We start from the raw sequence: 113370 nt of genomic DNA on the forward strand, positions 1-113370 counted from the left end.
GCAGCAGGTCGCCGCGGGACTTCTTGTCCCGGCGCATGCCGTCCAGCAGTGCGCTCCAACGGTCCCGGCGGTAGGTAACCGGAAGACCGAGGGAGGTCAGGATTTGCTTGTGCCGGTCAGCGGTGGCGTCATCCAGCCGGCCCACCATGCGGCCAAGTTCCGCAGCGAAGACCATGCCCACGGAAACAGCCGCGCCGTGGCGCCACTGGTAACGCTCGGCCAGTTCAATGGAGTGGCCCAGGGTGTGGCCGTAGTTCAGGAACTCCCGGCGTCCGGCTTCCCGCAGGTCTGCGGACACAACCTCCGCCTTGACCCGGACCGCGCGTTCCACCAGTTCACGGACGACGTCGGAGCCGCCGTCGGCCACAGCCTCTTGGTTCGCCTCGATCAGGTCCAGAATCGCCGGATCGGCGATGAAGCCGCACTTGACGACCTCCGCCATGCCGCTGAGCAGTTCGTTCTTCGGCAGCGAACCGAGGGCATCAAGATCGGCCAGGACACCGGCGGGCGGGTGGAAGGCACCCACCAGGTTCTTGCCCTCGGCGGTGTTGATCCCGGTCTTGCCGCCCACTGCCGCATCCACCATGCCCAGCAGGCTGGTGGGGATGTGCACCACCTTGATGCCGCGCAGCCAGGTGGCCGCCACGAATCCGGCGACGTCGGTGACCGCTCCGCCGCCTACGGCCACGATGGCGTCCGAGCGCGTGAAATCGTTCTGCCCCAGCACCTGCCAGCAGAAGGAAGCCACCTGGATGTGCTTGCCCTCTTCGGCGTCGGGAATTTCCGCGGTGAGGGCCGTGAGTCCGGCTTCGGCGAGTTCGTCGCGGACAGTGTCGCCGGTGGTGCGCAGCGCGCGGGGATGGATCACCAGCACGCGCCGGACCCGCTCCCCCAGCGTCGCCGGAAGACGGCCGAGCAGGCCGTTGCCGATGACGACGTCGTAATTCTCTGCGGGCTTCTCACCGGTCACTTCGATGACGGTGGCTTCAGCGGGCATTCAGTTCTCTCCTTCGTCCAGGGCGGCGGTGATGCGGTCCACCACCTCGGCGATTGCCAGTCCCCTGGTATCTATGACTATGTCTGCCAGCGATTCGTATATTGGCCTGCGGGACTCTGCCAGTGCGCTCCAGCGCTGCGCCGGGTCGCCGGCCAGCAGCGGGCGGTGGGCTGCGCGGGATATGCGCGGCAGCACCGTGGCCAGGTCCGTATCCAGAAATACAACCGTAGCGTGCCTGAGCAGCTGCTGGGTTCCGGTGTCCAGCACCGCCCCGCCGCCGAGGGAGATCACCGAGCGCACGGGTGAGTCCAGCGCGCCGGAGACGGCCCGTGCCTCGGCTTCGCGGAAGTACCGTTCGCTGTGCCGGGCAAAGATCTCCGGAATGGGACCATGTTCCTCGACCACGAGCTGGTCCGTGTCCACGTAGGGCAGATTGTGGTGGGCCGCGAGCTGCCGGCCGACGACGGACTTCCCGGCCGCCATCAGGCCGATCAGGACCAGATGCTGCTCAGACACCTGAGCCGCTACCGGTCGACGACAGCGAGTCCGGGATGCTCTCAAGGTACGTGCGCAGGTTCCGTGCCGTCTCCGCCACCGAATCCCCGCCAAACTTTTCGGTCATCGCCTCGGCGAGGACCAGCGCCACCATGGCTTCAGCGACGACGCCGGCGGCAGGCACGGCACACACGTCGGAGCGCTGGTGGTGGGCACGTGCAGGCTCACCGGTGGAAACGTCCACGGTCTTCAGTGCGCGCGGCACGGTGGCTATGGGCTTCATGGCAGCGCGGACGCGCAGCACTTCACCAATGCTCATGCCGCCTTCAATGCCTCCGGCGCGGTTGCCGGAGCGGATGACCCGGCCGGACTCATCCTGGAGGATCTCGTCGTGGGCGGCGGACCCGCGGCGGGAAGCGGTGAGGAAACCGTCACCGACCTCCACGCCCTTGATGGCCTGGATCCCCATCAGGGCTCCGGCCAGGCGGGCGTCGAGGCGGCGGTCCCAGTGAACGTAGCTGCCCAGTCCCGGCGGGAGGCCGTACGCAAGCACTTCGACGACGCCGCCCAGGGTTTCGCCTTCCTTATGGGCAGCGTCTACCTCGGCGACCATGGCTTCAGTGACTGCCGGGTCAAAGCAGCGCATCGGATTCTCGTCCAGCGCCGGAACGTCGGAAGGCAGCGGCAGGGCTGAGCCCTCGGGCGATGCGACGCCGGCAATGCCCACGGTGTGGCTGACCAGCTCAACGCCGAGCTGCTCAAGGAACGCCGAGGCCACTGCGCCCAGCGCCACCCGGGCAGCGGTCTCCCGCGCGCTGGCGCGTTCGAGCACGGGACGGGCTTCACTGAAGCCGTATTTCTGCATCCCGGTGAAATCTGCGTGGCCCGGACGCGGCCGGGTCAGCGGGGCGTTGCGTGCCTGGCCGTCGAGGATCTCGGCCGGGACGGGATCCGAGGCCATGATCTGTTCCCACTTGGGCCACTCGGTGTTGCCCACCTCGATGGCCACGGGGCCGCCCTGCGTTAGTCCGTGGCGGACACCGCCCAGGATGCGCACCTCGTCCTGTTCGAACTTCATGCGGGCACCGCGGCCATAGCCGAGGCGCCGGCGCGCCAACGCGTCCTGGATGGACGGGGTGCTAACTTCGACGCCCGCGGGGACGCCCTCAATAATTCCGACGAGGGCAGGCCCATGGGACTCACCGGCGGTCAACCAACGCAACATGGATTCAATACTGCCACGTTCGGCAGGGGCCTTCAGCGCCGGGGCAGCCCCACTGCGTCACACATCACGTTTATGACGGACGCCTCGTCGCGGAACATGCTGCCGGTGAACAGGCGCACCTGTTCCACCGCCTGGTACAGGAGCATTTCGAGTCCCGGTACGATCGTTCCGCCGGCCGATTCCCAGGCCGCTGCCAGGCGGCTCGGCCAGGGATCGTAGGCGGCGTCCAGGAGCACCGCACCTGCACGGGCCGCGCCCAGGGCACGGAGCTGCTCCGCCAGCGCGTCAGCGCCGCGGGGCGGCAGGGTGCAGAGAACGACGTCGGCGACGGCACAGGCTGCGGCGGCGTCGTCCCAGGGCCACAGGTCTACCTTCACGCCCAGCCGGGCGCCAACCTGCTGCACATCTGCCTGCCCCCCAGCCCCGGCCGAGCCGCGGAAGCTTCGGGCATGGACGTCCACGGTGGTGCAGCCCATGCGGGCAAGGGCCGCTACGGCCGCGCAGGCCGTTCCCCCGGCCCCAAGGATGACGCCGCGCGGCGCTTCGGCGGCGCCGGCATGCCGCAGCGCATTCACCAGGCCGGTCACGTCCGTGTTCCACCCCGTGAGCACGGTGCCTTCGGGCCCGTGCCCGAAGGTGACGGTATTGAGCACACCGAGGGCTTCGGCGAGGGGGTCCAGCCGGTCAATGGCTGCAGCCATCACGGCCTTGAGGGGCATGGTGACGGACAGGCCGATCCACTCCGGCTGGGTCCGGAGGGCAGCGGCGAAGTCCGCCGCTGCTTCCTCCGTTACATCAATTGCGTCGTAACTGCAGTCGAAGCCCAGGAAGTCATAGGCAGCGCGGTGAAGCTGGGGCGAACGGGAGTGTCCGATCGGGTGTCCCAGTACCGCCGCCCGTTTGCGGACGGACAATTAGTCGCACCTTCCGGCTTCCTGCGTGCCGCACCACTGCTGGTACTCGGCAACGTAGCGTCCGTGTTCGGCCAGGGTGGAGGAAAACTTGGTCTCTCCCGTGTCCAGGTTGACGGTGACCCAGTAAAAGTACGGAACATCCGCCGGGTTTGCTGCGGCGTCGATAGCCTCCACGCTCGGTGAACCGATCGGCCCCACCGGCAGACCGGGGTTGGCGTAGGTGTTCCAGCGGTTGGAAGTGTCCGCCTTCTCTTCCGGGGTGAGGTTGTAGCTCTTTCTCCCGAGGCCGTACGTCACGGTCGCATCCGACTGGATGAGGCCGTTGGTCTCGGTGTTGTCAGCGCGCAGCCGGTTCTCGATCGCACCGGCAACCGTGGCGTAGTCGGCTTCGCCCGCTTCGGCCTGGATGATGCTTGCCTTGGTGAGGACGCGGTACTGCTCGGCCGGGTCGGTGACGCCGGCTTCTTCCAGTGCATTCAAGGCATTCTGGACCATCTCGGTGATGATCTCCTCGGCCGTCATGTCCACCGGGAAGCGGTACTCACCGGGGAACAGGTAGCCTTCCAGGCTCACGGCCTGTTCCGGCAGGCCGAACGTCTGGGGATCCTGGGCCAGGGCCGTGAACTCCTCCAGCGGAATGCCGGTGGAGGCCACGAGCTCGTCAAATGTTTCGCTTTGCCGTTGGTCGCGGGGAATCGCAGCGTAGTGGACTGCTGTTCCGCCGTCACCCAGCAGTGCACCGAGGGCACCTGATGCGCTCATCCGCAGGCGCATTTCGAAGGTTCCCGGCTGGATCTCCCGGCCCTGGGATTCCTGCTGGAAAACCTCAACGAATTTGTTGGGATTGGCAACGATGTCCTGGCTGGCCAGGTTGTTGCCGATCACCAGCGGCCCGTCGCCCGGCTCCACCACGAAGGAGACCGTTCCCTCTCCCGGCCCGGGATAATCCTGAACCTCGTTCATGCCCAGCAGGTCCCGCAGGAATACGGTGAGGCCAAAGACGGCACCGGCAAAGACGGCCAGCACCGTAACCATGACAATGGTGCGGCGGCGCCGGCGGCGCTGCTTTTCCTTGGAAGGCCGGCGGCTGCGCCTGCTGGGAGCCGGCTCTTCGTCGCCGAAGAAGTGCTGGACGGCGGGTGCAGTTTCCTGATACTGCGCACCGGTATAGGCGCCTGAGTGGGCACCGGCGTGCAGGACGTCCTCGTAGCGCTCATCTTCATGCCGGGCGTCATCAAAGTGCTGGTCCGGATACCGGTTGTCCTGGTACTCCTCACCGGCATAGCCGTCAGCGGCCGGTTCATGGTCCGGGCGCTCTCCCGTTCCGTAGGGGTCGGGGTACCTGTGGCTCACGACGACTTGTCGCTTTCGGGGCGGCGTTCCACGAAAATAGTTGGCTCCTCGTTCGGGGCCGCAGCAGCGGAATGCGTGCTCCGGCGTAGTGTGACCTGCACCCCCACATCGCGTCCCAGGGAACGCTGCATGTCAATGGCCTGCTGCAATATACCCACAGCTGCCACTTGGTCTACCACTCTACGGTGATTTCGGGTCTCCAAGCCAGCTTCACGCAGGGAGCGGTGGGCACTGACTGTGCTCAGCCGCTCGTCGATCAGCCGGACCGGTACCTCGAGTCCTGCTTTGTCCAAAGCCTGCACCAGGGACTGCGCGTAGTCCCTGGCCATCGCCGTGGACGCGGTTTCAGTGCCCTTCATGCTCTGCGGCAAGCCAACGAAGAACTCGACTGCCTCCCGCTCGCCGGCTTCGCGGACCAGGACCTGGATGTCGCTGTTCTTTTTGGCATCGCGTTTCAGCGTCCGCACCGGGGTGGCCAGCAGGCCGTCGGGGTCGCATGAAGCGACCCCGACGCGTGCGAGTCCAACGTCGACGCCGATTTTGGTTCCGCGCGGATAGCCGGACACTGTGCCGCTAGCCCCGGTTCGCCACCGCTGCGCGGATGGCATCCAGCGCCTCGGAAATCTTGGCAGCATCGGCGCCGCCGCCCTGTGCGACGTCGTCCTTGCCGCCGCCGCCGCCTCCGAGGACACCGGCAGCGGTCTTGACCAGCGCGCCGGCCTTGACCTTGGCCTCACGGGCGGCCTCGTTCGTAGCGACAATGACCACCGGACGCCCGTTGGCAGCACCGGCAACTGCGACGACCGCCGCTTCGCTGCCCAGCCGGGACCGCAGGTCCAGTGCGAGGGTCCGGAGGTCATCCGCGCCGGAAACCGTCCCGGCGTCGTGGGCCAGCAGGCGGACGCCGTCCACGTCCACGGCGGAGCCGAGCAGTGCTGCCGCGGACGCTGCGAGCTGTTCGCGGCGCAGGCGCTCGAGTTCCTTCTCGACCTGCTTCAGCTTGGCCAGGGTCGCTGCAACGCGCTCCGGAACCTGCACGGAAGGAACCTTGAGCAGCTCGGAGAGTTCGTTCACCAGGGCACGCTCAGCGGCCAGGTGGCGGAAGGCGTCCATGCCAACGAAGGCTTCCACGCGGCGGTTGCCTGAACCGACGGACTGTTCACCCAGCAGGGTCAGGCTGCCGATCCGGGACGTCGAGTCCACGTGCGTGCCGCCGCAGAGTTCGCGGGACCATTCGCCGTCGATCTCCACTACGCGCACCTGGTCCCCGTATGCTTCCCCGAACAGTGCGGTGGCGCCGAGTGCCTTGGCGTCTGCAAGGGACATGATCTTGGTTTCGACCTTGTGGTTGCTGCGGATGGCTAGGTTGGAGACCTCTTCGATCTCGGACTTGGCAGCAGCTGAGAGACCCTCGCCCCAGGAGAAGTCGAACCGCAGGTAGCCCGCCTTGTTGAAGGAGCCGCGCTGGAGTGCTTCCGGGCCGAGGATCTGGTGCAATGCGGCGTGCACAATGTGCGTGCCGGAGTGTGCCTGTTCGGCTGCGTGGCGCTGCTCGGCGTCGACCGCAGCCTGTGCAAGGGCACCGGCGGAGATTTCGCCTTCACGGACCACGGCCTTATGGACGGTGAGTCCCTTGACCGGGCGCTGCACGTCGGAGACCTCAACCACGAAGCCGTCGCCGGTGATGAGTCCGACGTCGGCCGCCTGGCCGCCGGCTTCCGCGTAGAACGGGGTCTCGTCCAGGACCAGTTCAATCTCGGTGCCCTGGCCCGCGTAGGACACGGACTGGCCGTTGGACACGATGCCGCGCACCGACGATTCGGTCAGCAGCTCGTCGTAACCGGTGAACACGGTGTTGCCGGCCTTGAGCAGTTCGTTGAACACGGACAAGTCCGAATGTCCGTGCTTCTTGCCGCGGGCGTCAGCCTGGGCGCGCTTGCGCTGTTCCTGCATCAGGGACCGGAAACCGGCCTCGTCCACCTTCAGGCCCGCTTCCTCGGCCATCTCCAGGGTGAGGTCGATCGGGAAACCGTAGGTGTCATGCAGGGCAAAGGCGTCAGCACCGGAGAGCGGCTGACCGGCGGCCTTGGACTCCTGCACGGCAACTTCAAGCCGCTCGGTACCGGAGGCGATGGTGCGCAGGAAGGCCTTTTCCTCGGCGTAGGCGATCCGCGAGATGCGGGCGAAGTCTGTCTCGACCTCCGGGTAGGTGCCCTTCATGGCGTCCCGGGAGACGGGCAGCAGTTCGGGCAGCACCGCGGTCTCGACGCCGAGCAGGCGCATGGCACGCACGGCACGGCGGATCAGGCGGCGCAGCACATAGCCGCGGCCTTCATTGGAGGGGGTGACGCCGTCGGAGATCAGCATGAGGGCCGAACGGATGTGGTCTGCCACGACGCGCATCTTCACGTCGTCGGCGTGGTGCGGATCCGAGGGATCCTCAGCTGAGGTGTAGGACTTGCCCGAGAGTTCGGCGGCCTTGTCCAGCACGGGACGGACCTGGTCCGTCTCATACATGTTCTCCACGCCCTGCAGGATCATGGCGAGGCGCTCGAGGCCGAGTCCGGTGTCGATGTTCTTCTGCGGCAGCTCGCCGGCGACGTCGAAGTCGGTCTTGGAACGCACCTCGGAGAGCTGGTACTGCATGAAGACCAGGTTCCAGATCTCGATGTAGCGGGTCTCGTCCACGGCCGGGCCGCCTTCGAGTCCGTACGCCGGGCCGCGGTCGTAGTAGATCTCGGAGCAGGGACCGCCGGGGCCGGCCTGGCCGGTGTTCCAGTAGTTGTCTGCCTTGCCGGTGCCGATGATGCGCTCGTTGGGCACGCCGACCTTGTCCCGCCAGATGGAGCGGGCCTCGTCGTCGCGCTCGTCGCCGTCTTCGTAGACGGTGACCCAGAGGCGCTCGGGATCAAGGCCGTAACCGCCGTCTTCCACCGGGCTGGTGAGCAGCTCCCAGGCGAAGGTGATGGCGTCTTCCTTGAAGTAGTCGCCGAAGGAGAAGTTGCCTGCCATCTGGAAGAAAGTTCCGTGGCGGGCCGTCTTGCCGACCTCCTCGATGTCAGCGGTGCGGATGCACTTCTGGACGCTGGTGGCGCGGCTGTACGGCGGGGTCTCGCGGGCAGTGAGGTACGGGATGAAGGGCACCATGCCGGCAACGGTGAACAGCAGCGAGGGGTCGTTGCTGACGAGCGACGCGGAGGGAACGACCGTGTGGCCCTTCCGGCTGAAGAAATCCAGCCAGCGGCGTGCGATCTCGTGGGACTTCATGGTGTTTCTTACCCTTCTGGTAATTCAATTCCGCACGGTGGGCGGCGGGGTGGGGAACGTCAGCGGCGGGCTGAGGACATGGTCTGGGCAACCGTGTCGGTGGTATCCAGACCCAGCGCAGAGCGCAGCTCGCCCTCGCGCTGGGTCATGGCGTCACGGAAAGCGTCGGTGAAATCGTGCAGTGCGTCGGCTGCGGTGCCGACGGCACGGTTGAGCCCGGCCGGGCCAAGGTTCTCCTTGGCGTCAGAGATGCGCCGGACCGCAATCACGCCGATGGTGATGCCGATCGACATCCAAAAGACACGCTTAATCATGTGCTGCTCCTGAGGTGTACTGCATGGCGGATGGTCCTAACGGCTGCGGCGGCCGCGCCCTGCGGGCCGGCGGGAGGTCAGTGCCGTGCGTACACCGTAGGTAAAGGCCGAGACCTTGATCAGCGGTGAGCCGACGGTCGCGGCCACCAGGGACGTGAGTGCGGAGACGTTGGCGGAGGCATCAGAGACGTTCGAGGAGATTCCGTCAACCTTCTGCAGCTGCAGGTTGGTGGTTGACACTGTGGTGGTGACCTCGTCGATCAGCGGGGTGGTCTCATCACTGAGGGTCTTGATTGATCCGCGCAGTTCATCGAAGACCTTCCCAAGCTTGAGGATGGGGACGGCCAGCAGCGCAACCAGCACGGCAAAAACCCCGGCTGCGATCAGACCGGCAATATCTCCACCTGACATGGTTCTCCTTGGGTTGATTTCGAAGAGTTTCCGCTATGTACCTTACCCACTGACGGGACCGGACACTTACTCGGCCGCGGCGCGTTCCCCCCACCGGCCGCGGCGCGGGCACCCCCGCAAACGAAACAGCCCGCGGCGCAAAGGCCGCGGGCTGTTCCAGTTTCGCGCTAGTATCCCGCAGGCGGGAAGCTCGAATTAGCGTGCGTAGTATTCCACCACGAGCTGCTCTTCGCAGGTCACGGGGATTTCCGAGCGCTTCGGGCGGCGAACCAGGCGAGCCTGCAGCTTGTCCAGGGAGACATCCAGGTAACCCGGAACAGCGGGCAGGACGTCGCGGTGGGCGCCGGCAGCGGCAACCTGGAACGGCGTCATGGTCTCGCTGCGCTGGTGCACATGGATGAGCTGGCCTTCGGACACGCGGAACGACGGGCGGTCCACGCGGGCGCCGTCAACCATGATGTGGCGGTGCACAACCAGCTGGCGGGCCTGGGCGATCGTCCGGGCGAAGCCGGCACGCAGCACGAGGGCGTCAAGACGCATCTCGAGAAGCTCGATCAGGTTTTCACCGGTCAGACCGGCGGTGCGGCGGGCTTCTTCGAAGACACGGGTCATCTGTGCTTCGCGGATGCCGTACTGTGCGCGCAGGCGCTGCTTTTCGCGCAGGCGGACTGCGTAGTCGCTGTCCTGCTTGCGGCGTGCGCGGCCGTGCTCACCCGGGGGGTAAGGCCGGCGCTCGAAGTACTTTGCTGCCTTGGGGGTCAAAGCAATGCCGAGGGCGCGCGAAGCGCGAGCCTGACGGCGTGCACGTGTTGAATTAGCCACGTTCACCTTTCACTGTTTTGGCGGTTTTGCCGTACGCGCCGGGAGAACCCGCCGTGCACGGCTAATGCGTAGTCACTGGCCTCCATGAGGGAGAGCTCCGGCCAACCGCTGCCTTCTGCTGCAACGCAGTTGCCGGACACAGTTCCACCGTGTCCGGACGGAAATCCGGCGCGATGGTGGGGTGGTCCGGCAGTGCGCTTGCCAGTCAACCATCAATACTAGCACGCACCGGCGCCCGCCGAACGGGCCGGACGGCACCGCTTCGGCGCTCTTTGCGCCCGCTGTCCGCGCCTACTGTCCGTGCCTACTGTCCGCGGATGATTCCGCGGAGCCGTTCCAGCCGTGCCGAGATGTCCCGTTCCGCTCCGTTGGCGGTGGGTTTGTAGTAGTCCTTGCCCACCAGGTCATCCGGGGCGTACTGCTGCTTGGCGATGCCGTGCGGGGCGTCATGGGAGTAGATGTAGCCCTTGCCGTGGCCCAGCTGTTTTGCGCCCGGATAGTGCGCGTCGCGCAGATGTGCCGGCACACCCGTTCCGTAGCCCGCCCGTACGTCTGCCGTGGCGGCACCGATCGCCTTGTAGGACGCGTTCGATTTCGGTGCGGTGGCAATGTGCACCACGGCCTCCGCCAGGATCAGCCTTCCCTCCGGCATGCCGATCATCTGCACCGCCTGGGCCGCGGCGACCGCGGTCTGCAGCGCCGTCGGGTCTGCCATGCCCACGTCTTCCGCGGCGGAGATCATCAGCCGGCGGGAAATGAACCGCGGATCCTCCCCCGCCTCGAGCATCTTGGCGAGGTAGTGCAGGGCGGCATCGACGTCGGAGCCGCGCAGGGACTTGATGAACGCGCTGGTGACGTCATAGTGCTGGTCTCCGGCCCGGTCATAGCGCAGGGCTGCCACGTCCAGGGCCTGTTCAGCGTGTGCCAGTTCAACGGTGGGCACCGTGACATCCGGGTCCCGTTCGGAGTACGCGACGCCGGCAGCGGCCTCCAGCGCTGTGAGGCCGCGGCGGGCGTCTCCGGCGGCCAGGCGCACCAGGTGCTCGAGCGCGTCGTCGCTGAGCTCCACCCGTCCGGCCAGGCCCCGCTCATCTTCCACGGCGCGCTGCAGCAGGCCGGAGATATCCGCTTCGGTCAGCGGCTTGAGGGTCAACAGCAGGGACCGGGAGAGCAGCGGGGACACCACGGAGAAGGACGGGTTCTCCGTGGTGGCTGCGATCAGGACTACCCAGCGGTTCTCCACGCCCGGCAGCAGGGCGTCCTGCTGGGCCTTGTTGAAGCGGTGGATCTCGTCCAGGAACAGCACGGTGGTGATGCCGTGCAGGTCCCTGGCTGTCAGGGCCTCGTCCATGACCTTGCGGACGTCCTTGACTCCGGAGGTGATTGCCGAGAGTTCAACGAATTTCCGGCCCCGGCCGCGTGCCACCACGTGCGCGAGGGTGGTCTTGCCCGTTCCGGGAGGTCCCCAGAGCATGACCGAAGAGGGACCTGCCGGGCCGCCCTGCGGAGCTTCTGCCAGGGTACGGAGCGGAGATCCCGGTGCCAGGAGGTGCTGCTGGCCTACAACTTCGTCGAGGCTGCGCGGGCGCATGCGTACCGCAAGGGGGCTGCGCGGCCGCTGCCGCGAATCTGCCTCCGCGGCGTCGTCGTCGTTGTCCTGCAGGTCTTGGTCCTCGCCGCTGTTGAACAAGTCATTCACGCTTCAAGGCTACCCGTGCCCTCTCCCCCCGCGTTTCGGCCCGTCCCCGCAATCGATATGACAGAAACTGCACGTATGGGGCTCCATACGTGCAGTTTCTGTCATCTGGATGGGGGGTTTAGAGGGAAACGGACCCGTCGATGCAGGTGACGGACTCCCCGCCGATCCAGATCCGCCCCTCACGGGTGAATACACGCACCAGCCCGGAGCGGTGGACGGCGGTGCCCTGGGTGACGGTGTAACGCTCCTCTGCGATTCCGTCGCCGATCAGCCACTGGGCCAGTCCGGAGTTAAGGCTCCCGGTCACCGGATCCTCGGAGACGCCGAGGCCGGGCGCGAACGCGCGGACCTCGAAGTCCGTCTCGGCTGATTCCGGCTGCGGGCCGATCACGCCCACCCGGAGGTCGCCGATCAACGCGTAGTCCGGATGCAGTGAGAGGACCGTCTCAGCGTCCGGCAGCAGCAGGCCCAGCCAGCCGGGTCCGTTGTCCACCCACTGATGGCCACGGACCTGTTCAGGTGAGAGGCCCAGTGCTGCGCTGACCCGGGTCAGAATCTCCTCCTCCACCGGCCCGGTGCGGATCAGCCGAGGCGCCGCGAACGCGGCAAGCCCGGCATTGACGCGCAGGGGCACCAGCCCAATTCCGCACTCCTGCACCACGAGGCCGGACTTCATCGGGGTGTTGCCGGCCTCCGTCCACGCGTGGCAGGTTCCCAGTGTGGGGTGCCCGGCGAACGGAATTTCGCCGCCGGGCGTGAAGATCCGCACCCGGTAGTCGGCTTCGTCCTGTGTAGCGGGCAGGACGAAGGTGGTTTCTGAGAGGTTCGTCCAGCGGGCGAACTGCAGCATCGCGTCGTCGTCGAGGTCTTCTCCGTCCAGGACCACGGCCAGCGGGTTGCCTTGGTACGGCTTTTTGCCGAAGACGTCTACCTGTTTGAACCAGCGTTGTCTCATGCGGACACTGTAGTGGCTGGCCGCGGGTGTTCGGGAAGACACGCATTACGAAGTGTTGCCCGGCATGGCCGTAATGTGACGGACGTTTGCCCCCGGCGAGCTCGGCTCCTAGATTGGTAGCCAGAATCAAGAGTTCCAGCCACAGGCCCTGGCCGGCTGGACGGCAACCCTCTCGCCGTAGCGGGGTGCTCCAGGTGACGATTCGGCCGTTCCGGTGGATCTCCCGGTCCGGCAAGTACAGCGTTGGTCTTCCGCGGTTCTCCACCGCAGGCTGCGCGTCAGGGAAGAGGAATCTCCATGGCACTTGAAACCGATCTCCAGCCCAACGCACTGCGCCGGGCCTTTGCGCGCTTCCCATCCGGAATCGCAGCGCTCTGCGCCGAGATCGACGGCGCGCCGCAGGGAATCGTGGCCTCTTCCTTCACGGTCGGCGTTTCCATGGATCCGCCCCTGGTCATGTTCGCGGTGCAGAACACCTCACGAACCTGGCCGGTGCTTCGTACTGCCGGCAGGATCGGTGTGTCCATCCTGGGCACGGGGCACGACGGCGTCTGCCGCCAGATCGCTTCCCGCGACGGCGACCGCTTTGCCGGGCTGAGCCTTCACGAAGCCGACACGGGTGCTCTGTTCCTGGACGAGGCAGCCCTTTGGCTTGAAACGTCCGTCGAAAACGAAGTCCCGGCCGGGGACCACGCCGTCATCCTTCTTCGTGTGCACGGCTACTCGACCCACGACGGCGCACATGAGCCGCTGGTCTTCCACGGCTCGGCATTCCGGAATCTCGCGGTTCCGGCCTTCGCCTGACCCGCCCGCGCAAAACGCTCCGCTTTGGAAAATCGCTCCGCCGCGCCGCGGAGCGAACTGCACAAACCGGAGCGACTTGGAACAGACAGGGCGCAATGAATCCTGCAGGGCAACTCACTAAGCTCAAATAGTGACCCCTGAAACACCTGTAACCACCCGTCCATTTGCCCAGATTGACGTGTTCAGCCCCGAGCCCCTCGGCGGTAATCCGCTCGCCGTCGTGCTTGACGCGTCCGGGCTCAGCGCCGCCCGGATGCAGCAGTTCGCGAACTGGACCAACCTGGCCGAGACCACATTCCTTCTTCCACCAACTGATCCGCAGGCCGACTACCGGGTCCGGATTTTCACCCCCACTGAGGAACTGCCGTTCGCCGGACACCCCACCCTTGGTTCTGCCCACGCCTGGCTGGAAGCCGGAGGAAAGCCCCGCCAGGAGGGCACACTGATCCAGGAATCCGCCGCCGGCCTGGTACGGATCAAAACGGGAGACGGGGGCCGGCTGGCCTTCGCAGCGCCGGCGCTGACACGGTTCGGTCCTGTTGCCGAGCGCGAACTGGACCGTGTTGCGGCAGGGCTGGGTCTTCCCCGCGAGGCACTGCGGGATGCGGCCTGGCTGGTCAACGGTCCTGAGTGGATCGGCGTGCTGCTGGACTCCGCTGAACAGGTGCTGGCCATCCGGCCCAACTACCCTGCCATGGCCGGTTTGGCGGTAGGTGTCATCGGCCCGAATCCCGACGGCGCCGCCACGGAGTTTGAAGTACGCACGTTCGTCTCCGATGAGCTTCCCTGCGAGGACCCGGTGACGGGCAGTTTCAACGCCGGGGCGGCCCAGTGGCTGATCGGCAGCGGCCGGGCGCCGTCGTCCTACACCGCAGCGCAGGGGACGGTCCTGGGACGAACCGGCCGCGTCCAAGTGGAAGCCGACGGCGTGGACATTTGGGTGGGCGGCGAATGCACCACCCGCATCGCCGGGACCGTCAGGATCTGACGCGGCGGTTCGCCGCGGTGTGGGAAGGCGCTCCGTTTTGGGAAAGCGCTCCGCGGCGCCGCGGAGCGAACTGCACAAACCGGAGCGGAACCGGTAAGCCGTCCGCACCCGCAACGCCGGACAGCAAAAGACCCGGCCACCACATGGTGAACTGCTCCCCGAAAGTTGGACTGAGAAATCAGTTCACTCTCGGGGAGCAGTTCTATGCACAGCAGCAGTTCATTGTCGGAAGAGCAGCGTGAGGCAGCGGTAGCCTTATTTGAGCTGGGTTGGGGGTACAAGTCGGTAGCCATGAAGCTTGGCGTGAGCAAGAAGGCTGCAAACGGGTTATACGACCGCTGGAGAGTGCGCGGAGGGACAACACTATTGGCCAAGCCAACCAAGCGTAAGTTTTCGTTTGAGTTCAAGCTCATGGTTGTTCAGCGCTTTCTTGCAGGAGAAACGAAGGTCGCCTTGGCTCAGGAGTTCCAGCTGTCCTCACCCAATCTCATCAAGGCGTGGGTCAGTAAGTACCGCAGCGAAGGCGAAGAGGGCTTGCGTCCTAAACCGAAGGGCCGTCCGAAAGCGCTGACCGAAGCTCCTGCGCGGCCGGTGTCGGAGCTTGAACGGTTGCGTAGGGAGAACGAGCGGCTGCGGGCAGAAGTAGCCTTCCTGGGAAAAGTTCAGGCCTTGAGGGGAAAGGAACGGCGCTAAAAGTCCGCGCTGTCATCGCCCTCAAGGCCGAGCACCGTCTGGACTTGCTCCTTGACGTGGCCGGCTTGGCTCGGTCAACGTTTTTCTACCACCAAGCCCGCTTACAGAACCCGGACCCACAAGCTGAGCTCAAAGCCGCAGTCCGGGAAATCTTCGAGAAGAACCATGCCCGGTACGGTCACCGCCGCATCCACACGGTACTGGTCAAGCAGGGTTGGACCGTGGCGAAAAAGACCGTCTTGAAGCTGATGCGCTCTCTTCGGCTGGTCTGTAAAGTCCGGCGCAGGAAACGCTACGCCTCTTACCGCGGCGAGCAAGGTGTAGTGGCGCCGAACCTGTTGAACCGGGAATTCGAAGCTGCTGCACCAAACCAGAAATGGGTTACGGACGTGACTGAGTTCAGTGTCGGTGACCGCAAGCTCTATCTTTCACCGGTGATGGATCTCTACGACCGGCAGGTAGTGTCTTTTTCGGTCGGGGACTCCCCGAACCTGGAGCTCACGAATTCGTGCCTGCGCGATGCCCTGGCCAGCCTAAGGTCTGGTGAAGCGCCGATGGTTCATTCGGATCAGGGCTTCCAGTATCAGCACCGGTCCTGGCGTGCTCTGCTCAATGATGCCGGCGCAGTCCAGTCAATGTCGCGCAAAGGTAACTGCTACGACAACGCGGTGATGGAGAACTTCTTCGGTCATCTGAAGGAAGAGCTGTTCCACCGGGTCCGGTTCCTGAACACCGATGCCCTGGCAGCGCAGCTCCGCGAGTACATCGGCTGGTACAACAATGAACGCATCTCGACAAAGCTCGAGGGCCTGAGCCCGGTGCAATACCGTGCTCAGGCCCTCGCGGCCTAGGATCTTATTTGGCCAGTCCAACTTTCGGGGAGCAGTTCATGGCGGCCGGGTCTTTCCGGCTAAATAAGCTTAGGAGGCCGGGGCGTCCGCCGGCTTGTCCTGCTTCTTCTCGGACTTGAAGTCAACGCCGGCTTCCTTGCGCTGCTGGGCGCTGATCGGAGCCGGGGCGGAGGTGAGCGGATCGTAGCCGCCGCCGGACTTCGGGAAGGCGATGACGTCGCGGATCGAGTCGGCGCCGGCCAGCAGGGCCACCACGCGGTCCCAGCCGAAGGCGATGCCGCCGTGCGGCGGAGCGCCGTACTTGAAGCCTTCGAGCAGGAAGCCGAACTGCTCCTGCGCGGTCTCCTCGGAGATGCCCATGACCTTGAAGACGCGTTCCTGGACGTCGCGGCGGTGGATACGGATTGAACCGCCGCCGATCTCGTTGCCGTTGCACACAATGTCGTACGCGTAGGCCAGCGCTGATCCGGGATCGGTGTCGAAAGTGTCCAGGAATTCGGGCTTCGGGGAGGTGAACGCGTGGTGCACCGCGGTCCACTCGCCTTCACCTGCGGCGACGTCGCCGGCTGCCACTGCTGCGGCGGCGGGCTCGAACATCGGGGCGTCAACAATCCAGACGAACGCCCAGTCCTTCGGGTCGATCAGGCTGGTGCGGTGGCCGATTTCAACGCGTGCCGCGCCGAGCAGGGCGCGGGCCTCATTGGTCTGGCCGGCAGCGAAGAAGATGCAGTCGCCGGGCTTGGCGCCCACCTTTTCGGCCAGGTTTTCGCGCTCGAAGTCGGTGAGGTTCTTGGCCACCGGACCGGTGAGGGTGCCGTCGTCCTGGACCAGCACGTAGGCCAGGCCCTTGGCGCCGCGCTGCTTGGCCCATTCCTGCCAGGCATCGAGGGTGCGGCGGGCCTGCGAGGCGCCGCCGGGCATAACCACGGCACCGACGTAGGGCGCCTGGAAGACACGGAAAGTGGTGTCCTTGAAGAACTCGGTCAGCTCGGTCAGCTCCAGGCCGAAGCGCAGGTCCGGCTTGTCCGAACCGTAGCGGGCCATGGCGTCCGCGTAGGTCATCCGGGCGATAGGGGTCTGGATCTCGACGCCGATCAGCTTCCAGAGCGACTTCACGATCTGCTCACCGAGGGCAATGATGTCGTCCTCTTCGACGAAGCTCGCTTCGATGTCCAGCTGCGTGAATTCCGGCTGGCGGTCGGCACGGAAGTCTTCGTCGCGGTAGCAACGGGCAATCTGGTAGTACTTCTCGAAGCCGCCCACCTGCAGCAGCTGCTTGAACAGCTGCGGGGACTGCGGCAGCGCGTACCAGGAGCCGGGGGCCAGACGTGCCGGCACCACGAAGTCGCGGGCACCTTCGGGGGTGGAGCGCGTCAGGGTGGGGGTTTCGATTTCAACGAAGCCCTCGTCGTGGAGCAGTTCGCGGGCCACGCGGTTGGCTTCCGAGCGCAGGCGCATGGCAGCGGCGGGGGCCGGGCGGCGCAGGTCCAGGTAGCGGTGCTTCAGGCGGGCTTCCTCGCCCACTTCCACGTGCTCGTCGATCTGGAACGGCAGCGGATCGGAGGTGTTGAGGATGACGACGTCGTCCGCGATGACCTCCACCTCGCCGGTGGCCAGGGCGGGGTTCTCGTTGCCCTCGGGACGGCGCTCAACCTTGCCGGTGATCTGCAGGACGTACTCATTGCGCAGACCGTGGAAGACGTCCTCTTCACGGACAACAACCTGGGCAACGCCGGAGGCATCACGCAGGTCAAGGAAGGCCACGCCTCCGTGGTCCCGGCGGCGGGCAACCCAGCCGGCCAGGGTGACAGTCTGTCCAATATGCTCGGCCCTCAGGGAACCAAGGGCATGTGTGCGCAGCACAGCAGTCCTTTCAACTTCGATTGGTTGCGGAAACCACCTGTTTCCGCCCATTGTGAGTAGAGATCTTCTTTGAGTTTACCGGTGTTCCCCGCGCTTCCCGGCCACGGGCTGACCGATTGGAGGCCCGTTTGTCCGGCAATGCCGCCACTGCACGCCCGCTGGGCGGGTTCGATGCGACCACTGCCGGCATCGGTTCGATCATCGGCGCGGGCGTGTTCATTGTCTTCCCGGCCGCGGTGAGCGCGGACGGCGGGTCGCTCGCACTGCCCCTGGTGATCGCCGCCGTCGTCGCCTACGCCTGCGGCGTCGCGATTTACCAGATCAGTTCCGCCCTGGACGAAGGGCAGGCCAATTACGACGACGGCGGCACCCGGGCTGCGCGGGTGATCCTGGGGCCCACTGCGGCGTTCGTGACCGGCTGGATCTTCCTGTGTTCCCGGCTGGCGGCCGCGGCGGTGGCAGCGCTGATGCTGGGCACCTATCTGGCGCCGGACTATGCGGTGGCGGTGGCCGTCGCGGCCGTAGCGGCAACTGCAGTCCTCAACCTGTTGGGGGCAACCCGCAGCGACTGGGTGTCCCGGTTCATCGTCGCCTTCGTGATTGCAGTGCTCGCCTTTGTCGCGGTGGTGGCATTCAACTCGGAACTTCCGGGAGGCAACCCAAAGCTGGCAACCCTGCCCCAACCTGGGTTCGCCGGCATCCTTGAGTCCTCGGCGCTGCTCTACTTCGCATTCATCGGCTACGGGTACCTGGCCTCGCTCGGACCGCATGTCCGCTCCCCCGCACGCAACATTCCGCTGGCGCTGCCGGCCGCGATCGCCGTCGTACTGGTTTTGTATCTGGTGCTCGGCCAGTCGCTGCTCCGTTTCTTCGGGCCGGCGTCGCTCGCAGCGGAGCCTGCTCCCCTGCTGGTCCCGGCGGCTGAGCTCAGCGGCGGGGTGGGCACCGGCGCGGTGCTGATCGCTGCGGCGGCGGCCGGGCTGGGCGCTCTGTCTGCGCTGAACGCGGGCTGCGCGCGGATCGGTGCGGCCATGGCCGCGGAGGGTGAGCTGCCCTCGGTGTTCGGGCGCAAACGCGCCCTGCTGCGCAGCCGTCCCGCGACGCCGTGGGTCGGGATTGTGTCCGGCGCCGCCGTCGTTCTTGCCCTGGTGCTGGCGTTCCCACTGACCACGCTGCTGGGCGTAGCAGCATTCAACGGCCTGCTGTACGCCGGCGGTACCGCTGTGATCGCGTTTACGCTCCGGAAACGGCGCTGGCATACCCCGCGCGTGCTCAATGTGTTCGGCATCGCCGGAGCCCTGCTGCTGGCTCTGTCCCTGCCGCTGCTGGATATTTCGCTGGGGCTGATGGCCATTGTTGCCGGCGCCGTGGTGCGGCTGACGTTCCGCCGCGGCCGGGGTGACGCCGCCGGATCCGTCCGGCAGCGGAAACCGGGCCCCTAGGCGATCCCCTCCGCCAGCAGCCAGGCCTCGATCTCCGCGAACAGCTCCGCCTTGCGCCGGGCAGAAGCGAACGACGCCGTCACGGAATTCTCGGCGAGCCTCGCCAGCTGCGCGGGGTTGAGGTCGAAGGTTTCGCGGAGGACGGCGAAGTTGTCATCGACGTAGCCCTCGAAGTACGCCGGGTCATCGGAATTCACCGACACGTTCAGGCCCTGTTCCAGCAGCAGTGGCAGCGGATGGCTCTCCAGCGAATCAACCGCCTGCAGCCGGACGTTGGACAGCGGGCAGATGGTCAGCGGAACCTGGTCGCGTTCAAGCCGCGCTACCAGTTCCGGATCATCCATGCAGCGGATGCCGTGGTCGATCCGGTCCACCAGCAGCAGGTCCAGGGCCTGCACGATGTAGTGGGACGGCCCCTCCTCCCCCGCGTGGGCCACCAGCTTCAGTCCGGCGGCGTGCGCCTGCTCGTAGAGCGGCACAAAGTTCTCCGGCGGGTTGCCCAACTCCGCGGAGTCCAGGCCAATGCCGATGATGGGCGCGTTCATGGCCAGCAGGTCAGCAAGCACTGCGGAGGCCTCCTCCTGCGGCCGGTCGCGCAGGAATGCCGCAATCAATGCCGTGGAGATCCCAAATTCCGTCTCGGAAGTCTCCAGCACGGAGGCCACACCGTGAATGCAGCTTTCCAGCGCGACGCCGCGGGCCAGGTGCGCCTGCGGGTCCACCATCATTTCCACATGCCGCACTCCGGCCGACGCGGCACGGGCCAGGTAGGCGCGGGTCATGTCCGCGAAGTCCGCCTCGGTTCGGAGGACGTCCTTGTTGGCGTAGTAGAGGTCCAGGAAGGACTGCAGGTCGGTGAACTCGTAGCGGGCACGGAGCTCGTCCAGGTCCGCGTAGGGCAGCTCGATGCCGTTGCGGGCAGCCAGGTCAAAGATCAGCTCCGGCTCCAGGGTTCCCTCAATGTGCAGATGGAGTTCGGCGCAGGGCAGCTTGCTCAAGACGGTCCTCTCAAAGTTTCAATGAACGGCAGCGGCGTGCCGATTCCTTCTTCCAGCCTAGGATGCCCGCGCGGGCCAGACTATTCCGGACCGGCCCGGCTGACACGGGGCTACTGGTCGGTGGAACCCGTGAGCCAGCGGATGATCTGTCCTGCGGGAAGCTTCGGTGCGTTCCGCCAGCCGGTTCCGGCCCACAGATGGAGGGTGTCCGCGTCACCCGCTTTGCCGGCGGCCTGGCGCAGTTCCCGCGTGAGGTGGTGCACGGCGGGATAGGCGCTCGGCGCGTACGGGCCGTGACGGTCCGCAAATCCGTTGCGCAGTGCGCGCGCCGGCCTTCCGGTGAACGCGCGTGTCAGCACGGTCTCGGAGAACGAGCCGCCGGTCAGTGCGGCCCGGTGGGTTGGCGAGGTGCCGGCTTCATCTGCAAGCAGGAGCAGGGTTCCCACGACTGCGGCTTCGGCACCGGCCTCCAGGAGGGTCTGGACGGCTCCCGGCCCGTCGACGCCCCCGGCCGCAATGATGGGGAGGCTGACGGCTGCCCGCACGGCTTTGACCAGGTCTGCTGTGGATACCGGATCGATCCGGTGGTTCGGATCGAAGGTGGCGCTGTGTCCGCCGGCCTGCGGCCCCTGGACCACCAGCCCGTCGACGCCGGCGACCCTCGCCTGGAGTGCTTCCGCGGGTGTGGTCACCGAAGCGAGGACGGTGGTTCCGGCCCCCTGCAGCGCGGCGATGTCCGACGGCGCCGGCAGGCCGAAGGTCAGCGAAACGACGTCGACGGGATCCCGGGCCAGCAGCGCGAGCTTCTGTGACCAGGAGTCGTCGTCCGCCACCGGGCGCTCGCTGAGGGTCAGCCCGTAGCGGTCAGCTTCGGGCTGCAGGTGCCGGGCATACGTGCGGAAGGCAGCCTCGTCGGCGGGATCGGCAGCGGGAACAAAAAGGTTCACGCCGAAGGGAAGTCCACCGGCCCGGAGCTCACCGATCTCTGCGGCGAGGGCTTCGGGTGTTTTGTAGCCCCCGGCCAGGAACGGGAACCCGCCGGCTTCGGCAACCGCGGCGGCCAGTGCCGTCGTCGTTGGACCGCCGGCCATGGGCGCAGCGGCGATCGGCAGGCGGGAGGGAAGGATTGGGCCAGTCATCGGTGTACCTTACTGGGCACCTGGTGCCTAACGCGAAGCTGTGGCGGATCAGGAGGCCTGGTCCGGAGTGAACAGGTCCTCGATCCGGCAGTCGAAGACGGCGGCCAGCCGGAAGGCCAGCGGCAGCGACGGGTCGTACCGGCCCTTTTCGATGGAGATGATGGTCTGCCGGGAAACTCCCAGTTCGTCGGCGAGGTGCTGCTGGGACCAGCCGCGCTCCGATCGGCGGAAGGTCAGTGAGTTCTCCATTAGACGGCGGTCTTCTTCTGCCAGAGGTAGCGCGCGCCGAAGTCCAGCATGGCGAAGGCGACCACGCCGCCCAGGACGAGACCGGCAGTGGCTTCGGTTCCGAGGAAGGTGAGGGCGGCGCACCCGAGGCCACCCACCAGGAGGATATCCGTGAACGCCCCACTGGCCGCTTTGTCATACCAGACAGACTCGACGGAGTCTTCGGGCTTGTCGAGAGCGCCGGCGACGGTCGAGCGGTCCACGAGCACCACCCAGGCCAGCACAGCAGCGATGGGCAGGGTGAAGACTGCCATGATGCCGAACGCCAGCAGCGGCCGGTCTCCGTTCCGCAGCACCATGAACAGCCAGCCCAGGGCGGCGGACACGAGCACGCCAACGGTCAGGGAAGCGGCCATCAAATGGGAAGTACTGCCACCGAACCGCCCACGGCCCCATTTGCTCCGGGTGTTTTCAATGCTCATCCAGTTGCCTTTCATTTCCGTGGTCTTGTAAAGGAAACTGTACTGTCAAGCGAGCTATACGTAAAGCGTGTTTGACTACCGCGTCATATTTCGCTCCCCTGGAAAGGGCGGTACAGTGCGGATGCACGGAGACTCTGGGGGTCCAGCAAGAAGCTCGCCGAAACGACGGCGGTATCCAGATCGGCGTGGCCGCCGGAGGCAATTGGGCGGTACCTGACCTAACCGACGTCGCCGGCGGAGCTTCGCCGTCGGCAACCCGGGTCGAGCTGGAACGGGTCGCAGAGGATCTGGGCGGTTTTGCCCCGTCCCCAGAAAGGGAATTGTCGGTCAGCGGGACTCCACGACGTCCGGGGTCTGCTGGGCGGCACGGCACAACTGTTCCTGGCGCTGTTCGGGACTGAGCCCATCCCACGCCCGGGCTTGGGCCTCGACGTCGGCTGCCGGGAGTCCCATGGCTATCAGCTGTTCGGGTGAAACCATCACACTGTTATCCGGACCGATCAGGTAGCCCCGGTCCAGGTCAGCACCCGGTCCATCAGCGTAGTCGGCGGAGCATGTGACAAACGGTTCGTACACCGCCGTCGCGGGATCGTCCGCAACCGGCACCGACGCCGGCAAGGCAGCAGCCAGCTCCTGGCCCGACTCGACCGCGGATCCGTCCGGACCGGATGCAGGCAGTGTGCCGATCCCGAGAACAAAGCCACCCACGATGGACAGCCCTACGATCATGCCTGCTGACGGTTTTCTTCTCACGGCGGTCCCCCTGACCTCCCGCACCCCAGCGGTGCGCCGGCCCCAGCCTAGCCCAGGAAAGCGATTATCCGTTGTTTGTCATGGCGACGAGCGTATCTGCTGCCTGGAAGCCGTCTTCGCAGCCAAACAGAGGGCATTTACAGGCGCCCGCACTTATTTCATAGTGATGGATGGATTGGATTGGAATTCTTCCCGCAGATGCACCGGACCCCCGGCTCGAAGATGCCGAAAACCTCAAACTGATGCCTATCCCCGTGTTCGGATTCGAACCCCAGCCGTCACTGGAGGACACCGGCTCCGTCAGCCTGAACTACGCCCAGGATGATCGTGGGTACACCGAAATGACGGCGGGCATCACCTATACACTCTGGCGCAATCCGGATGACCGTTCGGACCCGGTCAACCTCGCGGACCTCGACGCCGAGACCCTCAGGCAGATCGAGGAAGTTCCGCCGTGGCCACGGCCACCTTGGCTGACCGACCAAGTGGAGCGAATGCGCTATCCGCAGCTGGGGAGGCTGTGCGAACCACGTGGCACCGCGATGGGCCCCCGTCGCTGCAGAGTCTTCTGGCTGACCACGTCAACCACATCCTGATAAACCAGTACCGGCAGAAGCTCTGGCCGGGCACCACACCCTTGGAACACGTTCCGCCCGTCCTGACCGCACGGATGGTCAACCCGCGGGCTAGAACCGTCGTCAATGGCGCCGACGTACCCGGTGCAGAGGTCGACACCGACCCCTTCGTATACGGCACCGGTGCCCGCCTCCCGGGCGGCGGCGTCGTAACCGCTGTCCTGCCACGCGCCGAACTCAACCGGCTCCAGATCCGGTTTGGGATCCGGAACCGAATCCGCAGGCTCTAGTATCTGGTCTCGGTGCTCTCGGTGCGCGGCGCCGAGATGGCCCGGCGCCCAGGCGCTGCTCGACGCCGGCCGGGGGCGTAAAGAAACGGCGTAAAGAAAAGCGTCCAGCCGTCAGCTACTACCGACCCGACGCCGCCGGTTGCCTCACGAAGAGCAGGCACACCTCATGACGGCTCAGCCTCATCCCGCTGAGGGTGACTATCCGGGCGCAGGTGTGCGTTGAAGAACCGAATGATGCGCCGGCGGGCATCCGCGGTGGCCTCCTCGTCGTAGCGGGTGCCTGACACGCGGGAGAGGAAGCGCAGGAACAGAGTCTGGTCCTCGGGTGCGTGGTCATTCATGAACCCATGACCCACTCCCGGGTAGATCCGGACGTCGTGGGGCACGTCGAACTCCGTCAGCAGGTCGTCCAGCCGCTGGCCGGCCCGCGCGCCCAACGGGGACCTGTCGGCACCTCCGAAGCTCCCCACAACCGGGCACGCCTCCGCAAGCCAGGTCCTCGCATCCGAGGGGCAGCCCCCGTAGTTGACAGCCGACGCGCTGAAACCGTGCCCCTCAGCCAAGGCGATAGCGTACCCGCCTCCCATACAGAACCCGACCACGCCGATCACATCCGTGCAGTCGTGCTGGTCCCGGAGCCACTGCCGTGCTGCTTCGATGTCATCGAAGGACCGACCCCGGCGCGGGCCAAGGTCTTTCATGATCGTGCGCAGGCAGCGCAGCCTGCTGCCCCAGTAGAAGAGGTCGGGTGCGATCGCCAGAAACCCTTCCCGCGCCAGCCATTGGGCGTGGTGGCGCAGGTCCTGGCTCATTCCGGTGAAGTCGTGAATCACGACGACGCCCGGCCACGGCGGGTCCGACGTCGGAACCGCCGCGTAAGCGGCCATTGACCCGCGGCCGGTTTCAATCTTCAGAAGGGATGCTGTGTCCATGACTCATTCTGGAAGATGCCCCCGGTCTGCGGCCAGGACTAGGCCGGGCCGAGGCATTGATTCAGGGCATTCTGCGGCGCAGCTCTAAGCCCCGCACCGCGGCGGGCGCGCCGCGGTGATACGCAAGACCGTCACTTCAGGCCTGGGCATGCGGCGCCACGGCGGTGACCAGCTCCTGGAGCTCCGGTACGCGGGCGGCGTTATCCAGCGCTTCGCGCAATACGGAGTCATGGGTTGGCTGCGCCTCGCTCAGCAGCTTTTCGCCCGCAGCCGTGAGTTCGGTGTAAATGCCGCGGCGATCATCCATGCACAGGATGCGGGTGAGCAGGCCGCGGTCTTCGAGCCGTGTGACCAGGCGGGTGATGGCGCTGCTGGAAAGTGCGGCGGCACGGGCAAGCTGGGCCATGCGCATGTGCCAGCCGTCCTGCCGGCTCAGGGCGTCCAGCACCGTGAACTCGACAACTGACAGACCATGCTGGGCCTGCAGCGCACGCTCGAGTTCGCCCTCAATGAGGTTGTGCAGCGCCGCGAGTGTCCGCCATCCCTGCGCACGGATCTGCACCGCGTCGTCCTTTATTCCCATGGGAGGAACTCCTCTGTTCTGGATACACCAAGACTATCACCTTGCGCCGATATAGCGCGTATGCAACACTTGCTTCCGCAGTTAGTTGCACGCGCAACAAATGTTTCGGCGGTTACGGCCGCATACCTACCACCCCCGCACAGAAGGTCCTCATGCCAGTTGCTCTTTATGCCCTCGCCCTTGGCGGCTTCGGCATCGGTCTGACCGAGTTCGTCATCATGGGCTTGCTGCCCGAGGTTGCATCCGATTTCGGAGTGACCGAAACCGTTGCCGGATACCTTATTTCCGGCTACGCCATTGCCGTCGCCATCGGCGCCATCATCTTCACCGCGCTGCTTGGGAGGTACGACCGCAAGAAGTCCCTGCTGTTCCTGATGGTGCTGTTCATCATCGGCAACCTGCTCTCAGCCACCGGCCCAAGCTACGAGCTGGTCATGCTCGGGCGCATCGTAGCTGCCCTGTGCCACGGCGCGTTCTTTGGCATCGGCTCCGTGGTCGCCGCCGACCTGGTGCCGGCTACCAAGCGCGCCGGTGCCATCGCCTTCATGTTCGCGGGACTTACCGTGGCCAACGTGCTTGGCGTGCCGCTGGGAACGATGCTTGGCCAGGCCGCCGGATGGCGCGCCACCTTCTGGGCCATCACCGCGATCGGCATCGTCGCACTGGCAGGCATCATGCTCCTGGTTCCAGGCAATCTCAAGCGCTCCCCCAACGCCGGAATCCTTGGTGAATTCATGATCTTCCGCAGTCCGCAGGTGTGGCTTTCGATGCTCGTGACCATCTTGGGCTACGGCGGCATGTTCGGAGCCTTCACCTACATTGCGTTCACGCTCACCGGTGTCTCCGGCTTCGCCGCTGGCATGGTGCCGTGGCTGTTGATCCTCTTCGGCGTTGGGCTGTTCGCAGGCAACATCCTTGGTGGTCGTGCCGCGGACAGGAACCTGGCCAAGACGCTCATCACCCTGCTGACGGTTCTCGCAGTGGTCCTGGCAGGTTTCGCCCTCTCGGCACAGAACCAGATCGCCACTATCATCGCCCTGGTGCTCATGGGTGCAGTCGGGTTCGCCACGGTGCCGGGAATGCAAATGCGCATCATGAACCATGCGGCACACGCACCAACCCTCGCCTCCGGAGCCAACATCGCTGCCTTCAACATCGGAAATGCGCTCGGCGCGTGGGTCGGCGGCCTGACCATCGCCGCGGGACTCGGCTACACCTCGCCATTGTGGGCCGGCGCCGTAATCACAGCCGCCGGACTCCTGGTGCTGCTCCTTGCCGTCCGGCTCCGCGGAGGCGAATTCGCACGACACCACGACGAGCCGTCATCTTCCCCGGTTCCGGTCCCGTAACCGGCGCATATTCCGAAACGGCCCTGCGGCCCAGGCACCGAGCCAAGCCAAGCCAAGCCCGTGCGTAACGCGAAACAGCGAAAAAGCACTTGCCGGATAGGAAAGTAACTCTGTAGGCTTTCCGTCATGGAAAACAACTTGGAGGGACACCTCTCATCCCGTGACGCGGCCGCTGCGCTCCGTGATCTTGCCTCAGACCGGCAGGCACTAGCCGACGGCGCGCATGTCCCCAAGGCGCTGCTGTCCGCAATAGGCGGCGTGGCAGCCTGGTGGGTCGCCGCGGCGGCGACGACCCACCCCGGAGAGGACTACGACCCCCCGGCTTCCGGCTGGTTGGGCCTGGCCGCCCTGCTAGTGATCGTCCACCTGATTCACCGCGAAACCGGAATCCGGTTCCGCAAAATGGGAACACGCGCAGTAGCGGCCACAATCGCGATGCTCGTGGTCTGCTTATTCCTCTTTTCGATCTCGCTGGCTCTCGTTTCGTTCGGCGCCCGCTGGGCTGTGGCCTTGACCAGCCTGTCCGCCTTCGGCCTGGTGACTTGGCTCGCCGGGGTAGCTTACCGGGCTGCACTGGATCAGCTGCGCCCATGACAGCGGCCCGGTTCGACTCCCTCATCCACGCGCCGGTCCGGCTGCGGATCTGCGGACTTTTGCGGCCCGTGGAACAAATGGACTTCTCGGTATTGCGCGATGCGCTCAACGTCTCAGATGCCTCGCTCTCAAAGCATCTGAAGACCCTGACCGAGGCCACATACGTCAGCATTGCCAAGTCCGCATCCGCTGCGCGCAGCGATGCCCGCCGCCTAACCTGGGTGGCACTCACACCGGCCGGACGGAAGGCTTTCGACGCTCACTTGCGTGCTTTGGAGGAAATTGCTGGCACGGCCCGCAGCTGACAGACCGAGCAGCGCTTCTGTGACGGACCAAGACTAGGGAATGGTCTGCCCGTCCTGCACCAACAGCGAGTGAGCACGCCACCTTTAGGTGTACTACCAGCGTCGAGTCGAGGCAAGGGGATCCCCCGTGACAAGGTGCTCATGACCGAGCGCCCTGTGACAGCGGGTTCTCAGCTCGAGCGGGCAACAAGTTCGGCGACGCCAGGGCCGGCCAGTTCGGCACAATAGGCGCTGCGGCCTGTCATCGCCATGATGAGCGCAACGGTGCTGCCACGCACTGCGTCGCCGTCCCCGAGGCTGATGCCTGCGTCCTCTGCCACGAGTCGCAAGCCACGAACCCTTTTCTTGGCGATGACAACCTGATCGGTACCCGCGTAGTAGCGCAGCAACGCGACGAGGACCGCGTCCGGGTAGTTGCGGACCAGACCAAGCGGCCGACGGATGTCCTCTCCGTGAACGACCATCTCACCGAGCAGCGCCAGGCGGGGAATCGGTGGGGATGTGCGGCTGCCGATGGTCGACCTGAATCTGCTTAGCGTCTCTGTGGAGGAGGTGCCCAGCTGCTCGCGCAGACGGTCGCCCACCTGCTTGTCGAAGTCGAACCGGGAACGCACGACGCCCGCGAACCAACGTGGCCCCGACACCGCCCCGCTGACAGTCAGGTGCGCAAGCACCTCGCGTACTGTCAAGCCGGCACAGAGCGATGGAGTTGACCACTGCAGCTGGTCTAGCTGAGCAAGATCGTCCGCGAGAGCCCCTCTCTCGACGTCGATGCTCTGCCAGACCACGTTTCCGCTCCACCCCGTCATCCTCCCACCCTGATATCCGGTAAGTTCCCCTCAGCGCATCGTGTCCGCAAAAGACTTGCCTCAAATATGACCGATTTGGACCCCACGGTATATAGGCATCACGGACAAACACAGAGAAGGGCTTCGCTTCTGTTTCCCTACGGGTCGGCATGCCCGGACGCACACCAGTCTGGGGACGATTCCGGTAGGAAGGGCTCTCTTCACTGTTCCTGCACGAGGTCCGGGTTGCTGCCGTTGCGAACTGCCATTCGTGCTGCGGTTTCGGTGAAAGGAACGTCCAAGAATACGGAAGCATCCCAGTAGGCGACCAGTTCATCGCGATGCAGGAACATGACTTCGACGAAAACGAGTGCATCTGATGGAGCGGGTACGGTACCCCCTTGCACGGTTCGGTCCGTCACTGAATTGCAGGACGGCGGTGAGTACCAGCCGGCCTCTATTGGGCCAAACGGTCTGAGTAGCTGATCTTGCAGGGCGGCGTAGTTGTAGGTGTCTTTCCAGAACCCCTCTGGTGAGGCACGTCCCTTGGCATGCCTTACGGACGAAGGGTTTAGAAAGTAGTCGGCGTGAATGACGATCACAGGACGATTTCGGATCTCGGACACCAGGTTCGCGGTGAAGGATGTCTTGCCGCTGCCGTCTACGCCGTCGATCGCGACGAGCCGACGCCCTGGCCCAATGACGTCGAGAATGTTGCTTGCCAGCGATTGCATGAACTTCTTCATTTCGCCATCTTCACAGAAGTGCTCCTATGCGGGCACGCGTAAGCCGGCCCTTCAGCGGGGAGCCCGCAGAGACATATCCAACATCTTCGCGCGCAGGAACAGGAGCCACACTGAGGGTCGCCGGCGGCATGTAGCCCCGTCGCACAGCATCTTTCGGGCTAACGAGGTGGTGAAATCGAAGAAGGAATATCCGCGGTTGTAGGGAGACGGATGCCCAAGAGATATATTCATTTCTGCTGTGAACCAGACAGCCTCGGCCCATTACTCCGCAGAGGAATCGCGGCCTGGTCGCCACCTCAGGAACGTGAGCTCAGCGAATGGGACTCAGCACGGTGGCCTAATACCTCGGTCGCGACGATTGGATCCTTCAGCGGGCGAGCGAAACTGTGCTCAAAGGCCGAGGATGGTTACTGGCGACCCGGTGAGAATCCTGGGTCGACGGGCAGTTCCAGCAGCACACTAAATCAGTTTGCACAGACCTTCCGTGGAGATGGGAAGACGAAATGCGTGGTACCGCTTAGTATCTGAACAAATTCGGCCCGACCGTAAACCTGTTACGTGCCCAGCGGAGCCGTACAGGAATGTCCTTAGAAGCTGGTAGACGGAAATGAACCCGCCACGCAGAAAGTTGCCGTATATCCTGTTGGCCACTGCCGCCCTCGTCCTCCTTGCTGCCGGCATCTTTATTGGTTGGAACCCAGTGGGTAAGCGTGGTCATGATGGCTGTACCCGTAGTCATCGTGGCGGCGTTCGCCATGCTTTCTGGGCGCAGCCGGATTGCTGATGAGGGAGCATTCCGCATTGAATCTCGTTGGGCCTTTGACTGAGGGACAGATGCACGTTGACGTTCCGGTGGAGTCCCTTCCATCGGTCATACAACAGGCGCTCAAGGGAGATGAGACGGTTCCGGATCCGCAACATCTCGGCCATCGACAGCCAAGCGGAGTCGGTGACGAAGAGGGAAGGCTGAGTGGGGTCGTGTCCCGCTCAGACCTCACCGGGACACCGGTAGTATCCCGAAAGATAGTGGAGTCACTCCCCTGTCCGAAACAGCACATAGTGGAAAGGACGATCTAGTCATTCCCGTCTGTGGGCCTGCCACTGATGCGCTGGTACTCACTCGCGGATGCGACGGATGGAAGGAGGAGTAGGAGCAGCAGGTACCCGATTACCGTTGCCGCAAGAAATAGAAGCATCGGGATGCCTTCGCCGAGCGGAGCGAGTATCCCCGCGATCAAGAAAAGGACAGCACCCGCGATACCGCGAACCCAGACCGCGTTGAACCCACCGCGCGCGGCGATTCCGAGGCACACCCCGCCGAGATATTTCCCTTCCACGATTCGTGCCCAGAATGGGCCCCGAGGCGGGGCGGCTACCTTTTTCTCCAGTAAGTCGGCCACGACCGCACCGGATTGGTCGAGAATCGCTGTCATCTGAGCAGCGTCAACGACGTCAGTTGGTTCACGGTAGAGCGAAGCAAGCTGATCACCGAGAGAAGCTTCCAAATCCCGGAGAGTTTCGTCCGCATCAGGTTCTATTGCAAGCGCAGTACGCGCATCCGTTAGGTAGTCCAAGAGATCGGCGTGTGCCTCCTCGGTCAAGGTGAAAACGCGGCTATGTCCCGTAAGTCGCATGTGTCGTGTGCTCATGGACCCTTCCCTATCCTTTGAATTGTTTGAGTCAGCGTCTCCCAGTAGGCCTTGAACTCGGAGAGCTGCTGTTCCCCTTCGGAGGTAAGGGAAAAGTACTTCCGTGGCGGCCCCGAGGAAGACTCCCGCCACTCATGCATGACTGCGCCCTCACGCCCCAGCTTCGAGAGCAGGGGGTACAGGGTTCCTTCCTGAACGGGAAAACCGGCCTCCCTTAATGCAGTGAGGATCTCCGCCGGGTATAGCTGCCGTTCCTCGAGGGCAGCAAGCACGAGGGGTTCGAGCATGCCTCTGCGCAGGGCAGTCATTCTCGAATTGTCAACCATGCAGGTACTCTAACACATACAAGTAGCTGCTTCCGGATAGGAACCTCATTCAGAGAGAGTCCGGCAAACCGGTCCTTCACCGCGACGTCGGCCGGTGTCGGTGACATGATGAAGCGGTGACGTTCCTTTCCTGCAGTGACCAGACGCCCGCGGATTGGATCGTGACTAGCGACGTCAGTTGGACGCTGGGCCCTCCAGGGTTCGGCACCTACGCACGACTGCGTTTCATCCCAGATCCGGCCTTTGAAGGCCAGACTGAAAACGAAGTTGCCGGCATGTATAACGTCCCGTCAGATACTGACCAACTCCGGCTCGCGGTCAAGACGTTACTCCAGCACACGAGTCCGAGCGTCGATGGGTATGTGCTTCTGTGGGACGGATGGGGTGAGGATGCTTTTCCGGAAGCCGTGCTGCATACGCCCCGCGTGGTGCTCCCGAACCGTGAGTACTACCTGTGCAGAGTCTCGCTGGCAGGTTTTGTCTCAGGGATCGTCGAAAATGCCTGGCAGGCGGAAACGAATCACTCCACGCCCCTCCCGTCCTTTATATGGCCCTCGGACCAGTCCTGGTGCATCACCAAAGATGTCGATCCCCATTGGGCCGGCATCGGCGGTGATCAGGATCTAATCGAGCAACTACTGGCCGAACATAGTCTCGACGTTGTGCCCCTTGAGACGAACGAGATTCTGCCTTTTTACTCGTAACGGAAAGAACCGATCCGCCGGTGAGCGGGTAGTCCCTGAGGGCTAAGCGGAGCGGGCACAGAGTGTCCCGCTCAGGGATCCCTTACCGGACGCTCCGCAGGGGCAGAGCTGGCGTTATTAGTCCCAGCCTGCAGCTCGCCGAACAGTCGCCGCCAGCTCGCTTGCTGGAATGTCGGAGGAATCCAACACGAGGTCGTCCATGTCTGCGGCTTTCAGAATTTATGACAGTTCCTCGACTCGATCCCGATGCCAGAGCAATCCTTCAGGATCGTTGCGGTGGCGGAAGAGCAGACGTGAATCCAGTACGTCTGAACGAGCAACGAGGCGGCACACAAACATTCCCTCAGAACCAAGTGCGTCAACGTAGCGAGCTATTTCAGCTTCTGCTTCAATGACCCCCGCGATGATGAACCGCTTTGCGCCTGCAGCCCGATAATTGTCGGTAAGGCTTTGAAGATTGAGCAGCTCGAGTTCGTGGTTGAACCGGTGAATTTGGCGCGGGGCTTAACCTTCGAATTGCGTCCAGATCGATGACTACATGACATCCCCGTTCGGCCGCACCTATCGCTTCCGCGAGAGTTGATTTCCCGACGCCGACGGTTCCATTCACGAAGATCGAGTCCATGCCCTGATCTTCTCAAGAACGCAGCAGTTGTACCTGATAGGCGCCCGCAAGCCGGTCTCTCAGCGCGACACGCTGCGGAGCACGCCGAGAGATGTGGCGCCCAGAGCGGTCCGGACTTGACCCCGCCGCAACGTCATAGTTCTGACTGGTTGTATGACGTTCATACCACTCTCGTACCTCACCTCCTACTTCTTGTCTCTTCTGGGCAATTCGATCGCCGGCATCGCTCTCCCTCTTGTCGTCCTACAGGTCACCGGGAGCGTACTCGGCATGGGTGTGGTGGCGGCAGCTACCGCAGTCCCTGCTGTCCTTGCTGGCCTCGTCATGGGGGTAGTGATCGACCGGATAAATCGGCGGACGTCATCCGTCGTCACTGACCTCGTCTCTGGCCTGTCGATCGCGGCTTTGCCTCTTATCGACGTGGTATTTGGGCTGAGCATCGGCTGGTTCGTGTTGTTCGGCATCCTGGGTTCGCTCGGGGATGTGCCCGGCATGACCGCGCGGGACGCCCTCCTTCCCGCCATCGTGCGACATGGTTCGCTCAGCGCCGAGCGCTTGTTGGGGATCCGCGAGACGCTCGGCGCAGTCGCGATGCTTGTGGGCCCCGCTGCCGCCGGCACTCTCATGGCGCTGTTCGGCGGAGCAGCGGTGCTCTGGATCACCGGCGCGACATCCCTACTTGCCGCGCTCGTAACCCTGCTCATTCCGCATCGAGTCGGCGCCATCACTGCCAGAGGCACTCGATCGAGCAATGCCTGGAGCGAGATGCGCAACGGGTGGCGAGTGCTGTTCCGCACGCCCTTCCTGGTGGCGACGACCCTGCTCAGCGTCGCCTCGGTCGCCGTGCTGGTGGCCCTGCAGGGGTTAATCCTGCCTGTGTACTTCTCGCTACTGGACCAGCCAGGTCTCCTCGGCTTCGTCCTGACCGCTTTGTCGGCTGGGCTGCTGGTTGGCGGCGCGGTATACGCCGCTGCCGGCTCTCGCGGTCGGCGCCGGTTCTGGTTCGTGTCCGGACTCGTGGGCACCATGCTCGGGGTCGGCATCCTCGCCACGCTCTCGACGATCTGGATCGTCTTCAGCGGTGCATTCGTCATCGGTCTGTCGAGCGGACTGTTCAGCAGCCTGATTGGCGTACTCATGATCGAGCGCATTCCCGAGCAGATGCGAGGACGAGTCATGGGAACCCAGAACTCGATCATGACTGCAGCACCACCCCTCGCCCTCGTCGCGGCGGCGGTGCTGACCGAATATACGACGCTCAACGTCGCCGCCATCGCGATTGCCGGCATCTGGCTGGTCGCCCTGGTCGGCGGACTGTTCGCACGGTCGTTGCGTAATCTGGAGCCACGAGCAGAACTAACAGAACGCGAGGATTTGGTGGTGGCACGCGATGCGCAGTAGCGAACTCGCCCAGCTCTCCGGGCTCACCGTCCGCGCTTTGCGGCACTACCACCAGGTCGGGGTCCTCGACGAGCCCCGACGCTCGAGCAACGACTATCGAGAATATGACGTCCATGACCTGGTGCGCGTCCTGCGCATCAAGCGTCTCGCCGCCTTGGGCATCCCGCTCGAGCGGATGCCGGCCCTGCTCGACGACAAAGAGAAAGATGCCGGGAAGCTTCTCGACGAGCTCGAGGCCGAATTGACCCAGCAGATTGATCGGCTCATCGCTCAGCGCAACCTCGTCGTAAGCGTCCGCGCGCACCGAGCAACGCCTGACCTGCCACCCGAACTCGCTCCGTTCGTCAAATTATTCGCTAACGCCCAGTTGCCGACGGATGTCTCGAGAGCCGATCGTGATCAGGCCGTGCTCCTCGCCCATCTCGCGGGAGACGACGGGATGCCCCACATCGTGCGGATCTACGAGCGGCTCAGCGCGCCCGACCTCATTCCCGTGGTGTCATCGCTCGTCGAACGCTTCGCGCATCTCGACCCGGGGACGTCGGAAGAAGACGCGGATGACCTCATCGACACCTTCGTGGGTACCATGCAGCCCATTCTCGCCAGCGTCGCAGAATGGGAGCGTCCGAACACCTTGCATCGGACTGCCCACCTGCTAGACGAACAGACCGCCGGCCTGTTCAACGCGCGGCAGCGTGCGGTGCTAGGGGCTATAGAGCAGAGACTCGATTCGGGAGATGCGCCGTAGCGAGGCGCACCGGCCGCAGCCAAAGCGGATTCGCGTCCCCGCTGAATCCGCGCCGGCAAGCCGGTCCTCCACCGCGACATTGATGAGCGAGAGCTCATACATGTGCGCCAATAACCCGAGGAAGATTGAATCCGTGTTCCCCCGGGCTCATTGCTGTGCCGTTTACGGATCCCTGAATGCTCACCGCGTTGATCGGTCTGGATCCCGAAGATCATTTCCCCGCTCTCGCCATAGTCTTCACGCTGGCCCTGAACAATCGAGGCAGGACAAATCACGAGGGTGACACCTGTGACGACCTGAACTGTATGGCCAACCCACAACCATGGGCGGGCGTTGTCACTTTGTGCACTCACTAAGCCAGCCACTGAGGACAGGACCAGCGCACAGGCACCGGTCTGGTACGCCTTCTTGCGTTTCAGTCTTCCAGCCGTCATGACACCCTTAATGTGTGAAAGCCCGATTCGGGGACCGCAGCTCGGAATAGGCCCCACAAGGCTTACCGTCCCACCGTCGCGACGGATCAGCCGACCATCAACCGCGGCACCATCATGCATGGACCGATCCACCACCGTCGGTATCCTGCTCGGAGTGCCTAGCAGTACCGCATACGGGATCGATGCGTGACATCCCCGCGGGCTGTGCCTACTGTCAGTGGATGAGAAGGATGCTTCGCAGTGTGCCCGCTACTGTCGCGCTCCTAGCTGTGGTCGGGTGTGTGGGTCACTTCCCCGCCGATCCTGATCAGACCCTGACGGATGTGACCGGTGGGACGCTGCGGGTTGGCGCGTCCGTGAACCCTCCATATGTCGAGGATCAGGGACGGCACCTGTCCGGTAGCGAAGTCGAACTCGTCGAGCATTACGCGCAAACCCTCGACGCGAACATCGAATGGACGCAGGGCGGTGAGGAAGACCTAATGGGCCGGCTGGAGCACGGCGAACTCGATCTAGTGATCGGCGGTCTGACCGACAAGACCCCCTGGACGAAGAAAGCCGGGCTGACCCGCCCCTACACCGAATCGACTGACGCATTTGGCTCCCGGCACAAGCACGTCCTCGCTGTTCCGCTAGGCGAAAATGCGTTTCTTCTCGACCTCGATACGTACCTGCAGGAGCGCAGGCAGGCACGCCAGTGACGTCGACGGCCCCCGCTCGGCAGGAGCAGATGCCCGCAGACGTCGCCCGGATATTGCGCCGGGCGATCCGGCTCGAGTGGGCCACGATGGGAGTCCTGGCCCTTAGCGTCACCATCATCTTCCTGGTACTCGGCAACTCACAGGCCATGAAAACAGCTTGGATCGAGGATATGCTCTCCTTCATCCCGCCGATCACGTTTCTCGTCGGCATCCGGGTTGCCGGGAAACCCGCGACACGAGAACGCCCCTTCGGGCATCATCGGGCCATTGGTATCTCCCATCTCGTGGCGGCAACCGCCCTGGCAGGGATGGGCTGCTACCTCATCATCGACTCGGGCCTCAAACTCGTCACAGCCGAACATCCCACTATCGGCGGGATCACCCTTTTCGGGCACACTCTCTGGCTGGGCTGGCTCATGATCGCAGCGATGATCCTCACCTCCATCCCGCCGGTGATCCTGGGCCGCATGAAACTTAAACTCGCCGCACCCCTGCATAACAAGGTCCTGTTCGCCGACGCCGACATGAACAAAGCAGACTGGATGACTGGTGCCGCCGTCATCATCGGCGTGACCGGCATAGGACTCGGCCTGTGGTGGGCCGACGCGGCGGCCGCGCTCGTCGTCGCGCTCTCCATCCTCCGGGACGGCCTCGTGAACGTGCGCTCCGCCGTCCGAGGACTGCTCGACGCACGGGCCACCACCTACAACGACACCGAACCGCATCCCCTCCTGAAGGCCACCCAGGACTACCTGGATTCCCTTGACTGGATCAAAGACGCCGGCGTCAGGATGCGCGATGAAGGACAGGTCTTCCACGTCGAAGCCTTCATCGTCCCCAGGGCGCCGAACCGGATTCGCCTCCACAACCTTGCACAAGCCCGCACCGGCATCAAAAACCTGGACTGGAAGATCAGAGACGTCACCATCGTTCCCGTCCACCAGATCCCAGACGTCACCCGCGCCTGAGCACGGGAACGCCCTGCACGTCCGCAGACCGTATGGCCCATTCCATCGGTGCAACCCAGCGCAGTGGCAGAAGGACCCACATCGCTGCGGCCAAACCCGATCTCGGCCCCCGTAGGCCTTTCCTTCAACCTGACGTACGCCAGGCATGCGAGTACTTGAGGCGTACCATTAGGCGATCCCTCTGTGGGACCTGCGGGGGCCGAAATGATTCTTGGGGTAGGTTTCATTGTTCAGGGCGCGTGCCCGTGCATGGAGGGGGACCATTGCAGACATCGAACGAAGGCCCTGCAAAGGGACGATCTGAAGCATCCAGCGGATCCAGTCTTCATTCGGCGGAGCGACCGGGCGCAACCCACCGGTGGCATCGGCCCGACCAGTAGCCGCCGGCGTGTGGATATGCGCCGCCGGCTCACTGATTTGGTTGCTGATTGCCGGGGAACTGGATGCTGCACTGGGCGCTGCACCCTGGCTGGCTCTGCTGTCGTGGTTTGTTTACGCATCACAGTGGCGGCCATGCCTGCGCGTCAACGGCACAGGGTTCGAGGTGATCAATGGTTTGCGCGACCACCAGATACCCTTTGGCGCTGTGAACGACGTCGAGGTCCGGTACGCCACAGCGATATGGGCAGGGGACAAAAAGTACGTGAGCTGGGTTGCCCCAACACCGCCGTCCGCATTCGGGTCCGAATTTCACCATGGAGCAAACCTGGGGAGCAGTTTCACCGCACTCCCGGTCAACGAACGCATCAGCAACAATCCGGAGACGAAGGGCGGACGTGACGCCATCGCCGCCGCGTGGCAGCGAGCCCGATCCGCTGGGTTCACCCCCACACACGGGGCCGTCGCCTCCAGATGGAACACGCACGTTGTCGTCGTCGGGTTGCTCGCAGCTGGCGCAGTAGTTGCCGCAGCTTTGATGTGAATGCAGGTCCGGACACCACTAGAGGTTTCGTCAGGCGATCCCTGGTGCGGATCCAGCGCTGTTACTGTGCCTCAGTCTGGCTCATTCATAGAAAGGCCATCCATGGCGACCGCAGTAAGCCTTATCCGTTCAGCCTCTCTCAGTGATGCGGCGCAGTACGCTTACGCAGCGACAACGCCCAACAACTCTCGTCTGATCTTCCTGGCCGGCGCTTGTCCCTTGAACGTCGATGGCACTACCGCGGGCATCGGCGACTATTCGGCACAGGCTGCGAAGGCTGTGGAGAATCTGGATATAGCCCTCGATGCTGCCGGGGCCGGACTCCAGGACGTCGTTTTCACCCGTGTTCTTGTGGCAACGATGGATAGGACTGATCTAGTGGAGGCGTGGAACGTGGTCCGATCAGCTTTTGGCGACCACGACGTTCCGAGCACTCTTGTTGGCGTCACAATACTCGGCTCCTACCGCCTTGTACGCTTCCCAGGCCAGGACGGGCAGCAGCACCCCGCCGATCCCCCACACAAACGCGGAGGGGCGCCGCCGCCGTCGGACGTCCGTTTTCATGCCTTCGCAGCCACGTGGTCTCGCAGGGCGGGGATCACCGTCTCCCCGTAGACGCGCAGGGTTTCCTCCTTGTTGTCATGCTGGAGGTATCCCGCGAACTGCGTGACGCCCAGAGCCTTGAGCTTCTCCAGCTTCTCCATGTGCTCTTCGGCGGTGCCCAGGATGCAGAACCGGTCCACGATCTCGTCCGGCACAAAGTCGGTGTGGGTGTTCCCGGCCCGTCCGTGCTCGTTGTAGTCGTAGCCCTGACGTCCGGCAATGTAGTCGGTCAGAGCCTGCGGAACGGAAGAATCCGAACCGTACTTGGACACGATGTCCGCCACATGGTTGCCCACCATGCCGCCGAACCAGCGGCACTGGCTGCGCATGTGCTCCCAGTCCGTGCCGATGTACATGGGCGCTGCCACGCAGAAGGAGATGCTGTCCGGGTCCCGGCCGGCGTCGGCCGCTGCCTGCCGGACGGTGCGGATCATCCATTCGGCAATGTCCACGTCCGCCAGCTGGAGGATGAACCCGTCGCCCACCTCTCCGGTGAGTTTCAGCGCCAGCGGGCCGTACGCCGCCACCCAGATTTCGAGCTCGGACCCCTTGCTCCAGGGAAACTGGAGCGTAGCGCCGTTGTATTCAACGGGCCGGGAATTGGCCAGCTCGCGGATCACGTGGATCGACTCCCGCAGCGTCTTGAGCGTGGTGGGAGCCCCGTTGGTGACCCGCACCGCCGAATCCCCGCGCCCGATCCCGCAGACCGTCCGGTTGCCGTACATTTGGTTCAGCGTGGCGTACGTGGATGCGGTCACCGTCCAGTCCCGGGTGGCGGGGTTGGTGACCATCGGACCGACTTTGATGGACCGCGTCTCGGCCAGGATCTGGCTGTAGATCACGTAGGGCTCCTGCCAGAGCAGGTGCGAGTCGAAGGTCCACACGTAGTCGAACCCATGCTCCTCGGCTTTCTTGGCCAGTGCCACCGTCCGCTGGGCGGGAGGATTGCACTGCAGTACTGCACCGAATTCCATGTTTCCCCCTAGACCAGGTACTGGCTCGTTGCGCGGCGGACGTACTGCCCGTGGCCCTTGCTGCCCAGGTACTCGTTGTTGTTGACGACCACCCGGCCCCGGGACATCACGGTGTCCACATGGCCTTCGATCTCATAGCCCTCCCACGCGGAGTAGTCCATGTTCATGTGGTGGGTCTTTTCCACCCCGATGGAGGTGTGGCCGTTCGGATCATAGATCACGACGTCGGCATCGGCTCCGGGGGCGATCACACCCTTGGTGCCGTACATGCCGAACATGCGTGCCGGCGTCGTGCTGGTGATCTCCACCCAGCGTTCAAGGCTGATCTTCCCGTCCACGACTCCCTGGTACATCAGGTCCATCCGGTGCTCCACCGAACCAATGCCGTTGGGTATCTTGGAGAAGTCCCCGACGCCCATGTCCTTTTGGCCTTTCATGCAGAACGGACAGTGGTCCGTGGCCACCATCTGGATGTCATTGGTGCGCAGCGACTGCCACATGTGGTCCTGGTGGTGCTCATGCTTGGACCGCAGCGGAGTGGAACAGACCCATTTGGCACCCTCGAAGCCGTCGGCTCCCAGCTGGTCCTCGAGTGAGAGATAAAGGTACTGCGGGCAGGTTTCCCCGAAGACATTCTGGCCGTTGTCCCGGGCGGCGGCCAGCTGCTCCACCGCCTGTTTGGCGGACACATGGACCACGTAGAGCGGCGCCCCGGTGAGGTTGGCGAGCATGATCGCCCGGTGGGTGGCTTCCTCTTCCATCTGCCAGGCGCGGGCAACGCCATGGTAGTAGGGGTCGGTTTTGCCCTGGGCCAGCAGTTCGGCCACCATGGCGTCGATCGCCGGACCGTTTTCAGCATGCATCATGGTCATCAGCCCGGTTTCGGCCCCGACGCGCATTGCCTTGTAGATTTGCGCGTCGTCGCTGTAGAAGACACCGGGGTAGGCCATGAACAGCTTGTAGCTGGACACGCCTTCTTCCGGCAGGGTTTCCATCGCCTTCAGCGAGTCATCATTGACGTCGCCGATGATCTGGTGGAAGCCGTAGTCGACGGCGCACTGGCCGGCCGCCTTTTCATGCCAGGCGGCGAGGCCGTCCATCACGCGTTCGCCGTACCGCTGGATCGCGAAGTCCACGATCGTCGTGGTTCCGCCCCAGGCCGCTGCCCGCGTGCCGGTCTCGAAGGTGTCGGAGGCCTCGGTGCCGCCGAAGGGCATTTGCATGTGGGTGTGCGCGTCGATCCCGCCGGGGATCACGTACTTTCCGGTGGCGTTCAGGACGGTGTCCACCGAGCCGGCGAGGTCGTGTCCCAGCAGTGTGGAGCCCGGTGCCAGGACCGCGGCGATTTTCTCTCCGTCCACCAGGACATCCGCAGCGCTGCGGCCGGTGGCGGTGACGACGGTGCCACCGGAGATCAGTGTTGTTGCCATAGGGCGTTTCCTTGCCTTCCTCTTGGGATTGTCCGGTGGACCTACGGTGCGGTGATGGGGTTGTAGGCGTCCGGACGCCGGTCCCGGTAGAACTGCCAGTTGTTCCGTGCGGTGCGGACAAGATCCATATCCAGGTCACGGATCATCAGCTCTTCACCGTCCCGGGCACCGACCTCACCCACGTAGTTGCCCTGCGGATCGGCGATGTAGGAGGTGCCGTAGAAATCCACTGCTTCCTCACCGAATTCATTGGTTTCCTCCCCTACCCGGTTGGGGACCACCACGAAGTAGCCGTTGGCAGCCGCGGCGGTGGGCTGCTCAAGTTCCCAGAGCCGGTTGGAGAGCCCGGGCTTGGAGGCATTCGGATTGAACACCAGCTGGGCACCGTTCAGGCCCAGGACCCGCCAGCCTTCTGGAAAATGCCTGTCGTAACAGATGGTGACGCCGACTTTTCCCACTGCCGTGTCGAAGACGGGCCAGCCGAGGTTTCCCGGACGGAAATAGAACTTCTCCCAGAACTTCTCCACATGCGGAATGTGGTTCTTGCGGTATTTGCCCAGGTATGTTCCGTCGGAGTCGATAACCGCCGCCGTGTTGTAGTAGACGCCCGGCTGCTCTTCCTCGTAGACGGGAAGGATAATCACCATGTTGTGCTCTGCGGCCAGTTTGGAAAACCGCTCAGTCAGCGGTCCCGGAACAGCCTGGGCGTACTCGTAGTACTTGCTGTCCTGGACAATTCCGAAATACGGCCCGTGGAAGAGTTCCTGGAAACAGATAACCTGCGCGCCTTCCGCTGCGGCGCGGCGGACAAAGTCCTCATGCTTGGCAACCATGGACTCCTCGTCCCCGGTCCAGGTGGTCTGCGTCAGTGCGGTTCGAACGATCGTCAAAACATCCTCCACAATCCGGCGGCCGGGCCGCCCGTTTCGCAAAAAGGCCGCATGGGCTTTTCACCATCTTTTGGGCTGAACATTTCTCCTGCGTTTCGGAGGCATTAAAGCTGCGGTGCAGCTCCGTTCTCCGTGCCCGCCATCCTTGGCTACGAGGACGAGTTCTGCAAGAGTGTAGAAATCGCCGCCGGTGCGCTTTCTGCCCGGCAGGCGGCAACCGTTTACCGGCCCGATTGGCCGGGGATCAGCAGGCCTTGATTTGGGCCCAGCCGCACCTTTTCCGCGGGCACGGCAGTCCGCGGAACCACCGCCCGGATCACTTCTCCCTGCGAGGTTTTATGGCTCCCCCGTTCCCTGTTTCATCCGGCTTCCTGCGCCCGGCCGCGGTTGCCGTCCTCGCCGTCCTGGCCCTGACCGGCTGCGCCGGCGCGTCCCCGGATCCGGCCCGGGCCCAAAGTCCCGAGGCCACGGCGTCCAACACAACGGATCCCGGATTCCCGCTGGAACTGGACAACTGCGGCACCGAAGTCTCCCTCGATGCTCCCCCGGAGCGCGTGGTGACCATCAAATCCACCTCCACCGAGCTGCTCCTGGCCCTGGGCCTGGGCGAAAAAATTGTTGGTACTGCCTACTCTGACGGTCCGGTGCCCGATGCCTGGACCGGCTCACCGGTTCCGCCGGTCCTGGCCGAAAAGGTGCCCTCCCGGGAGGCGGTCCTGGGGCTCGCGCCGGACCTGGTCTTTGCCGGCTGGGAATCGAACTTCTCCGCCGACGGGGCGGGAGAACGTGCCCGGCTCGCGGACCTGGGCGTAGCGACCTATGTATCACCGGCTGCCTGTCTGGAAGACGGGTACCGGCCCAGCCCACTGACGTTCGACGACGTTTTTGCCTCCATCGAAGAAGCCGGGGAACTGTTCGGAGCACCCGATGCTGCAGCGGAACTGGTTGAAGCACAGCGGGCCGAGCTGGAGACGCTCTCCCCGTCCGGCATGGGGTACACCGCCCTCTGGTACAGCTCCGGATCCGACACCCCTTATGTGGGGGCCGGCAGCGGAGCACCCGCCCTGCTGATGGAATCCGCGGGACTGGAGAACATAGCAGCCGGGATCGACGCGGGCTGGAGTCCCTACTCCTGGGAGGCCGTTGCCGAGGCGGACCCGGACGTCATTGTGCTGGTCGACTCCGCCTGGGGAAGCGTGGAGAAGAAGAAGGCAGTGCTTGAGTCCCACCCTGTGATTTCGCAGCTTCGGGCCGTCCGGGAAGGCCGCTACCTGGTGGTTCCGTTCGCTGCCTCCGAAGCAGGAGTGCGCAACGTTGAAACCGTTCGCTCCCTGACCGAGCAGCTGGCCGCCCTTGACTGACACCCTCGCCCGCCCCGGGGCACCCGCCCTCGAACGTCCCGCCCGGACGCCCCGCTCCCGTGCCTGGCTGGCGGGTGCCGCCCTGGGACTGGCGCTGCTGGCCGCCGGGCTCTGGGCGCTCACAGTGGGGCCTGCCGGCCTGGGAGTGAAGGAGGCGTGGCTCGCGCTGGCAAGTCCGGGCAGCGGATCCCTGACACCGCTGCAGGAGGCTATCGTGCGGGACCTCAGGCTGCCCCGCGTGCTGACAGCCGCGGCGGTCGGTGCCGGCCTGGCCCTGAGCGGCGCGGTGATCCAGGCGCTGACCCGCAATCCGCTGGCCGACCCCTACCTGCTGGGTTTGAGCTCCGGAGCCAGCCTGGGAGCGGTGACAGTGCTGCTGCTGGGTGCAGCCGTCGTGCTTCCCGTCGCGGCGTTCGCCGGAGCCATGCTGGCGATGGCCGCCACGCTGGTACTGGCCGGTGCCCTTGGCTCCATCACGCCGACCCGAACCGTGCTGGCGGGGCTGGCGGTATCCTCGCTGGCCGCAGCCGCGGCGTCGTTCGTGGTGTTTTGGACCGCGCAGGGCGATTCATATCGTGAAGTCCTCGGCTGGCTGATGGGATCCCTGGCCGGAGCCACCTGGTCCAGCACCGCGATCGCCCTGCCTGCACTCGCCGCCGTCGGCCTTCCGCTGATGTTCTGCGGCCGCGTCCTGGACGCATTCTCCTTCGGTGACACCGCCGCGTCCGCGCTGGGCGTGCCCGTTCCCGCAGTGCGGTGGACGCTGCTGGGAGGCACCGCCCTGCTGACTGGCGCCATGGTCTCCGTGAGCGGGTCCATCGGGTTCGTGGGGCTGGTGCTGCCACATGCGGTACGGATGCTGGCCGGTGCCTCCAACCGTTCCCTGCTCCCGCTTTCCGCCCTGGCCGGCGCCCTGTTCCTCGTCCTGGCGGACACCGCGGCGCGGACCGTGTTTGATCCCCGGGAGATTCCGGTGGGAATCGTGACGGCGCTGATCGGGGCACCGTTCTTTATCCTGCTGCTGCTCCGCCGCAGGAGCGCCGCATGAGCGCCGAGACGGCCGTGACCGCCGGCGTATCAGCGGAGCGGGTGCGGATAGTGCGCAGCGGCCGGGTGCTGGTGGACGGTGTGGACTGCACCCTTAAGCCCGGTACCTTTACCGGACTGCTGGGCCCCAACGGCGCAGGGAAATCCACGCTGCTCCATCTGCTGGCCGGAGTCCTGGGCCCTGACGACGGAACGGTAAGGCTGCGGGACCGGCCGCTTTCCAGGACCCGGGCGCGGGAGCGGGCACGGAGTATCGCACTCGTGGAGCAGTCCCTGCCGGCTGAGACGTCCCAGCGGGTCCGCGAGGTGGCGGCCCTTGGCCGGACGCCGCACCGCAGCCTGCTGGCCGGGGACAGCCTTCGTGATCTGCAGGTAGTGGAACGTTCGCTGGCGGCAGCCGGGGTGCTCGGTCTCGCGGAGCGGTCCTACTCGACGCTCTCCGGGGGTGAACAGCAGCGGGTGCAGCTGGCACGGGCGCTGGCCCAGGAACCGGCGGTACTGCTGCTGGATGAGCCCACGAACCATCTGGATGCCTCGGCCCAGCTCGAAACCCTGGAGCTGCTGGAGAAGCTCGCCGCGGAGGGGACGGCCGTGGCGGCAGCGCTGCATGACATCAACCATGCGGCGGCAGCCTGTTCGCACCTGATCGTCCTCAGCTGCGGAAAGGTGGTTGCCTCCGGACCGGTGGACTCCGTGCTGACGCCGGAGCTGATCCGCAGTGTCTATGGGGTTCGGGCCGTGGTGCTGCGGCATCCGCTGACCGGACGCCCGCTGATTGCCCTGGGCAGATAGGGCGCCGATGAACCGGCCATCCTGACCCAGGCCAGGCTCAGGCTCAGCGGGAGCCCGTGCTCCGCGCCCGGCGGCGTGCTTCGGCAGCGGCGGCGGCATATCCGGCGGCGTACCCGTCCTCGTAGCCGGCCGCATGCCCATCGTCATACCCGGCGTTGTAACCCGTCTTGGTCCCGGAGCGGCGCCCATCCTCGAAGGCCTCCGCGCTGCCGCGCCGGAACATGTCTTCCCCGGCGGGACGGAGCAGGGCCTTCGCCCCCGGGTCCTTGTCCATGCCGCCCACCGTGACCAGCGTGTCGAGGCCGCGGACCAGGGCCACCGGCAGTCCGGCGGTTTTTCCCTTGACCAGGTCTGCAGCGGCAGCGATCTCATCGGCAACCGCGGACACAGTGGCGGACATCGGCCGGCCGGAGGCATCCGGGGTGCCGCGCAGGTCCAGCAGGACGGTCAGCCCTGCCGCGCCAATCGCGGCATCCGTCTGTCCCTGCCGCCACGGGCGTCCCAGCGTGTCCGTAATAACGACGCCGATGTCCACGCCTAAGTCCTGCTTGAGCCGGCGGCAGATCGCTCGTGCCGAGGCATCCGGGTCCTCCGGGAGCAGGAGCACTGTCCCATCCTCGGTGTTGGAGGCGTCAACACCGGCTGCGGCTGCGACGATGCCCAGCCGGTTCTCTACGATCCGGGTGGTTCCACCGGCGTGCTCGCGGCTGGCCACCACGCGCACCGTCTCCTGCTCAACGGCAGCGTCACGGTCGGAGGCGGGCATGGTGCGGCCTTCCGCCTTGGAGACCACCTTGGAGGTCACCGCCAGGATGTCTCCGCTGCGCAGGTACTTTCCGCAGGCCCGTCCAATGAGGCCGGCCAGGTCATCGCCGGAACGGACTTCCCCGATTCCCTCGACGGGCGTGATGACCATCCGGGTGGCCGGCACGGTGGTTCGGTCCGAAAATTCGGTCAAGACGTGGTCCAGTGTCATCGGTGCAGCTCCGGCAGCACCGACGTGCCAAAAACGTCGATCCATTGGCGCTGGTTACGCCCCACGTTGTGGAGGTACACGCGGTCGAATCCGAGGTCGAGGAATCTCTGGATATAGGCGCGGTGCACGTCCGGGTCCTCGGAGATCAGGAGCCTGCCCTCAAAGTCCTCGGGCCGGACCAGCCGTGCCATCTGCTCCAGCTCGAAGGGCGAGCGGATGTCCGCCTTGGGGAACTTCATGCCGCCGTTGGGCCATTCAGTCATGGCGTTGGCCAGGGCTTCCTCATAGGTCGGAGCCCAGCTCATGTGCAGCTGCAGGACCTTGGGCATGGTGTCCGGGTCCTTGCCGGCCTCGCGGGCACCGGCGTCGAACTTCGCGAACAGGCCCTCGATCTTCTCCAGCGGAGCACCCACGGTGATGAGGCCGTCGGCATGCCGTCCGGCCCGCTTGGCGGTTACCGGCCCCGCCGTGGCTACGAGGATTTCCGGTGCGGCCTCAGGCATGGTCCAGAGCCGGGTGGATTCCATCTTGTAGAACGTGCCGCTGTGGCGGACATCCTTGCCTGCCAGGGACGCGGCGAAGAGCTTGGAGATGATCTCGATCGCCTCGAACATCCGGTTGATCCGCTCCGGTGCCTCCGGCCAGTACTGGGCCGTGACGTGCTCATTCAGCGCCTCGCCGGACCCCAGGCCCAGCCAGTGCCGGCCCGGGTACATGGCTGCCAGGGTTGCGGAGGCCTGCGCAACCATGGCGGGATGCCAGCGGAAGGTCGGGGCGGTCACGCCCGGACCGATGTCCCCTTTGGTTCGCTCCCCCAGTGCCGAGAGCACGTTCCAGACGAAGGCCGACTGGCCCTGCGCCGGAACCCACGGCTGGAAATGGTCTGCCGCCATGACCCCGGAGAAGCCACGCTCCTCCGCGTACGCGGACAGCGCGACCGCTTCACTGGGATGGAACTGCTCGAGCACGGCCGCATAGCCGATCCGCAACGGGGTTTTCATGCAGCCACTATAGGCCAGCCGCATGCCCCGATCGGAGAACGGCGTGTTTCAGCCGTGCAACATTCAGCCGCGCGCGCTGACCTGCGGAAGAAGGTCCTCAGCCGGAGGCGTCCACACCGCCGGATCGGCCTGCACCTGGTCTCCGGACCGGATGTCCTTCACCTCATGCGTTCCGTCTGCGGAGGTGAACCAGACAAAGGGGATGCCGCGGCGGTCGGCGTACTTGATCTGCTTGCCGAACTTCTCCGCCTTCGCAGCAACCTCGACGGCGATGCCGCGTCCGCGCAGCGCGGCGGCGACATCCTGTGCCGCGGACCATGACTCGTCGTCGGCGAGGGTCACCAGGACGGCGGTAGGAACCGAGCGGCTGGCTTCGGCGAATTCCTGGCTGAGGATGCGCATCACCAGGCGGGTGACGCCAATGGAGAGCCCGACGCCGGGGAAGGACCGGCTGCCCTTGGTCGCCAGCGAGTCGTAGCGGCCGCCGGAGCAGATGGAGCCAAGCTGTTCGTGGCCCACCAGCACCGTTTCGTAGACCGTGCCGGTGTAATAGTCCAGGCCGCGGGCAATCGAGAGGTCCGCGATGACCTTGCCCGGCGCCCGGCGGGCTGCCTCGGCGATGACCTGCCGGAGTTCCTCCAGCCCGGTGTCCAGGAGCTCGCTGGTGACGCCGAGGGCGCGGACCTGCTCCACGAAGGACTCGTCCTCGGTGCGGATGGAGGCAAGCTTGAGGGCCAGGGAAGCCTGCTCAGGCGTGGCGCCCAGCTCTTCCTGGAGCAGCTCGGCCACCCGGTCAGCGCCAACCTTTTCAAGCTTGTCGATGCTGCGCAGCACCCCGGCCGTGTCCTCGAGGCCAATTCCGCGGTAAAAGCCTTCGGCCAGCTTGCGGTTGTTCACCCGGATCCGGAAGTCCGGGATGGGCAGCGCACCGAGGGCTTCGGCGATGACCAGCGCCAGCTCGACGTCGTAACGGAACGGCAGCTCGCCGTCGCCCACCACGTCAATGTCCGCCTGCGTGAACTCGCGGGCGCGGCCTTCCTGCGGGCGTTCGCCGCGCCAGACCTTCTGGATCTGGTAGCGGCGGAAGGGGAACGCCAGGTGACCGGCGTTTTCAACCACGTAGCGCGCGAACGGGACGGTGAGGTCGAAGTGCAGGGCCAGCTGGTTGGGATCCTGCTTTGCCGGGGCTTCGCCATCCTCGGCCTGCAGCCGGCTCAGCGCGTAGACTTCCTTGTCGATTTCTCCCTTGCGGAGCAGCTGGCCGACGGTTTCCACGGCGCGGGTTTCAATGTTCGCGAAGCCGTGCAGTTCAAAGGTGCGGCGGAGCACGTCCAGCACATGGAGTTCAACGAGGCGCTCCTGCGGTAGCCATTCAGGGAAACCGGACAGTGAGGCCTTGCGTGCCATGCGGCAGACTCCTTTGGGATCAGGCGGACCGCTGCACGGCGCAGTGCAGCGCGCGGCGGGCCAAATACTGGGAAGGCACATAAGTTACGTGCCTAAACTGGATGCGGCACCCATTTTAGCTGTTTCCGGGCCCCTGACCTCCATCGGAGGCGATCCCGGGACCCTATCCGCTTTCCCAACCCCGAGGAGGACGGCAGTGAAAGCCGGCAGTAAAAGCACCCGGACTTCCCGCCGGCGGCTGGCCCGCAAGGAGGCTAAGGAGGCCTTCGCCCGGGAGCAGCGGAAACGCCGGCTGAGGGACAACGCGTTCGCCGGGGCTGCCGGGGCACTGGCGCTCGCCCTTGCAGTGGCCCTGCAGGTCTTTTGGTTCTCGTCGAACCCCACGGCCGATGACCTGGCTGCACTTCGGCAGGGCGCCCAGGCCGGGCAGGGCGCCTCTGCCATCCCTGATACATCCCTGGCCGCCGGCAAGACGTTTACCGGGACGATGGTCCTCAACGGTGCCGGGGTTGAAGTGGAACTGGACGGCAGCGCAGCCCCGCAGGCAGCTGCGGTCTTCAAGTCCCTGGCCGATTCGTCCTTCTTCGGCGGAAAGGACTGCCACCGGCTGACCACCCAGGACACCATGGGCGTTCTCCAATGCGGTTCCCGGGACGGAACCGGAGCCGGAGATCCGGACTACCAGTGGGGTCCGGTTGAGAACAGCCCGGAAGACGGCGCCTACCCCGCAGGCACCATTGCCGTAGCCCGCGGCGCCACCCCCGACTCCCACGGCACGCAGTTCTTCATTGCCTATAAGGACTCCGTAATAACGCAGGAGACCGGCGGCTACACGATAATGGGTAAGGTAACGTCAGGGCTTGAAGTTCTGGAGGCAATAGCCGCCGACGGCGTGGCTGACGGCGGCCGGGACGGAAGGCCTTCAACCCCGGTGACGATAGATTCGTTTACCCTGAAGTAATGGCTCTGCGGGATTCGCTCAGCGGCCATCCATCGAGTGAAAGACTTTTAGCGGTGACAGACAGTCAGAAATCCGACGAAACCACCGGGAACGTTCCGGAAACGCAGCGGCCCTCAGCTCCCAGCCCGGCAGCTTTTGCTGCCCGGCACCCGGTCCCCGCACCTGCCGCAGCCCGTCCCGGCGCAGCCGCCCCGGCGCCCGTAGTGGCCGCCCCCGCTGCCCACACCACTCCGCTGGAGGAAGCCGCGAAATTCGCCCGCGTCGAGGAGGACGGCCATGTCTTCCTGATCGTAGACGGCGAAGAGTTCCCCGTTGGCCAGTACCCCGATGCCACCCGCGAGGAAGCGCTGGGCTACTTCGTGCGCAAGTACGACGATGCCGTCAGCCAGGTCATCCTGCTGGAACAGCGCCTGGCAGCCAAGGCACCGGCCTCGGACATGCACAAGACCCTGAAGCACCTTTCCGCGCAGGTAGCTGAGCGCAAGATGGTTGGCGACGTCAAGGCGCTGGACGCCCGGATCGCGGACCTGCAGGCCGGTATCAAGGCAGCCGAAGCCGCTGAACGCGCCGAGGCCGAAGCCGTCCGCGCCCGTGAACTCGCCGCCCGCGAAGCGATCGTCGCCGAAGCGGAGGAGATCGCCGCCAGGGACCCGGCCAGCGTCCAGTGGAAGACCAGCAGCAACCGGATGAATGAGCTGTTCGAAGCGTGGAAGTCAGCGCAGAAGAACGGCCCCCGTCTGGGACGCAGCAACGAGGACGCCCTCTGGAAGCGCTTCCGTTCGGCCCGCACCGTCTTTGACCGGCACCGCCGAGCGTACTTCTCCCAGCTGGACAATGAGAACGCCGAAGCCAAGCGGGCCAAGGAAGACCTCATTGCCCGCGCCGAAGCGCTCTCCGACTCCACTGACTGGGGCAACACCGCAGCGGAATACCGCCGGCTTATGGATGAGTGGAAGGCTTCCAAGCGTGCCAGCCGCAAGGACGACGACGCCCTGTGGGCACGGTTCCGTGCCGCGCAGGACAAGTTCTTCGCAGCCCGGCAGGCCGCCAACGAGGTTATCGACGAAGAGTTCGCCGCCAACCTGGTGGTCAAGGAAGCCCTGCTGAAGGAAGCGCAGGAAATCCTTCCGGTCACGGACCTGAACGCCGCCCGCAAGGCACTGCAGTCCATCCGCGACCGGTGGGAAGAAGCAGGCAAGGTTCCGCGTGCTGACATGGGCCGCATGGAAGCGGGCATCCGCAAGGTCGAGGAAGCCGTCAAGGCCGCCGAAGACGAGCACTGGCAGCGCAGCAACCCGGAAACGAAGGCGCGCACCAACAGCGCGCTGACGCAGCTCGAAGCGGCCATCGCCACCCTGCGCGAGGAGCTCGCCGCCGCGGAGAAGGACGGCGATGCCAGGAAGATCGCCAACGCCCGCGAAGCCCTTGAGGCGCGTGAGCAGTGGCTTGAAACCCTGCGCCGTTCAGCCCAGGACTTCTCCTAGCCACAGCCGCAAAGGCCGGACAGGCCCGGACTCCCCTTTTCCACAGGCGGCGTCCGGGCCTTTCGCTTTAACCCGCGGACGGGGAGGCTGGAGGAATGCCTTTCTCCTGCCCGGATCACGGTGCAATCCACGGTGCAATCCCCCAGGTCACCTCCACTGGCGGTGCGGTGTTCCACGCGGGCGAGGTGTTCACGCTTCCCGAGCTGCAGGGTCTGTGCCGCGACGGCCTGGTGAAGCGGGTGTACGGCGAGACGTTCCTGCGGTGGGATGTCCGGGTCTCGCCGCTGGCCAGGGCGCTGGCGGCGCAGCACAGCCTGCCGGAGCAGGTTCGCGGGCGCTACGCCTTCGGCTGGATGAGCGCCGCCTGGATCTTCGGCTGTGCCGATCCCCCGGCCAGGCTGGCGCTGCTCGCCGACTCCCGGCGCAGGAGCACCGCACTGCCGGCCTTCAGCGGAGCGGTGCTGCACGAAGTGGCGCTTGGCCCCGCGGACCGGATGCTGCTCGGCACCGTGCCGGTGACGCATCCGCTGCGGACCGCCTACGACGTCGCACTGCACTTTCCGCCGGAGGAGTCGGTACCGGTCCTGCTGGCCTTGGCCAGGCAAACGGAGCTGAATTGTCCGCCGTCGTACCTGAAGTCCCTGCTGCGCAGCGGCTACCGGATTCCGGGAACCCGGCGCGCACTGGAAGCCGTAGAGCAGGTTGCAGCGGCGCTGGACGGATAAACCGGCAGGCCGGGGTGTCAGGCCCTGCGCTGGTCTCCCGTGGTCCGGTAAACGTCATACACGCCGTCTATCCGGCGGACCGCGCTGAGGATGTGGCTAAGGTACTTGGGATCCCCCATCTCGAACACGAACTTGGACATCGCCACGCGGTCGCTGGAGGTGTTCACGCTGGCCGAGAGGATGTTCACGTGGTTCTCGGAAAGGACCCGGGTGACGTCGGAGAGCAGTGACTTCCGGTCCAGCGCCTCGACCTGGATTTCCACCAGGAAAACGGAGGACTGGGTAGGCGCCCAGTCAACGGCAACGATGCGGTCCGGCTGGTCCCTCAGATCCTGGACGTTCCGGCAGTCGGTGCGGTGCACCGAGACGCCCGAACCGCGGGTCACGAAGCCGATGATTGGATCCGGCGGTACCGGAGTGCAGCAGCGGGCCAGCTTCACCCATACGTCCCCGACACCGCGCACAGTGACGCCGGAGTCGGAGAACTTGGGCCGCTTCGCATTCGCGGAGGATACCGGCGTATCCGCGAGGTCCTCCTCGGCGCCCTGGTGCCCGCCCATGAGCGAGACCAGGTGCTCAATGACGTTCTGCGCGGAGGTGTGCCCGTCACCGACGGCCGCATACAGCGCAGAGATGTCCTGGTGGTGCAGTTCCTGGGCCACGGCGATCAGCGCGTCATGGGTCATCAGGCGCTGCAGCGGCAGGTTCTGCTTCCGCATGCCGCGGGTGAGCAGGTCCTTGCCCTTCTCGATCGCCTCTTCGCGGCGCTCCTTGGTGAACCACTGGCGGATCTTGTTCCGCGCGCGTGGACTCTTGACGAAGCCCTGCCAGTCCTGGCTGGGTCCGGCACCTTCGGCCTTGGAAGTGAAGATCTCCACCCAGTCGCCATGCTGGAGTTCGCTGTTCAGCGGCACCAGCTTGCCGTTGACGCGTGCGCCGATGGTCCGGTGGCCCACCTCAGTGTGCACGGCGTAGGCGAAGTCCACCGGAGTCGAGCCGGCGGGCAGCGCCATGACCTCGCCCTTGGGCGTGAACACGAACACCTCGCGGGCGTTGATCTCGAACCGCAGCGAATCCAGGAACTCGTCCGGATCAGAGGTCTCCTGCTGCCAGTCCACCAGCGACCGGAGCCAGCCCATGTCTGAGTTGTCCGGAGCTGGTGAACCGTTCTTGGCGCTGTCCTTGTACTTCCAATGCGCGGCCACGCCGTACTCGGCGCGGCGGTGCATGTCATGGGTGCGGATCTGGATTTCAACCGGCTTGCCGCCCGGACCGATCACCGTGGTGTGCAGCGACTGGTACATGTTGAACTTCGGCATGGCGATGTAGTCCTTGAACCGCCCGGGCAGGGGGTTCCAGCGCGCATGCAGGGCACCGAGGGTGGCGTAGCAATCACGGACCGAGTCCACGAGCACGCGCACGCCCATAAGGTCATGGATGTCGTCGAAGTCTTTGCCCCGCACGATCATTTTCTGGTAAATCGAGTAGTAGTGCTTGGGGCGGCCGGTGATCGTGGCCTTGATCTTGACGCTGTGCAGGTCCTCGGCGATCTGGCTGCGCACCGTGGAAAGGTACTTCTCCCGCTCCGGGGTCCGGTCCCCCACCATGCGGACAATCTCGTCATAGACCTTCGGGTGCAGGGCCGCAAAGGAGAGGTCCTCGAGTTCCCACTTGATGGTGTTCATGCCCAGCCGGTGGGCCAGCGGGGCGAAGATTTCAAGCGTCTCCCGGGCCTTCCGTGCGGAGGACTCAGGCGAGACGAAGCGCCAGGTGCGGGCATTGTGCAGGCGGTCAGCCAGCTTGATGACCAGCACGCGGATGTCCTTGGCCATGGCCACAACCATCTTGCGCACGGTCTCCGACTGGGCTGCATCACCGAAGGTCACCTTGTCCAGCTTGGTGACGCCGTCCACCAGCATGGCCACTTCCGGACCGAACTCGCTGCGAAGCTCATCCAGCGAGTAGGCAGTGTCCTCCACCGTGTCATGCAGCAGCGCGGCCGCAAGGGTGGTTCCGGTCATACCTAGTTCAGCGAGGATGGTTGCGACGGCCACCGGATGGGTGATGTACGGATCACCGCTCTTGCGCTTCTGGCCGTCGTGGCAGCGCTCGGCAACGAGGTAGGCGCGCTGGATCAGGTCCAGGTCCTCGCGCGGATTGTTGGCGCGGACAGTGCGCAGCAGCGGCTCGAGCATCGGTGAATACGATGTTCCGCGGCCGGCCAGGCGGGCCAGCCGGGCGCGGGTGCCGTGCCTGCGTACCGGAGCGGGTTTAGGCGCAGGCTTCGGGGCAGGCGGAACCACCTGCTCCGGACCAGGCCTCACCTGGACTGCGGCAGGCGTCTTTCCACCGGACCCCTTGTCCGGGGAGTTCACCCTTTCCGGGAGAGAGTTCTCTTCCCGGTCTTCTCCTGCGCTTTCGGCAGGCGTCGCGCTCTCGGCCAACTGCTGCCCTTTCTTTCCAGATACCTGCCCAGTCTATGCCCCCGGGCTGCCCCGCTTACACCACCGGTTCCGTTCTTCCCCCTCGGGGAGTAACGGAACCGGTGGCGGGAAAGCAGTCTGGGATTTACGTCGTCGAAGCTGCTGCCGGGGCGGCAGGCGCCTCGTGCCCGCGCCGCTCGGTGACACGCTTGGTGTGCTTGACGATTTCCGGTTCGCGGCGGCGCAGCCAGGCATACAGCGGAGCAGCGACGAACAGAGTGCCCAGGGTGCCCAGGATGATGCCGATGAACAGCGCCAGGGACAGGTCCTTCAGGGTGCCGGCGCCCAGCAGGTAGGCACCGATGAACAGCACCGATGCGACGGGCAGCACGGCCACCACGGAGGTGTTGATCGAGCGGACCAGTGTCTGGTTCACCGCAAGGTTCACCTGTTCCGTAAACGTCCGCTTGGTCTGTTTCTCCAAGTTCGCCGTGTTTTCCCGGATCTTGTCGAAGACCACCACCGTGTCATAGAGCGAGTAGCTCAGCACGGTCAGGAAGCCGATGATTGCCGACGGCGTCACCTCGAACCCGCTGAGCGCGTACAGGCCGGCCGTGACGGTCATGACCACCAGCAGGCCGGTGATTGCCGCGAGGGACATTTTCCAGGTCCTGAAGTACAGCGCCATGAGCAGGGCCGCGAGGGCAACGAACACCACAAGGCCAATCAGGGCCTGGCGGCTGACGTCATTGCCCCAGGTGGGGCCGATGAAGGTGGACGTCACCTGGTCCTCGTTGACCCCGTAGCCCTCGGCCAGGGCCGTCTTCACGTCCAGCGTCTGGTCGTCGCTGAGCTCTTCGGTCTGGATCCGCATAGTGCCAGGGGAAATGTTGGTCACGCGCGGGTCGGAACTGGAAACGACGTCGCTGACGGCCTCTTCACCCACGGAAACCTGAGTGTCCTCCACACCCGAAACGGTGAATTCGGAGCCCCCGCGGAAATCGATGCCGAGGTTGAACCCGCCTTTAACGACCGGGATCAGGATGGAGAGCAGGACCGCAGCCGCGGCAACCATGAACCAGAGGCGGTAGCGGCCCACGAAGTTGTAGGACCGCTTGCCGGTGTAGAGCTCATTGCCGAACCTGGCGAACGCGGGAAGCTTACCCATCAGTTGCCCTCCTTCTCCGCGTCGCGGCCGGAGCCTGCCATTGAATCCTGTTTGTCCGCTGCCGTGTCCGGCTTCGCGGATTTGTCCTTGCTGCCGCTGCCATTGCCGGCAGCTGCCCGGCGCTCGGCGATCGTCATCCGGCGTTCGGCCTCACGGGCCGCACCCTTGTTCTTGGCCTGCGAAGCCCCTGCAGGCTTCCCGGCCGGAGCTTCGGACTCTGCGGCGGCGTCGTCAGCGTCAGCCGCTGCGGGTTCACGCAGGCGTCCGGCACCGCGGTAGACGGGAACGGCACCCAGCCGGGTGGCATCCAGTCCGGACCATTTGTGGCCCTTGCCGAAGAACTTGGTCCTGGCCAGCAGGACCATCACCGGGTGCGTGAACAGGAAGACCACCAGGAGGTCTGCAATAGCGGTCAGGCCCAGGGTGAAGGCGAAGCCGCGGACGTTGCCAACGGCTACGAAGTAAAGCACGACGGCGGCCAGCAGGTTCACTGCCTTGGAGGCCAGGACGGTGCGCTTGGCACGCTTCCAGCCGTTGTCCACGGCAGAGACGAGTCCCCTGCCGTCACGGAGCTCGTCGCGTATTCGTTCAAAGTAGACAATGAAGGAGTCGGCCGTGAGGCCGATGGCCACAATCAGGCCCGCAACACCTGCCAGCGAGAGCCGGTAGTTGTGCGACCAGCCGAGGATCGCGATTGCCAGATAGGTCAGCACACCGGCAACGACCAGCGAGGTGATGGTCACGAAGCCAAGGGCCCGGTACTGGAAGAGCGAGTAAACGGCCACCAGGATCAGGCCAATGACGCCGGCAATCAGGCCCATGCGCAGCTGGTCGGCGCCGAGCGTGGCGGAGACCTGCTGCTCGCTCTGGATGTCGAAGCTGATCGGCAGGGCGCCGTACTTCAGCTGCTCGGACAGCGCCTTGGCGGTCTCCTGCGTGAACTGGCCGGTGATCTGGGCGTTGCCGTCGGTGATCAGGACGTTCATGGACGGAGCGGAAATAACCTGTCCGTCCAGCACGATGGCGAACTGGTTCTGCGGGGATCCGTCGCCGAAGCCAAGCAGCCGCTCGGAGACCGCGCGGAACTTCTCGGTTCCCTCGGCGTTGAAGTCCAGGTTCACTGCCCATTCATTCAGGGACTGGCCCTGCCCGCCCTGCGCCATGCCGAAGCTGGCGTCCTGGAGCATTGACCCGGGGACCTCCACCGGACCAAGAATGTACTTTCCGGCAGTTCCGGGCTCACAGGCCACCATTGGCTGGTCCGCGGGAGCGGGCTCGACCGATGCTTCCAGAGCTGCCGGATCGAGGCAGTTCGTGGACTCGAACTCCTTGTAGAGCTCCGGCGTCACCCAGTTCATGTCCGAACCGTTCTGGGGTTCCGCCGAGGGCTGCGGCAGCGCCTCATCCGGCGTCGGAGTCTCAGCGGCGGGCGCCTGGCCCGGACCGCCCATGATGACGGAGCGGAACTCCATGGCAGCCGAAGCCTGGATCAGCGCCCGGGTCTCTGCGGTTGGCGTGCCCGGAAGCGAAACAACGACGTTCCGGCCGGACTGCGTGGTGATCTCCGCTTCGGAGACACCGCTGCCGTCCACACGCTGGCGGATGATCTCCACAGCCTGGTTCAGCTGTTCCTGGCTGATCTGGGAGTCGCCGCCCTGCACCTTGGGAGCAAGGATCATCTGGGTGCCGCCCTCAAGGTCAAGGGCGAGCTTGGGGGTCCAGCTGGCATTGCTCCACATGGAGCCGCCGCCGAGCAAAAGGGGCAGGGCAGCAAAAAGGACGCCCAACCAAATGAGCGTCTTTTTCGCTGCCGGGCCGGAGCCGGTACGAGGCATAGGGGTTTTCCTTTAGGGCGTGATCGCCGGAGACCGATGGATCCGGCGGACCTGTGTCAGGCGTGCTGCGTGCAGGTCCTCGGAGAGTCTAGTTGTCTTTGTTGTTCTCACGGTCGAGGCGCTTAAGCGTTTCGTCCGGGGTCTCGTCCTGTGGTGCTTCGGCAGCCGCTTCACGGGGACGGTCATCCGTGCCGGGCACGTTGCCGGTGAGGGAAGAAGCGTCATCGGGAACGACGGCGTCCCGGGGCTCGGCTTCCTCGGGCTGCGTGGTGACAACCTTGGTCAGCGCCTGCAGGTGGATGGTGGCGGTGTTTCCGGGAGAAAGCTCAAGGACGGCCTTGTTCTCTTCCTGGTCGACGGAGACGATAGTGCCGAAGAGACCGAACTGGGTCATGACCTCAGTGCCGGGAACCATCTGGGTGCGCTGCTCCTGGACGGTCTTCTGGGTCTTCTTCTGCTTCCGGAACATCATAAAGATGAACAGGCCTAGCAGGATCGGCAGCAGGAGGCTGGAGAACGAAAAACCGCCCTGAGCTCCCGTATCGGTGGTCTGGGCCAAGACATTCAAGAACACGAAGGGTTCCGTTTCTGTTGCGGATGTATGCGGTATGCCGGGATCAGCGCACCGGCGGAGCGGACGTCAAAACAGTCTAAGGGGAAAACGGTCCGCCGGCCGCTTAAGTTTCCCGCATAGTTTATTGTGCAGGCATTCGGCGTCGATTGCATCCCGGGGCGGGAGCCCCTCAGGGCGCCTGGGGGTCCGCTGTTTCGGCCCCGCCGGGCCCTGTGTAGAGCGATTCGGGGATGAGCTGCGCCGCGGCGTCGGGCATCTGCAGTCCCAGGTGTTCCCAGGCTGCGCGTGTTGCGATGCGGCCCCTGGGCGTGCGGCCAAGGAGGCCCTCGCGGACCAGATAGGGTTCAGCGACCGTCTCCACGGTCTCCGGTTCTTCGCCGACGGCGATCGCCAGGGTGGAAAGTCCCACGGGTCCCCCGCCGAACTTGGAGACCAGCGCGTGCAGCACGGCACGGTCCAACCGGTCCAGGCCTCGCTCGTCCACTTCATACATATCGAGCGCAGCTCCGGCGGAGCGGGCGTCGATCTGGTCGATTCCGTGGACCAGCGCCCAGTCACGGACCCGCCGCAGCAGGCGGTTGGCAATACGCGGCGTCCCGCGGGAGCGTCCCGCAACCTCGGCAAAACCGGCGGAGTTCACCTTCATGTCCATCAGCATGGCGGAGCGGCGGAGTACCAGTTCGAGTTCGGCGGTGGAGTAGAACTCAAGGTGGCCGGTGAAGCCGAAGCGGTCCCGGAGCGGTCCCGGCAGCAGTCCGGCACGGGTAGTCGCCCCCACCAGGGTGAAGGGCGGCAGGTCCAGCGGAATGGCCGTGGCACCGGCGCCCTTGCCCACCACAATGTCTACGCGGAAGTCTTCCATGGCCATGTAGAGCATTTCCTCGGCCGGGCGGGACATACGGTGGATTTCGTCCAGGAACAGCACCTCCCCCTCGGTCAGGGAGGAGAGGATGGCCGCCAGGTCGCCGGCGTGCTGGATTGCCGGGCCGGAGCTGATCCGCAGCGGGGCGTTCATTTCAGCGGCGATGATCATGGACAGCGTGGTCTTGCCCAGGCCCGGAGGGCCGGAGAGCAGCACGTGGTCTGCGCTGCGCCCGCGCAGCCGCGACGCTTCCAGGACCAGCGAGAGCTGTTCCCGGACCCGCTTCTGGCCCACGAAGTCATCGAGGTTCTTCGGACGCAGCGCAGCTTCGATCGCTTTGTCGTCCGGATCAGGCGCCGCTGCTGTCAGCGTTTCCGGGGCAGCCACGCTAGCCAGCCCGCTGCGGAGACCGGGCGCGGGCGCCGTCCTGGCCGAGGCGGCGCAGGGTCAGGCGCAGGATTTCGGCCACGTTGCCCGCCGCGGCGGCGTCGGGATGCTCTGCCGCCGTGGCTTCGACGGCGGCCGTGGCGTCCTTCTCCGACCAGCCCAGGCCCGTCATTGCGGAAAGCACCTGGTCATTCCACGCCGGAACGCCGGCCGGAGCAGCCTCGGTGCCCAGCGGCACCAGCTTGTCCGCCAGTTCGAGGACAATCCGCCGTGCTCCCTTGGGGCCGATTCCCGGAACCTTGCTGAACGCCTTGTCATCTCCGGCGGAAGCGGCGATCCGCACTGCTTCGGGTGTGTGGACTGCCAGCACGGCGAGGGCGATGCGCGGGCCGACGCCGCTGACGCCCAGCAGGGTCTCAAAGACCTCACGCTCCCCCGGCTCGGCGAATCCAAACAGGGTCATCGAATCCTCACGGACAATAAGTGCCGTGTGCAGCAGCGCTTCGGCGCCGGTCCGCAGCGACATCAGGGTCTGCGGAGTTGCCTGCACGGCCATGCCGACGCCGTTGACGTCAAGAACGGCGGAGGCAGTGCCGACGTAGGTTACGACGCCGCGTAGGGAGGCAATCATGGGCAAACTCCGTGCTGTGATCCGGGAACAAAATAGAACATATCTACGAACAGCCTACTGTCCCGGCCCGGATTTGCCGGAACTTCAGCGGTGCGCGCGTTTCGCCCTGGCTTCCGCTTCGGCCCACAGGCGCTGCGCCGGCGTGAGGCCGGACGCAGCCGGCCCGCCGCCTGCCGACGCCGATCCCTGGGTCGCTGCCTGTTCCGGGCCCAGCGCCCCGCGCCGCCAGGCGTGGGCAATGGCCAGTGCGAGAGCATCGGCGGCGTCGGCGGGGCGCGGCATCTCCGTAAGCCGAAGGATCTTGGTGACCATCCGGCCCACCGCTTCCTTGTTGGCCGACCCCGAACCGGTCACCGCGGCCTTGACCTCGGTGGGGGTATGCAGGGCAACCGGAATCCCGCGGCGGGCGGCGGCGGCGATGACGACGCCGGAGGCCTGGGCAGTACCCATCACGGTGCTGACATTGAGCTGGCTGAAGACCCGCTCCACGGCCAGGACATCCGGAGTGTGCGTATCAAGCCACAGCTCTATCGCCTCTGAAATGGCCAACAGCCGGGCGTCGAGGGCAGTGCCGGCCTCCGTGCCGGCAACCCCCACGGCCACCATGGTGGCGCGGCGGTTGCCTTCGACGTCGACTACGCCCAGTCCGCAGCGGGTCAGTCCCGGGTCAACGCCCAGGACCCGGAGAGGCACGCGGTGCTCAGTCTTCTTCGAGCTGCGCGAAGACGTCCGCGGAGATGTCTGCGTTTGAGTACACGTTCTGGACGTCGTCCAGTTCTTCCAGCGCGTCCACGAGCTTCATAAACTTCCGGGCGGCGTCTGCTTCCAGGTCCACCAGCATGGAGGAAACGAACTCAACTTCGTCGGTCTCGTACTCGATGCCGGCTTCCTCGAGCGCGGCGACTACGGCACGCAGGTCCGAGGGGTCGCAGTGGATCTCGAAGTTGTCGCCGGACTCCTTGACCTCGTCGGCACCGGCGTCGAGCACTGCCATCAGCAGGTCATCCTCGGTGAGGTCCTTCCGGGGCAGGGAGATAACGCCCTTGCGGGTGAACATGTAGGAAACCGAGCCGGGGTCCGCCACCGAACCGCCGTTGCGGGTGATGGCCAGGCGGACTTCGGATGCCGCACGGTTCTTGTTGTCCGTGAGGCATTCGATCAGCACGGCGGAGCCCTGGGGTCCGCGGGCCTCGTACATGATTTCGGTGTAGTCGACGACTTCGCCGGTCAGGCCGGCGCCGCGCTTAATGGCGCGGTCAATGTTGTCATTGGGAACAGAGGTCTTCTTGGCCTTCTGCACGGCGAGCTCAAGCCCGGGGTTGCCGGCCATGTCCGCACCGCCGGCGCGCGCCGCGACTTCGATGTTCTTGATCAGCTTGGCAAAGGACTTGGCGCGCTTGGCATCAATTGCGGCCTTCTTGTGCTTGGTGGTTGCCCATTTCGAGTGGCCCGACATGCTTTACGCGTCTCCTCTGATCATCTGGATAAATAGTTCGTGGATACGGCGCTCCCCCGTTACTTCCGGATGGAACGAGGTGGCCAGCAGTTTTCCCGAACGCACTGCGACAATTCTAGCGACTGAATCAGCCGCGGCACTTTCAGCGCCCGCTGCGGCGTCTTCGGCCGGGACCTGCGCGAGGACCTGCACGGAGGAGCCTACCTTCTCCACCCACGGTGCCCGGATAAAGACGGCGTGCACATTTCCTGCCGTCACCGCAGGGTCCTGGCTGGGCAGGGACTGCAGCCCGGCAAACGGGAGGCTGATTTCAAATGACTCACGCTGCCGGCCAAAAGCGTTGCGGCGCACCACTATGTCCAGGCCGCCGAGGGTCTGCTGGGGCTCGCCGGCGGCATCCAATGCCGGGTCGGTGATCCGTTCCGCCAGCAGGATCATGCCGGCGCAGGAGCCGTAGACCGGAAAGCCCGCAGCGATTCTGGCCCGCAGCGGTTCGGCGATTCCGTAAAGGCGCATCAGCTTGTCGATGGTGGTGGACTCCCCGCCGGGAAGCACCAGCCCGTCCAGTGCGTCCAGCTCGGATGCGCGGCGGACCAGCGTTGTGCGTGCTCCCGCGGCTTCAAGTGCGTGGACGTGCTCGCGGACTCCGCCCTGAAGGGCCAGCACTCCAACCAGCGGTGATGCGGCGTCCCGCGGGGTGATTTCAGTCATTGGATCATTCTAGGTTGCCCGCGGCTTCCCGGACCGGTTCGTGACGGTGGGATATATTCGGTATCCATGAGTTCTTTCTCCATTCTGGTCGGCAAACTGGTCCGCGGCGCCTCGCGGCTGCGTGGCGGAGGGTCTGCCCTCCCCGGCCTCGTGGTGGAGAAGATCGACCCGGATTTCATCCGCCGGACGCTCTCCACGCTGCCCCTTGGCGTCGCCGTCGTTTCCGGTACCAACGGCAAGACCACCACCACCAAGATGGTTGTGGAGCTGCTGGAGGGCCAGGGCCTGAAAGTCTTCACCAACCGGACCGGCAGCAACTTCACCCGCGGCGTGGCCGCAGCGCTGCTTGGCGAAGTGGACCTCCGCGGCCGCCTGGACGCGGACATCGCCGTCCTGGAGCTGGACGAGGCGCACGCGGTGCACTTCGTGAAGCTCATCCAGCCGCGCTACGCGCTGCTGCTGAACGTCCTGCGGGACCAGCTGGACCGCTTCGGGGAGATCGACAAGACCACCCGGCTGCTGGAGCAGATCGCCAGGACCACCACCGACACCGTGGTCCTGAACCGCGAGGATCCGCGCGTGGCGTCAATCGCCGCATCCCTGTCCGGCCCGAAGGTCGCCTACTTTGGCCTGGACGCCTCGCTGCGCAGCACCTTCCCGAACGACGACGAGATGCGCGGCTCACGCTCCGAAGCGATCGCCGCTGCCCAGCCCGCCGACGTCGTCCTGACCCGGGTCGCCGAAACGGAGGCTGACTTCCTGGTTGACGGCACACCCACCACCACGGGGCTGAAGCTCCGCGGCGTCTACAACATCTTCAACGCGGCCGCCGCGCTGACCTTTGCCCGGCAGATCCTGGGCGCCAAGGCGAACCGGACGGCGCTGTTCGAGTCGCTGTCCAACGTTGAACCGGCCTTCGGCCGCGGCGAATCCTTGACCGTGAACGGCGCACCGCTGGAACTGGTGCTGGTGAAGAACCCCTCCGGGTTCCGCCTGGGCCTGAAGTCCTTCGCGGCACACGGTTACGCAACCATGATCGCCATCAATGACAACTACGCCGACGGCCGGGACATGTCCTGGCTCTGGGACGTGGACTTCGAAACGCTCTCCGGCGGCGTGGACATGGTCACCGGTGTGCGCGCCTATGACATGGCCCTGCGCCTGAAGTACGACGACGTTCCAGTGCGCGACGTCCTTCCGGACATCCCCGACGCGCTGGCAAAGTTCATTGCCGGTTCCGGCACGCAGCCGATGCGTATTTTCTGCACCTACACCGCCATGCTTGCCGTGCGGCGCGAACTCTCCAAGATCACGAAGGTTGAGGTGGTCTCATGAGCCGGGACATCCACATTGTCCAGCTGTACCCCCGGGACATGAACATCTACGGCGACTGGGGCAACGTCCTGGTGCTCAAGCAGCGCCTGAAGTGGCAGGGCTACAACCCCGTGGTCACCGAATACAACCCGGGGGACGAGTTCCCTTCCGACGCGGACCTGATTGTGGGCGGAGGCGGGCAGGACAGCGGCCAGGTGGTGATCCAGCAGGACCTGCAGGCCCTGGCGCCTTCGCTGCGCGCCATGGCGGACGACGGCCTGCCTATGCTGGTCATCTGCGGGCTCTACCAGCTCTTTGGCCGGTTCTTCAAAACGCACGACGGCGTCCTCATCCCCGGCATCGGCGTCCTGGACATTGAGACCCACGGCGGACCGGACCGGCTGATCGGCAATGTGCTCTCCGTCAGCGAAGAGTTCGGCGAGATCCACGGCTACGAGAACCACAGCGGCCAGACCTTCCTCGGTCCGGACGCGAAGCCCCTGGCGCTGGTGCGCAAGGGTGAGGGCAACAATTCCAAGGACGACACCGAGGGCGCACGGTACAAGAACGTGCTGGCCAGCTACCTGCACGGTTCCCTGCTTCCCAAGAACCCGGCCATTGCGGACTTCCTGATCGAACAGGCTGTCACGCGGCGCTATGGTTCCTTCGTCCCGGTTCCCGCGGCCGACGCGGACCTTGCCGAGCTTGCCCGCCTCTCCGAGCTGGCCCGCTCCCACGCGGCCAACCGTCCCCGGTAGTTCGTCGCGGGTTTCCCGCCGGCGCTGCCCGCTTCGCCGCAGCTGGGACTTGGGCGCGCGGAATCCCGTGCCGTGCCCGGTCAGCTGCCCGCAATTCCCAGCCGCACCCACCCGCTCCCCGCAATTCCCAGCCGCCGTTAGCCGTGTGCCAGACGTGTCCTCATCCGGCGCAGTCCGACCCGACCACTGGGAATCCGGGGAAAGTCTGTATCCGGATTCCCAGCCGTCGTTACCCCTGTGCCGGATGTGACCCCGCCCGGCGCGCCGATCACGAGCACAGGGAACCCGGGGAAAGCCTGTATCCGGATTCCCAGCCGCCTTTACCCCCGTGCCTGGTGTGGCCCTGCCAGCGCACTTCGTCCCGAGCAAGGGGAACCCCGGAATTTACTTACCGCGTCTGTGCCCTTCGGCGCTCGGATTCCCAGCCGCCGTTAGCCGTGTGCCAGGTGTGACCCCACCAGGCACATTTCCTACCGAGCACAGGGAACCCGGGGAAGTCTGTATCCGGATTCCCAGCCGCCGTTACCCCTGTGCCTCGTGTGACCCCATCCGGCGCACCGATCACGAGCACTGGGAACCCCGGAATGTACATCTCGGGCCTGCGTGCCTCGGCGTCCGGATTCCCAGCCGCCGTTACCCCTGAGCAAGATGTGACCCCACCCGGCGCACTTCGCCCCGACCACTGGGAATCCGGGGAAAGCCTGTATCCGGATTCCCTGCCGCCGTCAGCCGTGTGCCTCGTGTGACCCAATCCGGCGCACCGATCACGAGCACAGGGAACCCGGGGAAAGCCTGTACCCGGATTCCCAGCCGCCGTCACCTCCGTGCCGGATGTGACCCCACCCGGCACACCCGCCACCAGTACTGGGATTCTGCGCACATGGAACCGCAAGGTGAACCCTGCCGACCGACGGACGGGCCGGGTTAGGCGGCTTTAATACTCCAAAGCGAGCCCTGCGAGCGAAGGAGTTTCGTTGCCGCCGTTCCGGCCCGCCCGGCGGACGGACAACCCATAGGGCCAACGGACAGCTACCGAACAACCCGGTACCGCAGATGCACCCCGTCCCCGAACGCGGCCTCCTCAATCAGTTCCAGGTTCACCCTTTGGCCCAGCCCGCCGAACAGGGAAATCCCCTTTCCCAGAAGAATCGGCACCACGTGCAGCTGAATCTCGTCCACTACTCCCAGCTGCAGGCACTGGCGGGAGATCCGGCCTCCGAGCAGGCTCACGGTCTTGTCCCCGGCCCTGGCCTTGGCGGTTTCGACGGCCCCGGCAATGTCATCGACTACGAAGGTATAGGTCACGCCGTCCTTCACCACGGGCTCTGCTGCGGAATGCGTCATGAGGTAGACGGGCACTCCGGGCAGGCCGCCGTACGGCTCCTCCCCGTCCTCAACGGTACGGGCCCGATTGGCACCGCCGACGACGGCACCCACCTCACCGACCACACGGTTCACCAGAGCGGTGTCCTCCTCCGTGGCCGCGACGTCGAACATCCAGTCAACACCGCCTTCCGGATCTGCCATATATCCGTCCAGTGTCACCGTTGCATGTATCAGAACCTTGGCCATCGCAAACTCCCTGAACAATGCCGGACCACCGGCGGACACCGGTTTGGTGGCCGTTTTACAGCCCGGCCAGGCTCAGCGTCCAGCCCTTAGGCGACCGCGCCTGACACGAGTGAGCAATGAGGCATCGCCCGGCCCCGCCGGACGGGCCGGGTTAGGCGCCCGGCCCCGGCGGACGGGCCGGGTTAGCCGGACGGGCACGGCCCCGGCGGACGGGCCGGGTTAGGCGCCCGGCCCCGGCGGACGGGCCGGGTTAGCCGGACGGGCACGGCCCCGGCGGACGGGCCGGGTTAGGCGGCTTTAATACTCCGCAGCGAGCCCTGCGAGCGAAGGAGTTTCGTTGCCGCCGTTCCGGCCCGCCCGCCGGCGGCATCCAGCACCGGCCCGCCCGCCGATGGCATCCAGCACCGGCCCGCCCGCCGGCGGCCAGCGAAGAGGGCCCCTACAGGACAAGGACTCAGCGCGACGAAACATCCTCAGAAACCAGCCACTCGTGCGCCCCGGCCTGCCGGGCCCCCATGGACTCCACCACGGAAACCGTCCGCTGCCGCACCTCGGCCTGCTGCGCCTCGGGCGCGCACGCCCCCTGCGGCAGGTCCGCGGCAACCGAACACCACCGGTATGGATCACGCACAATGACCGACGGCGCCCAGGCGAGGTCGCTGACCCGCCACTTCGCGCCGTCGTTCTCCTGCGCAAACTGTGCCCGCACAATCAGTCCCTCGTTGTTGACCGCGTACCAGGGCGAAAGCTCGGTGACCGCGTTGCCGAGGCCGTAGACGATCCAGGTGCCGTTGTAGTTCTCGATCGGCAGCACTGAGTGCGTGTGGTGTCCGTAGACCAGGTCAAACTGGCCGCTGTCCGCCAGGGCGTGGGTGGTTTCGACCTGCTGGGCGTTGGGCATCGAGGCGTATTCATCGCCTGCATGGACTGCGCCGATCACAATGTCCGCTCCCTGGGCCCGGGCCGCCTGTGCCCGCGCAATCAGATCTTCGGCGTCGAGCATGTCCACCTGCCAGGGGTACTCCGCCTCGAGTCCGTTCAACCCGTAGGTCGCCTCGATGACGCCGATCCGCGCCCCCGAAGTGTCCAGAATCATCGGGATTTCGGATTCCGCCTCGGTGGCGTAGGAACCGGTGTGCTCCAGGCCCAGCGAGTCCAGCACGCCGAGGGTGCGGTTGAGGCCCTCGGTGCCGGCGTCGACGGTGTGGTTGCTTGCGGTGGTGCAGGCCTGGTAGCCGACGGCGGCGGCAGCAGTAAGGATCTGCGGCGGCACGTTGAACATCGGGTAGCCCGCGTAGGGTCCGCCCGCCTCGGCGACCGGGGTTTCCATGTGGCAGACGGCAAGGTCAGATGCGGAGATGTAGGGCCGCATTCCCTCCAGCAGGGGCTCAAAGTCCAGCGGCTGCTTTCCGGAGGTCCCGGCGTCTGCGCGGGCCTGGTCCCAGAGCTGGGGATGCACCAGCAGGTCTCCCGCCAGCATCACCGAGGTGCAGCGGAGGCCGGAGCATTCCGGGCCCGCGCCCGGAGTCACCGTGGGTTTGGGGGTTGGTTCCGCGGCGGGAGAGGACGACGCCGTCTCCGCGGCGGGAGCCGGCCCCTCCTCCGCAGCGGTGCAGCCGCCAAGCCCCAGCACCGATGCCAGCGCCAGCACTTCCAGCAGCTTTCCTGTCCGGAAAGCGGCTGGGCGGTCTTCGTTCATTCTTCCCCCGAATGTTTTGTCCTTATGCCCTGCACGGCCCGATGCGGCCGAGGATGAGCATACGCGGCCCGTCGGCTGGTTGCGCAGGCAACGCTGTGAAAGTGTTTGTTTCCATGAGCAACGCCCTACTTTCACCAAGTACCCTGCCGTACGGCCTCCCCAATTTCGCGGACATCACCACCGCCGATCTTCTTCCGGCCTTCAGCTCCGGGATGGAGGAACAGCAGGAGGAGATCCGTGCCATCACCTCCAATCCGGAACCCGCAGGCTTCGACAACACGATCGCGGCGCTGGAGCGCTCCGGCCAGACGCTGGCCCGGGCGGTATCCGTCTTCTCCAACGCCGTGATGTCCCATGCAACGGAGGAGGTCCAGGCCCTGGAGCAGCAGGTCAGTCCCCTGCTTTCAGCCCACCAGGACACCATCTACCAGGATTCGGCACTGTTCGAGCGGGTAAACGCCGTGCCGGCTGACGGTCTGGAGGAAGAGTCTGCCCGCGTGCTTGCGGAGTACCGCCGCCTGTTCATTCGCGCCGGTGCAGCGCTCGACGACGCCGGCAAGGCACGGATGCGGGAACTGAACACCCGCCTCTCCGAGCTGGGCACCACCTACTCCCAGCGGCTGCTCGCGGACACGAACGATTCGGCGCTGGTGCTGGACGATGCGGCGGAACTTGACGGACTCTCACCCGACGACGTCGCGGCTGCCGCCGCGGCTGCGGAGGCTGCGGGTTCCACGGGAAAGTACCTGCTCACCCTTGTGCTGCCGACGCCTCAGCCGGCCTTGGCGAAGCTGAAGAACCGGGACGTCCGGAGGCGGCTCTTTGAAGCCTCCGTTCACCGGGGATTCCGCGGCAACGCCAACTCCACCCTGGAGATTGCAGCCGAAACGGCCGCGCTGCGCGCTGAGCGGGCCGCGCTGCTGGGCTACGAAAATCACGCCGCCTATGCCGTGGAGGACCAGACGGCGCCCACCACTGCAGCAGTGGAAGACATGCTCTCCCAGCTGGTCCAGCCTGCGGTCCGCAACGCCGGGGCCGAAGCCACCAAGCTGCGTGCTGCCGCCGCCCGCGACGGGATCGAGGACTTCCAGCCCTGGGACTGGGCGTACTACTCCGAGCAGGTCCGGCGCGAGGAGTACGCCGTGGACCTGGAAGCCCTGCGTCCCTGGTTCGAACTCGAACGGGTCCTGCACGACGGCGTCTTCTTCGCCGCCAACCGGCTCTACGGCATCACCTTCACGGAGCGAACGGATCTCACCGGCTACCACCCGGACGTCCGGGTCTGGGAAGTCCGGAATGAAGACGGAACGGGACTGGGCCTGTTCCTGGGCGACTACTTCACCCGGGACACCAAGAGCGGCGGCGCCTGGATGAACGAACTGGTTTCCCAGTCCCGGCTGCTGGGCCACCAGCCGGTGGTGGTCAACAACCTGAACATCTCCAGGCCCGCAGCGGGCGAACCTGCCCTGCTGACCTTTGACGAAGTTGTCACCGCCTTCCACGAATTCGGCCACGCCCTCCACGGTCTGTTCTCCGACGTCGGGTTCCCGCGGTTTGCCGGAACGGCTGTTCCCCGCGACTTCGTGGAGTACCCGTCCCAGGTGAACGAGATGTGGATGCTCACAGATGAGGTTGCCGCCAACTTCGCCCGGCACTACCAGACCGGGGAACCGCTTCCGGCGGGCCTGCTGGAGAAGATCCGCGCCGCCTCCCTGTGGGGCGAAGGTTTCCGGACCACCGAATACCTCGGTGCCACGCTGCTGGACTGGGCCTGGCATGTGCTTTCGCCCGGCCACGAGCCGGTTTCCGACCCGGAAGCCTTTGAGCAGAAAGCGCTCCTGGACGCGGGGATTGATCCCGCCCTGGTTCCGCCGCGCTACCGCACCGGCAACTTCAAACACATCTTCCCGGGAGGCTACTCCGCCGGGTACTACTCCTACATCTGGAGTGAAGTTCTCGACGCCGACACGGTGCAGTGGTTTACCGAGAACGGCGGACTGAACCGCGCCAACGGGGATGCGTTCCGGGGCAAGCTGCTGTCGAAGGGCTACTCCCGGGATCCGCTGCAGTCCTTCCGCGACCTGCGGGGCCGGGACGCCCGTCTCGCTCCCCTGCTGGAACGCCGGGGCCTGTCCTGAAAACAATGCCCACCATTGCCTCGTGCCAGCGGCTGCAGCACACCTGGTTCTCCGCCCTTGCGTCGTCGACCGGCGGACGTTCCTTCGGCACGCACGAGTCGCGGTGGGTATGGCTGCCGGCACGCCGCCAATTGCTGCTGATGTTCCCGGAGGAGATTTCGCCGTCGGGAATCCGGCCCGGGCTGGCCGAGGGGTCCCGGCTGGGAGCCTCCTCGGTCACCGCCTGGCTGGGCGGTTCAGTGGACAGCACGCCGCTGGAAACCTTCGGTTTCCGCCGCGGCCCGCAGACCTGCTGGATGACCGCGCCCGTGCGCGCACCCCAGGCCTGGTCCGCCGACGGCGCTGCGGTTGAACCCCAGCCGCAGGAGGTATCCGGGGCAGACGCCGAGGAATTGCGGGTGGCGGATTCGCAGCCCAGGCAGGCCTGGCATATCGCCGCCCGGGATTCAGCGCGTATGACCGGGCGGACCTACGCGTTCTATCCCACCGGCGTTGCGGGCCTTTCCAAAACCGCGGGGATCTTTTCCCTGGCGGTGGGCGCGTCCAGCCGGCGGCGGGGCTTTGGAACCGCACTGCTCAGTGCCGCGGCAGCGGCGGCCGAGGCTGCCGGCGCCGAGCATCTGGTGGTGAACGCAACCGCCGCCGGCCAGGACCTCTGTGCGGCCCGGGGCTTCTCGCTGGTGGGGCGCGGACGAACGTACTCAATGGCCCTCGGCTAGGAAAAACAAAAACGCACCGGCACCGGGAGTTACCCGGTGCCGGTGCGTTTTAAGGCTGGGTCTTACCAGCCGCGCTCGGCGAGGCGGTGCGGCTGCGGGATCTCGTCCACATTGATGCCGACCATGGCTTCGCCGAGACCGCGCGAGGCCTTGGCGATCTCATCCGGGTCATCGTGGAAGGTGGTGGCCTTGACGATCGCGGCTGCACGCTGGGCCGGGTTGCCCGACTTGAAGATGCCGGATCCGACGAACACGCCGTCGGCGCCGAGCTGCATCATCATCGCGGCATCAGCCGGGGTGGCAATGCCGCCGGCAGTGAACAGGACAACGGGAAGCTTGCCCGCGGAAGCAACTTCCTTGACCAGCTCGTACGGCGCCTGCAGTTCCTTCGCAGCGACGTAGAGCTCGTCTTCGGGAAGCGAGGAAAGCCGCGCAATCTCGGTGCGGATCTGGCGCATGTGCATGGTGGCGTTGGACACGTCACCGGTTCCCGCTTCACCCTTGGACCGGATCATGGCCGCGCCCTCGTTGATGCGGCGGAGCGCTTCGCCCAGGTTCGTGGCACCGCAGACGAAGGGAACGGTGAACTTCCACTTGTCGATGTGGTTGGCGTAGTCGGCGGGGGTCAGGACCTCGGACTCGTCGATGTAGTCCACGCCCAGGGACTGCAGCACCTGCGCTTCGACGAAGTGGCCGATGCGTGCCTTGGCCATGACCGGGATGGAGACGGCCTCGATGATGCTGTCGATCATGTCCGGATCGCTCATTCGGGAGACACCGCCCTGCGCGCGGATGTCTGCCGGGACCCGTTCCAGGGCCATTACGGCGACGGCGCCGGCATCTTCGGCAATCCGGGCCTGTTCGGCAGTGACGACGTCCATGATGACGCCGCCCTTGAGCATCTCAGCCATGCCGCGCTTGACGCGGCTGCCGCCGGTTGAGGCGGACGGCTGGGACGGTGTTTCTGTAGGCATGACAAAGCTCTCTGGTAGTACGGCCGGAAAGCCAATAATAAGCCCGCGTACCGCTTTCAGGGTGCCTTCGCTACGTATCTTTACCCATGTCCTGGTCAAGGTCACCGCTGACAACGCCGGCTGCGGACTGCCGGCGCACCGTGCCCATGCGCTGGGCGATGGTGACGCAGCTGGCCAGGCACAGTGCCGCCAGGACCACCAGCAGCACAGCGTCGGGGACCCCGAGGCCCACCAGGCCGGTGGCGGTGAGGAGGAAGACCAGGCGCTCGGCCCGTTCGGCCAGCCCCACATTGGCGTCAAAGCCGAGCGACTCGGCCTTGGCCCGGATGTAGGAGACCAGCATGCCCAGGACCAGGCAGATGACGGCTGCGACGCCAATCGCGTCGTTGCCGCCGCCGGTAAAGAACCAGATGCTTACCCCGGCGAACAGGGCGCCGTCGGCAAACCGGTCCAGCGTGGAGTCAAGGAAGGCGCCCCATTTGCCCTTGCGCTCCTGCTGGCGTGCCATGATCCCGTCAACGACGTCGGAGAACACAAAGAGCACAATGAAGATTGTGCCCCAGAAGAGCTGGCCCAGCGGATAGAACACCAGGCCGCCGACCATCACGCCGAGGGTTCCAATAACCGTGACGGCATCCGGTGAGACCCGGCGCCGGATCAGCCAGGAGGCAAGGGGGGTAAACAGTGCGGTAAAGAAACCGCGGGCATATTTGTTCAGCACGTTCTAAGCCTCGTCGTTTCCGGCGGCAGCGGACGGGCCGCCGGAAGAAGTTTCGCCGGCAGAGGCAGGCCAGGCATCGGCAACAAGCTGCCGCACTTCGCCCAGGGTCTGCGTGATGGCCTTGGTGTGGGCAATGATGGGCAGGAAGTTTCCGTCGCCGCTCCAGCGCGGCACAATGTGCTGGTGCAGGTGCGCGGCAATGCCGGCACCGCCCGCGGCTCCCTGGTTCATTCCCAGGTTGAAGCCGGCAGGCGCTGAAACCTTCCGCAGCACGCGCATGGCGGTCTGGGTCAGGGCGGCGATTTCCGCCGTTTCATCTGCATCGACGTCGGTGTAGTCCGGTACGTGCCGGTAGGGGCACACCAGCAGGTGTCCGGCGTTGTACGGGAACAGGTTCAGGATCACGAAGGCGTGCCTGCCGCGGTGGACTATCAGCGCCTCCTCATCCGTGTGGGACGGCGCGGTGCAGAACGGGCAGTTGTCCTTGGAAGAGACCTGGTCCTGCCCGCCCTTGATGTAGGCAAGACGGTGGGGAGTCCAGAGGCGCTGGAAGGCGTCCGGCACTCCGGCGAGTTCGAAGTTGTCCGTCACATCGCCGTCGTGCGGGTACTGTTCCTGGCTTTCCATCTGGACTCCCCCGTTCCGCTACTTGTCCCGGTTCCGGACCGCTTCGACGATCCGCTTCACGGCTTCCTCCACCGGCACGCCGTTGTCCTGGCTGCCGTCGCGGAAGCGGAAGGAGACTGCGCCGGCTTCGGCGTCCTCACCGCCGGCGATCAGGACGAAGGGAACCTTCTCCTTCGAGGCGGTGCGGATCTTCTTCGGGAAGCGGTCCGTTCCGGCGTCTACCTCGGCGCGGATGCCTGCGGCCTTGAGCTTGTCCACGACGTCGTACATGTAGTCGTTGAATGCCTCGGCAACGGGGATGCCCACTACCTGGACCGGAGCCAGCCAGGCCGGGAACGCGCCGGCATAGTGCTCGGTCAGCACGGCCATGAACCGCTCAACCGAGCCGAACAGGGCGCGGTGGATCATGACCGGGCGCTGGCGGGTGCCGTCCGCTGCCTGGTATTCGAGTTCGAAGCGCTCGGGCAGGTTGAAGTCCAGCTGGATGGTGGACATCTGCCAGGTGCGGCCAATGGCGTCGCGGGCCTGCACGGAGATCTTCGGGCCGTAGAAGGCTGCTCCCCCGGGATCCGGGACCAGGTCCAGGCCGGAGGCTTCGGCGACCTCGGCCAGGGTGCGGGTGGCCTCTTCCCAGACCTCGTCGGAGCCGACGTACTTCTCCGGGTCCTTGGTGGAGAGCTCCAGGTAGAAGTCGTCCAGGCCGTAGTCCTTGAGCAGGTCCAGCACGAAGTTCAGGGTCTTGGTCAGCTCGTCCTTCATCTGCTCGCGGGTGCAGTAGATGTGGGCGTCGTCCTGGGTCATGCCGCGCACGCGCGTCAGGCCGTGGATGACGCCGGACTTCTCGTAGCGGTACACCGAACCGAATTCGAAAAGCCGCAGCGGCAGTTCCCGGTAGGAGCGTCCGCGGGAGCGGAAGACCAGGTTGTGCATGGGGCAGTTCATCGGCTTCAGGTAGTAGTCCTGGCCGGGCTTGGTGACCTCTCCGGTCTCCGGGTCGGTGACTTCGTCAACGTGCATGGGAGGGAACATGCCGTCCCGGTACCAGTCCAGATGGCCGGAAACCTCATACAGGTGGCCCTTGGTGATGTGCGGGGTATAGACGAACTCATAGCCGGCCTCGGTGTGGCGCTGGCGTGAGTAGTCCTCCATGGCCTTGCGGATGATGCCGCCCTTGGGGTGGAACACCGGCAGGCCGGAACCGAGCTCATCCGGGAAGGAGAACAGGTCCAGTTCGGTGCCGAGCTTGCGGTGGTCGCGGCGCTCCGCCTCGGCCAGGCGTTCCTGGTAGGCCTTCAGGTCATCCTTGGTGGGCCAGGCCGTGCCGTAGATGCGCTGCAGCTGCTGGTTTGCCTGGTTGCCCAGCCAGTAGGCGGCGGCGGAGCGGGTGAGCGCGAAGGCGTTGGAGATCAGCTTGGTGTTGGGCAGGTGCGGGCCGCGGCACAGGTCGCACCAAACGGTATCCCCGGACTTGCGGTCTACGTTGTCGTAGATGGTGATTTCCCCGGCACCAACCTCAATGTTCGCGCCTTCGCCGGCCTCCTCGGCGCCGTCCTTCTTGCCGAGCAGTTCGAGCTTGTACGGCTCGTTGGCCATCGCTTCGCGGGCCTCTTCCTCGGTGACCACCCGGCGCACAAACTTCTGGTTCGAGTTGACGATCTTCTGCATCATCTTCTCGAGGGTCTTCAGGTCCTCCGGCGTGAAGGGCTCGGCGACGTCGAAGTCGAAGTAAAAACCGTCCTTGATGTACGGGCCGATGCCCAGCTTGGCGTCGGGGCGCAGCTGCTGCACGGCCTGGGCCATCACGTGGGCGGTGGAGTGGCGCAGGACGTTGAGGCCGTCTTCTGAATCGACGGTTACCGCTTCGATGCCCTGCCCCGGAGCCAGCGGGGTGTCGAGGTCCTTCAGGACTCCGTCGACACGCATGACCACGACTTCGCGGCGCTCAAAAAAGAGCTGAGCACCGGTGGTGCCAGTATCCACCGTGGTCTCTTCGCCGTCGACGATGAGGGTGAACTGTTCCGGCACTGACACGTTGTCTCCTTGATTCGTTTGTACTGGCGCTTGAGCACAGGTTTGCCCATGCAGCTATGGTGCGCGCCCTTACGATGTTATCCGCTGTTCTTCAGCCCGACCAACCGGCCGCGCGGCCGGACTGCCCTCTTTCCGGAGCCGTGTCCGGCGGCGTTTCCCGCCGCCTGCGGCAGCGGCAGGGACGCGGTGTCTGCCAGGTCCCAGGCCTGGAGCGCCTGCAGGCTCATGCCCCGCGGTCCGGTGCGCCGGGTCAGTCCGCGGATCAGCATCAGCTCGGTGCCGAAGAGCAGCGGACCGGTTTTCTCCTGTGCCTCAGTGAAGAAGGTGCAGTCCACGCAGCCGGTGCCGTCGTCCAGGCTGATGAAGACCACCCGGCGGCCTCCGCGCATCGGCGGGGTCTGGGTGGCCACCCGGATGCCGGCTACCAGGACTTCCGACCCGTTGCGCAGCCCCAGCAGGGACTCGGCCTTGGTCACGCCCAGGGCAGCGAGGAGCGGTTCGTAGCTGTCCACCAGGTGCGCGCTGACGTCGACGGCGAGCAGGTCCAGTTCGGTGCGGACCCGCTCCGGCAGCGTGGGCTCCGGCAGCTGCGGCACGAGGTTGGCCAGCTCGGTGTCCCCCAGCGGAAGCGCCAGCTGGCCGGGAATCGGATCGTATTTACGGGATCCGGGTTTTCCGGACGTTTCGGCCAGGTGCTGCAGCAGGTCCGCACGGCTGCCGCGCGAACCGCTTTCGCGGGACAGTGAATCGAAGGCGCCCAGCTGGGCCAGCCGCTGAACCGAGGGCCGGGAGAGCCTGGCCCTGGCACGCAGGTCAGCCAGCGAGTCGAACGGCTGTCCGGCGGCGATGCGGCGGACTTCGGCAGCTGAAAGACCGTAAATTCCGGCGAAGCTGAGCCGGATCCCGAACTTCCCCGGGCTTCCCCTGCGCCCCGGTGACGCCGGAACGGGCGGAACCCATTCCACCCGGTACTGCTCTCCGCTGCGGTTGATGTCCAGCGGCAGGATGGGTATGCCCATCCTGCGGGCTTCTGCCACCAGCAGCCTGCGGGGGTACATGCCGGGATCATGCTCGAAGATCCCGGCGAGGAACGCTTCGGGATGGTGCGCCTTCAGCCAGGCGGACTGGTAGGTCGGCACGGCGAAGGCAGCGCCGTGGGCCTTGCAGAAACCGAAGCTGCCGAAGGCTTTCAATGTTCCCCAGACGTTGTTGATGGTCTGCGCGTCATAGCCGCGCTTTTGCGCCGCCTGCCGGAAGAAATCCTCCACCCCCAGTTCGGCGTCGGGGTTGCCCAGCAGCCGCCGCAGCTCATCCGCCTTGGCCAGCCCGCAGCCGGTGAAGACATCGAAGGTCCGCAGCACCTGTTCGTGGAAGACCGTGACCCCGTGGGTCTCCGCCAACACCGGGCGCAGCGATTCGTGCGGGTACACCGCGGGAGCCCAGCCGTGGCGGTGCTCCAGGAACGGCCGCACCATGTCCGATTTCATCGGTCCGGGCCGGAACAGGGAAATGTCGATGATCAGGTCATTGAAGTCCCGCGGCGCCATCTTGCCCACCAGCTCCCGCTGGCCGGGCGACTCGATCTGGAAGCAGCCCAGCGTATGCGTGCTGCGGATCAGTTCAAAGGTCGGTTCGTCATCCAGCGGAACGGCGTCCAGGTCGATCCGCCCGTCTTCGGCAATCCACTCCGGGCGCGGCTCGGTTTCCGGGGCGTGTTTTCCGGCCCGGGCCACGTCGTCTCCGCCGGAATGGACCCGGACCACCTCGTTCAGGGCGAAGGCCATGGCGGACTGCATGCGCACGCCGAGCACGTCCAGCTTGAGCATGCCCATTGGATCCATGTCGTGCTTGTCGAACTGGGACATTGGCAGGCCCAAACCGCTGGGCTGCACCGGCGTACGGTCCAGCAGCGAGGTGTCCCCCAGGATCACCCCGCACGGATGCATTGAAATATGCCGGGGCAGCCGGTCCAGGCGTTCGGTCAGGTCCACCAGCAGATCGAGCTGCCGGTTCTGCTGCACGGCTTCGGCGACGCCGCGCAGTTCGGGTTTCTCGGCGAGCGCTTCACGGAAGTGGCTCGCCGAGAAGCGCCACAGCGCCTTGGCCACGGCACCGACCTCCTCTTCGGGCAAACCCAGGGCCAGTCCGGCGTCGCGCACCGCTCCGCGTGCCCGGTAACCGTTCTGCATGCTCATCAGGGTGACCCGCTGGGCGCCGAAGCGTTCAAAGATGCGGTGGTACACGTTGTGCCGTTCGGCGCTTTCAACGTCGATGTCGATGTCCGGCAGCGTGGAGCGGTCCCGGGAGAGGAACCGTTCAAAGATGAGGTCGTGTGCCAGCGGGTTTACGTGGCTGATGCCCAGCAGATAGTTCACCAGTGAGGACGCGCCCGATCCGCGTGCCGCCGCCCGGACTCCCATGTTCCGGATCATGGTGGAGACTTCCGCGACGGTCAGGAAGTAGGCCGCGAAGCCGAGCCTCTCGATAATCCCCAGCTCATGTTCCAGCCGGTTGCGCATGGCGGCTTCCGCTGCACCGCCCAGATGCCCGAAACGCCTGCCGATCCCGGCTTCGCAGCGTCCGCGCAGTTCCAGCACCGGTTCAGCGTCAATCCCGATGACCCCGGCCTCCGGGACCACCGGCTGCTTCCATCCCATGTCCGCAGCCGGGTCGATCCGGCAGGCATCGGCGAGCGCCTCCGTTTCGGCCAGCAGCTTTGCTGCCCCGGAACGCCCGTAGCCTGCTTCCTCGCTGATCTCCGCTGCGAGCGCTGCCATCTGCCTGCCCGTCTTCAGCCAGCCCTGCCCGTTGGGCTGCAGGTCCTGAAGCTGCGCCATGGACGTCAGGGCGCGGGCGGCGTCGAGCACGTCTGCGGTGGCGGCGCCGTCTTCATCCACGTAGCGCACGGCGTTGGTCAGTACGGCAGGTATGTGCATTTCGTCGGAGAGCCGGAGCATCCGCACGGCGTGGGCCAGGCTCAGGTTGGTTCCCGGCGCGCTGAGGTGCGTGACTACCTCCACGGCGAGCGCGGCGCGCGGCATGACCGAGAGCCAGCGCCGGAACAAGGTGCGGGCGACTGCGTAGCTGCGGCTGCGCATGGCACGTCCAACGTCGGTATACGGACCAACCAGCACGGTCAGTACGGGTTCTCCGTCCCTGCCCAGTACCCGGGCGGCAAGCTGGTCAAGGGTGACGCCGGCCGGGCGGCCCGTCCGTCCCCTGGAGGGTGAGGTTCCGGCATGTGCGTCGGAGATGAGCCGGCACAGCGCGTGATAGCCAGCTCCCCCGTTGTGCCCGTGGGCCAGGATGACCGCCCGGCCGGTTACTTCTGCGTCCCTGCCGTCCCCGTCCAGAATGGCAAGGTCCACTCCGACGATGGGATCTATGCCGGCATCCATGCAGGCACGCAGGTGCTTGACCGTGCCGTACAGCCCGTCGCGGTCGGTGCAGGCGAGTGCGTCGGCACCGTCCGCTGCGGCAGCCTGGGCCAGTTTTTCCGGCCAGGACGTGCCGTAGTGCGCGGAGAAGGCCGAAGCGGCGTGGAGGTGGGTGAAACTCATGGCACGGTATTCATGGCAGGTGCGCTAGGCGCTTTCCCGCAGGGCGTCATGGATTCGGATCAGCCGCCAGGTGTTGGAGGCAGACTGCCGGGAAATGTCCAGCGTGCGCAGCGGCGACCGCGGGCTCAGGCGGGCCTGGACCCGCCAGATTTCCGAATCCACCAGTCCGGGGCCGTGTCCGCGTTCCGCCCTGGCTTCTTCGTCCCACCAGCTGCGGCGCTCATACCAGCGCACGGGATTGGCTGCGACCCTGTATGTCCTTCCCTGCCAGAGAAGACGCAGCGGTATGCCCGCGGGCGAACACGCCACCTCTACCGTTTCACTGAAAAGTCCCATGGCTGCCCCTCAAACCTGATTCGAACATATATTCGAATCTCCAGTGTACGACTGCACTCTGACAATCCCCACAGTGCCCTCTGGGAAGCTGGTGTGAGTTCGGATCTATTCGGCTGCCGCCTCCACCCGGGACTGGGTGGAGAGTGGAATCTCCCGGATGAACAGGCACAGCACTCCGCCTGCGGCAACCAGCGGAATGCTGAGCAGGAAGATAGGCGGCAGTGCCGTTCCGAACGCCGCGCCGATTGCCTGCTGCACTGGTCCGGGAAGCGCCTGCAGCACCGCCGGCGTGAGCGAATTGATGCCCTCCGCGGGAAGCATCGCCGCGGTCCCGGCGGGGGCCCCGGCCAGCTGGTCGGTCAGCCGCTGGATGAAGATGGAACCGAACGCGGCAATCCCGAACGATGCTCCGATCTGGCGGAAGTAGTTCGCTGCGGAGATGGCCGTGCCCATGTTCTGCTGCGGAACACTGTTCTGCACAATCAGCACCAGGTTCTGCAGCAGCGCACCAATGCCCAGGCCGAGCACTGCCATCCCGATCGCCGTAAACCAGTACGGGGTGTCCTGGGAGATCCGGGAGAGCAGCACCAGCCCGGCAATGATCACGGCACACCCGGCCACGGGATAGATCTTGTACCGCCCGGAGTGCGCGATGAGCTGCCCGGTGCCGATGGAGGTCAGCAGAAGCCCGGCCATCATCGGCAGCATCATCAGCCCCGACTCGGTGGCGCTGGCACCGTTGACCATCTGCAGGAACGTTGGCAGGTAGGAGATGGTGGAGAACATCGCTATTCCGACGGCGATGCCCGCCAGCACCGGGATCAGGAAGTTCCGCATCCGGAACAGGCCCAGTGGCAGGATCGGTTCACTCGCACGGCGCTCGGCCCAGACGAACACGGCTCCGGCCAGCACTGCAACTGCGGCCAGGCCCAGAATCTGCGGGCTGTTCCAGTCATAGGTGGTTCCGCCCCAGCTGGTCACCAGGATCAGTGCCGTGGAGGCCACAGCGAGCAGCGCGGCACCGGCATAGTCCAGCCGCGGCCGCCGCCCGGTGACCTTGGGCAGGTGGAGGGAGGTGATGACGACGGCGAGCGCCACGGCTCCAATGGGCACGTTGATGTAGAACACCCATCGCCAGGACCAGGAATCGGTGATCCAGCCGCCCAGCAGGGGGCCGCCAACTGACGCGAGGCCAAAGGAAGCGCCGATCAGCCCCATGTAGCGCCCGCGTTCCCGCGGGGAAACCAGATCACCGATGATGGCCTGCGCGCCGATCATGAGTCCGCCGCCGCCAACGCCCTGCAGGGCCCGGAACGCGATCAGCTGGCCCATGTTCTGGGACAGCCCGGACAGGACGGATCCCAGCAGGAACACGGCAATGGCGAAGATGAAAATGTTCTTGCGGCCGAACAGGTCACCGAGCTTGCCGTAGACGGGCAGCCCGATGGTTGCGGCCAGGATGTAGGCGGTGACTACCCAGGAGAGGTGCTCCAGGCCGTTGAGGTCACCCACGATGGTGGGCAGGGCCGTGGCCACGATCGTCTGGTCCAGTGCCGCGAGCAGGACGGAGAGCACCAGGCCGGTGAAGACCAGCGCCCGTTCGCGTGGCGCGCCGTCGTCCTGGTTCTCCGTACTGCCGGCGGGAACCGGTACTGCAGCATGCGCGCCTGAGGCCATTGATGTTGCGCCTCCCCTTGGAGTTGGCCGGGTTCGCCGGCAGCATGTCCCTCGTTAAAAGCGCCGGCCCGAGCGCCGCGCCCACTCACCGGAATGCGCGGCAGGATGCCCGGCCGCGCCCACTCACCCATTCGACGCCTGCAGTCCGGCCAAGTCAACGGTCCGCAGCGGCAACGCAGTAAGGATTCTCAGCCGGCGAATTCGATGCCGTCGGCCGGGCGGGGAGCCGCGAGCCAGTAGCTTGAGCCGTCCGGACTGCGCCGCACGATTCCTTCATCCACCATGGCTCGCCGGAACATCGCCGGGTCCATCGTCAGGGCGGCCAGCCGATCGGTAACTTCGGCTTCCGTCAGGCGGGCACGGCTGCCGGCAGGATTCGAGGTGCCTGTCCCCAGGACCCCGTGCCGGGAAAAGACTTCCCCGGCCAGGTAATGCAGCACTTCGAGGCGTTCTGCCCGCTTGGCCGGCAGGCTGCCCGAGCTGCCCGGCCCCAGGTGCCGCATCGGGGATTCGTCCCGGGGGCCCCGGTCCGCGGCGAGCAGGCGGGAGAAGGCGTCGGACACCGGCTGCAGGCCGTCTTCGCCGGTCCGGACCAGGCCTGCCTTCAGGAGGACGTGCAGTGATTTGGCCTCGGCCCGGCCCAGGCCGTCCCCGGAGAGCGGTTCCCCCTTGCCTGCGGCGGTAATGATCCTTGCGTAGAGGTCCAGCCGGCGGGAATCTGCGAGCGCAGCGGCCACGGGTTTCCAGCGGGAGCTGCCTGCCGTTCCGGGATGATCCACTCGCTGCGCCCTTTCATGCCGGGTTTGGTGCGGCCTCCGCCCTGTCCGGGCTCCGGCACGTGAAGTAGCCTACTGCAACGGGAACACGCACCGGAGGGGAGCTGAACATGGAGTCCTGCTATCCGGTGCGTTCCTTCGCAGCAGCATCGGTTGCGGCAGCGGGCAGTGCAGTCGCGGACCTCACCTCCCGGCTGTCCGGAGTGCCCGTGCATGTCCGCGCCAGCCCGGACCTCGCCCGCGCCTGGTTCGGCTCGTCCTTCCGCCCGGCCGGCTGGGAGGTTCCGCCGCCGTGGGACCCGCTCTCACGCGACTACCGGTGCGCCGACGGCTGGATCCGGCTGCACACCAACGCCCCGCACCACCGCCGCGCCGCGCTCGCCGTCCTGGGGCTTCCCGCAGATGCAGCCCTCGACGCGGCCTCCGTGGCGGTCCGGGCGTGGAAAGGCGGAGAACTCGAGGCTGCCGTGGTGGAAGCCGGCGGCTGCGCAGCGCGGCTGCGGACTGTGAAGCAGTGGCAATCCCATCCGCAGGGACAGGCGGTCGGCGCCGAGCCCCTCGTTGGCTGGATCCGGCGCGCCGCACAGCCTCCTGCCGAGACCTCCGGAACCCCGCTCCGGCCGCTTGACGGAGTCCGGGTCCTGGACCTCACGCGGGTCATCGCAGGGCCGGTAGCCACACGCTTCCTCGCCGGATTCGGCGCACGGGTACTGCGCATTGATCCGCCGGACTGGGAAGAGCCGTCCCTGGAGGCGGAGATGACGGTGGGCAAGAGCTGTACCCGGCTGGATCTGGGCACAACCGACGGGGCAGCGAAGGTCCGTGAGCTCATCTCCGCCGCGGATCTGGTGGTGCACGGCTACCGTCCCGGCGCCCTCACCGGACTAGGACTGGACGAACACCGCCTTCAGCAGCTGCGCCCCGGCGTCGTAACCGTGGCACTTGATGCCTGGGGCTGGACCGGACCGTGGCGCGGCCGCCGCGGCTTCGATTCCCTGGTGCAGACGGCGTCGGGCATTGCCGACGCCGGCATGGCCTGGGCCGCCGCGGATGCGCCCCTGCCCCTGCCCGTCCAGGCGCTGGACCATGCCACCGGGTATCTGGCTGCCGCAGCGGCCGTGCGGGCGTGGACCCGGCGGCTGGACGGAGAGGTGTATGCCGCTCGGCTGTCCCTGGCCCGGACAGCGGTGGAACTCCAGCGTGCCGCCGATGCCCGCCGGCCGGTGCCTCCCCGCTGGGAGTCCCCGCCGGACCCGGCGCCGCCCTCGCTGCCCCGCGCTGCTGAACAGACCTGGTGGGGGCCCGGCGAGAGGCTGGCACCCCCGCTGGCCTTCAGCTCGGAAGGGCCGGTTCCCGAGATGGCGTGGGACCTGCCTGCTGCGCCGCTGGGTTCAGCTCCCGCGGCCTGGTAACGCCTCCAGGCGGAGGCAGGCTAACTGCGGCTGAAGGCATCCAGCCGCGCCTGGGTCTCGTCCTCATGCCGGGTGCGCAGTTCGTATTCGATGAACGCATCGATCATGGCGCGGTAGGTTTTTTCCACCACGGCGGAGTCCTGCTCCTGCGCTTCCGCGGCTTCGCGGACGTGGTTGATGACTTCCTCAACCCGGTCCCGGGCGCGGACCTGGGCGTCGTCGTCCTTCAGTCCCCCGGCCAGCCGGACCAGGCGTTCGCGGCGCCAGATCAGCGCCACGATTTCTTCGTCAATTTCGTCAATGGCCGTGCGTACGGCCCCAAGCTGTTCGGTCGTCGGGCCTGTTTCCGCTGTTTCTCCCATGCACCCAAGTTTACCGGGGTGCCGCTGCGGCGTCCTTCTGCGGGGCCTCCCGGCCCAGTTTCGAGGGCCACCAGATGCGGGGCCCGATGTCGTAGGACAGCGCCGGAACCAGCAGCGAGCGCACCACCAGGGTGTCCAGCAGCACGCCGAAAGCCACGATGAACGCCAGCTGCGCCAGGAACAGCACCGGGATCACGCCCAGCGCCGCGAAGGTCGCAGCCAGCACGATTCCGGCGGATGTGATTACCCCGCCGGTAATCATCAGGCCCCGGATGATCCCGTCCCGGGTTCCCAGGGCAAGGCTCTCCTCCCGCACCCGGGTCATGAGGAAGATGTTGTAGTCCACGCCCAGCGCAACCAGGAAGACGAACCCGAACAGCGGCACCGCAGGATCCGCGCCGGGGAAGTCAAGCGCGTAGTTGAACAGCAGCGCGGAGATGCCCAGGGTGGCTCCGAAGGACAGCATGACGGTAAGGATGAGCAGGAAGGGCGCCAGCACCGCGCGCAGCAGGAGCATCAGCAGGAAGAAGATCACCACCAGCACCACCGGAATGATGAGGTTGCGGTCGTGTTCCGCGGCGTCGTTGGTGTCCACGGTCGTGGCCGTGGTACCGCCCACCAGCACGTCCTGCTGTCCTGCCAGGCTCCGGCGCACTTCCCGGACCGTGTCCTCCGCCGCGGCCGAGTCCGCGTTCTCCGTGAGGGTGGCCTGCAGCAGCACCTGACCGTCCACCGTCGTGGGAGCTGCGTTTGCGGATCCGGGAATCGGCGGGACCTGCACGCCGGCCTCCGTGACGGGCAGGGTTCCGGCCGGGGTGCCCTGGGCCACCACCGTGACGTCCGAAAATCCTGCCGTCCCCAGCACGGTGTCCGCCACGGACTGCAGCTGCGCTTCGGGGACCACGATCAGCACCGGGCTGCCGGATCCCGAGGGGAAATGCTCCCCGAGCGCCGCCTGGCCTTCCTTGGCTTCGGTCTGGCCCAGGACAAAGTCGCTCTGCGGCACGCCGGAGGCGCGGAAGTCCACCACTGCCACCGCTGCGGCCGCCAGCACGACGGCGCAAATCAGCCAGGTGCGCCGGGAATGGTTGCGCACGGTGCGGGCAACCCCGGGCCAGAAACCGCGGGCCTGGTGGTCGCGGTCCGGGTGCGGTGAGCCGAACGCCGGGCGGCGCGGCCAGAACGCGGCCCGGCCACATACGAACAGCAGTGACGGCAGCAGCGTCATGGCGGCCAGGTAAGAGCAAACGATTCCCAGTGAAGCCACGGGCGCCAGCGCCTTATTCGAATTCAGGTCGCTGAGCAGCAGGCACAGCAGCCCGGCCACCACTGTGCCGGCTGCTGCGGTCACCGGTTCGATGGTGCCCCGCACCGCGGCCCGGGTGGCACCCCAGCGGTCCGCGTGGTCCCTCAGGGCCTCCCGGTAGCGGGAGACATAAAGCAGGGAGTAATCCGTGGCGGCGCCGATGCCCAGGATGAACAGGATTCCCTGCACCTGCCCGTTCAGGCTGACCGTGCCGGCCCTGGCCAGCCAGTACACGGCCAGGATCGCGGCCGAGAGCGCCAGGATGGAGGTCAGGAGCACCAGGACCGGCAGCAGCGGTGAGCGGTACACAACCACCAGGATCACCAGCACCGCAACAACTGCGACGATCAGGAGGGTGCCGTCGATCCCGCCGAACGCCTGGGAGATGTCCGCGAGCTGTCCGGCCGGTCCGGTGACGTACGCGTCCAGTCCCGCCGGCAGCCCGTCCTTTGCCACGGTGCCGAGGTTCACCACGTTGTCCGCAGCGGCGTCGTCATCCGTGACGGGAACAAAAACCTCTGCCGCTTTGCCGTCCTGCGAATACTGCGCCGGGGACACTGCGCCGCTGACCCCCGGGGCGGCCGCAAGTGCGTTCCCGCGGTCCTGGATGAACGTGCGGTCGGCCTCCGTCAGCCCGGAATCGTTCACGTAGAGCACGACGGCGGGAATCGCCTCACTGTCCGTAAACTGCGGCTGCAGCTCGCTGACCTTCGTGGACTCGGAACTGGCGGGAAGGTAGGAAGCCTGGTCATTCTGCTGGACTTCGCTGATCTTGCCGAAGTACGGCCCGCCTACGCCGCCAAGGCCGAACCAAATGACGATCAGCAGCACCGGGATCAGGATCCGCAGCCAGGCCGGCGGTCCGGTGCCCGTCCCCTGGTCCCCCGGCGGGCCGTCGCTGCCCGGAGGAGCAGCGGTTGCCCCTGCGGAAGGTCCGGGGTGCCCGGACTGGCCGGAACCGGGAGGAATCGCTGTGCTCATGGGCCTCGTCGCATTCTCGCGATAGCGCGGGGGACCGCCGTCGGACGCCGCCCCGCCCCTGAACGTGCACTGGCGCCTTCCATGACAAACCTCCGACGGCGGCTGCGTCAACGCCCCGCCAAAGAACCCACTGTCCAGGCGCGGAAATCCTGTCTGGTCACGTACTTCGTTTGCCGGGGTTTAGGTGGGATGATTCGTTTCATGCTGCCCCAGTTGAGCGTCGTCACCCTCGGCGTGCGCGACGTTGAAGTGTCCCACGCCTTCTACAGCCGCCTGGGCTGGAATCCCGTGCAATACGTACCCGGCGAAGTGGTGTTCTTTCAGGTGGGACACGGAATCCTGCTCTCCTTCTTCCGCAGCGACCATCTGGCGGCCGAGTCGGGAGCCACCGGATCCGCCAGCCTGGCACCGGTCACGCTGGCGCACAACGTGAGTTCCCCGATGGACGTGGATGCAATCCTGCATGACGCAGCGGCCGCCGGCGGATCCATAGCCGCTCCGGGCATGCAGATGAGCTGGGGCGGTTACTCGGGCTATTTCACGGACCCGGACGGTTTCCGCTGGGAGGTCTGCCACAACCCCGGGCTCAGGGTTGGCGAAGACGGCACCGTGACCCTTTCCGCGCTGGATCCCGGCGATCCCGGTGCGGCGCTGTCCGCCTCCTAGGCCGGCACACCTCCTAGAACAGCACGTCCCCGGTTTCAGCGCCGCGGTGCTCTTCCGCGTCCAGCAGCCACGGACCGTCGTGGCGCACATTCCCGACCGCCGGACTGGCCGGTTCAATCATCCAGGCGCCCGCCGCAGCGTGGGCGTTCCCCACGGCGCCTGACAGCCTTTCCAGTGCTTCAGCGGCGCCCAGCGTCCCCGGGGCGATCCACGCGTCCAGGTCCTCCCCGGACAGCGGCAGCGGCATCCTGCCGTGAAGTTCCCCGAGCCTGCGCAGGACCGGGTCCGCGCTGTCCGGTTCCGGTGAGGCGAGCGTCAGAACGGATGCGGAAAGCAGCCACCGGTTCGGATCCCCGGCTGCCAGTGCCGGGTCAGCCCACCACTCATACAGCCCGGCGAACCAGTGCAGCCTGCCGTCGGCACGGTGGACAAAATAAGGCCTGCGGATGCCGCCCGGGCCCGCCTGCCACTCGTAGTAGCCCTCCATGGGCACTGCGCACCGGCGGGCCAGGACCGCCGCGCGGAACGTGGGCTTCTCCAGCAGGGTCTCGCTGCGGGCGTTGAAGGCACGGACTCCCACGGAGATGTCCCTGGCCCAGCCCGGTACCAGTCCCCACCGCGCCACGTGGACCTGGCGCACGGCGGCACCGTCAATCACCCGTTCAAGGACCACCGGCACATCCGACGTCGGCGCAACGTTCCAGGACTGGCGGAGCTCGAGGTTGGCATCGGCCTCCGCTTCAGCTTCCGCCACCAGGTCACCCACGGCCCGGGCCATCACATATCGTCCGCACATGCCTCCAGTCTGCCCTGTGGAGCCGGTGGCCCCGGAACCGGGCACCGGGTCCGCCGCGGCAGCATGCGCTTCCGGCAGGATAGTCTTCCAGGAATGGACAGCAGGGCAGGCACCGGCCTCCGGGAAGCACTCGAGCGGCACCAGATCTTACTCTGCCTCGCAGCCCTCGCGGCGGGGTTCCTGGCCGGTGCCGCGGTTCCCGGGACGTCCGCCCTGCAGGTCCTCATCAATCCGGTCATCGGACTGCTCCTCTACGCCACCTTCCTGGCGGTGCCCTTCACCAGGATCCGGGCCGGCCTGCTGGATTTGCGCTTCCTGGGGCTACTGCTGCTGGTGAACTTTGTGCTGGTCCCGGTGCTGGTTTTCGCACTCTCCCGGTCGTGGCGCACGACGCCGCCCTGCTCACCGGCGTGCTGCTGGTCCTGCTGACTCCCTGCGTGGACTACGTGATCGTGTTTTCTGCCCTGGGCGGGGCGGACCACGGCAAGCTGCTGGCGGCCACACCGCTGCTGATGATTGTCCAGCCGCTCCTGCTGCCGCCCTTCCTCTGGCTGTTCACCTCAGGCTCGGTCACGGGCTTCATTGAACCCGGACCGTTCCTGGAGGCCCTGGTACTGCTCATCCTCCTTCCGCTGGCAGCAGCGGCGGCGACACAGCTGCTTGCGAAACGCCGTTCGGCGTTCAGCGCGCTCGCAGCCGCCGGCAACGCGTCAATGGTGCCGCTGATGCTTGCTGTCCTGTTTACCGTCGCGGCTTCGCAGGCCCGCCGGGTGCTGGAGGAAGGCGCCGCCCTGGCATCGCTGGTTCCCCTCTACACCGCGTTCCTCGCCGTCATGGTCCTCGCCGGGGCGTTCACCGGCCGCGCCGGCGGACTGGACTACGGCAGCGCCCGCGCCCTGGCATCAGCGGAGCGACGCGCAATTCACTGGTGGTGCTTCCCCTGGCGCTCGCCCTCCCCGAAGCCGCGGGACCCGCCGCTGCCGCCGTCGTCACCCAGACCTTCGTGGAGCTCGCCGGAATGGCATTGTGCATCCGGTTCATTCCGCTGCTCATTCCGCGGCCCGCGGCACGGGCCTCCGGACCGGACGGCGGCTCCGGAGCCACGTCCGGGGAATCAAACCGACGGGACCGGCGTTGAGGAAGCAGCAGAACCCCCGTACTAAGCAGCAAGGAGCCCCCATGACCGCCACAGCCGAAACCTTCACGCCCGAGGCCGGAACCATCACCATGTTCTCCACCAGCTGGTGCGGGTACTGCCGCCGGCTGAAGTCCCAGCTGGATTCGGCGGGAATCGGCTACACCGAAGTGAATATCGAGAACACCGAAGGCACCGCTGAGCTGGTGGAGTCCCTCAACGGCGGCAACCAGACCGTTCCCACGGTGATCTTCCCCGACGGTTCAGCCGCAACAAACCCCTCCGCCGCCGAGGTGAAATCCCGCCTGGGCCTGTGACCTGAGCTTTTCTGCATGCACTGATGCCGGGAGCCGCGAAAGTGACTCCCGGCATCGGCGTCCCTAGGATGGAAGCCGTAGCCCCGGAACGCCGGGGTGCCCCTGAGACATCACCCGAGAGGCAGCCCTCCCCCATGGTTCACAAGGTCCAAGCTGTAGTAGTCAAGGAAAAGAACGCGCCGGTCTCCCTGGAAACCATCCTGGTACCGGATCCCGGGCCCGGAGAAGCCCTGGTGGACATCCTCACCTGCGGCGTCTGCCACACGGACCTGCATTACAAGCAGGGCGGCATCAGCGATGACTACCCGTTCCTGCTCGGCCACGAAGCAACCGGTGTGGTCTCCGCAGTCGGTCCCGACGTCACTGAGGTGGCCCCGGGCGACCGCGTGATCCTGAACTGGCGTGCGGTGTGCGGTGAGTGCCGCGCCTGCCGGAAGGGACAGCCGCAGTACTGCTTCAACACCCACAACGCCACCCAGAAGATGACGCTGGAAGACGGCACCGAGCTGTCCCCCGCGCTGGGCATCGGCGCGTTCGCCGAGAAGACCCTGGTTGCCGCCGGACAGTGCACCAAGGTGGACGACGACGTCGATCCCGCCGCGGCGGGCCTGCTCGGCTGCGGCGTGATGGCCGGCATTGGTGCCGCCATCAACACCGGTGAGGTGAAGCGCGGCGAATCCGTGGCCGTCATTGGCTGCGGCGGCGTCGGCATCGCAGCCGTGGCGGGCGCCAAGCTGGCCGGTGCCACCACCATCATCGCCGTGGACATTGACTCGGCGAAGGTGGACCTGGCTTTGGCGAACGGCGCCACGCACGGCATCAATTCCCGCGAAGAAGATCCGGTGGAAGCCATCCGTGCGCTCACCGGCGGCAACGGCGCCGACGTCGTTATTGAAGCCGTGGGACACCCGGAAACCTACAAGCAGGCCTTCTATGCCCGTGACCTTGCCGGCCGCGTGGTCCTGGTGGGCGTGCCAACCCCTGAGATGCAGATCGAGCTGCCGCTGGCGGACGTCTTCGGCCGCGGCGGCTCCCTGAAGTCCTCCTGGTACGGCGACTGCCTGCCCTCCCGCGACTTCCCCATGCTGGTGGAGCAGTACAAGCTCGGCCGGCTGGACCTGGATGCGTTCGTCTCGGAGCGGATCGGCCTCGACGAGATCGAGGAAGCCTTCGGCAAGATGCATAACGGCAAGGTCCTGCGCTCGGTGGTGGAACTCTAATGGCGGCCCGCATCGACAAGGTTGTCACCTCCGGCACCTTCAGCCTGGACGGCGGCACCTGGGACGTGGACAACAACGTCTGGATCATCGGCGATGACCTGCAGGTGATCATCATCGACCCCGCGCATGACGTCGACGCGATCGCCGAAACGGTCGGGGACCGGGAAGTCATGGGCATCCTGCTCACCCACGGCCACGACGACCACATCCGCGCCGTGACCGAGGCCCAGGACCGGTTCAGCGCACCGGTTTTCCTGCACGAGGCAGACCGGATGCTCTGGGACGCCGTGTTCCCGGACGAGGCACCCGATGACGTCATCGAAGACGGCGACACCTTCGAGATTGCCGGCGTCACGCTCGAGGCACTGCACACCCCCGGGCACTCCCCCGGCTCGGTCTGCTTCCTGCTCGAAGACGAAGAAGGCAGCATCCCCGTGCTCTTTTCCGGCGACACGCTCTTCAGCGGCGGCCCCGGAGCCACCGGCCGTTCCTACAGCGATTTCGGCACCATCATCGACTCGATCCGGGAGCGCCTGCTGACGCTGCCGGCCGAGACCACGGTGAACACCGGGCACGGGGATTCAACCACGATCGGCGCTGAGGCACCGCACTTGGACGAATGGATCGCCCGCGGGCACTAGGGTCCTGCCCGCAGCACGGCGCCATCCCCACCGAGAGGGCAGTTACGGGTCGAAAGAAGCTTGAAAGCAGCCGTAACTGCCCTCTCGACATTTTTTGGGGGTGGGGAAGCTCAGGGAGCAGCGCCCGCCTGGACCTGCCACCCGGTGTGGCCGGGGGTGGCTGTCCAGGTCGCCGGGTCTCCGGCCGGTACCAGGACGTCGTTAAGCCACCAGGTCTCGGCGGGCGCCCAGCCTGCCAGCATGGTCTTCACGCCGGCGGCGTCGAGTACGCTCCCGGCGGTGCGCAGGTATCCGGCGACGCTGAGGTGGACGCCGTCGTAGTCCCGGGCCACCGCCTGCCAGTCCGGAATTGCCCAAAACCAGGTGTCCGCTTCCGCGTTCCCTGAACTCACGGCCCAGCTGCGTCCACGCGAACGGGTCACTTCCAGCGGATAGGCCGAGACCAGGTCCTGCCAGCTGCGCGCTTCCCGGATCTCGTAAATCCGGGAACCTTCCGCAGCCCGGAGCGGAAAGGTCCGCGCCGTGGTCCATGGCAGCGGATCTTCGACCATCCGCAGCCCCGCCGGGCCGTTCTCGGGAATCGCCGGAGTGGTGACCGGAACGTCAGAGAGCGCCGGAACGGACCACCAGCGGCCGGTCCAGTTGGCGACCAGCGGCGTGTTGCCTTCCTCGGCTGAAATCGACTCGCGCCAGCGCCGTAGACCCGCGGCGCTGCCGGTCACCGTCGGCGGATCCGTCCCCGGAACCGTGGTGCTGGCGATCCACTGGACGTAGTACTGGGTCAGCGCGCCGGGCGCCAGCCACCACTGGGGCCGCGCCCTCACGACGGCGACGGCCACCGGGAGGAGGAGATCCCTCACCTCCGGTTCGGCCAGCACGCGCGCGGAGTCCGACGGCGGCTGCCAGTAGGAGGCGTGCTTCACGACGCGGTCCAGGCTCTGGAGTACTTGTGCAACGGTGATCCCGGGCCGCTGCGGCAGGGCTCCAAGCACCTGGAGAACTCCCTTGGATTCCTGACCCAGGCCGCGGGGCAGCGGGTCGCTGCTTCCGCAGGAGAACGCGGGAAAGCCGGGGGAAAGCGACCGGGCAAGGTCCAGGCAGAGTTCCCGGCCGCGGGGTCCAGCCAGCAACAGCTGAGCGGCAGGAAGTTCTTCCATATCTCCAAGCTAGCAGTGGCCCCGCCCGCCCGTAGCGCGGTTCCCCGGAATTGGCTCAGCGCTTCCCCAATCGAGTCGCGGAGCGGAGCACGGCCCGGTCCCGAAGGGTCAGCATGGTCCGCCGGAGGGAAGCCCAGTAGACGGCGTCGAACGGCAGCGACGCCAGGACGCCGGGCCGCCGGAGGCCGTACTGGAAACGGGCGCGCACCACCAGCAGGGTCCGGCCGGGCTGCAGCGGCTTCAGCAGCCAGAGCCAGGTGGACCGCCGGTCGCCGTCGGCCCACAGCATCCAGTCCCTGGGCTGGACTTCCTTGATCCGCAGGCGGTGCCCGGTTCCCGTGCTCAGCAGGTCCCCGATTTCCAGGTCCCGCAGCTGCGGAACAGCACGGTCTGCCTCACCCTGGTCCGGCAGTCCCACCCGGTCAAAGACGTACCAGCCGGCCCGTCCGTGCCCTATCCGGTTCAGGAACGGCCAGATGTCCGCTGCAGGCGCCGGAATGAGGATGCTGCGGGTGTACTGCAGCACGGGGCCGGTGAGGACCGCATCCCCCGGCATCCGCGGGCCGGGACCGGGTGCGGCGTGCCTGCGGAGCGGCCGGACGAGCCTGAGGTAGACCCCCGCAGCCGAGCCCGCTGCGGCAGCGGCCGCCAGGATCCGCCGGTACGGCCTGCCCTCCGGGCCAAATGCATCGCGCCACCGTGCCACGTAGGCCGCTAGTCCTGTTCCAGGATCGAGAGGATGTTCCCTGACGGGTCCCGAAACCAGGCCATGGCCGCACCTCCCCGGCGGAAGATGCCGTCGCCTGTGCCGGTGTCCAGGGGTTCGAAGACCACACCCCTGCCGCTGAGTTCGCGCACGGCAGCCTCCACGTCATGCACCGGGAAATTCAGCACGGTGTAGGCGGCCGGCGCATGCCCGGCCTTCTCATACACCAGCACGTGGTTCTGCGGCGCCAGTTCAAGCCGCAGCCGCCCCTGGACCTGGGTCAGCGGGAGCCGGAGGGTGGTGCCGTAGAACCGGCGGGCGGAGTCAACGTCATCCACGGCGAATCCGCTGAACGCCTTGCCGTACTCGAACATGGGCACTCCTTCACCGTTGCCGTGACCTCGATGATAGTCCCGCAGCACGGGTGCCCGGCAACGGTCATGCGGTTATAGCCCGTCGGGTTTGGTTACCACCGTGTGGGTCGCGTGGTCGTAGAGGAAGGTCATGGGTCCTCCGGCGTGCTCCAGGTGGTAGTTGGCGCCGTCGAAGTGCGCACCCTGGCCGTAGTTCTCATCCCAGCCGCGGTTCAGGGCCGCCTTGAACTCGTAGTCCCCCGCGGGCAGGTCGACGCTGAGCTTCCACAGTTCATCGCTGCGGTCGAAGCCAAGCTGCACGGCCTCCGCCGCGGGATCCCAATCAGCACCGCCCAGCACGGAGCCGAACGTTCCCGGCACTGCGACGGCGTTCGGCTGGGGGAAGGACGGTCCGTCGTAGTGCTCGTCGGCGTGCGCACCGTGGGCCGAAGCTGCTGGTTCCGCAGCGGCGTCGGAGACCACCAGGGCTTCCTCCAGCACGGCTTCGCTGTGCGCCTCTGCTTTGGTCACTGCCGTGACTGAGTGCTCGCTGCCGCTGAGCGCAGCGTGCAGGTGTTCGACGTCGGGGAAGTCGGAGAGCGCGGAACGGCCCTGGGACGTGATGCTCCACCCGGCGCGGCCTTCCTTCAGGATCCAGCCGGCCTTGACCAGTTTGGTGCTGGCAGTAACCAGCGCCCGTTCACCACGGGCGACGCCGCTGGCCAGCAGCTGCGCTTCGGTTCCTTCCAGCGGCACCTGTTCAAGGGCCAGGCGCAGCACCTCGGCCCGGGATGTCTTCTTCTCCGCTGACGGGTCCTGGCGGGCCAGGACTTCCAGGATGGCTTTGAGCCGCAGGGCAGTGTTTTCAACGCTCTTCTTGGGCAACGTGCGGGTCCTTTGCTTGTAATGGCTTGCGCTGCCCGAGCCTAACGGGACTGGGCAGCGGTTGGAAAGACAGTAGTGCCGGGCGCGGCGATTCGCTCCAAGTGCCCGGGATCTGCCGTGCGGAGCTCTGCGCAGCTGCCGTAGGCGGCAAGCAGGGATGCCTCGGCACCGGCGACGGTGAGCCCTGGATTGAGGTCCTCGGCTGCCCCGGCTGTCGCGGGATCCCAGTCCAGGCCCAGTGCCTCATACACGGCTGTGAGGACTTCGCGCAGCGGTGCGGAGTCCTCGATGACCACTACGGAGGAAAAGAGCCAGGCGCCGGAGACCACGCGCTGCGCGGTGCCCACGAGCTTGATCCGGGCTTCGGTTCCGCCATGCACGCTGTATTCGCCCGGGCAGTACTCGCCGGGGATTTCCCCGACGCCTGCCGGAACCCCGGCATGCCGCAGGGCTCCGGCCAGCAGCTGCGCGAAGTCCGTGAAGCGAGCCAGCGAGTGCCTGACGGCGTCTGCTTCGGGTTCTATGTGGTCAAGGACCAGGCAGCCCTGGTGGTAGGCGGCTGCCCGTCCGCCGGCCTTGCGGACCAAGGGCTCGAAACCCAGGTCCCTGCAGGCGGCAGCTGCGTCGGCAAAACCCGGCAGGCGGGCGTCCCGCTGCCCGAAGGCCACGGTGGGACGCGGCTGGTAGATCCGCAGGGACGGGCCCAGGCCTCCGCCGCGGGCTGCTGCCAGCAGGTCAAGGGCGTGCTGAAGGTCCCCGGCGGCGCCGAAGGATTGTTCCTGGCGGTAGACGTCCAGCACGCGCGTCTCCACAGGGTCAGTTCCGTCCCAGCGGACGGACGGTGAGGATCTGTTCGCTGCGTCCGAAGGGCCCGGACTCGTCATGCAGCACCGAGGATGTCAGGCCTATCCCGTCAGTGCCGAAACTAACCCGGGTATCCAGGCCCAGCCAATGCCCGGCGGGCCGGCGGTAGAGGTGGATCTGCAGGTCCACATTGGGGAACATCCAGCTGTCGCCTCCCGGCGGGACGCGGGCGGCAATGCCGTTGGCGGCGTCGACCAGGCCAAGCAGCCGGACCGTCGAGGGCGTCTGCACGCCGTCGAGCATTTCAAACGGCGAGCGCACCCATACCCGGCCGCGTCCGGGCCGCAGACCGGGAACCGCCCGGAACTCAAGGCCGTTGATGAAGTCCCCTGGCCACGCGGTCATGCCGTCGAATCCTTGAGCCTGCCCGGGGCCGGGCATCGGCTCGTCTTCCACGGCAGCTACCTCGGTGGTATCTCCCTGCGCGAGGCGCCAGGCCGTGGCACGCACGGCAGTCCGTCCGCCGGCCGTCAGCTCGGCCTCCAGCAGTTCGATGGTGCGTCCGGCGCGAATGACCTTGGTGGTGACATCAAAGACACCCTGCGGAATAACGCCGAGGATTTCGAAGCTCACCCGGGCCAGCCGCATCCCGGGACGGGGATCCGCCTCTTCCAGGCAGTGCACCAGCAGCCCGGCGACCGGCGCCATGTGCTGTTCGTCCTCGTTCCACGCACCCTGCGTGTGACGGGTTGATTCGAAAGTCCCCTCACCCAGTGAGCGGTAGTACGATTCGGCCACTTATCCTCCCGGCGCGTGCTGGAATATGCGTACTCAGGCTATCCTGCCCGCGGCCCCGGCACGGCGCTGGCCCCTTCCCCGTGTCTCCGCGGCGGTGTTCAATGGCCGTGGAGCAAACCTCTGCAGGATCCTGGCACCTCCGGCCAGGCCCTTCCACCTAGGAACCGAGGAACCATGAAGTACACGCATCTGGGCCGCGCCGGCCTGCAGGTCTCCCGCCTTTGCCTTGGCACCATGAATTTTGGACCTAAGACCCCGGAGGACGAAGCGCACGGCATTCTGGATTCGGCGCGTGAGTCCGGCATCAACTTCTTTGACACGGCGAACGTGTACGGCTGGGAGAACAAGGGCCTGACCGAGGAAATCATCGGCCGCTGGTTCGCCAAGGGCAGCGGACGGCGTGAGTCGACCGTCATCGCCACCAAGCTTTACGGCTCCATGGGGCCGGGGCCCAACCAGACTTTCCTCTCGGCGCTGAACATCCGGCAGGCACTGGATGCCAGCCTGAAGCGGCTGCAGACGGACTACGTGGATCTGTACCAGTTCCACCACATCGACCGGAATACCCCGTGGGATGAGATCTGGCAGGCCATGGAAACCGCCGTCGCCCAGGGCAAGATCATCTACAACGGTTCCAGCAACTTTGCCGGCTGGCACATCGCCCAGGCCCAGGAGAGCGCCCGGCGGCGCAATTACGCCGGGCTGGTATCGGAGCAGAGCATCTACAACCTGGTCAACCGGTCCGTGGAGCTTGAAGTAATTCCCGCTGCGCAGCAGTACGGGCTGGGCCTTATCCCCTGGTCCCCGCTGCAGGGCGGGCTGCTGGGCGGCATCCTGAAGTCCCAGGACGACGGCGGCAGGCGTGCGGAGGGGCGGGTCCAGGAGCTGCTGGCAAAGCACCGGGAGCAGATTCAGGCGTACGAGGACCTCGCGGCGGAGCTGGAGATCGAGCCCGGGATCTTCGCCCTGGCCTGGTTGCTGCACCAGCCTGCCGTCAGCGCCCCGATCGTCGGCCCGCGTGTCATGGGCCAGCTCGACGACGCCCTGGCCGCACTGGAAGTGGAACTGGACGAGAGCACACTGCGGACACTGGACGAGATTTTCCCCGGTCATCAGCCGGCTCCGGAGGACTACGCCTGGTAAGCCTTCCGGATCCGGCACGCGTCCGGATCTAGCCCGGTTCCGCAGGCTGGATGAGCTGCGGGCCGTTGTTCCGCACGGAGTTGACTTCGCTGGAGACTACCCGCGGGCTGAGGACAGGCTCGGGAATTGCGTCCAGCAGGGTTGCGATTGCCTCCGCGTCCGTCAGCTGCGGGTCCAGCCATGCGGAGTAGAGGTCCGGAGGCACCACCAGCGGAGTCCGGTCGTGAATGTGTCCGAGTTCGTCGGCCGCCTCGGTGGTGATGATGGTGACGCTGAGCAGCCATTTGTGCTCGTCGTCGTCGGGCAGGTTGGGATCGGGCCAGAATTCGTAGAGTCCTGCAAAGGCGATCGGATCAGGAACCGTGGGGGAAAGGTAGGTCGGGATCTTTCCGCCTTCGGTCTTTTCCCACTCGTAGTACCCGTCCGCGGGCACCAGTGCCCGCCTCTTCACCGCAGCCTTGCGGAACGCCGGCTTCTCCAGGATGGTCTCCCGGCGTGCGTTGATCATCCTGGCACCAATCCTGGGATCCTTCGCCCACACCGGAACCAGGCCCCATTTGGCCGTGGCCAGGCGGCGCACGGTGCCGTCCGGGCCGCGGCGTTCCGTGATGATGCGCACATCGTCCGTCGGGGCTACGTTCCAGGACGGCGCCACGTCCTCCCCCACCACCTGATCCGCCGCGAAAGCCGAAACCAGGTCCGACGTGGCCCGGGCCATCACATACCGTCCGCACATGGACAGCATTGTGCCGCACTTCGGCGGAGGAACACAGTGCATCCGCCCCTTCCCGGCCACTCGCAGGATTCGAATGTATGTTCTACTTAAGGCATGGATCCCCAGGCTGCGGCGCGGCTGGCGGCCAGGTATGCCAGGCGCGCGGAACCCATCGGACTAACCCCCGAAGAACTTGATTTTGACCACTTTCCCCCCAGCACTTCCATGCCCGCCATCCCAGTCTGGGCATGGATCCGTTTTCCCGGCTGCGCGGAGCATGTTGCCGGCGAAACCTGCACGTGGTCAGCGAAAGCAGTGCAGGTGCTTTGGGAAGACGCCGGTACCAGACGCTCCACTTGGGTGTGGGCATCGGCCGTTTCCCGGCGCTCCTCCGGCCGGTCCCGCACATCCCTCGGCGAAAGGACGCCGACGCCGGGGAGTAAGAATGGAAGAACCAGTTCCGGTATCCAGCAGTAGAAAGGTTCAAGGCACGTGAACGCCCCGTGCACCTGCATCCGCTGCGCCGATCCTGCAACCGGCCGGATCGGCGTCGCCGTCTATGACCCCTTTTGCCGCCAGCGGATGCACCGCATCAGCGGCTCCACTCTGCGGGAACCAAGCTATGGTTCCCGGGGCTAGCCTCCCGCCGGGCGCGTGAGCGGCCCGGGCGCAAACCCAGCGCGCTCAGCCCTGGCCCATTGAGGCGATCTGCAGCAGGTTCCCGCACGTGTCGGAGAAGACAGCGGTTGTCACCGGCCCCATCTGCGCCGGGGGCTGGGTGAATTCGACACCGAGAGCGAGCATCCGCTGGTACTCCCGCGCTACGTCATCCACCGCGAAGGAGTTGAAGGGAATTCCGTCGCCCGCCAGCGCTTCCTTGAACGGGGCCACGGCAGGGTGCGAGCTAGGTTCGAGCAGCAGTTCGACGCCGCCCTCCTCACCCGGATTTCCCACCGTCAGCCACCGGGCGCCGCCCGCGGGCTGGTCCTGCCTCTTCTCGAATCCGAGGACTCGGGTGTAAAAATCCAGCGCCTTCTCCTGGTCATCAACAAAGATGCTGGCCGTCACGATCCTCATGGCTATAGTCCTTCCGCTTCGTTCCGTTGGGGCGGCGTGAAGACTGCCTAAGGCCGCATCCATGCGGCAACAATAGGCAGCCTGCAGATTGCCTGGAAGGGGTTCGGGCGAAGAAGCTGCGGCCGCCCGGAGCTAGGACTGGACGTGGTTCCGGCGGTGGCGGTGCTCCAAGAGCAGGCGGGCTCCGTTGAGGATCAGGGTCTCCACCGGAACTTCCTGTTCCGCGGCCAGCTCTTCCAGTTCCCGGCCCAGCTTGGGCGGGATGTACACCTCGACGTTCATGCGCTTAACGGTATCTCCGCTGCGGGCCCAGCCCGAACCGGACACCTCCCCGGGCGTGCAGGCCTTCGCCCCACCTGCCGCCCCCTCCGGCATTCCGGATGGGCCGGGCCGGAGCCGGACGGACCAGCCGCGGTGCCGCGGCGTCGTTGTAATCCACCAGGATTGACGCGGCGGCACGCGGATTGCAGTCAGCAAGGTAGATCTGCCGGGCGCCGACGTACCGGCGGTTCGACGGCGCCCGCGGATCAGGATTGGCCCCGTCCCGGAGTTCAATTCTCCGGAAGGATGTCTTGAACGACACATCCAGGAATATCCAGGAATACCGTCGCGTCCCGGATACCGGACAGTTCGGGCCTGTGCAGGAAGAGTCCGTCAACCAGCACGGCCGCCGGCGAGGGCGAACGGAGTTCCGGCCCGCTGATCTGCCGGTCGGAGGCGAGGTCGTGGCTGGCTGCACGATAGCGTCCGGAACCGCCGGGGAGCAGTGGATCCACCGCCAGCCGTCTGAAGGCTGCAGCGTAGTCGGAGGATTCGCACCGCACTCTATCTCTCGCTCGCCCGCACAGTGCTAGGGTTGGATAAATCGAAAGTATGTTCTAAGAGCAGTGGAGGTGCCCGGCGGATGCCAGTCTTCAATGTCTCCGGCAATTCACGCTCCGCATCGGTGTCCGACGCCGATGCCGCCTCCGGCTTTCCCAGCCCGTCCCGCGACTATTTCGATGGGCGCATCGACCTCAACCGGCACCTGATCCGGGACGTTACTTCCACCTACATCGTCCGGGTTTCCGGCGACTCAATGTCCGGCACCGGAATCAGCGACGGAGACGAACTGATAGTTGACCGTTCCCTCACGCCCCGCGACGGATCAGTGGTAGTCGCCGTACTGGACGGCGAGCTGACGGTGCGCCGGCTCCGGCTCACCGGCCGGGGCATTGTCCTGGCCGCGGAAAACACGGGGTACCAGGACGTGAGCGTTCCGGACCCGGCAGCGCTGACCATCTGGGGCGTCGTGACCCGCTGCCTCCACCATGTCTGATGGTCCGGACGGTGCCGGTGCCCGCTCCCCCTCCGGGCAGCTGCACCGGATCGCACTGGTGGACGTCAACAGTTTCTATGTCTCCTGCGAGCGCGCCTTCGACCCGAGGCTGGAAGGCGTGCCCGTCGTCGTTCTGTCAAACAATGACGGCTGTGTGGTGGCCCGCTCCGACGAGGCGAAAGCGCTCGGCATCAAGACGGGGGAACCCTGGTTCAAACTGGCCGAAGCCGCGCCGCGCCTCGGGCTCATCCAGCGATCAAGCAACTACGAGCTCTACGGCGACCTAAGTTCCCGGGTTATGGAGCTGCTGGGCCGGTACGCCCTGTGGCAGGAGGTCTACTCCATCGACGAGTCCTTTCTGGGCCTGGCCGGTACGGCACGGGAACTGGATACGCAGGGTGCGCGGATCCGTGCCGCTGTGGCCCGCCATACCGGCCTGCCCGTCTGCGTGGGGATCGGGTCCACCAAGACGCTCGCCAAATTCGCCAACCGGATCGCGAAGCAGAACGGGCACCTGGGCGGGGTCTGCAACCTGGACACCATGGACCCCGGAACCGTGGCGGCGATCATGTCCCGGGTACCGGTCACCGGGCTCTGGGGCGTAGGCGCCAAGCTGGGCAAGCGGCTCGAGGCGATGGGCATCCGCACCGTAGCCGACCTCAAGGCAGCCGATCCGGCGGTTATCCGCAGCCGTTTCTCGGTCACACTGCAGCGGACCGTCCTCGAACTCAACGGCACGCCGTGCCTGCCGCAGGAAGAGGAACGCGCCGACCGGCAGCAGCTGATCTTCTCGCGCAGCTTCTCGGTCCCGGTAACGACGCCGGCCGAGATGAGGCAGGTGATGAGCATCTATGCCCAGCAGGCTGCGTCCCGCCTGCAGCGCGAACACCAGCAGGCACGGGTACTCACCGCCTATGCCGGGACCTCCCACTTCAGCCACAAGGCGGCGTCGTTCCCTTCCGTTACGGTCAGGCTGCAGAGCCCCACATCGGACCCGGTAGCGCTGACCCGTGCTGCGGTGGCTGCCCTCGAAGACCAGATCGTGGAAGGCGTCCCCTACACCAAGGCGGGGGTGATGCTCAGCGGCCTTTCCAGTGCGGATGCCCAGCCGGTCTTCGACGCTTTCGTCCCGGAGCAGGAACACCGCCACCTCGGGGAGCTGCTGGGCAAGGTCGCGGACAAATACGGCTCGGCCAGCATTGGACTTGGCGTTGCCGGGATGCCCAGTGCCCGCCCTGGGTGGACCATGTCCCGCAAGTACTCCTCGCCGCGCTACACCACGGTCTGGGATGAGCTTCCGGTGGTCACAGCGCGCTGAGTCCGGCGCCGGAGGAGCCCGAGTCACGGGCCGAGGCCCGGCTGCTCCCGGCTCAGTCGTCACGGTCCGGCTGGGTGAGCCGCAGTTCTTCCACATCCAGCCGCGTTTCCAGGATCCGGAGCACGCGGTCATCAATAGTGCGCTTATCCCGAAGTGCCAGCACCACCGTGCGCTTTCGCTCCAGCAGCGCCAGCCGGAGCTCGGTCTCCTGCTGCCAGAGTTCCAGCGCCGGCGCCGGTTCCCCTGCTCCTTCGCCCCCGGCCCGCAGCACCTCCAGATGGTGCCGGTACTCGTGGACCAGGCGCTCCACGACCCTGCCGTCCGTGCCCAGCCGGGCCGCGAGTTCCGGCAGGACGGACAGCCCGTCCTCGGCAGCGCGCACCTCTGCCAGCCGGCGCTCTTCCGCAAGCCTCGTGTCTTCCGGCAGCTTCGCCCACCGCACGAGCACGGGAAGCAGCGGACCCTGGACGGTCAGCGTCACCAGGATCACCCCGGCCGTGATGAAAATGATCTGTCCGCGGTTCGGGAAAACCGCACCGGCGGCCGTCATCGTAGGAACACCGAGGGCCGCGGCCAGGGAGACAGCACCCCGGAATCCGGCCATGCCGCTGAGGATCCGGGAGCGGTTGCTGACCCGGCGGAGCTTCTGGGACGGCCTGCGGTCAATCAGCCGGATCAGGTACGTCGTAGCGAACAGGAAGACGATGCGCACCAGTACCAGCACCAGGCAGACAACCGTCACTGCCAGCAGCCCGGCGGCAATCTGCGGCCCGTCGAGCAGCCGCACTGCCACGTGCAACTCAATTCCAATCAGCACGAACAGTGCTGCGTTGAGCATGAACGTGGAGAAGGACCAGAAGGCCTGGGACTGGCGGCGGGCCAGCGCCGCGGTCACGCGGGGCCCGGCCTGGCTCATGATCAGGCCCACCACTACGACGGCGAGCACGCCGGATCCTCCCGTCTCCTCTGCCAGCAGGAAAGCAGCGAACGGAGTCACGAACGTGGCGACGTTGCCCAGCATTGGATCCTGGATCCGCCGGCGCACCCAGATCCCGGCCCAGGCCACCACTAGCCCGGCAGTTAGTCCGCCGCCGTAGGCCAGGGCGAGGATTCCTGAGATTGAAAGCGGCGTATACCCGCCGTCTCCCGCCACGATGCCAACGGCAACGGCATAGATCACCAGTGCCGTGCCGTCATTGATCAGGCTCTCCGCACGCAGCACGGTGACGGTGCGGTGCGGCAGGCTGCCGGCCAGCGCGGCCACCGCTGTGGCGTCGGTCGGCGCCAGGGCGGCACCGAGAACCCAGGCCGGGCCCCACGGCATCCCCAGGGCATGGGCGGTGAACGCGACCGCTGCGGCTGTTACAAGGACGAGTCCGGTACCGGACAGCACGATGCCGCGCAGGTTGCTCCGGATTTCCCGCAGGGAAGTAGTGAGGCTTTCCCAGTAGAGCAGCGCGGGAAGGAACAGCAGCAGCACCACCTCGGAGGGCAGCTCCACCCGACGGAATGCCGGGACGAACCCCAGCACCACTCCCCCGGCCAGCAACAGCAGCGGCGCCCCGATTCGCAGCCGTTCCGCACCCAGTGAGCAGGCCAGGATGGCGACCCCCAGTGCCACTACAAGTTCCAGACCGAGCACGGGCCAACCTTCCCTCAGGCAGCTTTTCCAGCTGGGCAGCCTCCTTAAGTGTGCCGAGCACAAGCAGCCCCGTCGAGGGCGGACGGCACCCGCCCGGAGGATTCGCCTGCCGGCCTAACCACCCGGGGCGCGCAGCATCGACCAGACCGGCGGGCCGCCGTCAGGCATCTCCGAGACTGCCCAGACGCGGAATCCAAACCGGCGGTAGAACGCCACGTTCTGCTCTGCCGAGGTCTCCAGCGCTATGCCGCGGTTCGCCCCGGCAGCCAGCATGGTTTCCATCAGCCTGGTTCCCAGGCCGTTCCCCTGCGCAGCCGGCGCGACGCCGATAGTGGCGAGAGTCCAGGAGCCACGGGGCGGCTGCGGCAGCACGAACTCCAGGTTCCGGGCCGATGCGCCGTGCAGCGAGAGCAGCTTCTCCTGCAGTTCGGGCGTCAGCGGGGCCAGCTCACCAACTTCGGGAGGCAGCAGGACCGCGACGGCGGAGCGGGCCCGGTTGGTCCAGACCTCGCCGTGCGGCAGGGCAAGGTGTTCCAGGTAGAACCGCTGGATGGCTCCGATCCGGGCTTCCCGGCGCTCGCGGTCCACGGTCCAGCGAGTCCAGGCATAGTCCGCGAACGCTTCCGCCAGGACGGCGGACAGGGCGGAGATTTCTGCCGCCGATGCGTGCTCCAGCCGTGCAATACCCATGCTTCCTTCTCTTTCGTGGCCTGTCGCTGAGGGGTCCCCTTGGCGGCCGCCGCTATTCGGACCGGGTCCAGACCCTGCGCCACCAGGGCCGGCGCGGATCCGGGTCCGGTTCCGGTGCAGGATCCGCGGCACGCCGGTCCAGCCAGCGCTGCACCTCCAGCTCAACGTCCCGCAGTTTCGTAATGACCGGCGGACCGCCAAGCAGCTGCCGGCGCGCCTCGATGATCCTCCGGTTAAAGTCCTCCACGGTTTCGCGTACCTGCGCGGCGGAGGGCTTGGCGTCCAAGACCGTGTCCAGCTCAGTGTCTTCGACCCGCAGTAACAGCGCGGGAGGACCCAGACCGCTGATATTTTCGCGTTCGATCAGGCCTTTGACCCACCAGTCCGGATCATTGGCTTCACCGAGGTTGGGTATGGGCCTGCCGGCGTACTGCAGGTTGTCGAACTCGCCTCGCATCATCGCGTCGCGGACCAGGTAGTCCGCTTTGCTGGCCGGGTCCACCTGCTCCTTCCGCCGCCGAAGGTCCGCTTCCTCCGCGGTCTCGTCCTGCTGTTCCGGGATGCCAGCGGCCCGTATCCTCGCTGCCCGTTCCATCCGGCGCCGGTAAGCGTCAGCCCCGCGGTTGCCCATTGCTGCTTACCCTCCCAGCCTCTAGCGGTCGATCGTCTTCTCCAGTTCTTCAGGGTAGCGGGCGCCTTCGATCCGAAGTCCGGACGCGGCGGCGTCAATGGCCAGCAGGTCCTCCGCGCTCAGGGAAACACTGCTCGCGTCGAGGTTCTCCTCCAGCCGTTCCAGCTTCCGCGTTCCCGGGATCGGGACGATCCACGGCTTCTGCGCGAGCAGCCACGCGAGGGCTATCTGCGCCGGCGTCGCGTCCTTGGCTTCGCCCAGCTGCCTGAGCAGGTCAACCACAGCCTGGTTTGCCTGCCGGGCCTGCGGTGTGAAGCGAGGCAGCCTCGCCCGCATGTCCCCCGGGGCGAATTCGGTGGACGGGGAAATCTTTCCGGTAAGGAAACCCCGTCCCAGCGGGCTAAACGGAACAAACCCGATGCCCAGCTGCCCGCAGGCCGGCAGCACGTGTTCCTCCGGCTCACGCCACCACAGCGAGTATTCGCTCTGCACCGCGGTGACCGGCTGCACCGCGTTGGCCGCCCGGATGGTTGCCGCTGAGGCTTCCGAGAGGCCAAAGTGTTTCACCTTGCCCTCGGTGATGAGTTCCCTTACCGTACCGGCCACGTCTTCAATGGCCACCTCCGGGTCAACCCGGTGCTGGTACAGGAGGTCGATCGATTCAACCTGCAGGCGGCGAAGGGAGCCTTCCACTGCTTCGCGGATGTGCTCGGGACGGCTGTCCAGGCCAACCTGGCGGCCGTCGCGGTTGATCTTGAACCCAAATTTCGTGGCCACAACCACGCGGTCGCGAAACGGCGCCACCGCTTCCCCCACCAGCTCCTCATTACTGTAGGGACCGTAGACTTCCGCAGTGTCGAAGAGCCGCACCCCCCGGTCGAAAGCCGTACGGATGAGTGTGATGGCGTCTTCGCGGCTGCCCGATGGTCCGTAGCCCTGGCTGAACCCCATGCAGCCCAGTCCCAGCTCCGACACTTTCAGGCCCGCCATACCCAGTTCGCGCGTCTTCATCCGTTTTCTCCCGTCATGCGGACGCTCAGCGCTCGACGCCGGATGGCTGGCTTTGGTCCGTTCCGCCCGTTTTGCCTTCCACCCTGCTCCGGGCCGGCAGCTCCGTCAACAGCTCCGGCACCGTTCCCCGGGAAATCCTCAGTCCACCCGGACCACGGCGCCGCCGGTGAGGCGGACGAGTTCCCCGAGGTCGGTCCGGAACACCGAGTACGGGGTTCCGGCCGCTACCCAGACGTCGGGATAGCCGGCCAGGTCCCGGTCGATGACCGTTTCCACCGGCGAGGGATGCCCTATCGGGGCCACACCGCCCACCTGCTGGCCGGTGGCTTCGTGCACCTGCCCAGCCGAGGCACGCTTGACCTTCTGCTTGTTCAACCGCTGTGCCAGCGCTGCGGTGTCCACACGGTGGGCTCCGCTGGTGATGACCAGGAGCGGAACGCCGTCGGCCATGAACACCAGGGAGTTGCCAATCGCTCCTACAGCACAGCCCAGGGTCTGTGCTGCCTCGGCAGCGGTGTGTGCCGAGCCGTCCGTGACCACCACCGCCGCAGCCGATCCCAGCTGCGCCAGCGCGTCCTTGACCCGTGCCGCTGCCGATGCCCACTCCGGATTCTCCATGCCCGCGACACTAGCAAAACCCAGCGGCACGGCGTCGTCATCTGTCGTCCCGAAGTCCCGCCTACCGGGTGATGGCGTGCGGATCCGGTCCGGAGCGGATACCGGTGTCCAGGGCACTGATACGGGAGAGCTCCCCGGCACTGAGGGAGAAGTCGAACAGGTCGATGTTTTCCGCTATCCGTCTGGGCGTGACCGACTTGGGAATGACGCACATGCCCAGCTGGATCTCCCACCGCAGGATCACCTGGGCGGCGGTCTTGTGATGTGCCGCCGCGATGTCCAGAAGCACCGGATCATGCAGCGGATCTTTCCCAGCGGTGCCGGAGCCGTGGTTCCGGTAGCGGATCACACCGCCGATGGGCGACCACGCCTCCGTCAGGATGCCGCGCTCCAGGTTGAAAGAGCGCAGGTACGGTTGGCTGAAGTAGGGATGTACCTGGATCTGGTTGACGGCAGGTACGACGTCGGTGCGTGCCAGGAGCTCACTCAGCTCCGCGGTAGTGAAGTTGCTGACGCCAATGGCCCGGACCCTGGCCTGCTCATACAGCGTCTGAAGGGCCCGGTAGGAGGCAATGGTCGCCTCGAAGCCGGACGGCAGCGGCTGATGAAGCAGGTATAGGTCCAGCACATCCAGGCCCAGCCTGGCCATGCTCGCGTCGAACGCACGCAGGGCAGAGTCATAACCGTAGTCTTCCACCCAGAGCTTGGTGGTGATGAAGAGTTCGGCCCGGTCCACGCCGGACTCGGACAGGGCGGCGCCCACCTCCGCCTCGTTGCGGTATGCGGCTGCAGTATCGATCAGCCGGTAGCCGTTGGCGAGCGCGGTCTCCACCGCTACCGCGGTCTCCGCCGGAGCGCTTCGGTAAACACCGAATCCCACGGCATCCATTGCTACGCCGTTGTTCAGGGTCAGCCTGGGCATGATGGCGTTCATCGCAGCTCCTAGTGCAGGGTCTGGCTTCCAGAATCCCGCACTCGGAACCCGGTGGACAGTCTTCGTGGCTTTGCCGGGGCCGTCATGGCCGGATACCGGGTGTCCGGTTGTCCGGCTGCCACACCGGGAAGCCGGCTGTATGCTCAGGTCCGGGAAGCCCGGTGCCGACGGACGGCGGCCCGGTTGCCGCAGCGCACCGAGCAAAAACGCTGCCTGCCGTTGCGCGTGATATCCACCACCACGTTCCGGCAGGCATCCCCGGGCGCCTCACCTGCTTCGCAGCGCCGCAGGCGGGTCATTCCCCGCGTAGTCAGGTGAAGCGCGGTTCCCACGCTGAAAACCGCAAGCAGCACTTCGGAAAGCGACTGGCCGCCGTCGCGGTAATGCAGATGCCAGCCTTCCTGGTCATGGTCCGTCAGCCGTGGATATGCCGCAGCGTCCTTCATCAGCACGTTCAGGAGCTCGGCACGCGCGTCCGCGGTGGCCGCATCCACAACCTCCAGCCAGCGCTGGATCACCCGGTGCACCTGCCGGCAGTCATCCGGTGCTTCCGGAAAAGCCATCGTCATGCCGAAGTCGCGGGCCCGGCGGACGATGCCTGCCCGGGAATCGGGCCAGTCGTTTGCGAGGGAAGCGGCCAGCAGCACTGCGTACTCGCCGTAAGGGTTGAGATGCATAAGAGCATTACAGCATGCTCGGGAAGATGAATACAGATGCACTACCGCGGCAGGTTCCCCCGGCAGCCGCCTGCGAGCACGCCTGGGTCACGGTGTCCCGGCATTCGACCTCGCAGGGAACCGTGGCCTACGTGCGGAGTGTGCGCTGCCGGGTCATGCGGGTGGAACTGGGTACGCCGGGTTCGCCGATGCCTGCCAGTCCGGTGAGCTATCCGGTGACGGTTCCGAGTAGCCGAGGCACGGTGACTGCCCTGAAAACCGAGCCGTCTGCGGCGGCGGCCGGGTAGTTCAGGCCGGGAGGAGCACCGGAACGGCGGCAACGAAAATCCGGTGCTCGAAGGGCTCGCTTGGATGATTAAAGCCGCCTAACCCGGCACTCTTCCCCTGGTGCCGGTATCCCCTGCCCAGCTTCCCAACCATCGTTGAGGATCTTGTCCCGTGAGGTCACAGAAGGAGGCAGGCGTAACGGAGAATGGGAGCGCGCGCCGCTAAACGCTCAGTAGTCCGGAGCCGGCGGCAGGCCGGCGAACTCTTCGAGTGTTTTGCCGGTTTCGTACAGTTCCGCGGCTATTTCCGCACCCACAAACCGCAGGTGCCACGGCTCGTAGGCGAACCCGGTCACTGCTTCACGGCCCTGGGGATAACGGATGACGAAGCCGTACCGGTGGGCGTTCTCCGCTGCCCAGGCTCCGGCGGGCGTTGCATCGAAACAGGCTTCGAGGGCGCAGGTTCCGTCCGCATTGGCAATGTCAACGGCCAAGCCGGTCTGGTGTTCGCTGTGCCCCGGCCGGGCGGAAATCCCGTCCGCCTCCTCATCCCCATAGCTGGCGGAGTAGGAAGCATGGATCCGGGCCTGCTCTTCGGCAGTCCGGAACCCGCTGACCGCGGAAATGCCTACGCCGGCAGCCGCAGCATCAGCAATCAGCCGGCTGTAGGCGGCGCCGGCCTCTGGACGCAGCAGCACTCCGCCGCCGTCGTACAGTTCCTTCGGTACGTACGCCGGGTCCGCGAGCGGGCGGTCCTTGTTGACGACGACGGCGACGCTGGCCGGGGAGTTGAAGTCCAGCTGCGTGGCCAGCGCAGACGCTTGTCCGGCCTGGGACTCAAACCAGGACAGATATCCCAGCAGGCACAGGCAGACAGACCCGATGAGGGCAATGTGTGTCTTGACGAGCTGGCGCGGCATTTCTTCCTCCACGGCAACTTTCCCACAATCCGCACCGCGGAGCAGTACCGGCGCGGATATTCTCCGCGCGGGAAGCGGCGCCTACAGCGGTTTGGCCAGGACTTCGTAGGGCACCGTTGTTCCGAGAATTCGTTCAGCGGCGCGGTGCCCCGAGCACAGGGCAGCATTCACCGTGGCAGGATCAGCTTCCCAGGTCGCTTCGCCGGCAAGATGCAGCACGCCGCCGACCGGCTCGGCCAGGCGCGTGTGGTCGTCTGCGGTGCAGCCGCGCGCCATGTACGCGTAGGCACCTCCAGCCCACTCGTCGTCCTGCCAGTGGGTGATCCGGGCGTGCACGGGGCTGGGTACCCGGGAGCCGTAAATCTCCCTCAGCGAGGCCATCACGGAGTCCACCACGAGGCCGTCGGACCATCCCCGGATCGATTGCGCGCATTCCCCGGCCGCGAACGTGAGCAGCGTGGGCTCGCCGTAAAGATCAGTTAGGTCGTACCAGGAATGCCACCACTTCGCGGCCTTCCCCTGGCGCCGGATGGCATATACGCCCTCATCCCAGAACCGCTCCGGGAAGCGCAGGAAGACCTTTTCGAAGGCATTCATCCTGAACTTGGAGACGGCGTCGGTGACCCCACCGGGCAGCGAGGGGTCAAAGGCGATGCGTTCAGCCTGCAGCACGCCGACCGGAACGGTAATCACCGTCTGGGCAGCAGTGAAGGTTCCCCGGTCCGTCTCCACCACGACGCCGGACTTCACCCCTGCGGCCCCGGCACGAAGGACACGGGTCACCACGTGTTCGAGGCGCACGTCGAGCCCGTCCGCCAGGTTCGCAGCCAGCTCGTCGTACCCGCCGGGAAAAACCACCTCGTCCCCGACGATGACTTCGTCCTCCAGCCCGTGGGCGTCGAGCAGGTGCGAGTCGGCACCGTACTGCTCTTCGGATCGGTGGTCGAGGTATTCAACGATGCGCGCGGCGCGCTCCTGGTTCCAGTTTTCAGCCTCGGCCACCTGACCGACGGCGGTACGCGCCGCTTCCGCGTAGCTGGCGCCAGGCGGCGTGACCTCGATGATGGCAGCAAGCTGGTCTTCCACGCGGGCGGCGTCGGCGATGAACTGGCCGGCGGCGCTGTCGGAGAGCCGGGCGCCGTCGGGCCCGTAGTACGCGATGGGCCGGCCGCCCGGCTGGTAGCTGCCAACCGTGAACTCGGCGTCCTCCATGCCGAAGGCACGCGTCAGAGCGTGCAGCGGCCCGCCGTCGATCCCGTGGATCCAGGAGGCGCCGAGGTCCGTGACCCGGCCGTCGAGGCGTTCGGTATGGAGCCTTCCGCCGATCCGGTCCCTCGCCTCAAGTACCACCACCCGGTGGCCCCTGGCAGCCAGCAGCCGGGCAGCGGTAAGGCCCGACACTCCTGCCCCCACAACAACCGTGTCGAATTCTTCGGCCGGGATATTCACGTTCAAACTCTCTTTTCAGATTCCGGAAACACTATTCGAACCTCACAGTAGTGCGGCACCCGGCGAGCCTGGCTATTCAGCGCCATCTGTTTTCAGTGGTTGGGCAACCGGGGCTCATCCGTCCGCGGTGAGGTCCACGTAGCGGCCGCCCAGCTGGTAGGCAAGGTCCTTCAGCTCCTTCTCGCCGGGAGCCGCGGTTCCGGGCCGAGGCAGCACGTGCCAGTTGGCACCCTCAGCCACGCCGAGCGGTCCATTCTGGGCGTTGGGCAGCATGTTAGAAACGGTGATCCGGTCTTCCTCATTTTCGTAGCGGACAATCTGCAGCCCCTCGGAGCACATGGCGTACTGGGGCAGGTATCCGTCGAAGACGATTGTCCCCGGCTCCGCTGCCGTTTCAGGATCGCAGCCATACAGTCCGTTGACGGCGGCCAGCAGCTCATCCGCGGAGCTGAATCGTGACAGCTGCACGTCCGGCGCGGGTTCCCCGGCGGCGCCGGATGCGCAGCCCGCGAGCAGCACCGCTGCTGCCAGAAGTGTTCCAGCCACAGAATAACCAGTGTGCCCTCTGCCCATATCCAGCGTCTCCCCCATGAGATTTTGGTGCCCTTCGCTGCGGCATGCGCAGCCCCAGGCCTCTGTCGGTCCTCAGCTTAGCCCGCAGGCACAATGGGCACGTGGGTGCCTGACGCAGGCAGCGGAGTATTCATGCGACGCTGGTGCCATGGACTTACCGGTATCGCCTGCGCTGACGATTCCTGCCGCGGAACTTCAGTGGCGCTTCTCCCGTTCTTCCGGACCAGGCGGGCAGCACGTGAACACCACGGACAGCCGAGTCGCCCTGTCATGGAACGTTGCGGGTTCGGCGGTGCTGTCCGACGAGCAGCGGGCGGCGCTGCTCGAGCGGCTGGGGCAACGCCTCATTGCCGGATCCCTGATGGTGACCGCGTCGGAACAGCGGTCCCAGCTGCGCAACCGCGAGATTGCCCTGGCGAAACTCGCCGAGGCTGTGGCCCGCGGGCTCGAACCCGGCCCCGCCACGCGCCGCCGCACCAAACCCACCCGGGGTTCGAAGGTTCGGCGCCTCGACGCCAAGAAGCAGCGGTCAGTGACCAGACAGCAGCGGCAGAAGCCCCGGCGGGACTGAATTCGCCTCCCTGCCGCTCTCCCGGGAGGGCCGGCCGAACGTATCCCTCAATTGGTTTGTTGTTCAGCTGCCGGACACGTTCCATCCCTAGGCTCTGGGAATCACCCGTTCTTCCCCTAGGAGTCCTCCCTTGCCGCAGTCCCCCTGCCAACCCGTGCCCGGAAGGTATGGCCGGAATTTGGTTTCCGCCGTGACCGCCGTGTCATTGGCTGCCGCTGTTACAGCCGGCTTGCTGACCACCTCAATGGCCGCCGCGACAGCTGCCCCGTCATCAGGTGTGCCGGATTTAATGGTCACCGAGATAGCACCGGACAACACTGGATATGACAACTTCGAATTCTTTGAGGTCCTGAATACCACTGGGACCGACATTTCCGTTGGGACTGCCGGAGCGCAGCTCTCCTACACTTATGCCGATTCCGATGACCGAAGCCGTGATGTTCTCCTCGAGGTTCCGGACGGGACTGTCATCAAGGCCGGACAGGCAGCCGTGTTCTGGGTGCAGTACCAAACTGCGACAGTAGACACAGCCAGCAAAACGGACGCCGAATTCCGCGCCTACTACGCCTCATTGACCGGATCTGCATCGACCGAGTACCCCTTGGTCCGGGTATCCGGACAGGCCGGACTCGCCAATGGCGGAGAACGCGGCATCCGCGTCTCCGATACGGCCGGCCGGAGCATCAGCTGGTCCTACTACCCCGCCGGCTCCACTGGCATTGATGTCTCCGCCCATTTCGGGTCCGGGGACAGCGGCGGCGGCGCCCTCCAGCTTTTCAGTTCCGGAGCCCCGACCCCCGGGATCGTGGATCCAGCCGCACTGGAGCCAACCGGCCCGGCCCCTGAGCCGACTCCCACCGAGCCGCAGCCAACACCCACTCCGACTGAACCCGAACCTGATCCGTCCCCAACCGGAACGCCTGCGGACCCGAAAACGGCAGCGGGCGCCGAGCTTCAGATCACCGAACTCCTTGCCGACTCGCCGAATGTGGGAGGCTCTGACGGATTCGAGTTCGTCGAGGTCTACAACCCCACCAGCCAGGCCATCAACTTCAGCGACTACCAGCTGCGCTATCTCTACCCGCTGGAAGACCTCAGTAACTCCAGCGTTACGGACTGGCCTGCCACCCCCGGCGACGTTGCGATCCCCGCCGGCGGCACCCTCGTCTTCTGGATTAAGAACGGTCCCAATGACGGCCTGGGCGCCGACGAGTTCAATCGCATCTACGGCACCAGCCTGGCCGCCGGCACCAACATCGTGGAGATCCACACCGGCGGCATGGCGAACGGCAGCGCCCGTGGCATTGAGATCACCACCAAATCCGGAATACCGGTGAACCGGGCGTACTACAACCTCGGCGGGACCAAAGACGTCGCCGCAGGCCAGGGGCTGCAGTACACAGCGGATCCAGAGGACCGGACGCGCCAGGCGCTGCTCGGCAACGCGGCCCCAACGCCGGGTTCAGTATCCGGGCAGCAGGCCGCCAACCCGCTGCAGGTCCTGCCGATCGACGGGGCGGCACCGGAGATCACCGATGCCACAGCGTCCACCTTCAACGCCGGTACCGAGCTGAGCATCGAGGCTGAGGCCAAGGACGACTCGATAGTCCGCAGCCTCACCCTCTACCTCAAGAGCAGCGCGGACCAGGACTTCACCGCCATCAACCTTCAGGCCACCAACACCGGGATACCATCCAGCCTGCAGTTCACCCACAAGGTGGCGACGGCCGACCTTACCGGCAAGAAATGGTATGAGTACTATCTGGCAGCCAGTGACGGGACCACCACCTCACGGACCGAGCTGCGCCGGATCAACGCTGAAGGCGTGGACAACGCGCCTGTCCGCCTTAACCTCGAAGATGGCCAGTTCGTCTCCGGTACCACCACGGTGGCGGCTGCGGCGGACCAGTTCCCCTCTCCCGTGCAGCTGGGCATCGACGGGACCGTCGTGGAGAGCACCGTCCCCGCGCTCGAAGACGAACCGGTTTTCGCGTTTGAGGCAGGCGGCGTTGACACGTTCTTCCGCAACGGTGTCCTTGCGGGGGAAGACGTCCTGCACATTTTTGACGACGGAATCTATGAGGGCTACGAGACCATCACCGTGCCGGTTCCGCTGTCCAAGGTTTCTCCGGGCCGGGACACTGTCCTGAGCGTGTACTCGGGCACGAAGGCCGCCCCGGAAATCGATCCGGATGAAAACAACGACGATTTCCAGATCAAGAACCTGAGGATGATCCTGCCGGATGGCCGCACGCTCTATCCGGCCGGGTACACCGACCCGAACCAGGTGCTGAACATGGGAGACAGCGCCGGGAAACTCGACTTCTTCGATGCTTCCTTCACGGTCCCGGAGAACGCCTTCACCGCCCGTTCCTACGCCTGGGACACCACCGCCGTTCCGGACGGCGGCCACACCGTCAGCGCCGAGATCCCGGGATCATCGCTCACCCGCACCGTCAGCGTTGACAACACCGCCCCCGCGCTGGCAACAACCATCGAGGATGGGCGCGATTACCAGGGCGTCTTCACCATCGACGCTTCTGCCTCGGACGCCGGATCCGGCGTTGACTCCATCAGCGCGGTCCTTGACGGGGAAACGATCCAGCTTCCCTACGAGACGTCGTCGCTCACTCTCCAGGCGGGATCCCATGACCTGGCCATTACGGGCGAGGACAAGGCAGGCAACATCGCCGAACGGACCATCCGGTTCACCACCCCGGTGGAGCAGCCCTCCGCTGACGGACTCTCCCCCGCAGACAACACGGCAATCGACGGCGGTCCCGTGACGTTGAGCGCCCGTGTCACGGACCCCAGCGCAGACCGCCTGGACGTGTGCTTCCGCGAAGGCTACCGCCTTACTCCCGGAACATCATCCATGGCTTCCTACAGCGGCACCACAAGCACCGCCGCCGGACTGGACCGGTCAGCGAAGACCCTGCTGGATCAGGGCGAACTGCAGAAGATCCTTGGCTCTGACGGGATCGAATCGGCTGTGTCTTCCAGCAGCGAATTCCCGTACCAGCTCTTCGAAGTCACCGTCCCTCCGGGGGCGGGGACGGACTACACCGCCCGGCTCAAGTGGACCGGATCGGCCAACCCCGAAGCCAAGGTCCTGATGTACGTGCTGAACAGGACCACCGGTGCGTGGGAAGAAGTGGACCGCCACGTCACCACCAGCGGGGCCGCCGGCGCTGCCGCCTTCGACCTCACGGCCATGGTCCCCGCAGCGGATCACACGGCTGACGGGAAAATGCAGGTCCTGATCCAGCACTCCGAAGGTTTCGCCGGGGCGGACCGGTCCACCCGTTCCACCGCGGTGGCTCCTGCCCATCCCCAGGACACGCCGCGGAACGACTACGACTTCACGCTCGGCTGGGAATCGGACACGCAGTACTACAACGAGACCTTCTACGACCACCAGCTGAACATCCACAAGTATTTCCTGGACCGCCGTGATGACCTCAACCTGCAGTACGTTTTCCACACCGGCGACATCGTCGACGAGTCGGACAAGCAGTACCAGTGGGAAAACGCAGACGCCGCCTACCGGCAGCTGGATGAGGCAGGACTGCCGTACGGGGTGCTGGCCGGAAACCACGACGTCGGACACAAGACGGGAGACTACGGAGCCTTCTCAAACTGGTTCGGCGCCAAACGGTTCAGCCAGAACCCCTGGTACGGCGGCACGTACCAGGACAACCGGGGACACTATGACCTCATCACCGCCGGCGGAATCGACTTCATCATGCTTTACATGGGCTGGGGACCCGCCGACGAGGAAATCGACTGGATGAACAGCATCCTGGAGAAATACCCCGAACGCACCGCAGTGCTGAACCTGCACGAATACCTTCTGACGACCGGCGGGCTGGGTCCGGTTCCGCAGCGGATCCAGAATGAGGTAGTTGCAGCGAACCCCAACGTGTACATGGTCTTCTCCGGGCACTACCACGATGCCTACACCCGGGTGGACGAATTTGATGACGACGGCGACGGCACCGCCGACCGGAAGGTCCAGCAGATCCTGTTTGACTACCAGGGTCTGCCCGAAGGCGGTCAGGGCTTCCTGAGGCTCCTGCACTTCGACAACGCCGCAGGGAACGTCACTGCCCGCACGTACTCACCATCGCTGGACCAGTACAACTCGACGGATCCTTCGCTGGAACCCCAGCATCAGGAATTCACCATGAGCTACGCTGACCTGGGCATCGAGATCCGTGCCAAGGAACTGGCCACCGATGCGTTCTCCGTGGACGTTCTCACCACTGCAGACATCAGCTGCCAGACCGAGGTTGAGAGCGGGTCGGTTGTCACTGCCGCCTGGGCCACCCCGGGCGAAGGCGGG

At 65.9% G+C, this 113370-nt stretch carries 111 protein-coding genes, 1 pseudogene and 1 riboswitch (2 of these 113 only partly in view); of the genes and pseudogenes, 39 read left to right on the forward strand and 73 right to left on the reverse strand.

The window, feature by feature from the left end; genetic code table 11:
• The 12 genes from aroB to ITX31_RS14375 all read right to left on the reverse strand — a co-directional run.
• Positions 1–997: the 5' portion of a 3-dehydroquinate synthase gene (aroB, locus tag ITX31_RS14320; RefSeq protein WP_194784059.1), read on the reverse strand. It extends 125 nt beyond the left edge of the window; only the first 997 of its 1122 coding nucleotides appear in the window; it begins with the start codon at positions 995–997; its stop codon lies beyond the left edge, outside the window.
• Positions 998–1513 (reverse strand): shikimate kinase, encoded by a 516-nt coding sequence (locus tag ITX31_RS14325; protein WP_323745697.1) that lies wholly within the window; start codon positions 1511–1513, stop codon positions 998–1000.
• Entirely contained in the window at positions 1506–2717 is a 1212-nt protein-coding gene (aroC, locus tag ITX31_RS14330; RefSeq protein ID WP_194784060.1) for a chorismate synthase, read from the reverse strand. Before aroC ends, ITX31_RS14325 begins: the two co-directional genes overlap by 8 nt.
• 32 nt (positions 2718–2749) lie before the next feature.
• A complete protein-coding gene (locus ITX31_RS14335) occupies positions 2750–3631 on the reverse strand; it encodes a shikimate dehydrogenase (protein ID WP_194784061.1) in 882 nt (293 codons plus the stop codon).
• Complete coding sequence (gene mltG, locus ITX31_RS14340; protein ID WP_323745698.1) at positions 3632–4984, reverse strand: endolytic transglycosylase MltG; 1353 nt, start codon at positions 4982–4984, stop codon at positions 3632–3634.
• Positions 4981–5592 carry a Holliday junction resolvase RuvX gene (gene ruvX, locus ITX31_RS14345; RefSeq protein WP_194784062.1) on the reverse strand — a complete coding sequence of 204 codons (612 nt, stop codon included), beginning with the start codon at positions 5590–5592 and terminating at the stop codon, positions 4981–4983. The genes mltG and ruvX overlap by 4 nt, the downstream gene beginning before the upstream one ends.
• The gene (gene alaS / locus ITX31_RS14350; RefSeq protein WP_194784063.1) at positions 5558–8251 is read right to left on the reverse strand and encodes an alanine--tRNA ligase; all 2694 of its coding nucleotides are present in this window, start codon (positions 8249–8251) and stop codon (positions 5558–5560) included. The genes ruvX and alaS overlap by 35 nt, the downstream gene beginning before the upstream one ends.
• Positions 8252–8310: 59 nt before the next feature.
• A complete protein-coding gene (locus tag ITX31_RS14355; RefSeq protein WP_228529360.1) occupies positions 8311–8565 on the reverse strand; it encodes a hypothetical protein in 255 nt (84 codons plus the stop codon).
• Between the two features lie 36 nt (positions 8566–8601).
• Positions 8602–8976: a DUF948 domain-containing protein gene (locus tag ITX31_RS14360; protein WP_194784064.1), complete on the reverse strand. Its 375-nt coding sequence runs from the start codon at positions 8974–8976 to the stop codon at positions 8602–8604.
• Positions 8977–9171: 195 nt separating this feature from the next.
• Positions 9172–9798, reverse strand: a complete 627-nt coding sequence (gene rpsD, locus ITX31_RS14365) for a 30S ribosomal protein S4 (RefSeq protein ID WP_191746511.1) — start codon at positions 9796–9798, stop codon at positions 9172–9174.
• A gap of 304 nt (positions 9799–10102) precedes the next feature.
• Complete coding sequence (locus tag ITX31_RS14370) at positions 10103–11497, reverse strand: replication-associated recombination protein A (RefSeq protein ID WP_416354825.1); 1395 nt, start codon at positions 11495–11497, stop codon at positions 10103–10105.
• Between the two features lie 118 nt (positions 11498–11615).
• Complete coding sequence (locus tag ITX31_RS14375) at positions 11616–12452, reverse strand: PhzF family phenazine biosynthesis protein (RefSeq protein WP_194784065.1); 837 nt, start codon at positions 12450–12452, stop codon at positions 11616–11618.
• A gap of 124 nt (positions 12453–12576) precedes the next feature.
• Positions 12577–12696, forward strand: a riboswitch (SAM riboswitch).
• 53 nt (positions 12697–12749) lie between these two features.
• On the opposite strand from ITX31_RS14375, the gene ITX31_RS14380 reads away from it, so the two are divergent.
• The 4 genes from ITX31_RS14380 to ITX31_RS14390 all read left to right on the forward strand — a co-directional run bounded on the left by ITX31_RS14380 (position 12750) and on the right by ITX31_RS14390 (position 15788).
• Positions 12750–13256, forward strand: coding sequence for a flavin reductase family protein (locus ITX31_RS14380; RefSeq protein ID WP_194784066.1), 507 nt, complete (start codon positions 12750–12752; stop codon positions 13254–13256).
• Positions 13257–13386: 130 nt separating this feature from the next.
• Positions 13387–14244, forward strand: coding sequence for a PhzF family phenazine biosynthesis protein (locus ITX31_RS14385; RefSeq protein WP_194784067.1), 858 nt, complete (start codon positions 13387–13389; stop codon positions 14242–14244).
• A 204-nt stretch (positions 14245–14448) separates the two neighbouring features.
• On the forward strand, positions 14449–14937 hold the full coding sequence (locus ITX31_RS15900) for a helix-turn-helix domain-containing protein (RefSeq protein ID WP_228529132.1): 489 nt from the start codon (positions 14449–14451) through the stop codon (positions 14935–14937).
• 44 nt (positions 14938–14981) lie between these two features.
• The gene (locus ITX31_RS14390; RefSeq protein WP_228529133.1) at positions 14982–15788 is read left to right on the forward strand and encodes an IS3 family transposase; all 807 of its coding nucleotides are present in this window, start codon (positions 14982–14984) and stop codon (positions 15786–15788) included.
• 69 nt (positions 15789–15857) lie between these two features.
• Here the strand turns inward: ITX31_RS14390 and aspS are convergent, their stop codons facing one another.
• A complete protein-coding gene (aspS, locus tag ITX31_RS14395; protein ID WP_194784068.1) occupies positions 15858–17651 on the reverse strand; it encodes an aspartate--tRNA ligase in 1794 nt (597 codons plus the stop codon).
• A 128-nt stretch (positions 17652–17779) separates the two neighbouring features.
• Here aspS and ITX31_RS14400 point away from each other — a divergent pair, with 128 nt between their 5' ends.
• Positions 17780–19093: an APC family permease gene (locus ITX31_RS14400; RefSeq protein WP_194784069.1), complete on the forward strand. Its 1314-nt coding sequence runs from the start codon at positions 17780–17782 to the stop codon at positions 19091–19093.
• Here ITX31_RS14400 and ITX31_RS14405 read toward each other — a convergent pair.
• The 5 genes from ITX31_RS14405 to ITX31_RS14425 form a co-directional block, all read right to left on the reverse strand.
• A complete protein-coding gene (locus ITX31_RS14405) occupies positions 19090–20091 on the reverse strand; it encodes an adenosine deaminase (protein WP_194784070.1) in 1002 nt (333 codons plus the stop codon). The genes ITX31_RS14400 and ITX31_RS14405 overlap by 4 nt on opposite strands.
• Before the next feature lie 110 nt (positions 20092–20201).
• Positions 20202–21230 (reverse strand): NAD(P)H-dependent flavin oxidoreductase, encoded by a 1029-nt coding sequence (locus ITX31_RS14410; protein WP_194784071.1) that lies wholly within the window; start codon positions 21228–21230, stop codon positions 20202–20204.
• A 48-nt stretch (positions 21231–21278) separates the two neighbouring features.
• Positions 21279–21479: a helix-turn-helix transcriptional regulator gene (locus ITX31_RS14415; protein ID WP_194784072.1), complete on the reverse strand. Its 201-nt coding sequence runs from the start codon at positions 21477–21479 to the stop codon at positions 21279–21281.
• Positions 21479–21940, reverse strand: coding sequence for a hypothetical protein (locus ITX31_RS14420; RefSeq protein ID WP_194784073.1), 462 nt, complete (start codon positions 21938–21940; stop codon positions 21479–21481). The genes ITX31_RS14415 and ITX31_RS14420 overlap by 1 nt, the downstream gene beginning before the upstream one ends.
• 327 nt (positions 21941–22267) lie before the next feature.
• The gene (locus ITX31_RS14425; RefSeq protein WP_194784074.1) at positions 22268–22669 is read right to left on the reverse strand and encodes a hypothetical protein; all 402 of its coding nucleotides are present in this window, start codon (positions 22667–22669) and stop codon (positions 22268–22270) included.
• A 194-nt stretch (positions 22670–22863) separates the two neighbouring features.
• Between ITX31_RS14425 and ITX31_RS15905 the strand changes: the two genes are divergently transcribed.
• A complete protein-coding gene (locus ITX31_RS15905) occupies positions 22864–23289 on the forward strand; it encodes a hypothetical protein (protein ID WP_228529361.1) in 426 nt (141 codons plus the stop codon).
• Between the two features lie 41 nt (positions 23290–23330).
• Positions 23331–23558, forward strand: coding sequence for a hypothetical protein (locus ITX31_RS15910; RefSeq protein WP_228529362.1), 228 nt, complete (start codon positions 23331–23333; stop codon positions 23556–23558).
• A gap of 164 nt (positions 23559–23722) precedes the next feature.
• Here ITX31_RS15910 and ITX31_RS14435 read toward each other — a convergent pair whose 3' ends face one another.
• Together ITX31_RS14435 and ITX31_RS14440 are read right to left on the reverse strand one after the other, a co-directional pair.
• The gene (locus tag ITX31_RS14435) at positions 23723–24490 is read right to left on the reverse strand and encodes a dienelactone hydrolase family protein (RefSeq protein WP_228529363.1); all 768 of its coding nucleotides are present in this window, start codon (positions 24488–24490) and stop codon (positions 23723–23725) included.
• A gap of 136 nt (positions 24491–24626) precedes the next feature.
• Positions 24627–25073, reverse strand: a complete 447-nt coding sequence (locus ITX31_RS14440; protein ID WP_194784075.1) for a MarR family winged helix-turn-helix transcriptional regulator — start codon at positions 25071–25073, stop codon at positions 24627–24629.
• Positions 25074–25225: 152 nt separating this feature from the next.
• On the opposite strand from ITX31_RS14440, the gene ITX31_RS14445 reads away from it, so the two are divergent.
• From ITX31_RS14445 to ITX31_RS14455, 3 genes are all read left to right on the forward strand, one after another.
• Positions 25226–26422 carry an MFS transporter gene (locus ITX31_RS14445; RefSeq protein WP_194784076.1) on the forward strand — a complete coding sequence of 399 codons (1197 nt, stop codon included), beginning with the start codon at positions 25226–25228 and terminating at the stop codon, positions 26420–26422.
• 126 nt (positions 26423–26548) lie between these two features.
• Entirely contained in the window at positions 26549–27016 is a 468-nt protein-coding gene (locus ITX31_RS14450; protein WP_194784077.1) for a hypothetical protein, read from the forward strand.
• Positions 27013–27321, forward strand: coding sequence for a transcriptional regulator (locus ITX31_RS14455; RefSeq protein ID WP_194784078.1), 309 nt, complete (start codon positions 27013–27015; stop codon positions 27319–27321). The genes ITX31_RS14450 and ITX31_RS14455 overlap by 4 nt, the downstream gene beginning before the upstream one ends.
• A gap of 170 nt (positions 27322–27491) precedes the next feature.
• Here the strand turns inward: ITX31_RS14455 and ITX31_RS14460 are convergent, their stop codons facing one another.
• The 4 genes from ITX31_RS14460 to ITX31_RS14475 form a co-directional block, all read right to left on the reverse strand.
• Complete coding sequence (locus tag ITX31_RS14460; RefSeq protein WP_194784079.1) at positions 27492–28130, reverse strand: maleylpyruvate isomerase family mycothiol-dependent enzyme; 639 nt, start codon at positions 28128–28130, stop codon at positions 27492–27494.
• Between the two features lie 200 nt (positions 28131–28330).
• The gene (locus tag ITX31_RS14465) at positions 28331–28855 is read right to left on the reverse strand and encodes a uridine kinase (protein ID WP_194784080.1); all 525 of its coding nucleotides are present in this window, start codon (positions 28853–28855) and stop codon (positions 28331–28333) included.
• A gap of 1073 nt (positions 28856–29928) precedes the next feature.
• Complete coding sequence (locus ITX31_RS14470; RefSeq protein WP_194784081.1) at positions 29929–30504, reverse strand: PspC domain-containing protein; 576 nt, start codon at positions 30502–30504, stop codon at positions 29929–29931.
• Complete coding sequence (locus ITX31_RS14475; RefSeq protein WP_194784082.1) at positions 30501–30830, reverse strand: PadR family transcriptional regulator; 330 nt, start codon at positions 30828–30830, stop codon at positions 30501–30503. Before ITX31_RS14475 ends, ITX31_RS14470 begins: the two co-directional genes overlap by 4 nt.
• Before the next feature lie 161 nt (positions 30831–30991).
• Here ITX31_RS14475 and ITX31_RS15915 point away from each other — a divergent pair, with 161 nt between their 5' ends.
• From ITX31_RS15915 to ITX31_RS14510, 7 genes and pseudogenes are all read left to right on the forward strand, one after another.
• Positions 30992–31534, forward strand: a complete 543-nt coding sequence (locus ITX31_RS15915) for a hypothetical protein (protein ID WP_228529364.1) — start codon at positions 30992–30994, stop codon at positions 31532–31534.
• A gap of 778 nt (positions 31535–32312) precedes the next feature.
• On the forward strand, positions 32313–33560 hold the full coding sequence (locus tag ITX31_RS14485) for an MFS transporter (protein ID WP_194784083.1): 1248 nt from the start codon (positions 32313–32315) through the stop codon (positions 33558–33560).
• Positions 33550–34308 carry a MerR family transcriptional regulator gene (locus ITX31_RS14490; protein WP_194784084.1) on the forward strand — a complete coding sequence of 253 codons (759 nt, stop codon included), beginning with the start codon at positions 33550–33552 and terminating at the stop codon, positions 34306–34308. Before ITX31_RS14485 ends, ITX31_RS14490 begins: the two co-directional genes overlap by 11 nt.
• Positions 34309–34984: 676 nt before the next feature.
• Positions 34985–35443, forward strand: a complete 459-nt coding sequence (locus ITX31_RS14495) for a transporter substrate-binding domain-containing protein (protein ID WP_323745699.1) — start codon at positions 34985–34987, stop codon at positions 35441–35443.
• Between the two features lie 29 nt (positions 35444–35472).
• Positions 35473–36411 (forward strand): cation transporter, encoded by a 939-nt coding sequence (locus tag ITX31_RS14500; protein WP_194784085.1) that lies wholly within the window; start codon positions 35473–35475, stop codon positions 36409–36411.
• A 421-nt stretch (positions 36412–36832) separates the two neighbouring features.
• The gene (locus ITX31_RS14505; protein WP_194784086.1) at positions 36833–37333 is read left to right on the forward strand and encodes a hypothetical protein; all 501 of its coding nucleotides are present in this window, start codon (positions 36833–36835) and stop codon (positions 37331–37333) included.
• A 102-nt stretch (positions 37334–37435) separates the two neighbouring features.
• Positions 37436–37792, forward strand: a pseudogene (locus ITX31_RS14510) (RidA family protein); the annotation flags it as partial.
• On the opposite strand, the gene ITX31_RS15920 reads toward ITX31_RS14510, so the two are convergent.
• The 4 genes from ITX31_RS15920 to ITX31_RS14525 are packed head-to-tail and all read right to left on the reverse strand — an operon-like array spanning position 37736 to position 41230.
• Positions 37736–37897 (reverse strand): hypothetical protein, encoded by a 162-nt coding sequence (locus ITX31_RS15920; RefSeq protein WP_228529500.1) that lies wholly within the window; start codon positions 37895–37897, stop codon positions 37736–37738. The pseudogene ITX31_RS14510 and the gene ITX31_RS15920 sit on opposite strands and share 57 nt — an antisense overlap.
• On the reverse strand, positions 37894–38910 hold the full coding sequence (locus ITX31_RS14515) for a TIGR03842 family LLM class F420-dependent oxidoreductase (protein ID WP_194784088.1): 1017 nt from the start codon (positions 38908–38910) through the stop codon (positions 37894–37896). The genes ITX31_RS15920 and ITX31_RS14515 overlap by 4 nt, the downstream gene beginning before the upstream one ends.
• Positions 38911–38918: 8 nt before the next feature.
• On the reverse strand, positions 38919–40340 hold the full coding sequence (gene hydA, locus ITX31_RS14520; protein ID WP_194784089.1) for a dihydropyrimidinase: 1422 nt from the start codon (positions 40338–40340) through the stop codon (positions 38919–38921).
• Between the two features lie 41 nt (positions 40341–40381).
• Positions 40382–41230 (reverse strand): nitrilase-related carbon-nitrogen hydrolase, encoded by an 849-nt coding sequence (locus ITX31_RS14525; RefSeq protein ID WP_228529365.1) that lies wholly within the window; start codon positions 41228–41230, stop codon positions 40382–40384.
• A gap of 338 nt (positions 41231–41568) precedes the next feature.
• Here ITX31_RS14525 and ITX31_RS14530 point away from each other — a divergent pair, with 338 nt between their 5' ends.
• Genes ITX31_RS14530 through ITX31_RS14540 form a run of 3 tightly spaced genes read left to right on the forward strand, consistent with a single transcriptional unit; the run spans position 41569 to position 44430 of the window.
• The gene (locus tag ITX31_RS14530; protein ID WP_194784090.1) at positions 41569–42591 is read left to right on the forward strand and encodes a putative F420-0 ABC transporter substrate-binding protein; all 1023 of its coding nucleotides are present in this window, start codon (positions 41569–41571) and stop codon (positions 42589–42591) included.
• The gene (locus tag ITX31_RS14535) at positions 42584–43639 is read left to right on the forward strand and encodes a putative F420-0 ABC transporter permease subunit (protein WP_194784091.1); all 1056 of its coding nucleotides are present in this window, start codon (positions 42584–42586) and stop codon (positions 43637–43639) included. The genes ITX31_RS14530 and ITX31_RS14535 overlap by 8 nt, the downstream gene beginning before the upstream one ends.
• Positions 43636–44430 carry an ABC transporter ATP-binding protein gene (locus tag ITX31_RS14540; RefSeq protein WP_194784092.1) on the forward strand — a complete coding sequence of 265 codons (795 nt, stop codon included), beginning with the start codon at positions 43636–43638 and terminating at the stop codon, positions 44428–44430. The genes ITX31_RS14535 and ITX31_RS14540 overlap by 4 nt, the downstream gene beginning before the upstream one ends.
• A 43-nt stretch (positions 44431–44473) precedes the next feature.
• On the opposite strand, the gene ITX31_RS14545 is transcribed toward ITX31_RS14540, so the two are convergent.
• The 3 genes from ITX31_RS14545 to hisS all read right to left on the reverse strand — a co-directional run bounded on the left by ITX31_RS14545 (position 44474) and on the right by hisS (position 47814).
• Entirely contained in the window at positions 44474–45406 is a 933-nt protein-coding gene (locus tag ITX31_RS14545; RefSeq protein WP_194784337.1) for a coenzyme F420-0:L-glutamate ligase, read from the reverse strand.
• Positions 45403–46407 (reverse strand): TIGR03557 family F420-dependent LLM class oxidoreductase, encoded by a 1005-nt coding sequence (locus ITX31_RS14550; protein ID WP_194784093.1) that lies wholly within the window; start codon positions 46405–46407, stop codon positions 45403–45405. Before ITX31_RS14550 ends, ITX31_RS14545 begins: the two co-directional genes overlap by 4 nt.
• A gap of 63 nt (positions 46408–46470) precedes the next feature.
• Positions 46471–47814: a histidine--tRNA ligase gene (gene hisS, locus ITX31_RS14555; protein WP_194784094.1), complete on the reverse strand. Its 1344-nt coding sequence runs from the start codon at positions 47812–47814 to the stop codon at positions 46471–46473.
• A gap of 196 nt (positions 47815–48010) precedes the next feature.
• On the opposite strand from hisS, the gene ITX31_RS14560 reads away from it, so the two are divergent.
• The 3 genes from ITX31_RS14560 (at position 48011) to ITX31_RS14570 (ending at position 50984) form a co-directional block, all read left to right on the forward strand.
• Positions 48011–48775: a peptidylprolyl isomerase gene (locus ITX31_RS14560; RefSeq protein WP_194784095.1), complete on the forward strand. Its 765-nt coding sequence runs from the start codon at positions 48011–48013 to the stop codon at positions 48773–48775.
• 53 nt (positions 48776–48828) lie between these two features.
• Positions 48829–50259 carry a DUF349 domain-containing protein gene (locus ITX31_RS14565; RefSeq protein WP_323745700.1) on the forward strand — a complete coding sequence of 477 codons (1431 nt, stop codon included), beginning with the start codon at positions 48829–48831 and terminating at the stop codon, positions 50257–50259.
• A gap of 95 nt (positions 50260–50354) precedes the next feature.
• A complete protein-coding gene (locus tag ITX31_RS14570) occupies positions 50355–50984 on the forward strand; it encodes a hypothetical protein (RefSeq protein ID WP_194784097.1) in 630 nt (209 codons plus the stop codon).
• A 17-nt stretch (positions 50985–51001) separates the two neighbouring features.
• On the opposite strand, the gene ITX31_RS14575 is transcribed toward ITX31_RS14570, so the two are convergent.
• The 9 genes from ITX31_RS14575 to pdxT all read right to left on the reverse strand — a co-directional run bounded on the left by ITX31_RS14575 (position 51002) and on the right by pdxT (position 61031).
• The gene (locus ITX31_RS14575; protein ID WP_194784098.1) at positions 51002–53428 is read right to left on the reverse strand and encodes a RelA/SpoT family protein; all 2427 of its coding nucleotides are present in this window, start codon (positions 53426–53428) and stop codon (positions 51002–51004) included.
• A 124-nt stretch (positions 53429–53552) separates the two neighbouring features.
• Positions 53553–54575, reverse strand: a complete 1023-nt coding sequence (gene secF / locus ITX31_RS14580; protein ID WP_194784099.1) for a protein translocase subunit SecF — start codon at positions 54573–54575, stop codon at positions 53553–53555.
• Positions 54575–56410, reverse strand: coding sequence for a protein translocase subunit SecD (secD, locus tag ITX31_RS14585; RefSeq protein ID WP_194784100.1), 1836 nt, complete (start codon positions 56408–56410; stop codon positions 54575–54577). Before secD ends, secF begins: the two co-directional genes overlap by 1 nt.
• Before the next feature lie 88 nt (positions 56411–56498).
• On the reverse strand, positions 56499–56978 hold the full coding sequence (yajC, locus tag ITX31_RS14590) for a preprotein translocase subunit YajC (RefSeq protein WP_228529464.1): 480 nt from the start codon (positions 56976–56978) through the stop codon (positions 56499–56501).
• Between the two features lie 175 nt (positions 56979–57153).
• Positions 57154–58233: a Holliday junction branch migration DNA helicase RuvB gene (ruvB, locus tag ITX31_RS14595; protein ID WP_323745701.1), complete on the reverse strand. Its 1080-nt coding sequence runs from the start codon at positions 58231–58233 to the stop codon at positions 57154–57156.
• A gap of 1 nt (position 58234) precedes the next feature.
• Positions 58235–58864, reverse strand: coding sequence for a Holliday junction branch migration protein RuvA (gene ruvA, locus ITX31_RS14600; RefSeq protein WP_194784101.1), 630 nt, complete (start codon positions 58862–58864; stop codon positions 58235–58237).
• Positions 58865–58948: 84 nt separating this feature from the next.
• The gene (ruvC, locus tag ITX31_RS14605) at positions 58949–59557 is read right to left on the reverse strand and encodes a crossover junction endodeoxyribonuclease RuvC (protein WP_194784102.1); all 609 of its coding nucleotides are present in this window, start codon (positions 59555–59557) and stop codon (positions 58949–58951) included.
• 7 nt (positions 59558–59564) lie between these two features.
• Entirely contained in the window at positions 59565–60320 is a 756-nt protein-coding gene (locus ITX31_RS14610) for a YebC/PmpR family DNA-binding transcriptional regulator (protein ID WP_194784103.1), read from the reverse strand.
• A gap of 3 nt (positions 60321–60323) precedes the next feature.
• Complete coding sequence (pdxT, locus tag ITX31_RS14615) at positions 60324–61031, reverse strand: pyridoxal 5'-phosphate synthase glutaminase subunit PdxT (protein WP_194784104.1); 708 nt, start codon at positions 61029–61031, stop codon at positions 60324–60326.
• A 66-nt stretch (positions 61032–61097) separates the two neighbouring features.
• Between pdxT and ITX31_RS14620 the strand changes: the two genes are divergently transcribed.
• Positions 61098–62366, forward strand: a complete 1269-nt coding sequence (locus ITX31_RS14620; RefSeq protein ID WP_194784105.1) for a Mur ligase family protein — start codon at positions 61098–61100, stop codon at positions 62364–62366.
• Positions 62363–63103 (forward strand): type 1 glutamine amidotransferase, encoded by a 741-nt coding sequence (locus tag ITX31_RS14625; RefSeq protein WP_194784106.1) that lies wholly within the window; start codon positions 62363–62365, stop codon positions 63101–63103. Before ITX31_RS14620 ends, ITX31_RS14625 begins: the two co-directional genes overlap by 4 nt.
• Before the next feature lie 1029 nt (positions 63104–64132).
• Here the strand turns inward: ITX31_RS14625 and ITX31_RS14630 are convergent.
• Positions 64133–64675 (reverse strand): dihydrofolate reductase family protein, encoded by a 543-nt coding sequence (locus ITX31_RS14630; RefSeq protein ID WP_194784107.1) that lies wholly within the window; start codon positions 64673–64675, stop codon positions 64133–64135.
• A gap of 454 nt (positions 64676–65129) precedes the next feature.
• Positions 65130–66374, reverse strand: coding sequence for a CapA family protein (locus ITX31_RS14635; protein ID WP_194784108.1), 1245 nt, complete (start codon positions 66372–66374; stop codon positions 65130–65132).
• 113 nt (positions 66375–66487) lie between these two features.
• Between ITX31_RS14635 and ITX31_RS14640 the strand changes: the two genes are divergently transcribed.
• Both ITX31_RS14640 and ITX31_RS14645 read left to right on the forward strand, forming a co-directional pair.
• On the forward strand, positions 66488–68512 hold the full coding sequence (locus tag ITX31_RS14640; RefSeq protein WP_194784109.1) for a M3 family metallopeptidase: 2025 nt from the start codon (positions 66488–66490) through the stop codon (positions 68510–68512).
• A 5-nt stretch (positions 68513–68517) separates the two neighbouring features.
• A complete protein-coding gene (locus ITX31_RS14645; protein ID WP_194784110.1) occupies positions 68518–69231 on the forward strand; it encodes a GNAT family N-acetyltransferase in 714 nt (237 codons plus the stop codon).
• Between the two features lie 62 nt (positions 69232–69293).
• Here ITX31_RS14645 and pdxS read toward each other — a convergent pair whose 3' ends face one another.
• The 8 genes from pdxS to ITX31_RS16115 form a co-directional block, all read right to left on the reverse strand.
• Positions 69294–70205 (reverse strand): pyridoxal 5'-phosphate synthase lyase subunit PdxS, encoded by a 912-nt coding sequence (pdxS, locus tag ITX31_RS14650; RefSeq protein ID WP_194784111.1) that lies wholly within the window; start codon positions 70203–70205, stop codon positions 69294–69296.
• Positions 70206–70275: 70 nt separating this feature from the next.
• Positions 70276–70926, reverse strand: coding sequence for a phosphatidylinositol phosphate synthase (gene pgsA / locus ITX31_RS14655; RefSeq protein ID WP_194784112.1), 651 nt, complete (start codon positions 70924–70926; stop codon positions 70276–70278).
• A 3-nt stretch (positions 70927–70929) separates the two neighbouring features.
• On the reverse strand, positions 70930–71553 hold the full coding sequence (locus ITX31_RS14660; protein WP_194784113.1) for an HIT family protein: 624 nt from the start codon (positions 71551–71553) through the stop codon (positions 70930–70932).
• Positions 71554–71571: 18 nt separating this feature from the next.
• Positions 71572–73584: a threonine--tRNA ligase gene (gene thrS, locus ITX31_RS14665; RefSeq protein WP_194784114.1), complete on the reverse strand. Its 2013-nt coding sequence runs from the start codon at positions 73582–73584 to the stop codon at positions 71572–71574.
• Positions 73585–73661: 77 nt separating this feature from the next.
• Complete coding sequence (locus tag ITX31_RS14670; protein WP_194784115.1) at positions 73662–77144, reverse strand: DNA polymerase III subunit alpha; 3483 nt, start codon at positions 77142–77144, stop codon at positions 73662–73664.
• Positions 77145–77168: 24 nt separating this feature from the next.
• A complete protein-coding gene (locus ITX31_RS14675; protein WP_194784116.1) occupies positions 77169–77480 on the reverse strand; it encodes a DUF6504 family protein in 312 nt (103 codons plus the stop codon).
• Between the two features lie 105 nt (positions 77481–77585).
• Positions 77586–79157, reverse strand: a complete 1572-nt coding sequence (locus ITX31_RS14680) for an MDR family MFS transporter (protein WP_194784117.1) — start codon at positions 79155–79157, stop codon at positions 77586–77588.
• 188 nt (positions 79158–79345) lie between these two features.
• A complete protein-coding gene (locus ITX31_RS16115) occupies positions 79346–79936 on the reverse strand; it encodes a DUF2087 domain-containing protein (RefSeq protein WP_194784118.1) in 591 nt (196 codons plus the stop codon).
• A gap of 107 nt (positions 79937–80043) precedes the next feature.
• On the opposite strand from ITX31_RS16115, the gene ITX31_RS14690 reads away from it, so the two are divergent.
• Positions 80044–81345, forward strand: a complete 1302-nt coding sequence (locus tag ITX31_RS14690; protein ID WP_194784119.1) for a CoA transferase — start codon at positions 80044–80046, stop codon at positions 81343–81345.
• 20 nt (positions 81346–81365) lie between these two features.
• Here the strand turns inward: ITX31_RS14690 and ITX31_RS14695 are convergent, their stop codons facing one another.
• Both ITX31_RS14695 and ITX31_RS14700 read right to left on the reverse strand, forming a co-directional pair.
• Positions 81366–81707: a chorismate mutase gene (locus tag ITX31_RS14695; RefSeq protein ID WP_194784120.1), complete on the reverse strand. Its 342-nt coding sequence runs from the start codon at positions 81705–81707 to the stop codon at positions 81366–81368.
• Positions 81708–81717: 10 nt separating this feature from the next.
• Positions 81718–83994: an MMPL family transporter gene (locus tag ITX31_RS14700; RefSeq protein ID WP_194784121.1), complete on the reverse strand. Its 2277-nt coding sequence runs from the start codon at positions 83992–83994 to the stop codon at positions 81718–81720.
• 201 nt (positions 83995–84195) lie between these two features.
• Here ITX31_RS14700 and ITX31_RS14705 point away from each other — a divergent pair, with 201 nt between their 5' ends.
• Positions 84196–84660 carry a VOC family protein gene (locus tag ITX31_RS14705; protein WP_194784122.1) on the forward strand — a complete coding sequence of 155 codons (465 nt, stop codon included), beginning with the start codon at positions 84196–84198 and terminating at the stop codon, positions 84658–84660.
• A 13-nt stretch (positions 84661–84673) separates the two neighbouring features.
• Here ITX31_RS14705 and ITX31_RS14710 read toward each other — a convergent pair whose 3' ends face one another.
• Entirely contained in the window at positions 84674–85456 is a 783-nt protein-coding gene (locus ITX31_RS14710) for an SOS response-associated peptidase (protein ID WP_194784123.1), read from the reverse strand.
• Between the two features lie 93 nt (positions 85457–85549).
• On the opposite strand from ITX31_RS14710, the gene ITX31_RS16120 reads away from it, so the two are divergent.
• From ITX31_RS16120 to ITX31_RS14730, 5 genes are all read left to right on the forward strand, one after another.
• Positions 85550–85885, forward strand: coding sequence for a hypothetical protein (locus ITX31_RS16120; protein WP_323745702.1), 336 nt, complete (start codon positions 85550–85552; stop codon positions 85883–85885).
• Positions 85837–86619, forward strand: a complete 783-nt coding sequence (locus ITX31_RS14715; RefSeq protein ID WP_323745703.1) for a hypothetical protein — start codon at positions 85837–85839, stop codon at positions 86617–86619. The genes ITX31_RS16120 and ITX31_RS14715 overlap by 49 nt, the downstream gene beginning before the upstream one ends.
• Before the next feature lie 16 nt (positions 86620–86635).
• Positions 86636–86908: a mycoredoxin gene (locus ITX31_RS14720; protein ID WP_194784124.1), complete on the forward strand. Its 273-nt coding sequence runs from the start codon at positions 86636–86638 to the stop codon at positions 86906–86908.
• Positions 86909–87042: 134 nt separating this feature from the next.
• Positions 87043–88128, forward strand: coding sequence for an S-(hydroxymethyl)mycothiol dehydrogenase (locus tag ITX31_RS14725; protein WP_194784125.1), 1086 nt, complete (start codon positions 87043–87045; stop codon positions 88126–88128).
• Entirely contained in the window at positions 88128–88769 is a 642-nt protein-coding gene (locus tag ITX31_RS14730; RefSeq protein ID WP_194784126.1) for an MBL fold metallo-hydrolase, read from the forward strand. The genes ITX31_RS14725 and ITX31_RS14730 overlap by 1 nt, the downstream gene beginning before the upstream one ends.
• Positions 88770–88879: 110 nt before the next feature.
• Here ITX31_RS14730 and ITX31_RS14735 read toward each other — a convergent pair whose 3' ends face one another.
• From ITX31_RS14735 to ITX31_RS14760, 6 genes are all read right to left on the reverse strand, one after another.
• Complete coding sequence (locus tag ITX31_RS14735; RefSeq protein WP_194784127.1) at positions 88880–89926, reverse strand: hypothetical protein; 1047 nt, start codon at positions 89924–89926, stop codon at positions 88880–88882.
• A 55-nt stretch (positions 89927–89981) separates the two neighbouring features.
• Positions 89982–90632: a hypothetical protein gene (locus ITX31_RS14740; protein WP_194784128.1), complete on the reverse strand. Its 651-nt coding sequence runs from the start codon at positions 90630–90632 to the stop codon at positions 89982–89984.
• An 8-nt stretch (positions 90633–90640) separates the two neighbouring features.
• A complete protein-coding gene (locus ITX31_RS14745; RefSeq protein WP_194784129.1) occupies positions 90641–91006 on the reverse strand; it encodes a VOC family protein in 366 nt (121 codons plus the stop codon).
• Positions 91007–91078: 72 nt separating this feature from the next.
• The gene (locus ITX31_RS14750) at positions 91079–91870 is read right to left on the reverse strand and encodes a winged helix-turn-helix domain-containing protein (protein ID WP_194784130.1); all 792 of its coding nucleotides are present in this window, start codon (positions 91868–91870) and stop codon (positions 91079–91081) included.
• A gap of 41 nt (positions 91871–91911) precedes the next feature.
• Positions 91912–92682: a lipoate--protein ligase family protein gene (locus tag ITX31_RS14755; RefSeq protein WP_323745704.1), complete on the reverse strand. Its 771-nt coding sequence runs from the start codon at positions 92680–92682 to the stop codon at positions 91912–91914.
• Between the two features lie 4 nt (positions 92683–92686).
• Positions 92687–93472, reverse strand: coding sequence for a thioesterase family protein (locus ITX31_RS14760; RefSeq protein WP_194784131.1), 786 nt, complete (start codon positions 93470–93472; stop codon positions 92687–92689).
• Positions 93473–93646: 174 nt separating this feature from the next.
• On the opposite strand from ITX31_RS14760, the gene ITX31_RS14765 reads away from it, so the two are divergent.
• A complete protein-coding gene (locus ITX31_RS14765; RefSeq protein ID WP_194784132.1) occupies positions 93647–94615 on the forward strand; it encodes an aldo/keto reductase in 969 nt (322 codons plus the stop codon).
• A gap of 28 nt (positions 94616–94643) precedes the next feature.
• Here the strand turns inward: ITX31_RS14765 and ITX31_RS14770 are convergent, their stop codons facing one another.
• From ITX31_RS14770 to ITX31_RS14785, 4 genes are all read right to left on the reverse strand, one after another.
• Entirely contained in the window at positions 94644–95351 is a 708-nt protein-coding gene (locus ITX31_RS14770) for an SOS response-associated peptidase (protein ID WP_194784133.1), read from the reverse strand.
• 663 nt (positions 95352–96014) lie between these two features.
• Complete coding sequence (locus ITX31_RS14775; RefSeq protein WP_194784134.1) at positions 96015–96407, reverse strand: VOC family protein; 393 nt, start codon at positions 96405–96407, stop codon at positions 96015–96017.
• Between the two features lie 132 nt (positions 96408–96539).
• A complete protein-coding gene (locus ITX31_RS14780) occupies positions 96540–96689 on the reverse strand; it encodes a hypothetical protein (RefSeq protein ID WP_176697573.1) in 150 nt (49 codons plus the stop codon).
• A gap of 4 nt (positions 96690–96693) precedes the next feature.
• Complete coding sequence (locus ITX31_RS14785; RefSeq protein WP_194784135.1) at positions 96694–96990, reverse strand: panthothenate kinase; 297 nt, start codon at positions 96988–96990, stop codon at positions 96694–96696.
• Positions 96991–97311: 321 nt separating this feature from the next.
• On the opposite strand from ITX31_RS14785, the gene ITX31_RS14790 reads away from it, so the two are divergent.
• Together ITX31_RS14790 and ITX31_RS14795 are read left to right on the forward strand one after the other, a co-directional pair.
• Entirely contained in the window at positions 97312–97725 is a 414-nt protein-coding gene (locus ITX31_RS14790) for a LexA family protein (RefSeq protein ID WP_194784136.1), read from the forward strand.
• Positions 97718–99043, forward strand: coding sequence for a Y-family DNA polymerase (locus ITX31_RS14795; RefSeq protein WP_194784137.1), 1326 nt, complete (start codon positions 97718–97720; stop codon positions 99041–99043). The genes ITX31_RS14790 and ITX31_RS14795 overlap by 8 nt, the downstream gene beginning before the upstream one ends.
• Positions 99044–99095: 52 nt before the next feature.
• On the opposite strand, the gene ITX31_RS14800 is transcribed toward ITX31_RS14795, so the two are convergent.
• From ITX31_RS14800 to ITX31_RS14845, 10 genes are all read right to left on the reverse strand, one after another.
• The gene (locus ITX31_RS14800) at positions 99096–100685 is read right to left on the reverse strand and encodes a Na+/H+ antiporter (protein ID WP_194784138.1); all 1590 of its coding nucleotides are present in this window, start codon (positions 100683–100685) and stop codon (positions 99096–99098) included.
• 114 nt (positions 100686–100799) lie between these two features.
• Positions 100800–101375, reverse strand: a complete 576-nt coding sequence (locus ITX31_RS14805) for a GNAT family N-acetyltransferase (protein ID WP_194784139.1) — start codon at positions 101373–101375, stop codon at positions 100800–100802.
• 52 nt (positions 101376–101427) lie between these two features.
• Positions 101428–102006, reverse strand: coding sequence for a DnaJ family domain-containing protein (locus tag ITX31_RS14810; protein WP_194784140.1), 579 nt, complete (start codon positions 102004–102006; stop codon positions 101428–101430).
• Between the two features lie 21 nt (positions 102007–102027).
• Positions 102028–103017 (reverse strand): aldo/keto reductase, encoded by a 990-nt coding sequence (locus tag ITX31_RS14815; protein WP_194784141.1) that lies wholly within the window; start codon positions 103015–103017, stop codon positions 102028–102030.
• Between the two features lie 138 nt (positions 103018–103155).
• Positions 103156–103635 (reverse strand): YbaK/EbsC family protein, encoded by a 480-nt coding sequence (locus ITX31_RS14820; RefSeq protein WP_194784142.1) that lies wholly within the window; start codon positions 103633–103635, stop codon positions 103156–103158.
• A 61-nt stretch (positions 103636–103696) separates the two neighbouring features.
• Positions 103697–104569 (reverse strand): aldo/keto reductase, encoded by an 873-nt coding sequence (locus ITX31_RS14825; RefSeq protein WP_194784143.1) that lies wholly within the window; start codon positions 104567–104569, stop codon positions 103697–103699.
• A 143-nt stretch (positions 104570–104712) separates the two neighbouring features.
• Positions 104713–105246, reverse strand: a complete 534-nt coding sequence (locus ITX31_RS14830; RefSeq protein WP_194784144.1) for a CGNR zinc finger domain-containing protein — start codon at positions 105244–105246, stop codon at positions 104713–104715.
• 496 nt (positions 105247–105742) lie between these two features.
• Complete coding sequence (locus ITX31_RS14835; protein WP_323745705.1) at positions 105743–106444, reverse strand: M15 family metallopeptidase; 702 nt, start codon at positions 106442–106444, stop codon at positions 105743–105745.
• A gap of 69 nt (positions 106445–106513) precedes the next feature.
• Positions 106514–107881 (reverse strand): NAD(P)/FAD-dependent oxidoreductase, encoded by a 1368-nt coding sequence (locus ITX31_RS14840; protein WP_323745706.1) that lies wholly within the window; start codon positions 107879–107881, stop codon positions 106514–106516.
• 114 nt (positions 107882–107995) lie between these two features.
• Positions 107996–108427, reverse strand: coding sequence for a hypothetical protein (locus ITX31_RS14845; protein ID WP_194784146.1), 432 nt, complete (start codon positions 108425–108427; stop codon positions 107996–107998).
• Between the two features lie 175 nt (positions 108428–108602).
• Here ITX31_RS14845 and arfB point away from each other — a divergent pair, with 175 nt between their 5' ends.
• Together arfB and ITX31_RS14855 are read left to right on the forward strand one after the other, a co-directional pair.
• Positions 108603–109025 carry an alternative ribosome rescue aminoacyl-tRNA hydrolase ArfB gene (gene arfB, locus ITX31_RS14850; protein ID WP_194784147.1) on the forward strand — a complete coding sequence of 141 codons (423 nt, stop codon included), beginning with the start codon at positions 108603–108605 and terminating at the stop codon, positions 109023–109025.
• A 289-nt stretch (positions 109026–109314) separates the two neighbouring features.
• On the forward strand, positions 109315–113370 hold the 5' portion of the coding sequence (locus tag ITX31_RS14855; RefSeq protein WP_194784148.1) for a metallophosphoesterase. 468 nt of this gene lie beyond the right edge of the window; 4056 of the gene's 4524 nt are visible here — the first part of the coding sequence; it begins with the start codon at positions 109315–109317; its stop codon lies off the right edge, out of view.

The organism is Arthrobacter gandavensis, from assembly GCF_015355785.1.
GTDB lineage: Bacteria > Actinomycetota > Actinomycetes > Actinomycetales > Micrococcaceae > Arthrobacter_B > Arthrobacter_B gandavensis_A.

Bases quoted from the DNA above. Each gene is read 5' to 3' on its own strand.
- pdxT (WP_194784104.1), bottom strand. From the start codon at position 61,031: ATGACTGAAATCACCCCGCGGGACGCCGCATCACCGCTGGTTGGAGTG.
- ITX31_RS14455 (WP_194784078.1), top strand. From the start codon at position 27,013: ATGACAGCGGCCCGGTTCGACTCCCTCATCCACGCGCCGGTCCGGCTG.
- ITX31_RS14635 (WP_194784108.1), bottom strand. From the start codon at position 66,374: ATGAACGAAGACCGCCCAGCCGCTTTCCGGACAGGAAAGCTGCTGGAA.
- ITX31_RS14420 (WP_194784073.1), bottom strand. From the start codon at position 21,940: ATGAGCATTGAAAACACCCGGAGCAAATGGGGCCGTGGGCGGTTCGGT.
- ITX31_RS14545 (WP_194784337.1), bottom strand. From the start codon at position 45,406: ATGACACTGGACCACGTCTTGACCGAATTTTCGGACCGAACCACCGTG.
- arfB (WP_194784147.1), top strand. From the start codon at position 108,603: ATGGACTTACCGGTATCGCCTGCGCTGACGATTCCTGCCGCGGAACTT.
- ITX31_RS14735 (WP_194784127.1), bottom strand. From the start codon at position 89,926: ATGGAAGAACTTCCTGCCGCTCAGCTGTTGCTGGCTGGACCCCGCGGC.
- ITX31_RS14700 (WP_194784121.1), bottom strand. From the start codon at position 83,994: ATGAGCACAGCGATTCCTCCCGGTTCCGGCCAGTCCGGGCACCCCGGA.
- ITX31_RS14375 (WP_194784065.1), bottom strand. From the start codon at position 12,452: ATGAGACAACGCTGGTTCAAACAGGTAGACGTCTTCGGCAAAAAGCCG.
- ITX31_RS14540 (WP_194784092.1), top strand. From the start codon at position 43,636: ATGAGCGCCGAGACGGCCGTGACCGCCGGCGTATCAGCGGAGCGGGTG.
- ITX31_RS14775 (WP_194784134.1), bottom strand. From the start codon at position 96,407: ATGAGGATCGTGACGGCCAGCATCTTTGTTGATGACCAGGAGAAGGCG.
- ITX31_RS14515 (WP_194784088.1), bottom strand. From the start codon at position 38,910: ATGGAATTCGGTGCAGTACTGCAGTGCAATCCTCCCGCCCAGCGGACG.
- ITX31_RS14825 (WP_194784143.1), bottom strand. From the start codon at position 104,569: ATGAACGCCATCATGCCCAGGCTGACCCTGAACAACGGCGTAGCAATG.
- ITX31_RS14530 (WP_194784090.1), top strand. From the start codon at position 41,569: ATGGCTCCCCCGTTCCCTGTTTCATCCGGCTTCCTGCGCCCGGCCGCG.
- ITX31_RS14445 (WP_194784076.1), top strand. From the start codon at position 25,226: ATGCCAGTTGCTCTTTATGCCCTCGCCCTTGGCGGCTTCGGCATCGGT.
- ITX31_RS14380 (WP_194784066.1), top strand. From the start codon at position 12,750: ATGGCACTTGAAACCGATCTCCAGCCCAACGCACTGCGCCGGGCCTTT.
- ITX31_RS14460 (WP_194784079.1), bottom strand. From the start codon at position 28,130: ATGACGGGGTGGAGCGGAAACGTGGTCTGGCAGAGCATCGACGTCGAG.
- ITX31_RS14780 (WP_176697573.1), bottom strand. From the start codon at position 96,689: ATGAACGTCGAGGTGTACATCCCGCCCAAGCTGGGCCGGGAACTGGAA.
- ITX31_RS14705 (WP_194784122.1), top strand. From the start codon at position 84,196: ATGCTGCCCCAGTTGAGCGTCGTCACCCTCGGCGTGCGCGACGTTGAA.
- ITX31_RS15920 (WP_228529500.1), bottom strand. From the start codon at position 37,897: ATGAAAACGGACGTCCGACGGCGGCGGCGCCCCTCCGCGTTTGTGTGG.
- pdxS (WP_194784111.1), bottom strand. From the start codon at position 70,205: ATGCCTACAGAAACACCGTCCCAGCCGTCCGCCTCAACCGGCGGCAGC.
- alaS (WP_194784063.1), bottom strand. From the start codon at position 8,251: ATGAAGTCCCACGAGATCGCACGCCGCTGGCTGGATTTCTTCAGCCGG.
- ITX31_RS14465 (WP_194784080.1), bottom strand. From the start codon at position 28,855: ATGAAGAAGTTCATGCAATCGCTGGCAAGCAACATTCTCGACGTCATT.
- ITX31_RS14690 (WP_194784119.1), top strand. From the start codon at position 80,044: ATGGAGTCCTGCTATCCGGTGCGTTCCTTCGCAGCAGCATCGGTTGCG.
- hydA (WP_194784089.1), bottom strand. From the start codon at position 40,340: ATGGCAACAACACTGATCTCCGGTGGCACCGTCGTCACCGCCACCGGC.
- ITX31_RS14695 (WP_194784120.1), bottom strand. From the start codon at position 81,707: ATGGGAGAAACAGCGGAAACAGGCCCGACGACCGAACAGCTTGGGGCC.
- ITX31_RS14830 (WP_194784144.1), bottom strand. From the start codon at position 105,246: ATGCATCTCAACCCTTACGGCGAGTACGCAGTGCTGCTGGCCGCTTCC.
- ITX31_RS14355 (WP_228529360.1), bottom strand. From the start codon at position 8,565: ATGATTAAGCGTGTCTTTTGGATGTCGATCGGCATCACCATCGGCGTG.
- ruvX (WP_194784062.1), bottom strand. From the start codon at position 5,592: ATGCCATCCGCGCAGCGGTGGCGAACCGGGGCTAGCGGCACAGTGTCC.
- ITX31_RS14820 (WP_194784142.1), bottom strand. From the start codon at position 103,635: ATGGAGAATCCGGAGTGGGCATCGGCAGCGGCACGGGTCAAGGACGCG.
- ITX31_RS14450 (WP_194784077.1), top strand. From the start codon at position 26,549: ATGGAAAACAACTTGGAGGGACACCTCTCATCCCGTGACGCGGCCGCT.
- ITX31_RS14815 (WP_194784141.1), bottom strand. From the start codon at position 103,017: ATGAAGACGCGCGAACTGGGTATGGCGGGCCTGAAAGTGTCGGAGCTG.
- ITX31_RS14415 (WP_194784072.1), bottom strand. From the start codon at position 21,479: ATGGAGAACTCACTGACCTTCCGCCGATCGGAGCGCGGCTGGTCCCAG.
- ITX31_RS14660 (WP_194784113.1), bottom strand. From the start codon at position 71,553: ATGGAAAGCCAGGAACAGTACCCGCACGACGGCGATGTGACGGACAAC.
- ITX31_RS14485 (WP_194784083.1), top strand. From the start codon at position 32,313: ATGACGTTCATACCACTCTCGTACCTCACCTCCTACTTCTTGTCTCTT.
- ITX31_RS14610 (WP_194784103.1), bottom strand. From the start codon at position 60,320: ATGTCGGGCCACTCGAAATGGGCAACCACCAAGCACAAGAAGGCCGCA.
- ITX31_RS14770 (WP_194784133.1), bottom strand. From the start codon at position 95,351: ATGTGCGGACGGTATGTGATGGCCCGGGCCACGTCGGACCTGGTTTCG.
- ITX31_RS14805 (WP_194784139.1), bottom strand. From the start codon at position 101,375: ATGGGTATTGCACGGCTGGAGCACGCATCGGCGGCAGAAATCTCCGCC.
- ITX31_RS14475 (WP_194784082.1), bottom strand. From the start codon at position 30,830: ATGGTTGACAATTCGAGAATGACTGCCCTGCGCAGAGGCATGCTCGAA.
- ITX31_RS14675 (WP_194784116.1), bottom strand. From the start codon at position 77,480: ATGGGACTTTTCAGTGAAACGGTAGAGGTGGCGTGTTCGCCCGCGGGC.
- secF (WP_194784099.1), bottom strand. From the start codon at position 54,575: ATGGGTAAGCTTCCCGCGTTCGCCAGGTTCGGCAATGAGCTCTACACC.
- ITX31_RS14550 (WP_194784093.1), bottom strand. From the start codon at position 46,407: ATGAAAACCCCGTTGCGGATCGGCTATGCGGCCGTGCTCGAGCAGTTC.
- ruvA (WP_194784101.1), bottom strand. From the start codon at position 58,864: ATGATTGCCTCCCTACGCGGCGTCGTAACCTACGTCGGCACTGCCTCC.
- ITX31_RS14790 (WP_194784136.1), top strand. From the start codon at position 97,312: ATGCCAGTCTTCAATGTCTCCGGCAATTCACGCTCCGCATCGGTGTCC.
- hisS (WP_194784094.1), bottom strand. From the start codon at position 47,814: ATGGCACGCAAGGCCTCACTGTCCGGTTTCCCTGAATGGCTACCGCAG.
- aroC (WP_194784060.1), bottom strand. From the start codon at position 2,717: ATGTTGCGTTGGTTGACCGCCGGTGAGTCCCATGGGCCTGCCCTCGTC.
- ITX31_RS14570 (WP_194784097.1), top strand. From the start codon at position 50,355: ATGCCTTTCTCCTGCCCGGATCACGGTGCAATCCACGGTGCAATCCCC.
- ITX31_RS14625 (WP_194784106.1), top strand. From the start codon at position 62,363: ATGAGCCGGGACATCCACATTGTCCAGCTGTACCCCCGGGACATGAAC.
- ITX31_RS14640 (WP_194784109.1), top strand. From the start codon at position 66,488: ATGAGCAACGCCCTACTTTCACCAAGTACCCTGCCGTACGGCCTCCCC.
- ITX31_RS14630 (WP_194784107.1), bottom strand. From the start codon at position 64,675: ATGGCCAAGGTTCTGATACATGCAACGGTGACACTGGACGGATATATG.
- ITX31_RS14470 (WP_194784081.1), bottom strand. From the start codon at position 30,504: ATGAGCACACGACACATGCGACTTACGGGACATAGCCGCGTTTTCACC.
- ITX31_RS14765 (WP_194784132.1), top strand. From the start codon at position 93,647: ATGAAGTACACGCATCTGGGCCGCGCCGGCCTGCAGGTCTCCCGCCTT.
- ITX31_RS14745 (WP_194784129.1), bottom strand. From the start codon at position 91,006: ATGTTCGAGTACGGCAAGGCGTTCAGCGGATTCGCCGTGGATGACGTT.
- ITX31_RS16120 (WP_323745702.1), top strand. From the start codon at position 85,550: ATGGACAGCAGGGCAGGCACCGGCCTCCGGGAAGCACTCGAGCGGCAC.
- ITX31_RS14620 (WP_194784105.1), top strand. From the start codon at position 61,098: ATGAGTTCTTTCTCCATTCTGGTCGGCAAACTGGTCCGCGGCGCCTCG.
- ITX31_RS14725 (WP_194784125.1), top strand. From the start codon at position 87,043: ATGGTTCACAAGGTCCAAGCTGTAGTAGTCAAGGAAAAGAACGCGCCG.
- ITX31_RS14440 (WP_194784075.1), bottom strand. From the start codon at position 25,073: ATGGGAATAAAGGACGACGCGGTGCAGATCCGTGCGCAGGGATGGCGG.
- ITX31_RS14425 (WP_194784074.1), bottom strand. From the start codon at position 22,669: ATGATCGTAGGGCTGTCCATCGTGGGTGGCTTTGTTCTCGGGATCGGC.
- ITX31_RS14795 (WP_194784137.1), top strand. From the start codon at position 97,718: ATGTCTGATGGTCCGGACGGTGCCGGTGCCCGCTCCCCCTCCGGGCAG.
- ITX31_RS14410 (WP_194784071.1), bottom strand. From the start codon at position 21,230: ATGACTGGCCCAATCCTTCCCTCCCGCCTGCCGATCGCCGCTGCGCCC.
- ITX31_RS14360 (WP_194784064.1), bottom strand. From the start codon at position 8,976: ATGTCAGGTGGAGATATTGCCGGTCTGATCGCAGCCGGGGTTTTTGCC.
- ITX31_RS14670 (WP_194784115.1), bottom strand. From the start codon at position 77,144: ATGAGTTTCACCCACCTCCACGCCGCTTCGGCCTTCTCCGCGCACTAC.
- ITX31_RS14490 (WP_194784084.1), top strand. From the start codon at position 33,550: ATGCGCAGTAGCGAACTCGCCCAGCTCTCCGGGCTCACCGTCCGCGCT.
- ITX31_RS14680 (WP_194784117.1), bottom strand. From the start codon at position 79,157: ATGGCCTCAGGCGCGCATGCTGCAGTACCGGTTCCCGCCGGCAGTACG.
- secD (WP_194784100.1), bottom strand. From the start codon at position 56,410: ATGCCTCGTACCGGCTCCGGCCCGGCAGCGAAAAAGACGCTCATTTGG.
- ITX31_RS14710 (WP_194784123.1), bottom strand. From the start codon at position 85,456: ATGTGCGGACGATATGTGATGGCCCGGGCCGTGGGTGACCTGGTGGCG.
- ITX31_RS14730 (WP_194784126.1), top strand. From the start codon at position 88,128: ATGGCGGCCCGCATCGACAAGGTTGTCACCTCCGGCACCTTCAGCCTG.
- ITX31_RS15900 (WP_228529132.1), top strand. From the start codon at position 14,449: ATGCACAGCAGCAGTTCATTGTCGGAAGAGCAGCGTGAGGCAGCGGTA.
- ITX31_RS14810 (WP_194784140.1), bottom strand. From the start codon at position 102,006: ATGGGCAACCGCGGGGCTGACGCTTACCGGCGCCGGATGGAACGGGCA.
- ITX31_RS14720 (WP_194784124.1), top strand. From the start codon at position 86,636: ATGACCGCCACAGCCGAAACCTTCACGCCCGAGGCCGGAACCATCACC.
- ITX31_RS15905 (WP_228529361.1), top strand. From the start codon at position 22,864: ATGGATTGGATTGGAATTCTTCCCGCAGATGCACCGGACCCCCGGCTC.
- ITX31_RS14645 (WP_194784110.1), top strand. From the start codon at position 68,518: ATGCCCACCATTGCCTCGTGCCAGCGGCTGCAGCACACCTGGTTCTCC.
- ITX31_RS14500 (WP_194784085.1), top strand. From the start codon at position 35,473: ATGCCCGCAGACGTCGCCCGGATATTGCGCCGGGCGATCCGGCTCGAG.
- ITX31_RS14435 (WP_228529363.1), bottom strand. From the start codon at position 24,490: ATGGACACAGCATCCCTTCTGAAGATTGAAACCGGCCGCGGGTCAATG.